This window comes from Rhodovulum sp. BSW8, assembly GCF_003314725.1.
GTDB lineage: Bacteria > Pseudomonadota > Alphaproteobacteria > Rhodobacterales > Rhodobacteraceae > Rhodovulum > Rhodovulum visakhapatnamense.
Window position 1 is genome coordinate 57,672 of sequence record NZ_QNVX01000066.1, and the last position, 104,755, is coordinate 162,426.

Consider the following 104,755-nt stretch of genomic DNA (forward strand, 5'->3'; position numbering starts at 1 on the left):
GCCACCGGCGACAGCCCGGTCAGCAAGTTCATTCGCGGCATCATGACCGGCGAACCGCAGAAGTAAGCGGACCGGCCAAAGCCGTTTTTGGCGCGGAACCCGCCGGGATCTCCCGGCGGGTTTCGCGTTTTCGGCATTTGGGACGTTGGACGCCGCCGCACCGGACGGTCCGCGCGTCAGGCCGAGACGGCCTTCCGCACCATGCTCCAGTAAAGATCCTCGACCTCGGCGCGACTCAGCCGCCCCTCGTCGCGGTACCAGGTGGTGACCCCGGTCAGCATCGCGATCACCGCGAAGGCCGCATGCTTGCTGTCGGCCACATCGAACGCCCCCTCGGCCGCGCCCTGGCGCAGGATGTCCTCCAGCACGGTCTCGTAGCGGCGGCGAAGCGCCTCGATCGCCCGGAAATTCGCGGGATCGAGGTTGCGCAGTTCCATATAGGCGATGAAGACCGCATCGGGCCGGTCGAGGTGAAAGCGCACGTGAAAACGGGTGAAGGCCTCCAGCGCGTCGCGCGCGCCGCCCCCCTTGGGCAGCGTCTCCCAGGCGGCCAGAAGCTCGTCGAGATGGCTTTTCATCAGCTCGAACAACAGCCCCTGCTTGTCGGGGATGTAGTTGTAAAGCGCGCCCGCCTGCACGCCCACCTCGGCCGCGATCCGGCGCATCGACACCGCGGCGTAGCCATGCCGGGCAAACAGCGCCTGCGCCGCCGCCCGCAACCGCGGGCCGGTGATTTCGGAATGGGACCCGGAGGTGCGTGCCATCACCCCAGAGTATCTGAACGCGCGTTCAGTTCAATCCCTGCCCCATCCGCGTCCTGCGCCGTCTTGCCGTCGCCCGGCCGCCCCGTCTATGGTGCGCGCGGTCAACGGAGGAGCCCATGGCGCGCCTGCCCCTATGCCTTGCCGCAGCGCTGCTGCCCGCGCTTGCCGCCTGCACCGATTTCCCAGAGATCGACGCGGCCGAACGCGCCGTGACGGGGCCGACCCTCGCCCCCGAAATCGCCCCGATCGACCCGCTTCTGGACCGGGCGCAGGCGGTTCGGGACCAGGCGCCGCCCGAACCCTCGCTGGAAGGCCGGGCCGCAGCGCTGAAGGCCCGCGCGGCCCGGCTGCGCGCCCGCGAGATCTGAGCCGACCCCGGGCGCGCCCCGGTCGCGTTGCATGCCCGGCGGCTTCGCGCTAACAACCCGCGAACCCTCAGCCTGTGATCCGGGAGCCGCCTTCATGACTACCCCCTTGCGTCTTGGCATCGCCGGTCTCGGCACGGTCGGAGCCGGCGTCCTCAAGATCGTCCAGTCCCGCGCCAATCTGCTGGCCCAGCGCGGCGGGCGGCCGGTGGTCGTCACGGCGGTTTCGGCCCGCAGCCGCGGCAAGGACCGCGGCGTCGATCTGTCGGGCTATGCCTGGGAGGACGATCCGGTGGCGCTGGCCCGGCGCGACGATGTCGATGTGCTGGTCGAGCTGATGGGCGGCTCGGATGGCCCCGCCAAGGCCGCGACCGAGGCCGCGCTGGCCGCGGGCAAGGACGTGGTGACCGCGAACAAGGCGATGCTGGCGATCCATGGCCAGACCCTGGCCGAGACCGCCGAGGCGGCGGGTCGGGTGATCCGGTTCGAGGCGGCCGTCGCGGGCGGCATCCCGGTCGTCAAGGCACTGACCGAGGGGCTTGCCGGCAACCAGATCGCCCGGATCATGGGGGTGATGAACGGCACCTGCAACTACATCCTGACCCGGATGGAACGCGAGGGCCTGCCCTATGAGACTGTCTTCGACGAGGCGCAGGCACTCGGCTATCTCGAGGCCGACCCGACGCTCGATGTGGGCGGCATCGATGCGGGTCACAAGCTGTCTCTGCTGACCGCCATCGCCTTCGGCACCCGGGTCGATTTCGACGCGGTCGAGCTGGAGGGGATCGAACGGATTTCCATCGTCGATATCCGCCACGCCGCCGATATGGGCTTCCGGATCAAGCTTCTGGGGGTGGCGCAGATGACCGGGCGCGGGCTCGAACAACGGATGTCGCCCTGCCTGGTGCCGGCGCAATCGCCGCTGGGCCAGCTTGAGGGCGCGACCAACATGGTGGTGCTGGAAGGCGATGCGGTCGGCCAGATCGTGCTGCGCGGCGCGGGCGCGGGCGAGGGTCCGACCGCCAGCGCGGTGATGTCGGACGTGATCGACATTGCCCGCGGCTACCGGGTCGCGACCTTCGGCCAGCCCGCCGCCGGGCTCGAAAGCGCCCGCCCGGCCCGGGCCACGGTCGCGGCGCCCTACTATCTGCGGATGGAACTGCAGGACAAGCCCGGCGCGCTTGCCAAGGTGGCGGCGGTGCTGGGCGAGGCCGGGGTCTCGATCAACCGCATGCGCCAGACCCGCCACAGCGAAACCACCGCCCCGGTTCTGGTCGTCACCCACAAGACCACCCGCGACGCGCTGGATCAGGCGCTGAAGGGCTTCGCCGCGACCGGCGTGGTGGTGGGCGACCCGGTCGCGATCCGGATCGAGGACGTCTGATCCGCCGGATCGTCTCGCCCGAAGCCGAGTCGCGGGGTCACACCCATTCGCTCGGTGCCGGGCGTGCAGGATGGTCACGAATTGTTTCCATCCGCCCAAAAGTGACGTTGCGTCACCGGCAATTTACCGCCGATTAACCTTAACAGGGCATTAAGGCAGGGTTTCTCTCCGAACGGGAGCCCCATGCCGCAGGTCATTTCCCTGGCGTCGGCGCGCAGCCGCCGCGCGCCCACTCCCGAGTCCGTCGCCCCCGCCCGCCCGAGCGACCTGCGGCTGGGCGAGTTGCTGCTGGCCTCGGGCGCGCTGTCGCCCGAGGCGCTTGGCGGCGCGCTGGCCGGGCGGGCCCGGATGGAGATCCGGCTGGCCGATCTGCTGCTGGCCGAAGGTCTGGTACCGCCCGACGAGATCGACGCGACGCTGTGTCGGCTGCATGGCACCGGGCGCGCCGATTTTCAGTCCTGCCCGCCCGACCCCCGGCTGATCGACAGTCTCGGCCCGGCCCGCTGCCTGCGCGACGGGCTGCTGCCCTGGCGCCGGGTCGGCGGCGCCACGCTGATCGCCACCGCCCGGCCCGAACGGTTCGAGGATCACCGCGCCGACCTGCCCGCCGATCTGCAGCCCGCGGTGATGGTGATCTGCCGCGAGGGCGAATTGCAGGAGGCGCTGGCCGCGCGGCGCGCACCCGCTCTGGCGCGGGCGGCGGAAACCCGGGTCGGCGCCTGGGACAGCTGCCGGTTCTGGTATCGCGCAGGTCCGCGCGCCAGCGTGGTCCTGGGCCTCTCGGGCCTCGGGCTTGCAGCACTCATCTCGCCGCGGGCGGTGCTGACGCTGCTGACCCTCTGGACCGTGCTCTGGATGGTTCTGGGCACGGCGCTGAAGGCCGCGGCCGCGATCGCGCAGATCCGCGCCCTGCTGCGCGCCCGGCGCCATCCGCCGCCCCCCGAGCCGACCATCGCCCGGCTGCCCGCGGTGTCGATCCTGGTGCCGCTGTTTCGGGAAACCGAACTGGCGCCCAGGCTGATCGCCAGGCTCGCGCGGCTCGACTATCCCCGCGCGTTGCTCGACATCTGTCTTGTGACCGAGGCCGATGACAGTGCCACGCGCGGCATGCTCGACCGTACCCGCCTGCCGCCCTGGATGCGCTGCCTGACCGTGCCCAAGGGGCAGCTGAAAACCAAGCCGCGCGCGCTGAACTATGCGCTGGAATTCTGCCGCGGGTCGATCATCGGGGTCTACGACGCCGAGGACGCCCCCGCCCCCGACCAGATCCGCCGGATGGTCGCGCATTTCCACAGCCGCGGCCCCGAGGTCGCCTGCCTTCAGGGCGTGCTCGATTTCTACAACGCCCGGGCCAACTGGCTGGCGCGCTGTTTCACCGCCGAATATGCCGCCTGGTTCCGGGTGATTCTGCCCGGGCTTGCGCGGATGGGCGTACCGGTGCCGCTGGGCGGCACGACGCTGTTCTTCCGGCGCCCCGCGCTTGAAGCGCTGGGCGGCTGGGACGCCCATAACGTCACCGAGGATGCCGATCTGGGTATCCGTCTGGCCCGCCACGGCTACCGCACCGAATTTCTCGACAGCGTCACCGAGGAAGAGGCCAATTGCAGCGCCTGGCCCTGGGTGCGGCAACGGTCGCGCTGGCTCAAGGGCTATGCCATGACTTGGACGACCCACAGCCGCCGCCCCGGCCAGTTGCTGCGCCAGCTCGGCCCCTGGGGCACCTTCGGGATGCAGGTGATGTTCCTGGGCACACTCACGCAATTCGTCTTTGCGCCGCTCCTGTGGTCGTTCTGGCTGGTGCCGCTGGGGCTGCCGCATCCGCTGGCCGCAACGCTGACGCCGACCGGTCTTGCGGTCCTGTTCGCGCTTTTCATCGCCGCCGAGGTCATCAACCTGGCCATCGGTGCGCTGGGGCTGGCGCGGGCGGGCAAGCCCGGGCTCATCCCCTGGCTGCCGACGCTGCATCTTTACTTTCCGCTGGCCTCGATCGGGTCCTACAAGGCGCTCTGGGAAATGGCCGTGCGGCCGTTCTACTGGGACAAGACCCGGCATGGGCTGCATGAGGGCGAGACCCGCCGCGCCCCCGAAATCATCGCCGAGGCCCGGCCGCACAGCCCCGAGGATCAGCCCTCGGCCAGCATAGCATCGGCGTCGTGACGCAGCCGCGTTTCGAACGCGATCGAGATATGCCGCTTGAGCGCATCATAGGCGCCATCGCCGTCGCCCGCCTCGATGGCGCCGACGATGGCGTCATGCTCGGCCAGCGCATCGCGCCCCCGCCCCTCGACCGCCAGCGACGTCGTCGCCATCAGCGCCATGGTCCGATGCACCAGATCGAGCTGCTGCACCAGATAGCGGTTATGCGAGGCCAGATGGATCTGCTTGTGAAACCGCCGGTTCGCCCGTGCCAGCGCGGCGGGGTCGTTCAGAAGCTTGAAATCGTCCTCGACCATGCCGCGCAGCACCCGGGTTTCCTCGGCGGTGGCATGCCGCGCCGCCAGCCGCGCCGCCAGCCCCTCGAGTTCGGCCCGCACCACGTAAAGCTCGGCCATCTGATCATGGGTCAGCGAGGCCACGATCAGGCTGCGCCCGTCGCGCGACAGCAGCGACTGGGTCTCGAGCCGCTGCAGCGCCTCGCGGATCGGCGTCCGCGACACGCCGAAGCGTTCGGCAAGCTCGCTCTCGACAAGCCGGTCCCCGGGACGATAGACACCGACGTCGATCGCCTCGAGAATCAACTCGTAGGCATCCTTTTGTGCGGGTCTGACGTCCTTCATAACCATGGGCTCCTGCATACGATGGTAGACAATAGGACTCCGAGGCCGCGCAAATCAAGTCCTCCTCCTTGTGCCGATTGCCGCAGAGCCCTATCCAAAGGCGCATGATGCCTAAAGATTTCTCGAACCTGAGCGGCTGGGTCTTCGATCTGGACAACACATTGTATCCGCCCGAAGTCCGGTTGTTCGACCAGATCGAGGTCCGGATGACCGCCTTCGTCATGGAGACGCTGGGCGTGGCCGAGCCCGAGGCCAACCGTCTGCGCAAAAGCTACTGGGCCGAATTCGGGACGACTCTGGCCGGACTGATGGCGCTGCACGGGGTCGAGCCCGGCCCCTACATGACCCGCGTCCACGACATCTCGCTGGACCAGCTCACGCCCGACGCGGACCTGCGCGCGGGCATCGCCGCCCTGCCCGGGCGCAAGATCGTGCATACCAACGGCTCGGCCCCCTATGCCGAACGGGTCCTGGCGGCGCGCGGGCTCGATGGCGTCTTCGACGCGGTTTTCGGGGTCGAACATGCGGGCTATATCCCCAAACCCCGGCGCGAGGCCTTCGAAATCGTCGCGGCGCTTGGCGGCATCCTCCCGGGCGAGGCCGCGATTTTCGAGGACGACGCCCGCAACCTGGCCGAACCCTGCGCCATGGGCATGCGCACCGTGCATGTGGCCCCGGTCCGCGAGGACGCGGCCCATATCCACCACCATACCGACGACCTGACGGCCTTTCTCGGGCGCCTGTGCCGCCTTTAGTCGGCCTTGCCTTGAACACCGTTGTATGCGACGGGATGCCGCGTGGGGCGCCAGAGCGAGGCTCCCATATCGGGAGCATCAAAGGGAGAATCGCATGACTTCGGAAACGACCACCGAGCCCACGGAAACCCCGCGCTGGCTGCGCAGTTTCTATGCCATTCCGGTGATCGGCTGGATCGCCCGCGACTTGAACGAGGGCGACGAGGACAACGTCTGGTATCTGGTCGGCGGCGCGCTGTGCCTGTGGGTCCTCGCGATCCTGCAATGGGGCGTGCTGGGGCTGTATCTGCCCGCGGTCGTTGCCACCTGGGTGTGCCTCGGGATGCTGATCTGGATCAGCCGCGGCTGAGCCACGATCTCTTGGCCCCAACCTCTTGGACCCCGGAGGCCGGCAGGCTATCTGAGGATCAGGAGGCATCCAGATGACGCGCATTTCCACCGATATCCTGATTTCCGGCGGCGGCGTCGCCGGACTGACCGCCGCGGCGCTGTTCGGCACCGAGGGCTATTCCGTGATCTGCGTGGACCCCGCGCCGCCGGTCACCGAGGAAACCGCCGAGGGCGCCGACCTGCGCAGCACGGCCTTCCTGCAACCCTCGCTTGCCGTGCTGAAGGCAGCCGGGCTCTGGGACCGGCTGGACCCCTTCGCGACCGACCTGCAGGTGATGCGGATCGTCGATGCGGGTGGCAAGATCCCCTCGCCGCGCATCACCCGCGATTTCAACGCGACCGACGTGTCGGACCTGCCCTTCGGCTGGAACCTGCCGAACTGGCTCTTGCGGCGCGAGATGGTGCGGCGGCTCGAAGACCTGCCCAATGTCGATTTCCGCCCCGGCACCGCCACCACCGGGGTGCTGACCCGCGACGCGGAGGCGCTGGTCGATCTCAGCGACGGCACGAAGGTCTCGGCCCGGCTGCTGATCGGCGCCGACGGGCGCAATTCGCCCGTCCGCGAGGCGCTGGGGATCGGCGTGCGCACCATGCGCTATGGCCAGAAGGCGCTGGCCTTCGCCGTCACCCATTCCGAGCCCCATGGCAATGTCTCGACCGAGATCCACCGCTCGGGCGGACCGTTCACGCTGGTGCCGCTGCCCGATCGCGACGGCCGCCCCTGTTCGGCCATCGTCTGGATGGAACGCGGCCCCGAGGCGCTGCGCCTGGCCGCCCTGCCCGAGGCCGAGTTCAATGCCGAGATGACCGCGCGCTCGGGCGCGATCTACGGGCCGCTCCGGCTGGAAACCCGCCGCACCGTCTGGCCGATCATCAGCCAGGTCGCGCACCGCATGTCGGGCGAGCGGACCGCGCTGATCGCCGAGGCCGCCCATGTGATGCCGCCCATCGGCGCGCAGGGGCTGAACATGAGCCTCGCCGATCTGCGCGTGCTGCTGGATCTGTGCCGCGCCGCGCCGAACCGGATCGGCGAAGACCCGATGCTCGATCTCTATCACCGCCGCCGTCACCCCGAGGTGCTGGCCCGCGTGACCGGCATCGACCTGTTGAACCGCGCCTCGATGCAGTCCGCGCAACCGCTCCGCGACCTGCGCGCGGCGGGGGTGGCAAGCCTTTACGCGCTGAAACCGGTGCGCAGGACACTGATGCGGCTGGGCATGGGCGCGCGCGGCTGAGCGGCGAGCGCGCCTAGCCCAGCGGCCCGGGCAGGCGTTCCTCGCTGAGAATCACGTTGGCCTCGACATTTCCGACGCCGGGCAGGGTCATGATCCGGCGCCGCAGCACGCGCTCGAAATCGGGCAGGTCGCGGGCCACCACCTTCAGCCGGTAGTCGAACAGCCCCAGCACATGCTGCACCGTCTGCACTTCGGGGATCGCGGTCACCGCGCGTTCGAACTGTTCCAGCCCGACCCGCCCCTTGGTGGCCAGCTTGACGCCCAGAAACACGCTGACCGAAAAGCCCAGCGCCTCGGCATCCAGCACCGCCCGGCGCCCGGCGATGACACCCGACTCTTCCAGCCGCCGGATCCGCCGCCAGCAGGCCGGCTGGCTCAGCCCGAAGCGCCGTCCCAGCGCGCCCGCGCTTTGCGTCGCATCCTCGGCCAGCGCGCGCAGGATCCTGCGGTCGGTCTCGTCCAGCTCGATCACAGCGGCAAAGCCTCGGCGCGCTTGATATCGGCCACATGCATCAGCGCCTCGATATCGGCGATATGCGGCAGGGTCAGGATGCGGGTGCGGTAGAGTTCCTGATAATGCGCCATGTCGCGCGCGAGGATGTTCAGCCGCACATCGACCCGGCCCAGAAAGGTCTGGATCTCGCGCACCTCGGGCACCTCGCGCGCCGCCGCGACGAATTCGTCGAAGGCGCGGGGATTGGTCTTGTCGAGCGAAAAGCGCAGGCTGACCTCGACCGAATAGCCCAGCGCCCGCCAGTCGATCACCGCCTGGATGGCCTTCAATGCCCCCTTGGCGCGCAGCTTTTCCAGCCGCCGCCAGCAGGTCGCGGTGGTCAGCCCGGCCCGATCCGCCAGATCGGCGGTCGAGAGTCCCGGCTCGGCCTGCAGATAGCGCAGCAGGCGGCGATCGGCATCGTCCAGTTGAATGATCATTGCGACTCTGCCAGGTCAGACGAATGCATTTTTCCGTTTCTGGCGAATTTCTTCAAGGAATGAAACCCGTCCCGTTCGGGATGCGCCTAAATTCGCGCCAACCGACCCTCATGAAGGACGAACGCGATGCGCGTGTATTACGACCGTGACTGCGACATCAACCTGATCAAGGACAAGAAGGTGGCGATCCTGGGCTACGGCTCCCAGGGCCATGCCCATGCGCTGAACCTGCGCGACTCGGGCGCCAAGAACGTCGTCGTCGCCCTGCGCGAAGGCTCGGCCTCGGCCAAGAAAGCCGAAGCCGAAGGCCTGGCCGTGATGGGCATCGCCGAAGCCGCCGCCTGGTGCGACCTGATCATGTTCACCATGCCCGACGAGCTGCAGGCCGAGACCTACAGGAAATACGTCCATGACAACCTGAAGGAAGGCGCCGCCATCGCCTTCGCCCACGGCCTGAACGTGCATTTCGGCCTGATCGAGCCCAAGCCCGGCGTCGACGTCATCATGATGGCCCCGAAGGGCCCCGGCCACACCGTGCGCGGCGAATACGTCAAGGGCGGCGGCGTGCCCTGCCTGGTGGCGGTCGCCAATGACGCGACCGGCAAGGCGCTGGAACTGGGGCTCAGCTACTGCTCGGCCATCGGCGGCGGCCGCTCGGGCATCATCGAGACGAGCTTCAAGGAAGAATGCGAAACCGACCTCTTCGGCGAACAGGCGGTCCTGTGCGGCGGCCTGGTCGAGCTGATCCGGATGGGCTTCGAGACCCTGGTCGAGGCGGGCTACGCCCCCGAGATGGCCTATTTCGAATGCCTGCACGAGGTGAAGCTGATCGTCGACCTGATCTATGAAGGCGGCATCGCCAACATGAACTACTCGATCTCGAATACCGCCGAATACGGCGAATACGTGTCGGGTCCGCGCATCCTGCCCTATGACGAGACCAAGGCGCGGATGAAGGCGGTTCTGAACGACATCCAGTCGGGCGTCTTCGTGCGCAACTGGATGCAGGAATGCGCCGTCGGCCAGCCCTCGTTCAAGGCCACCCGCCGCAACAACGACGCCCACCAGATCGAACAGGTCGGCGATAAACTGCGCGCCATGATGCCCTGGATCACCGCCGGCAAGATGGTCGACAAGTCGAAGAACTGAGCCCGTCCCTCTCGGATACGGCAAGAAGGGCCCCGGATTTCTCCGGGGCCCTTCGCGTTTCCCTGTCCCGACAGGCAGCCGGGGTCACGGCGCGCCCTTGCCGTCGCTCCGGGTGCTCGGCGCGTCCGCGGCCAGGGTGCTCTTGGGGGCATCCGGGTCGGCCTTGCGCGCCTCGGTCCGGCGCTTGCTGACCCAGGCGAAGACCACAACGGCGCACAGCGTACCGAGAGCGAGAGTTGCGATCAGGGACGTGGCGTCCATGGATGAAGCGTCCATACGGGCTCTCCTCGAAAACTGCGGGCGCATCTGATTGCGCCCACTTCCGAAGACCCAACGGTTCGGGGCTGAACGCGTTCCCTGCCGCTTTCTCCCTGGCGAACGGCCGCGCGGAAGGATCAGACCCCGGCCAGTCCCGCCGCGCCTTTCGCGGTCACCGCCTCGACCGCGTGCACCACTTCCTCGACAACGTCCGTCAGGAGCGTGTCATCCTCGCATTCGGCCATGACCCGGATCAGCGGCTCGGTCCCCGACTTGCGGATCAGAAGCCGCCCATGTCCGTTCAGCCGGTGCTCGGCCTCGGCGATGGCGGCCTTGACCGGCGCCGTGCCCAGCGGGTCGGCCCCGGCGGCATAGCGGACGTTCTTCAGCAATTGCGGCACCCGGTCGAAACGGCGCGCAAGATCCGAGGCCGGACGCCCGGTCTCGACCATCGCCGCGAGAAATTGCAGCCCCGCCAGCAGCCCGTCGCCGGTGGTGCAATAATCGGTCATCACGATGTGGCCCGACTGCTCGCCGCCAAGGTTCCAGCCGCCCTTGCGCATCGCCTCGACCACATAGCGGTCGCCGACCGCGGTGCGCTCAAGCCGAAGCCCCTGCGCCTCCAGATGCCGCTCGAGCCCAAGATTGGACATCACCGTCGCGACCAGCGTGCCATCGCGCAGCCGCCCCTGCGCCGCCCAGCGTTCGGCGAACAACGCCATGATCTGGTCGCCGTCGGCGACGGCGCCGGTCTCGTCGATGATCATCACCCGGTCGGCATCGCCGTCGAGGCAGATCCCCAGATCGGCGCCATGGGCCACCACCGCAGCGGCCGCGGTATCGGGATGGGTCGAGCCGCATTTCTGGTTGATGTTGAAGCCGTTCGGCTCGGTGCCCACGGGCACCACCTCGGCGCCCAGTTCCCACAGCACGGTCGGCGCCACCCGGTAGGCCGCCCCGTTGGCGCAATCGGCGACGACCTTCAGCCCGTCCAGCCGAAGCCCGCGCGGGAAGGTCGTCTTCAGGAATTCCGCATAGCGCCAGAGCCCGTCGTCGATCCGCTTGGCGCTGCCGATATTGGCGGGCTGGCTCAGCGCGATCTCGCCTTGCAGGATCGCCTCGATATCGGCTTCGGCCTCGTCCGACAGCTTGAAACCCGAGGGGCCGAAGAACTTGATGCCGTTGTCTTCATGCGGGTTGTGGCTGGCCGAGATCATGATGCCCAGATCGGCCCGCATCGACTGGGTCAGAAAGCCCACGGCCGGCGTCGGCACCGGCCCCAGAAGCAGCACGTTCATGCCGGTCGAGGTCAGCCCGGCGGTCAGCGCGGTTTCCAGCATGTAGCCCGACCGGCGCGTGTCCTTGCCGATCACCACGCGGTGCCGGTTGAGCCCGTCGGTCCGGAAATAGCGCCCGGCCGCCTGGCCCAGCCGCAGCGCCATGTCGGGCGTCATCGGATGGCTGTTGGCGCGGCCGCGCACGCCGTCGGTGCCGAAGATCTGTCTACTCATGTCCCAGCTCCATGCCCTTGACCGCCGCGTCGAGCCGCATCGCCTGCCGCGTCTCGGCCGCGTCGTGCACCCGGAGGATCTGCACCCCCTGCCCGATGGCGGCCAGCGCCACCGCGACCGAGCCGGGTCCCCGCGCGGCCGCCAGCTCGGCGCCGCCGATGGTGCCGATGAACCGCTTGCGCGAGGCGCCCAGCAGCACCGGGCAGCCCAGTCCGTGAAAGAGGCTCAGCCCCCGCAGCAGCGCCAGATTATGGGCCAGCGTCTTGCCGAAGCCGATGCCGGGATCGACGACGATGCGCGAGGGCGGAATACCCGCCGCCAGCGCCGCCCGCACCCGCTCGACCAGAAAGTCGTAAACGTCGAGCAGCACGTGATCGTAATGCGGGTCCTTCTGCATGGTCGCAGGGTCGCCCTGGGCATGCATCAGGCAGACCGCCGCGCCCGCCCGCGCCGTCACCCCCGCCAGATCCGGATCGAAGCCCAGCGCCGCGACGTCATTGACCATGTCGGCGCCTGCCGCCAGCGCCGCTTCGGCCACCGCGGCCTTGCGGGTGTCGATCGAGACCGGTCGCGCGACCCCGGCGGCGCGCAGGGCCGCGATGACGGGTGCGGTCCGCTCGATTTCCTCGGCGACCGGCACATCGGCCGCACCGGGCCGGGTCGACTCGCCGCCGATATCGAGAATGTCAGAATGTTCGGCCAGCGCGCGGCCATGGGCCAGTGCCGTCTCGGGCCGGTCGTGCTGCCCGCCATCGGAAAAGCTGTCAGGCGTGACATTGAGAATGCCCATCAGCCGCGGACGGTCCATGGTCAGCCCGGCGATGGCCGGGCGCGGCGCTGTCAGGGCGATGCGCCATTCCTCGGGGATTGCGCGCGCCGGCACCAGCCGCGGCGGCTCGGACCGGTCCAGAACCTCGGCCATCGCGAACCAGCCCCAGCCACCCGCCAGGGTCAGGGCGTCGGCGGGGCGGGCAGGATCGGTCTGGACGATAGGGCGAAAATAGCGTGTCATGGGCCGTTGATCTGCCAACGGGCGTCGCTTGGCAAGCCGTCAGATCCCGGTCGCGACCGCCGCGGGCGGGACATAGCGCACGTCAAGCCCGCGCGGGTCGTGTTCGGGCACATCCTCGCCGATCACCAGCATCTGTTCGGCATGAAGCCCCTCGGCAAACCACAAGGCCAGCGCCAGCGCGTCGCGCGGACTGGCCGAGGGGCTTTCGACCGCGTCGAGCACAATCTTCGAGGGCGCCCAGACGCTGATCTGGCGATGCTTCATCGCCCAGTCGATCTCGGTCCGGCTGCCGCGCACCACACAGCGCGGATCGCGCCCGGCCAGCACCCAGGCGTTCTGTTCGATGGCCAGCAGGTCGATCCGGCGTTGCGCAAGCGCCACCCCTGCGCGCGGCGCGGGCGCCTCGGCCGCGCCCACGCAAAGCACAAGCGGCCGTGGCCCAGCCTGCCAGCGGTCGAGCCAAAGGGGCAGATCGGGCGCGGCCAGCGCCTCATTGGTCAGATAGACGACCAGCGGCACCAGGGCCGGTTCCGGCTCGGGCGCAACGGGGACCGGACGCGGTTGATCGGGCGCGCGGTCGCGCACGATCTCGACGCCCAGCGCGCCCGGCCCGCGGTCGAGCTTTTCGATCCGCACGAAGGCCCGCATCGCCTGTGGCGCGGCAAGAATGCGCTCGGCGATCCGCCCGGCCAGCGTCTCAAGCAGGTTCAGCCGTTCCGAGGACAGCTCGGCCGCGATGGCATCGGCGATCAGGTCATAGGACAGCACCCGGTCGACGTCGTCCTCCAGCGGCGCGGGATTGGGCCGCACCTCGACCACGACGTTGAAGCGCACCCGCTGGGTCGAGCCGCGTTCGGCCTGAAAGGCGCCGATCTCGACCGCGACCACATGATCTCGCAGCGAGATCCGGTCGCGCGGCGGGCGCGCGGGGTCCATCGCTTCGGCCCGCGCGGACGGGTGGGCGAAGGCAAGGCGGATTTCATCGGTCATCGGGCTCTCCGGCAGGCTGCCCCTCGTCATAGGCGGAAACGGAGGGCTCGAACACCCCGGGGGCGTCTTCCTGCCAGACGGATGCGACGGCTCGGCGCTCAGTTCGCCGCAAGCGCGCCGGGCTGGCGATAGAACACATGCTGCCCGATCGAGGCCGTGCGGGCAAAGCGCCGCGCCCAGTTCGGATCGACGCTGTGATTGTGATAATGGGTCGCGCCGCCGGTCAGCACCCGCGGGCTGCCATCCAGCATCAGCCGCGCGACCTTGCCAAGCCGGGCATACAGCCGCTGGTCGGACACATGTTCGGCACGACCGTCGCAGGTATAGGAAAACTGGCAGCGGTTGCGCTGACCGGTGCCCTGATTGACCACGGCACAGACGTTGTCGGGATAAAGCGGCGAGGCCACGCGGTTCAGGATCACCTCGGCCACAGCGAACTGCCCCTTGACCGTCTCGCCCCGCGCCTCGAAGTAGAGCGCCTCGGTCAGGCATTTCCAAGGCGCAGCGCCATGGGCCTGCGGCAACGCGTCCAGCCATTTCGGGTCGTAGCGCACCGCCTCCCGGGCCTTCGAGGGCGCGGCCAGCCGCTTGATCCGGCGCTGGCCGACCCGCTGCAGACCGGCGCGTTCGGCCCCGAGAAGCCGGGCGAGATTGTCTCCCAAAACCGCCGTCGGATCGTTCGACTGCGATCCGGTCATCTCTGCCAGGACAGCCGACCCGGCCAATGTGAAAGCTGCGGCCGCCGCGAGACCCGCGACCCGAACGCTTACCCGACCCATTTGCCCCTCACCGCTGACCTACAGAACGCAGGACCTTGGTCGGCCCTGAGGCGGCCGTTTAAGTCAAAATGGCTCAAATGTCTATCAGGGGGGCTATTTTGCAACCCAGGGAAGATCGAATTTCGGCAGATACTTGCGCATGACACCTCGCCTGAAACCCGAAGAATGCCCCCTAACCCATTGATTCAATAACGCCCATGTTTTGGGCGGCGGGCTGCCCCCAAAGCCAGCTGCGCGGCGGCCAGTCGCGCAACCGGCACCCGGAACGGCGAGCACGAAACATAGTCGAATCCGGCGGTCCGGCAGAAGGCAATCGAATCTGCGTTGCCGCCATGTTCGCCGCAGATCGACAGCACGATTCCGGGCCGGGCCTTCCGGCCGCGTTCGGCGCCGATGCTCAGCAATTCGCCGACCCCTTCGGTGTCGAGCACGTGGAACGGGTCCTCGGCAAACACGCCCTGCTTGACATAGGACCCCATGAAGCGCCCGGCATCGTCGCGCGACAGCCCATAGGTCATCTGCGTCAGATCGTTGGTGCCGAAGCTGAGGAAGGCCGCATGCTGGGCGATGTCGCCCGCCCGAAGCGCGGCCCTCGGCGTCTCGACCATCACGCCAAGACGAAAGGCGAAATCCACCCCCCGTTCGGTACGCACTGCGGCGGCCAGCGAGTCGATGCGGGTCTTGACCAGTTCGACCTCGCGCATCGCCGAAACCAGCGGGATCATGATCTCGGGCACGATGGACTGGCCCTTGCGCCGGGCCTCGATCGTGGCCTCGAAGATCGCCCTGGCCTGCATATCGTAGATCTCCGGCACGGCGATCCCAAGCCTGACCCCCCGCATCCCCAGCATCGGGTTGAATTCGGACAAGGCCTGAACCCGCCGGGTCACGTCGGACAGCGGCAGGTCCAGCGCTTCGGCCAGTTCCCGGATGCCCTCGCGCGATTGCGGCAAAAACTCGTGCAACGGCGGGTCGAACAGCCGGATGCAGACCGGAAGCCCCTGCATGATCTCGAAAAGCCGGATGAAATCGCTGCGCTGCATCGGCAGCAGGCGCTCCAGCACGGTGCCCCGGTCCTCGGGGCCGGCGGCAAAGATCATCTCATGCATGACCGTCAGGCGGTCATGTTCGAAAAACATATGTTCGGTGCGGCAAAGCCCGATCCCGTCCGCCCCGAACCGGCGCGCGGTCTCGGCATCGGCGGGGGTGTCGGCATTGGCACGGACGCCGATGTCGCAGGCCGCTTCGGCCCAGCCCATCAGCGCATGGAACGCATCGTCAAGCGCGGGCGGCAGCATCTTGGCCTCCCCCAGCAGCGCCTGCCCGTTGGTGCCGTCAAGCGTGACGACATCGCCCTCATGCAACTTGCGCCCGTCCGAGGTGATCAGCACGCCGTCACGGCGGTTCAGCCGCATATCCGACACGCCGACGACGCAGGGAACACCCAGCCCTCGCGCGATCACCGCCGCGTGGCTGGTCATGCCGCCCCGTTCGGTCATCACGCCCGCCGCCACATGCATGCCGCGAATGTCTTCGGGCGTGGTCTCGCGCCGCACCAGAATGCAGGCCTCGCCCCGCGCCGCGCTGGCCTGCGCCGCGGCCGACCCGAACACAAGCCGTCCCACCGCCGCGCCGGGGCTGGCGGCGATGCCCTGCGCGATCACCGGCCGCCGCCCGGTCGGATCGACCTGGCTGTGCAGAAGTTCGCTGACCGCGCGCGGCTCGATCCGGGCCAGCGCCTCTTCACGGGCGATGATCCCCTCATCGGCCAGCATCACCGCGATCCGCACCGCGCTGCGGGCACTGCGCTGCACCCGCACCGCGTCCAGAACCCAGAGCCGCCCGGCCTCGATGGTGAATTCGATCTGCATCTCTTCGCGGAGATTGATCCGGCAGGTCTCGCCGAACCGTTTGAGCCGGGCGAAAAGATCGGGGCAGCGATCCTCCAGCGCCGGACCGCGCGGATCGCGGGTCAGAAACAGCGCCTGTTTCTGGCGGCTGACCGCATCGCGGCCCTGGCTTTGGCCCAGATACCGCCCGGTGATGCGCCGCTGTCCGGTGGTCCCGTCGACGAACTGGATCACCCCCGAGCCGCTTTCCTCGGGTCCGAGGCCCAGCGCCATCTGCTGCACCACAAGCCCCAGCCCGGCCTCGGCCGGTGCGCCCTTGGCCTGCCGCAAAAGCCGCGCCGTGGTCCCCTCCCAGGCCCGTGCCATGGATCGCAGGACTTCCTGCAACTGCCGCGCGGGATCCTGCGGAAACGGCTCTTCGGCCTCTTCGGCATAGGCCTCGAGGGCGGCGCGCAAGGTTTCGCCCGCATAGCCCTCGGCCTCGAAGAGATCGGGGTCGAGCCGCGCCACATGGACCGCATAGGCCTGGATGAAGCGCAGATACAGCGCGTTGGCCGCAGCCTCGCCATGGGTCTCGCACAGAGCCGTATGGCGTGCGTCGTTCATGCCGATATTGAGGATCGAGGCCGGTCCTCCCCAGTCGGGGTCCTGCGAGCTGGGCCGGACCGAAATCAGGGGCGCCGCGCCGAAAACCGCCAGAAGGGCCTCGGTATCGGGCATCTGGCCCAGCGCGATGCGGTGCACGGCCTCGAAGGACAGGGCGACGGTCCGCGGCACCGGCAGGTCGATGCGGATCAGGCGTTGCAGGCATTTCGCCCGCCCGCCATGGCGGTCCGCGGCGATGGCCGCGTCCGGCGTTATCTCGGTAAAGTCAACGATATCCGTGAGTTTCCGCACCGCAGCATCCTTCGCCCATGCTGCAGCATACGCCGATGGCGGAATCTGACAAGCAAAGCGTCACGCTGCGGCGTTCAGCCGTCGATGCGGGTCAGATCCGCCACGCTGCCGCAGGTCGCGCGGATGCGATGCAGCAGATTGAGCCGGTTGCGACGGATGATCTCATTGTCGGAATTGACCTGAACCGCCTCGAAGAAGGCGTCGATCGGAGCCCGAAGTGCGGCCATGGCGGCCATGGCTTTCGCGAAATCCTCGGCCTCCATCGCCGGGCCGATGGCCGCCTCGGCCGCGTCGAGCGCGTCGAACAGCGCGGCTTCGGCCGGGTCGTCGGCGAATTTCCGGTCGGCCCCGAACGAGTATTCGACCCCGTCCTTTTCCTCGGCCTGGGTCAGGATGTTGTTGGCGCGCTTGAAGCCCTGCACGAGGTTCTCGCCATCCTCGGTCGTCAGTACCGCGTTCAACGACTGCGCGCGATTCACCAGCAGCGTGAGGTCGTCGTTGCAGGGCATCGCAAGGCATGCGTCGATCACGTCGTGCCGAATGCCCTCCGCCCGCAGGTGCACCTTGAGACGATCGTGGAAGAAGGAGAGCAGGTCGGCGGACTTGGCTTGAGCTAGCCCAAAAAAATCGCCCTTATTTTTATTCAGCAGGGCTGCGAACAAAGCCGATTGAAACTCTGGACGTTCCTGATCGGTTGCTTCCATGATCATACGAGCTTGGAATATTGCAGTCACTGTCGTGTTCAAAGCCACTCTAAGCCCATTCTCCAGCACCAAACGGATCACCCCCAGCGCCGCACGGCGGAGCGCGAAGGGGTCCTTGGACCCGGTGGGTGTCTCGTCGATGGCCCAGAAGCCGGTCAGCGTGTCCAGCTTGTCGGCCAGCGCCACCGCGACCGACACCGGCGCGGTCGGGACCTCGTCGGACGGGCCAAGCGGCTTGTAATGCAGCGCACAGGCCTCGGCGACCTCGGCCGGCAGGCCCGCGGCCGCCGCGTAATAACGGCCCATCAGGCCCTGAAGCTCGGGGAATTCATAGACCATCTGCGAGGCCAGATCGAGCTTGGCGACCTTTGCGGCCTGCTCGGCCAGATCGGGATCGGCGCCCACCATCGGCGCGATCTCGCGGGCCAAGGCCGCGATCCGCGCGATCCGGTCGGCCTGGCTCCCAAGCGCGCTCTGGAAGGTCACATGGGTCAGCGCGTCGCGCCAGTCTTCCATGCCGGCCTTCGCCACGGCAAGGTCGTTGCCCCAGAAGAAGGCCGCGTCCGACAAGCGCGCGGATAGCACTTTTCCGTTGCCCTTGAGGATGGTTTCGCCGTTATCGGCGGTTTCCCGGTTCGCGACTGTCACAAATCGAACAATCCGCCCCGTCTTCGGATCCTTGACCGAGAAGAACTTCTGGTGCTCCTTCATCGAGGTCTGCAGCACCTCGGGCGGCAGGTCCAGGAAGGCCTCGCCGATGGCGCCCATCAGCACCACGGGCCATTCCACCAGCCCCGCGACCTCGGTCAGAAGGCCCTTGTCCTCGACCACCTCAAGACCTTGCGCAAAGGCCGCATTGGTGGCGTCATGCCAGATCTGTTCGGCGCGTTCGTCCTGGTCGAGCATCACCCTGGCGCGCTTGAGCCTGACCGCGTAATCCTCGAAGCCCGTTACCCGGAACGGCTCGGGCGCCATGAAGCGGTGGCCGCGGGTGGTGTCGCCCGCGCGGATGCCGTCGATGTCGAGCGGGACGACCTTCGCCCCGGCCTCGGTCGTCAGCAGGCAAAGGATCGACTGCAGCGGCCGAACCCAGCGCAGGCTGCCCGCGCCCCAGCGCATGGATTTGGGCCAGGGGAAGCTGCGGATCACGCCCTCCAGCACCTCGGCCACGATCTCGGCCGCGTCCCGGCCGGGCTTGTCGATCACCGCGATCCAGACCTGACCCTTCTTGTCGTCGCGGGCCTCAAGCTGCTCTTTCGTCAGCCCGGTCGAGCGCAGGAAGCCCTCAAGCGCCTTTTCCGGCGCATCGACGCGGGGGCCCTTGCGCTCTTCCTTCAGGTCGGGGCTGCGGGCCGAAAGCCCTTCGATGGCCAGCACCAGACGGCGCGGCGTCGACCAGGCGCGGGCATGGGCATAGCTCAGCCCCGCCTCGACCAGACCGTCGGTCACCCGCTGGCGCAGCGCCTCGCGTGCCCCGGCCTGCATGCGCGCCGGAATTTCCTCGGAGAAAAGTTCGATCAGAAGGTCGGGCATGGGGCGTCTCTAGTTCGCGGCCTCGGGCGCATTGCCCGTCCAGCCGCCGGCTTTCGTTTCGACGAAGGCGTCGGCGCAGCGCTTGGCCAGCGCGCGCACCCGCCCGATATAGGCCTGCCGCTCGGTGACCGAGATCACGCCGCGCGCGTCCAGCAGGTTGAAGAAATGGCTGGCCTTGATGCACTGGTCATAGGCTGGGTGCACCATGACGATCCGCCTGCCGCTGCGCGGGTCCTCGGCCGGCTGATCGAGGATGCGGGCGCATTCGGCCTCGGCCGCCTCGAAGAACTGCAGAAGCTTGTCGGTGTCGGCCACGTCGAAGTTCCAGCGGCTGTATTCTTCCTCGGTCTGCCGGAACACGTCGCCATATTTCAACGCGATCGGCGCATCGGGGTCGTTGAAGGGCATATCCATCACATGGTCGATGCCCAGCACATACATCGCCAGCCGCTCCAGCCCGTAGGTCAGTTCGCCCGAGACCGGATGGCAGTCATGGCCGCCGACCTGCTGGAAATAGGTGAACTGGCTGACTTCCATGCCGTCGCACCAGACCTCCCAGCCCAGCCCCCAGGCGCCGAGCGTCGGGCTTTCCCAGTCATCCTCGACGAAGCGGATGTCGTGATAGTCGAAATCGATGCCGATGGCGGCCAGCGAGCCCAGATACAGCTCCTGCAGGTCCGGCGGGCTGGGTTTGATCAGCACCTGATACTGGTAATAATGCTGCATCCGGTTGGGGTTCTCGCCATAGCGCCCGTCGGTCGGCCGCCGCGAGGGCTGGACATAGGCCGCCGCCCAGGGCCGCGTCCCGAGCGAGCGCAGCGTGGTCGCCGGATGGAAGGTGCCCGCGCCGACTTCCATGTCGTAAGGCTGCAGGATCGCGCAGCCCTTGGACGCCCAGTAGGTCTGGAGCCTGAGGATGATTTCCTGGAAACTGCGCGGTTTGCCGTCGCTCATGGCGCCCTAAATCCCCTGTGCCGGTGGATGACTGCGCCTCAATAGGCAAGCGATGCAACAGGGTCAATCAACCCGACACGAAAGGGGCTTGTTAGACGTGCATTAAACCCGGTTCCTGCTAGGGTCGCGACAGATTCGCCGCAGGGGCGATAGCAAAATACACGACAAGGTTTACAGGACTGATGAGAATTTTCGCAACGATCGCCTTCGTGCTGCTGGCGGCGCTGCCTGCCGCCGCGCAGGATCGCGCCTGGGTGCAGGTCGAGGCCCATCCGACGCTGCGCGAAGCCGAAGAGCGTGCCCGGGCCTATGCGGCCATCCTGCCCGATGTCGGGGCCTACCGTCTGAATTCGGGCTGGTACACCATTGCCGTAGGCCCCTTCCCCTCTGCCGAGGCCGAGGCCGAACTGGCGCGCTTCAAGGCTGGCGGGCTGGTGCCGGCCGATACCTTCATCGCCGACGGCGCCAATTACGAACGGCGCGTCTGGCCGGTCGGCGCAGAGGCCGGCACGCCATCGACCGACACCCCGGCGACCGAAGCGGCGGCCCCCGCCGCGGCCGAACCACAGCCGGTGGCGATGCCCGAGCTTCCCGACGAGACCCCGTTCGAGGCCCGCCAGTCCGAGGCGCGGCTCGACACCCAGGGCCGGATGGAGATCCAGACCGCGCTGAAATGGGAAGGTTTCTACACCTCGACCATCGACGCCGCCTTCGGCCCCGGCACGCGCAACGCCATGGCCAGTTGGCAGACCGCGCGGGGCTATGAGGCGACCGGCGTTCTGACCTCGCGCCAGCGGGCCGAACTGGTCGGCGGCTATCAGGCACAGATCGCGCGTCTGGGGATGACCCCGGTCGACGAGCCCGAGGCCGGCATTCGCCTCGAGATGCCGATGGGCCTGGTGCAGTTCGACCGCTACGAACCGCCCTTCGTGCATTACGCAAGCCGCGGCGGCAGCGGGGTGAAGGCGCTTCTGATCAGCGAGCGGGGCGATCAGTCGACGCTTTACGGGCTTTACGACATCATGCAGACGCTGGAGATCGTGCCGCTGGAAGGCGCGCGCGAACGCAACTCGCAGAACTTCACCCTGACCGGACGCAACGACCGGCTGGAATCCTACAGCTACGCGGTGCTGACCGGCGGGATGATCAAGGGCTTTTCGCTGATCTGGACCCCGTCCGAGGATTCGCGGCTGATGCAGCGCGCGGTCGCGATGATGAAGGACAGCCTCGAATCCGTGCCGAACGTCGCCCTCGATGAGACGCTGGGCGAAGCCACGCCAGAGCAGCGCGCCGACATGCTGTCGGGGCTCGACGTGCGCAAGCCCGATGCGACCCATTCGGGGTTCTTCGTCGATCCCGAAGGCACGGTCCTGACCACGACCAACGGGCTCGACGCCTGCCGCCGGATCACCATCGGCCCGGAACTGGAAATGCGGCTGGCGGCGACCGACCCGGCCCAGGGCCTGGCCCTGCTGACTCCGACGCGGACGCTGGCCCCCATCGGCTTTGCAGAATTCGCGCCAGGCGTGCCGCGGCTGCGGTCGGACGTCGCGGTTGCGGGCTTTTCCTATGGCGAGGTGCTGGACCTGCCGGTGCTGACCTTCGGCGTGCTGGCCGATCTCAGGGGCCTCGGCGGCGAAGAGACGGTCGACCGGCTGGAAATCGACGCGCTGCCCGGCGACACCGGCGGCCCGGTGCTTGATGCGTCCGGCGCGGTTCTGGGCGTGCTTCTGGCCCCGGCCGGGGGCGCGCGCCAGTTGCCCGACTCGGTGCGTTACGCGGCCGATGCGGCGGCGGTGGGCGCGTTCCTGTCGGCCAACGGAGTCGATCCGCGGGCCTCGGCCGCAACCGGCGCGCTGCCGCCCGCCGTTCTGTCGCGCCGCGCGGCCGACATGACCGTTCCGGTGTCCTGCTGGAACTGAACCATTGCCCGGGGCGCTGACATCCGTCGGTGCCCCGGCCCCGTCTGGCGCCCTTCCGGCCTGGCCGCTCAGGCCCGCCAGAACTGCACGGTGAAGATCGCGAAGACCACCAGCAGTTCCAGCCGCCCCACGAACATCGCCATCGACAGGATCCACTTGGCGATATCGTTCAGCCCCGCGAAATTGCCCGACGGCCCGATCTGATCGCCCAGCCCCGGCCCGATATTGCCCAGCGTCGTGGCGGCCCCCGACAGGGCCGTCGTTGCATCGAGCCCGGTGGCGCCCAGCAGGACCGACACGATGCCCAGCGCCACCACGAAATAGACGAAGAAGGACATGACCGAGGACAGAACGTCTTCGTCGACCCGCCGCCCGTCATAGCGCGGCTGGAAGATCCCGTGTGGCGCGTAGATCGACTTGATCTGCACCCGGATCGCCGAAAACAGCAACTGATAGCGGAAGATCTTGATCGAACAGGCGGTCGAGCCCGCACAGCCGCCGATCAGCCCGATGAAGAAGAACAGGATCACCGGCAGCGCCCCCCAAAGCTGGTAATCGGTGCTGGCGAACCCGGTGCCCGAGATGATCGAAGTGACGTTGAAGACGCCCTCGCGGAAGGCGTGTTCGTAATGGTCGCCATTGGCAAAGACCCGGAACGCGGCGATGATCAGCACGAAGGCCGCAATCACCGAGAGATAGGTCCAGATCTGGCTGTCGCGCAGGATCGGCCGCGCCTGCCCGGCCAGAAGCTGCACGTAGCGCACGAAGGGCAGGCTCGCCAGCACCATGAAGACCGAGGCCACGTATTCGGGCACCCCCTGATACAGCCCGAACGACGCGTCATGGGTCGAGAAGCCACCGGTCGACACCGTGGTCAGCGCATGGTTCAGCGCGTCGAAAAGCGGCATGCCCACGGCGGTGAAACACAGCATGCAGGCGATCGTCAGGAAGAGGTAGATCCCCGAGATCTGCGCCGCAATCTCGACCGCGCGCGGCAGCACCTTGCCGCCGGTCTCGAAGGCCTCGGACCGGAAGATCTGCATGCCGCCGACCTTGAGTTCGGGCAGGAAGACCATGGCAACCACGATAATCCCGATGCCCCCGAACCATTGCAGCATCGAGCGCCACATCAGCGTGCCCCGGGGCAGCGCGTCGAGCCCGGTGAAGACGGTGGCCCCGGTGGTGGTCAGCCCCGACATCGCCTCGAAGAAGGCATCGACCGGACGGGCCTCGGGCAGGCCCAGCACGAAGGGAAGGCCCGCGAAGACGGGCAGCGCCAGCCAGACCGCCGACGTCAGCAGAAAGGTCTGCCGGATCGACAGCCCGCCATCCGACCCGCTGGCGCAGGCCAGCGCCACCATCGCGCCGGTCAGCCCGGTCACCAGCGCCGATTCCAGAAAGGCGGACCAGTTGGGGTTGCCGTCCCAGAGATCGACCCCCATCGGGATCAGCATCGTGACACCGAGCACGGCCACGAGCAGACCGATCACATATCCGACAGGGCGCAGGTCCAGCATGAGCGCAGGCTTGGCGGCGCGGCCCCGGCCTGTCAAGCGCAGTCAGCGGGCGTGGATCAGGGTCGAGAACAGCTTGGGGTCGAGACTTTCGGCCGCAAAGGTTGGCCCCTCGGTGAGCACGCTGACCGCATCGTGGCTGTGCAGGCTTTCCTGATGGCTGGCGATCACCCGGAAATCGCCGATCCGCAGATCGGCCGACAGGGCTTCGGCAAAGAGCCGCGCCGCGTCCTCGACAAAGATCGGATTGGCGGCATTCAGCTCGGCAAAGGCCTGTTCGTCCTCGCGCTTGACCATCACCTGGGTCTCGGTCGGCACGGCGCTGCGGCACAGCTCGACCAGATCCTCGAACCAGAGGCAGTCGCCGCCGGGCTCGAGCGCCACCGAGATCCGTGCCACCGAGCGCTGGGAATGCGGCGTGGCCAGTTGCCCGCGTTCGCGCCGTGCATGTTCGGAAAGTTCAAGCGAGCAGGGGCAGGTCGAGCTGTAGACATAGTCCAGATGCATGATCTGACGGGTGTTTCCCGCCGTTTCGACCAGTTCGAGCCCGAAGTCGTAATATTGGAAACCGTCAAGCCCCGAGCGCAGCGAGCGCACAGACATCGGGAACGAGAAGCGCATCATGATGCGCGCGTCGAAGGCTTCGAGGTCGGTCTTGTAGCTGGCCAGCGCCGCCTCGATCACCTGAAAGCTGAAGGTTCGTTCGGCATGGGCATAGAAGCTCCGCATGATGCGGGACATGTTGATGCCCTTCTTCTCGGCCTCGAGGCTGACAGTGCCGGTGACCGCGGTTTCCAGCGTCAGATCGCCGTTGTCACGGGTATGGAACCGTATCGGCAGGCGGAAGTTGGAAATCCCGACATGCTGGATCGGACGCCGCGCGCCGCGGATCAGGCTCGCCGGACCGTTCTGCAGATCGGGCAGCGTCGCCTTGTAGGTGTCGTCGGCGACAAAAGCCTCGGGATAGGCGCGGCTCAGCGCCGGATAGTCCGAGACCGGCCGCCCGGGCAGAAGGCGGGCGAGCGCCGGATCGAGGGTCTCGATCTCGGCGTCAGAGGCCGATCCGGCCCAGTCGCGCAGCAGCGCAAGCGCGCGTTCGGCCTCGGCGCGGGTGGGCTCGCGGTCCAGGTCGCGGCTGAAAACGTTCATCGGGCTGTCCCCTTCTCGGCTTCGCCATGCCTTCAAGATGGGCGCGGAGGTCGGAAAGTCCATGACGATTTTCCAGATTTTGCAGGATCGCGCCCGCTGCCGGATATCCGGTTCAAAGCGTATCGAGCGCCGCGCGCAGATCGGCCAGCAGATCGGCCGGATCTTCCAGCCCGACGCTGAGCCGCAAGAGCCCCGGACCGATCCCCAGCACCGACCGCGTCTCTTCGGGCAGGTTCTGATGGGTCGTGGTCGCGGGATGGGTGATGATGCTCTTGGCATCGCCAAGATTGTTCGAGATGCGCCAGATATCGAGCGCGTTCAAGACCTTGAAAGCGGCCTCCTTGCCACCTGCGAGATCGAGCGCCAGCAGCGTCCCGCCCTCGGGGAAAAGCGTGTGCCCCGGATGGCTCGCGAGCCCCGGATAGATCACCCGGGCGAACCGAGGGTCGTCCTGCAGCGCTTCGGCGATCAGCCGCGCGCCCGCCGCCTGGGCGCGAACCCGAAGGTCGAGCGTTTCCAGACCCTTCAGCATGATCCAGGCGGTGAACGGGCTGATCGCGCCGCCCGAATGTTTCATGTAGGTCTGAACGGGCCCGCGGATCATCTCGCGCGGGCCAAGGATCGCGCCGCCCAGACAGCGCCCCTGCCCGTCGATATGCTTGGTCGCCGAATAGACCACCAGATCGGCGCCCTGCTCGAAGGCGCGCGAAAAGACCGGCGTCGCGAAGACGTTGTCGACGATCACCCTGGCTCCGGCCGCATGGGCAATTTCGGCCACCGCCGACAGGTCGACCACCTCGAGAACCGGGTTCGAGATCATCTCGAAGAAGACCGCCGCCGTGCCGGGCGTGACCGCGCGCCGCCAGGCCTCGAGATCGGTGCCGTCGACCAGCACCACCTCGACCCCGAAGCGGCCCAGCACCTCCTCGAGGATGTAAAGGCAGGACCCGAACAGCGCCCGGGCCGCCACCACCCGGTCGCCCGCCTTCAAAAGCGCCATCAACGCGCCGTTCACCGCCGCCATCCCCGAGGCGCAGGCAAAGGCATCCTCGGCGCCCTCGATCATCGCCAGCCGGTCCTCGAAGATCGCGACCGTCGGGTTGCCATAGCGGGCATAGATGAACTCGTCGCGCGCGGCTTTCTCGAACCGCGCCTCGGCGGCCTCGGCGCTGGGATAATCGAAGCCCTGGGTGAGGAAGATCGCCTCGGAAAGCTCTGCAAACTGGCTGCGGCGCGCGCCCTCGTGCACCGCCCGCGTGCGTTTCGTCCAGTCCCGGTCCATGGAGCGCGCCTCCTGCGCAAAACAAATCCCCGAATCGCCTCAGACGCCGGGGACAAGCTCCGACCTCTTTAGCGGAATGTTTAACGTGGCCCGCAATCCGGTGAACAAATCGCCACGTGAGGCATTGGGTAAGCGCTGCATGTCGGCACGTCAAGCATCGTCATGCACATGTAACAGCGGCTTCACGGGCTTGTTTCAAAGCTTTTCTATCGAACGGCCGCAAGAGATTTTCGGAGCGGTCGGGATGCCCCTCGTCCAGGTCAACGCCGCCGGAGAACGGCCCGAGCCCCAAGGCGGCGCGGCCGGACTCGGTCTGCTGCTCGACCGGGCGCTGGCCGGGCTGCCGCCCCGCGCGCCCGTTGCGGTGCTGATCCATGGGCTCAAATTCAGTCCGAGCGTCCCGGAGCTGAGCCCGCACCGGCACATCCTGGCCCTCGACCCCGACGAGCGCTGCTGGAAGGCGGTCTCCTGGCCGCGCGCGCTTGGCTTCACCGGTCAGAGCCGGTCCGAGGGCCTGTGCATCGCCTTCGGCTGGGAATCGGGCAGCAATGTCTGGCGCGCCTATGACGAGGCAGCGCGGGCGGGCGTGGCGCTGGCCCGGCTGATCGAGGCGATCCGGCTGCGCGCCCCCGACCGCCGGGTCGATCTTCTGGGCCATTCGCTGGGCGCGCGGGTGGCTTTGGCGGCCATGGCGGCGCTCGGTACAGAGGCGGTCGGCCATGCGGTGCTGATGGCGCCCGCCGAATTCGCCTCGCAGGCGCAGACCGCGCTGCGCTCGACGGCCGGGCGGCAGGCGCGGGTGCTGAACGTCACCAGCGGCGAGAACGACCTTTACGACTGGCTGCTCGAACGGTTCGTGGCGCGGCGCGGCGACGGCCCGACCCTGGGTCGGGGGCTGGGGACCGCGCAGGTCAACTGGGCGGATCTGCGGATCGACGATGCCCCGACGCTGGCGACCCTGGCGGGCCTCGGCCACAGGGTGGCACCGCCCGACCGGCGGATCTGCCACTGGAGCCCCTATGTGCGGCCCGGGATGCTGGCACTTTACGCCGCCCTGATCCGGGGCGACCTGCCCTACGAGCTGCTGCGAACCCGCTTGCCCGAAGCCCCCGCGGCCCGCTGGTCACGCCTTCTTGCGCTGCCTCGGGTCGAGTTGCCCTTGCCCTTCGCCGGGAACGCCCCATCCTGAGCGCAAAGCGGACCAGGAGACCCCCCAGGAGACCCCTATGACATCCGAGATCGAGCTTTACTACTGGCCCACCCCGAACGGCTGGAAGATCTCCATCGCGCTTGAGGAAATGGCGCTGCCCTATACCTTGCATCTCGTCGATATCGGCGCGGGCGACCAGTTCAAGCCCGACTTCCTGAAGATCGCGCCGAACAACCGGATGCCAGCGATCATCGACCCGGACGGACCCGATGGCGCGCCGGTCTCGATCTTCGAATCGGGCGCGATCCTGCAATATCTGGCGCGCAAGACCGGGCAGTTCTGCGGCCGGACCGAACGCGAGCGCATCGCGGTCGACCAGTGGCTGATGTGGCAGATGGGCGGGCTGGGGCCGATGGCGGGTCAGGCCCACCATTTCCTGAAATACGCGCCGAGCCTCGAGCCGCCGCAGGACCTGCCCTATGCCAAGGACCGCTACCGCAGCGAAGTGGCCCGGCTTTACGGCGTGCTCGACCGGCAGCTGGCAATCGCAGATTTCGTGGCCGGCGATTTCTTCTCGATCGCCGACATGGCGATCTGGCCCTGGGCCTCGAACTGGGAAGGCCAGCAGCAGACGCTGGACGACAAACCCAACATGGCGCGCTGGCTGGACCGCGTGGCCGCCCGGCCCGGGGTGCAGCGCGGCCGCGCGCTTGCCGCCGAGAAGCGGTCGGATCTCAGCACCGACCGCAAGGCCCAGGCGATGCTGTTCCGCAGAGGCTAGGCGGACCGGACTGACCGGAGCTGACGCCGGGACTGGACGAAAAATCTTCGCAGAAGATTTTTGGCCCCGGCTCAACCGTCGCGCTTGCCGTCCTCGAGACCATAGCGTTTGAAAAGCCGCCCCTGCGCCATGAAGAACGCAAAGATCGCGACGGTCAGTCCGAAGGTCTTGAAATTGACCCACATATCGGTCGACATCGTCCGCCAGATGACCTCGTTCAGCACCGCGAGCCCGACGAAGAACAGCATCAGCCGGCGGGTCAGGATCATCCAGCCCGCGCGTTCCAGCGGCACCGCTTCGTCCAGCACATATTGCAGATAGGACTTCCCGCGAAGAAGCCCCACCCCCAGCACCGCGGCAAAGAGCGTGTAGATCGCGGTCGGCTTCATCTTGAAGAACCGCTCGTCGTTCAGCCAGACCGTCAGCCCGCCGAACACCACGACCAGGACCGCCGTTGCGATCTGCATCTTCGAGACATGCCGCGTCAGGACCCAGAGGATCGCCGTCGTGATCAAGAGAAGCGGAATGAACCCCGCCGTCGCCAGCACGAAGCCCTCGTATTCGGTGCCCGCGATGGTGAAGGTCCGGTCGCGCAGCCGCAGGTAGGCGACGAAGAAGGCCACGATCGGCCCCAGTTCCAGCGCCAGTTTCAGCCCTGCATTGATCTTGCGCTTTTCGGCCATCGGCCTCAGCCTCCCATCTCGACAATCACCGCCCCGGCCGCGATCAGCGTCATCAGCGCCAGCCGCCGCGGCCCCACCTTCTCGCCCAGGACCAGCCAGCCGATCAAGGCCGCAAACACGGTCGAGGTCTCGCGCAGCACGGCCGCCTCGCCCACCTTGTCGAGCCGGGTGGCCATCATCACCGCGCCGAAGCTCATGAAGGCCACAAGCCCGCCCGCCAGGCCCCGCAGCATCAGCGGTCCCGCCGCCGGCGGGTCGGGCATCTGCCGCCAGCGCATCAGCGCCAGCCAGGGCATCACCGTCAGACCGTCGATGAAGAAGAACCACGCGAGGAAGGTGAAGGGATCTGCCGTCGCCCGGATGCCGTAGGCGTCGAAGGTCGTGTAGGCCGCGACGAACCCGCCGGTCAGAACCGCCAGCGCCAGCGCAGGCTTCAGGGTCTCGCGATTCGTGGTCCAGTGCCGCAGGTTATAGATGGCCAGACCGTAGATCCCGGCCAGCAAGACCCCCACACCCAGCCATTGCATCGGCTGGAAGACCTCGCCGAACAGCGCCCAGGCGCCGATTACCGTGAACAGCGGCCCGGTGCCGCGCACCACCGGATAGACGACCGTATAGGCGCCCTTGGTATAGGTGTAGCCTTGGGCGATCTTGTAGGCCAGATGGATCGCAAAGGCGCCCGCGAAGATCGGCCACATATGGGGCTCGGGCCAGGGCACCACGAAAAGCGCCACCGGCGCGGCCATCGCCCCGTAGGAGAAGTCGATCGCGCCCCGCGACAGCCAGGGGTCGTGCCGCCCCTTCTGCAATGCCCCGAAAACCGCATGCAGCACCGCCGCCGACAGCGCCAGCACCAACGCCAGATCGTGCCCGGCCTCGGTTCCCTCGATGGCGGAAATCCAGTCGGTCATCGCCGCCAGCGCCTCCGCCGATCATCGCCGCGCCCGCGGTCGCGCCGGGGATCAGCCATCGAGACCCGCCAACGCGTTGGCGAAGTCCTCCGGCTCGAACGGCGCCAGATCGTCGATCTGCTCGCCCACGCCGATGGCATGGATCGGCAGGCCGAACTTGTCGGCCAACGCCACCAGAACGCCGCCCTTGGCGGTGCCGTCAAGCTTGGTCATCACCAATCCCGAGACATCGGCAAGCTTCTGGAAGATCTCGACCTGGCTCAGCGCGTTCTGCCCCGTGGTCGCATCCAGCACCAGCAGCGTGTTATGCGGCGCGGTCTCGTCGCGCTTGCGGATCACCCGCACGATCTTGGCCAGTTCCTGCATCAGGTCCTGCCGGTTCTGCAGCCGCCCGGCGGTGTCGATCATCAGAAGGTCTGTGCCCTCGGCCTCGGCCCGGGCCATGGCGTCGAAGGCGAGGCTGGCCGGGTCGGCGCCCTGCGGCGCGGTCATCACCGGCACCCCCGCGCGCTGGCCCCAGACCTGAAGCTGTTCGACCGCCGCCGCGCGGAAAGTGTCGCCCGCGGCCACGATCACCGACTTGCCCGCGTCGCGGAACTGGCTGGCGAGCTTGCCGATGGTGGTGGTCTTGCCCGACCCGTTGACGCCGACCACCAGCACCACCTGCGGCTTCTTGGGATAAAGCGGCATCGGCCGCGCGACCGGCTCCATGATGCGGGTGATTTCCCGGGCCAGCAATTCCTTGATCTCGTCGACGGACAGCCGCTTGCCGAACCGGCCCTCGGCCATGTTGGCGGTCACCCGCAGCGCGGTATCGACCCCCATATCGGCCGAGATCAGAAGCTCTTCGAGGCTTTCCAGCATCGCATCGTCAAGCTCGCGGCGGATCACCGTCTTCTTCTGCTCGGTCCGCGAGAACATGCGCCCGAAGAAGCCCCGGCGCGGGCCGCCGGCCTCGTCCTCCGGCGCGTCGTCGGTCTCGTGCCGCGCGTCGTCCGGCATCGCGTCGCGCGCGGCAAGGGGCGCCGCCCCCAGCTGGCCCGGCACCTCCGGCGGGCTGTCCGACGGGATCTCCTCCGGCGCGGCGGGCGGAACCTCCTCGGGCCAGCCGGGCAGTTCCTGCGGCGGCTCCGGCGGGATCTCGGACGGCCCCGGCGGGATGTTCAGAGGCTCGGGCTGCGGCTCCGGCCGGGACGGCGGGGTCGGTTCCGGCTCGCGCTCCGGTTCGGGCTCCGGCAGAGGGTCGGGCGCCGGAACCGGCTCTGGCTCGGGTTCCGGCGCGGGTTGGGGCTCGGGTTCGGGGTCCGTCTCACGTTCCGGCGCGGGGGTCTCGGGCGGCAGGTCGGGGGACGGTGCGGGATCGGCCATCGTGAAGGCAGGCGCCTCGGCCGCACTGTCGATCCGGGCATCTTGCAGGGAGTCGGGTTCAGGCTCCGAAGGCATGCCAAAGGCAACCTCCGCAGTCTCGTCGGGTTCGGGCGCGCGGGCCATGGGCTCGTCCCTGCCCGGTTCCCGAGCCTCGGGCTCCGGCGCGCCCTTCTCGTCGGCCGCGTCACTCGAGGGCTCCGGGATCTCCGGCGCGGACGCGGCGGGGTCGGACGCGCGCCCGGCCTCCGGCACGGTCTCCGGCACGGTCTCCGGCGACGTCGCGGGCCGGGACAGGGCCTCGGCCGCGCCGAGGACCAGCGGGGCCGGGCGAACCGGCTCCTCTGCGGGTTCGGGCGCCTCGGGCTCGGCGGCCCATTCAGGTCTGGCCTGCCCGGCCTCCGGAGCTGGGGACAGCGGGTCCGTCGGATCGCCCGCAAGATCGACCGGTGCAGCCGCGCCGGACGTGGACGGGTCGAACGACGAAAGGTCGGACGGAGACGTCTCGGACGCGGAAGCATCCAGCTCTTCCTCGCGGCCGCCGTCGCGCACGATGTCTTCAAGCCCCTGCTCGATCTTCGAGGACGACTTGCCGAGCCGCTGCCTGAGCTTGCTGAAAAACGCCATGTCCCCTCCTGCCTGCCCCGTCCGGGGTCCAGATCTGACCTAAGCGGAAACGCCCCGATATGGAAGGGGGCGCGCCGGGTCCTATCTTTGACGCAGGGGCGCGCGGATGCCATGGCACCCGCAGACGCACCCGCGCCCCGGAGCGGGCAGGCTGGCGAAGGCCGGTGCGCTCTGGCAGACTGATACGGCCGACATCCCGGAGGACCCCGATGCGCCTTGCGCCTACCGCCCTGATCCTGGCAGCCACCCTGGCGGTTCCGGCCGCCGGGGCCCCGGCCGCGGACGCCGCCGAACCGATGTCGGCTACCGCCTTCGACCGCTATGCCACCGGCAAGACCCTGTTCTATGCCTCGGACGGCCATGCCTACGGGGCGGAACAATATCTCAGCGGGCGGCGGGTGATCTGGACCTTCCTCGATGGCGAGTGCTCGGAAGGGGTCTGGTACGAGTCCAACGGGCAGATCTGCTTTCGCTACGAGCACGACCCCGAAGACCCGCAATGCTGGAGCTTCTTCGAATCCGGCGGCGGGCTGATGGCGCGGTTCGAGAACGATCCCGCCCAGACCGAACTGGTCGAGGTCAACCAGAGCCGCGAGCCGCTGATGTGCACCGGCCCGGACGTCGGCGCCTGAGCGCCCGGTCTCAGAGCAGCGAGCCCTGTTCGGGCGGCTCTTCGGCCTTGCGGGCGCGGCGCGGCGGACGGCCGCCGATGGCCAGACGCCCGTCCCGGAACTCGATCTCCAGCGCGCCTGCCTGTTCCGCCGAGGCCCGGGTGGTGACCACCTGGCCGCCCGACCGGATCACGGCGAAGCCCCGGCGCAGGGTGTCCTGATAGCTGAGCCCCGCGCGCATCCTCTCCAGCGCTTCGAGCCGCGCGCGGCGCCGGTCGAAATCGCTGGCAAGCGCTGCGCGAAGCCGCGCCTCAAGCCGGGCCAGCGCCTCCTGCCCCGAGACGGTGCGGCGGTCCAGAAGCTCCGGACGCAGTCGGCGGGACAGGGCCACAAGCTCGGCGCGACGCTGACGGACCAGCCGGTCGAGCGCAGGAGCGATGCGGGCGGCGCGGTCCTCGGTCCGGCGGCGTTCGTCCGCGACCCGGCGGCGCAACGCCGCGGGGCGCAGCACCGACGCCGCCTCGGACAGGCGCAGCCGCTCGCGCGCGACCCGGGCCGACAGCGCCGCGGGCAGCCGCTCGGCCGCGCGGTCCAGACGCTGGGCCGCGAAGTTCAGAAGCGTCTCGGGCCGGGGCAGCGCGCGGGCCAGATCCGCCAGCCGCTGGCGCCGCTGCGTCAACAGCCGCCCGAGTGCTGCCGAGCGCCGCGCCTCAAGGCCGTCGAGCGCGGCGATCAGATCGAGCCGCACCGGCACCGCCATCTCGGCCGCCGCCGTGGGCGTGGGCGCGCGCCGGTCGGCGGCATAGTCGATCAGCGTGGTATCGGTCTCGTGGCCGACCGCCGAGATCAGCGGAATGTCCGACTCGGCCGCGGCGCGCACCACGATTTCCTCGTTGAAGCCCCAGAGATCCTCGAGGCTGCCGCCGCCGCGGGCCACGATCAGCAGATCGGGCCGCGGGATCGCGCCGCCCTCGGGCAGCGCGTTGAAGCCCTGAATGGCGCGGGCCACCTCGGAGGCGCAGGCCGCGCCCTGCACGGCGACGGGCCAGATCAGCACATGGCGCGGAAACCGGTCGCCGAGCCGGTGCAGGATGTCGCGGATCACCGCCCCCGAGGGCGAGGTCACGACCCCGATCACCCGCGGCAGATAGGGCAGCGCGCGCTTGCGCTCGGCCGCGAAAAGCCCCTCGGCCGCCAGCGCCGCCTTGCGCTTTTCCAGCATCGCCATCAGCGCGCCGACACCTGCGGGCGCGATGTCCTCGATCACCATCTGATAGCGCGACTGGCCGCCAAAGGTGGTCAGCCGCCCGGTGGCGATCACCTCCATGCCCTCTTCGGGCCGGGTCGCCAGGCGCTGCGCGGTGCCCTTCCAGATGACCGAGGCCAGCACGTTCCGGTCATCCTTGAGATCGAGATAGATATGCCCCGAGCGCGGCAGGCTGACCCGCCCGACCTCGCCGCGCACGCGCACATGCGAAAAGGCGCCCTCGACCGTGCGCTTCACCGCGCCGGAGATTTCCGACACGGTGTATTCCGGGGAATTGGGGGGCGGGCCGCCGGGGGCCTCGTCGTCGATGAGATCGGACATGGACCTTTCGTGCCGAAAATCCCCGGCGTGTTCAACTGTCCTTGTGTCCTTGTGCCTCTCCCGTCGCGCGGTGCAGCTTAGGCCGGCACCGGCCCCAGCGACAGCTCGCGCAGATAGACCGAGACACCGCGCGGCGTGTTCAGGTCGACCCGCATCGCGCCCCGCGTGGTCCAGGCCAGATAATCGGCGCCCTGCACCAGAGCCGCCTCGGTCGCCGGCCCGAAGGCGCCGTCGATCCGCGCCGCGTAAAGCCCGACCTCGCGCAGCTCGGCCTGAACCGCCGCGCGCTGGTCGGGGTCCAGCCGGCCGAACCCGGTTTCCAGCAGATCGGGGCGGTAGGCACCGGCCGTACGGCGGTGCGGCGCGGGGGCGAAGGCAATGGCGCGTCGGTTCATCGGATCACCTGGCATGGAGAAATCGTTCGAGAGATCGGTTAACAGAAGGTTTACTCCCCTCATTTGCCTCGACCGCGGGGCATGGCTGGGGACAAACCAAGGCGATTTCGCGGTCGCTTGCCCGGGGCCGCCGCGCAGCCTACAAGGCGCCGGACGAGAGCTTGGCGAAAGGCGGCAGATGAACATCCTCATTCTCGGCGGCGGCGGGCGGGAACATGCGCTGGCCTGGGCGATCCTGCAGAACCCGAAATGCGACCGGCTGATCGTGGCGCCGGGCAATGCCGGGATCGCGGCCATCGCAGAATGCGCAGCGCTCGACATCGAGGATGGCGGCGCGGTCGCGGCCTTCGCCGAGGAGAACGCGGTCGATTTCGTGGTGATCGGCCCCGAGGCGCCCTTGGCCGCGGGCGTGGCCGACAGGCTGGAGGCGGCGGGCCTTCTCTGCTTCGGGCCAAGCCAGGCGGCCGCGCAGCTCGAAAGCTCGAAAAGCTTCACCAAGGCCGTCTGCGATGCCTGCAACGCGCCGACCGCAAGCTATGGCCATTTCACCGATGCCGAGGCCGCGAAGACCCATATCCGCGCCGCGGGCGCGCCCATCGTGGTCAAGGCCGACGGGCTGGCAGCCGGCAAGGGCGTGATCGTGGCCCAGACCCTGGCCGAGGCCGAGGCCGCCATCGACGACATGTTCGGCGGCGCCTTCGGCGGCGCGGGCGCCGAGGTGGTGATCGAGGAATTCATGGAGGGCGAGGAAGCCTCGTTCTTCGTCCTGTGCGACGGCACCGACGTGCTGGCCATCGGCACCGCGCAGGACCACAAGCGCGTGGGCGAGGGCGATACCGGCCCCAACACGGGCGGCATGGGCGCCTATTCCCCGGCCCCGGTCATGACCGAGGCCGTCTGCGCCAAGGCCCTGGAAGAGATCGTCAAGCCGACCGTGGCCGAGATGGCGCGGCGCGGTACACCCTACAAGGGCGTCCTCTATGCCGGGCTGATGGTCCGGGACGGCCAGCCCCGGCTGGTCGAATACAATGTCCGTTTTGGCGACCCGGAAGCCCAGGTGCTGATGATGCGGCTTGGCGGGCAGGCGCTCGACCTGATGCTGGCCTGCGCCGAGGGCCGTCTGGCCGAGGCCCGCGTCAACTGGGCCGACGACCATGCGATGACCGTGGTAATGGCGGCAAAGGGCTATCCCGGCGCCTATGAGAAGGGATCGGTCATCGGCGGGCTCGACGCCCTGCCCGCCGACAGCTTCCGGATGGTCTTCCATGCCGGCACCCGCACCGAGAACGGCAAGGTGACGGCGGCGGGCGGCCGGGTTCTGAACGTGACCGCGCGGGGGGCAAGCCTCGCCGAGGCGCGCGAGCGGGCCTATGCGATGATCGACCGGATCGACTGGCCCGAGGGGTTTTTCCGGCGCGACATCGGCTGGCGGGCGCTCTAGCGCCCCGCGCTCAGATCAGCAGCACCAGCATCAGGATCGACACCAGCAGAAGCGCCATGCCGAAGATCTCGGCCGCGCGCAGTTTTTCCTTGAAGACAAGCACCGAGGCGAGGATCGAGAAGATCAGCTCGACCTGGCCGAGGCTGCGGACATAGGCCGCGTTCTGCAGCGCGAAGGCGGTAAACCAGCCCGCGCTGCCCAGCACGCCCGCCACCCCCACCGGCAGCACCGATGTCCAGGTGCGGGCCACCCGGGCCAGCTCGCCCGGTTCGCGCCAGGCCATCCAGGCCGCCATGGCCAGGGTCTGCATTGCGGTCACGCAGCTCAGCGCCATCAGCGCCCGCAACAGCGGGTCGGCATTGTCGACCTGCAGCGTCGCGCCGCGATAGCCGATGGCCGACAACCCGAACAGCCCGCCCGCCAGCAGCCCGAGCCCCAGCGCACGGTAGGAAACGCCCGCCCCGCGCCAGCCTCCCGGCGGGCGCGACAGCGCGATCACGCCCAGAACGCCGACCGCGATGGCCGCCATCCCCGGCGCCGAGACCGGCTCGCCCAGCAAAAGCGCCGAGAAGGCCGCAACCTGGATCGCCTCGGTCTTGGTGAAGGCCATCCCGACCGCGAATGACCGTTCCGAGAACAGCGCGACGGTGGCGAAGGTGGCGATGATCTGCGCCAGCCCGCCGGTCGCGGCATGGGCCCAGAAGGCGGGGGTCAGGCCGGGCAGCGCCTCGCCCCGGATCGCCAGCAGGGCGGCAAGCCCCGCCGCCGCCAGCGGCGCGGCGAAGACGAAACGGGAAAAGGTGGCCCCGGCGGTCGAAAGCCCAAGTCCCCTCAGCCGCTTTTGCAGCATGAAACGCACGGTCTGCACCGCCGCCGCCCCGAGGGTCACGATTACCCAAAGATCCACCTGGCTCTCCTCGTCGGCTCAGCGGCAGGCCGCCGCGGCGGCAAAGCCCGCCGGGCTGGCCGGATGCGGCAGCGCGCGGCGCGAGACCTGCCCGCCGCTCAGCCGCACCGCGATGACGCGCTGCCAGTCGGGATCGGCCAGCAGAAGTTCGGGGCCACCGCCGCAGGTCCGAAGGCCGCCCGAGATGACATCGTCGCCGATCCGGTGGTTGGTCAGCCCCTCGGCCACGGCCACCGGCACCAGACGCCCGGCCTCGAGCCGCCAGATCCGCAGCACCCGCGCCCGGTGCGGGCGGTCGACATAGGCAATCTCGATCCGGCCGTCGCCGTCGAGATCGGCCGCCCCGGCCGGGGCGAGCCAACGATAGGGCTGGCCGAGAAAGGGCGTCGCCGCGATCAGCCCGTCAGCGCCATAGACCGACAGACGCGCGCCCCGGGCGAGGTCGGTTTCGACCGCCAGAACCTCGGGAGCGCCATCGCCGTCGAGATCCGCGAGCCGGGGCGCCAGATCCTCGAAGACCCGGGTGTCGGGCAGGACGATCCGCCGGGTTCCGCCCGCCGACAGGCGGAGCACGAGGCTGCCCCATTCCAGCCGGTCGCCCAGCACCCCGTGATCGTAGCGCGCTGTCGGGTCGGCATAGCGAGCCGCGGCGATCCGCGCCGAGGCCCCGTCGCGGGCGGAGGCAGGCAGGGCCCCGGCCAGCAGCAACGCGGCCGCCAGCAGGGCCGCGCCGCGCATCAGATCTGCTTTTCGGGCATCTGCACGATCAGCCCGTCCAGGGCATCGGTGACCTTCAGCTGGCAGGTCAGGCGCGAGCGCTTGGGGTCGGTCGCATAGGCGAAGTCCAGCATGTCCGCCTCCATGTCCTCGATCGCCGGAAGCCGGTCGACCCAGTCGGGATGGACATAGGCATGGCAGGTCGAACAGGCGCAGGCCCCGCCGCAATCGGCGTCGATCCCGGGAACGCCGTTGTCGCGCGCGCCTTCCATCACGGTCAGCCCGCTGGCCACCTCGATGACATGCTCGGTGCCGTTATGTTCGATATAGGTGATCTTCGCCATCGCTGTCCCCTGCTCAAAGCCCTCTGTCGCGGCCGGGATAGTCGAGCCGTGCCGCTTTTTCCAGCGAAAGCGGAAAGGCTTGCGCGCACGCCCATATGTTCTATCTTTGTTCCGATGACCGCCCGACCCTACGACCCCGAAATGCCGCCCGCTCCGGACTGGCCCCGCCCGCCCCGGGCGATCCCGCACGGGCTGCTGGACCTGCCGCCCTCCGGGGCGCGGGTGACGGTGGCGGGGCTGGTGCTGGTGCGCCAGCGGCCGGGCACCGCCAAGGGCGTGATCTTCGTCACGCTGGAGGACGAAACCGGGGTCTGCAACGTGGTGGTCTGGGCCAAGGTGTTCGAGCGTTTCCGCCGGGCGGTGATCGCCGCGCGGCTGATGCGGGTAACGGGGCGCGTCCAGCGCGAGGCAGGCGTGACCCATGTGATCGCCGAGCATGTCGAGGACATCTCCGGGATGCTGGACGACCTGCTGCGCCCCGATCTGTACCGGGCGGGCGACCAGCCCTCCCAGGCCAGCCGCCCCGACTGATGCCGCAAAAGAAAGGGGCGCCCGTGCAAAGGCGCCCCCAGACGACCCGGAGGGGTCATATCCGAACCGGCCTATTCCCCGACCGACAGCGCCACGAAGCGCGGCTCTCCCTGACGGCGGACCAGCAGCAACAGCGACTTGCGCCCGGCATCGCGGGCCTCCTCGATCCGCTCTTGCAGATCGGCGGCGGTCGCCACCTTGCGTTGACCGGCCTCGGTGATGACATCGCCCGAACGGAGCCCCTTGGCATAGGCCTCGCCGGTTTCGTCGATATCGGTCACGGCCAGCCCGTCGGTCACGGTGCCGACACCCAGCTGGTCACGCAGCTCGTCGGTCAGCGGCACCAGCGTCATCCCGAGGACCTCGGCCGCTTCGGCTTCGGGCGCAGAGGGCGCGTCCGTGCCCGGGGCCGCCCCACCTTCGGCGGTCTCGCGCCGACCCAGCGTCACCAGCAAGGTCTGCGTCTTGCCCTGGCGGAAGACAATCACCCGCACCGCCTTGCCAACCGGCGCATTGCCCACCTGGCGCACCAGACCGTGGGTGTCCTGCACATCGATGCCGTCGAAGGACAGGATCACGTCACCCGACTGCATCCCGGCCTCGGCCGCCGGGCCTTCGGGCACATCGGTCACCACGGCGCCCCGCGCCTGATCGAGCCCCAGCGCCTCGGCCATGTCGGGGGTCACGTCCTGGATCCGCACGCCCAGCCACCCGCGCCGGGTCTCGCCGAATTCCTTGAGCTGCGAGACCACATTGGCCACCACCTCGGAGGACATGGCAAAGCCGATCCCGATCGAGCCGCCGGTGGGCGACAGGATCGCGGTGTTCACGCCGACGACCTCGCCCTCCATGTTGAAGAGCGGCCCGCCCGAATTGCCCTTGTTGATCGCGGCATCGGTCTGCAGGAAATCGTCATAGGTGCCGCTGAGCGCCCGGCCCCGGGCCGAGATGATCCCGGCCGAGACCGAGAACCCCTGCCCCAGCGGGTTGCCCATCGCCATCACCCAGTCGCCGACGCGCATCATCTCGCTTTTGCCGAAGGGCACGAAGGGCAGCGGCTTGTCGCTTTGCACCTTCAGCAGCGCGATGTCGGTATTGGGGTCGGTGCCGACCACCTTGGCCTCGAGCGTGCCGCCCTGAAAAAGCTCGATCTGGATCTCGTCGGCCTTCTCGATGACGTGGTTGTTGGTGACGATGTAGCCGTCTTCCGAAATCAGGAAGCCCGAGCCCAGCGCCTGGCTGCGTCGCGGCGGCATGTTGGGGCTGCCGTCGGGATTCATGAAATCGCGGAAGAAATCCTCGAAGGGCGAGCCCTCGGGCACCAGCGGATTCGACCCGGCATGGCCCTCGACGGTGGTCGAGGTGGTGATGTTGACCACCGCCGGGCTGACCTTGTCGGCAAGATCGGCAAAGCTCTCCGGCGCCGCGCGCGCCAGGGCCAGACTGGCCTGCGCCAGCAGCAGCGCCGCGCCCAGCAGCAGCGCCCAGACCGGACGCAGCCGTTCGGGCGACACGCCCCGGACCGAAAGGGAGATGGCCTGCGATGTCACCGATATGTCCTCCTGGAAGAAATGCCGACGGCCCCAGTGCAAGGGGCAGACGCTTGTGTCTTATGCGGCCTGGGGCGGCCTGCACGCAATACGGGTGCGGGTCCGCCCGCCTCAACAGGCCGTGAGCGGTCCCGGCCCCGAGTGTTTCATCCCCAGAGCGATCGGGCAAGCCAGACGATGGCGGTGCCCAGGGCCACCGCCCCCAGACCGATCGCCCGCCGCGTCTCGACCGGGATGCGTCGGATCAGCTCCAGCGCCTGTTCCAGACGCGAAGGGGCCAGTGCGAACACCAGCCCCTCGAAGACCAGGGCCATCCCAAGCCCCAGGACGATCATGTCCATCCTCAGTCGGACGCCGGAACCTGGGTCGGAGCCGGGGCGGCCGCGGGCCGGTTGGCCTGCTTGAGATACTCGAAGAACTCGCTGTCGGGCGACAGCACCATCGAGGCGTTCCCCTTGCCCAGCGCTTCCTTGTAGGCGTTGAGCGAGCGGTAGAATTCGAAGAATTCCTCGTCGGCGCCGAAGGCCTCGGCGAAGACCCGGTTCCGCTGGGCGTCGGCCTGACCGCGAATGATCTCGGATTCGCGCCGCGCGTCCGACACAAGCTCGACCACGGTCCGGTCGGATTGCGCCCGGATACGCTGCGCCGCCTCGTCGCCGCGGGCGATCTCGTCGGCGGCCTCGCGTTCGCGTTCGGCCCGCATCCGCGCGAAGGTCGCCTCGAGGTTCTGTTCCGGCAGGTCGGTACGCTTGAGCCGAACGTCCACGATCTCGAGCCCCAGCCCCTGCGCCTCCTCGGCGGCGGCGTTGCGGATCCGCATCATCAGCGCGGCCCGGTCGGAACTGAGAATGTCGTTGGACGAGACCGAGCCCAGCACTTCGCGGGTATTGGCGCGCAGCACGCTGTCGAGCCGGTCCTCGGCGGCACGGATGCCGCCCACGCCGACCGCCTGACGGAACCGGACCACATCGGCGATGCGGTACCGGGCGAAGGCGTCGACCACCAGGCGGCGGTCGTCCGAGGGCGTCACCTCCAGCGGGTCGATATCGCGGCTGAGGATGCGGTCGTCATATTTCACCACTTCCTGGATCAGCGGGACCTTGAAGGCGAGCCCCGGCTCGGCCTTGACCGCCCTGACCTGACCGAACTGCAGCACCAGTGCGCGTTCGCGTTCGTCGACGATGAAGACCGAGGACAGGGCCGTCGCCCCCACCAGGATCGCAAGAGGGATCAGGAATGCCGATTTCTTCATGGATCAGTTCCCCCCTCTGGCGGAATCGGTGCGACGAAGATCGTTCAGGGGCAGGTAGGGCACCACGCCGCCCGTTCCGGTCAGGTCCTTGTCGAGCATGATCATGTCGACCTTGCCCAGCACCTCTTCCATGGTTTCCAGATAAAGCCGCTTGCGGGTGACCTCGGGCGCCTTGGTGTATTCGTCCAGAACGGCGCTGAAACGGCTGGCCTCGCCCTCGGCCTCGTTCACGACGCGGGCGCGATAGCCTTCGGCCTCTTCGAGGATCTGCGCCGCCTCGCCGCGCGCACCGGCGACGACGCGGTTGGCATAGGCATCGGCCTGTTTCTCGAGCCGGTCGCGTTCCTGTTCGGCGGCCTGCACCTCGCGGAAGCTGTCGATGACTTCCTTGGGCGGATCGGCCTTGTCGAAGTTGACGCGGACGACGTTCATGCCGGAATCGTAGCTGTCGAGCGTCTGCTGGATCAGGTCCGTCAGCCGCGAGGCAATCAGGCCGCGGTCGCGGTTCAGGATCGGCGCCAGTTCGGACTGGGCGATGATCTCGCGCATCGCCGATTCCGACACCGCACGGATGGTCTGGCGCGGGTCGCGCAGGTTGAACAGGAACTTCGCCGGATCGTTGATGTTCCACACCACCTGGAAGTCGATATCGACGATGTTCTCGTCGCCGGTCAGCATCAGCCCGGCATCGGCGCCGGCCCGGCCCACGCCCATGTCCTCGGTCTGTTCGCGGGTGACCGGGATGACCTCGGCGCTGACCACCGGCCAGGGCGCGAAGTTCAGACCCGGATTGCCGGTCTGCAGATAGCGGCCGAGGAAAAGCTCGACCGACTGTTCCTCGGGTTTCACGGTGTAGAACGACGCCCAGCCCCAGGCCACGCCCGCAGCCAGCACCGCAAGGGCGACGCCGCTTCGGGTCAGTTTCGGGCCGCCGCCGCGTCCGCCGCGCCCGCCCATCAGGACGCGCAGCTGTTCCTGGCCCCGGCGCATCAGCTCGTCGATTTCAGGGATCTGGGGCGGCTCGTCGCCCGGGCCGCGCCCTCCGCCGCCCCGGTTGCCTCCGCCGCCCTGTCCGGAGCCTCCGCTCCCCCAGGGACCGCCACTATTTCCAGCCATATGGGGTCTTACCTCTTGTCTTGCCCAATCTCGTTCTCGTGTTCGCGATGTCTGCTGTAACTGGTCACCGCGCGCCCGAATTCAACCCGTCCGGACCGGCGCCTTCAGCGTCACCAGCTCTTCGGCCATGGTCGGATGCACCGCGACCGTCCGGTCGAAGTCCTCTTTGGTGGCGCCCATCTTGATCGCCACCGCCGCCAGCTGGATCATTTCCGCCGCGTGATCGGCCACGATATGACAGCCCAGAACCTTGCGGCTGCCGATCTCGACGATCAGTTTCATCATCACCCGGTCGGGTTGCCCGGCAAAGCCCGACTGCATCGGCCGGAAGGCGGTCGAATAGACCTCGATCGGGCCGTGGCTGCGCGCTTCTTCCTCGGTCATGCCGACCGCGCCGTATTCGGGCTGGGTGAAAACCGCACCCGGCACCAGCTCGTGATCGGCGCGGGTGGGGTTGGCCTTGAAGACGGTCTCGACGAAGGCCGCGCCCTCGCGGATCGCGACCGGGGTCAGCGCGATCCGGTCGGTCACGTCGCCCACCGCATAGACCGAGGGCACCGAGCTTTGCGACCAGGCATCGACCTCGACCGCGCCGTTCTGCTTCAGCCGCACGCCCGCCTCTTCAAGCCCCATGCCGTCCGTATTGGGCCGCCGTCCGGTGGCGAACAGCACCGCGTCGAAGACCGCGTCGCGCCCGTCGGTGGCCTTGACCCAAAGCCCGTCCTCGACCCGGTCGATGCGCTGCACGTTGCAGCCGACGCGCAGGTCCACCCCCTGGGCGCACATCGCGCCCGCGATATGGCCGCGCGCCTCCTCGTCGAAGCCGCGCAGGATCTGCGCGCCGCGATAGAACTGCGTGACCTCGACCCCGAGTCCGTTGAGAATGCAGGCGAATTCGCAGGCGATATAGCCGCCGCCGACGATCAGGATGCGTTTCGGAAGGCTCTCGAACAGGAACACGTCATTCGAGGTGATCGCCAGATCGGATCCCGGAAATTCGGGCACGAAGGGCCGTCCGCCGGTCGCGATCAGGATATGGCGCGCGGTCTTCTCGATGCCATTGGCCAGCCGCACCGTATGCGGATCGGCCAGCACCGCGCGGCTGTCGAAGATCTCGACGCCCGCGCGCTCGAGATTGCCCCGGTAGACGCCTTCCAGCCGGGTCAGTTCGTCGTCGAGCCGCGCCCGGAAGACCGTCCAGTCGAACTCGCCCGCCTGCGCCTGCCAGCCATAGGCGCGCGCCTCCTCGAGGACGCGCGGATAGCCCGAGGCATAGACCATCAGTTTTTTCGGCACGCAGCCGCGGATCACGCAGGTGCCGCCCATCCGGTATTCCTCGGCCAGCCCGACCCGGGCGCCCGCCTCGGCCGCCGCCAGCCGCGCCGCGCGCACCCCGCCCGAGCCGCCGCCGATGACGAACAGATCGTAATCGAAGCTCATGTCCCCTCCCTCAGAGATCGGCGAAGAGATTGTCGCTTTCGGCCAGCTCGACCCGGCCCTCCTCGCTGCCCTCGGCATCGCGCAGCTCGGCCCGTCCGTCGGGGTGGCCGATCACCACCGCGTCGCAGATGTCGATGAACAGCCCGTTCTCGACCACGCCCGGGATCTGGTTCAGCAGAAGCGCCAGCTGGCGCGGATTGCCGATCCGGCCCAGATGCAGGTCCAGAACCAGATTGCCCTCGTCGGTCCGGAGCGGCGTCTCGCCCGCCATCCGAAGCGTGATATCGCGGCCCAGGACGTCAAGCCCCTCCAGCGCCTCGGCGATCAGCTTGCGGCTGGCCGTCCAGCCGAACCCGATGACCTCGACCGGCAGAGGAAACGCCCCGAGCTGGGCCACCGCCTTGGCGGGATCGGCGATCACCACCATCCGGTCGGACGCGGTCGCCACGATCTTTTCCTGCAGATGCGCGCCGCCGCCCCCCTTGATCAGGTTGAAGGCCGGATCGAATTCGTCGGCGCCGTCGATGGTCAGATCGAGCCAGCGCGCATCTTCAAGACTGACGACGTCGATGCCGACCTCGCGGGCCAGCGCCGCGGTCCGGCTCGAAGTCGGCACGGCGGTGATCGACAGCCCCTCGTTGCGGACCCGCGCGCCAAGGCTTTTCACCAGCCAGGCGGCGGTCGAGCCGGTGCCGAGCCCGACGCGCATGCCGTCCTCGACCAGATCGGCAGCGCGGCGCCCGGCGACGTATTTGGCCATTTCTATGGGGGAAAGCTCTGCGCCCATGGTCCCACTCCTCTTGCAGTCCCAGCCGTTATAGACGCCCACCGCCAGCGCGGCGAGGCCGAATTGCCCGACACGCTGGGCGGGTTGCGAGAGCGGGAAAGACAGGGAGAGGGTCGTCGGGGCCGCGGCCGTCCATTCCGGCGCCGACCGGACCCCGGGGACCAGACTGGCAGGGAAGACTTGCCGTCGGGTTACCGATCCGCGCGGAGCGCCGCGATCACCGCTTGCAACATCTCGGGAAACCGGGCGCGGTCGCCCGGGGAAAGGCGCGCCAGCGCGCGGGCATTGACCTCGGTCGCGGCCTCGGTCGCTGGCGCCTCCAGCGCGCGGGCCCGGGCGGTCAGCCGCACCCGGCGCGCGCGCCGGTCGGCCGCGTCGGGTTCTCGCATGATCAGCCCGTCGCGTTCCATCCGGTTCAGCGTGTTGGCCATGGTCGCCTGTTCCACATCCAGCCGTTCGACCAGGTCGCGCTGTGTCAGCCCGTCTTCGCGCCAGAGCTCCAGCAGCACCATGAACTGCCCCGGCATCAGGCCCAGAGGCGCGATCCGCCGGGTCAGCGCCGCCGCGAACAGCCGCGCCATGTGGTTGGCGAGATACCCCGCCGAGTCGTCCTTGTCGAAAACCATGGGCCGTTCTGGCATTGCATAGCCCGCTATTCAATGCCATATTGCATAGCAGGCTATCCATATAAGGGGAATCGTCATGGAACCGAAACCGACCGAAAGACTGCCTGCCCCAGGACTGCATGCCGCCGCCGGCACGCTGGGTCTTGTCCTCATCGCCGCCTTCTGGCTGTCGACGCTGGGCGCCGAGCTGTTCGGCACGCCCGCGCAGATCGCGGCGGTCAAAACCGCGATCCCCTACGGGCTTATTCTGCTGGTGCCCGCTCTGATCGCCGCCGGAGCGGGCGGAGCCCGGCTGGCGCAGCATCGTCGCGGCCCGCTTGTGGCCCGCAAGACCCGGCGGATGCGGATTGTCGCGATGAACGGCCTTCTGATCCTCGTGCCCTCGGCCCTGTTTCTGGCGCGCAAGGCAGCGGCGCAGGACTTCGACGCGGCCTTCGTCGTGATCCAACTGGCCGAGCTTGTCGCGGGCGCGGCCAACCTCATGCTTCTGGGCGCCAACCTGCGGGACGGCCTGGCGATGCGCGGTCTTCGCCCCGCTTTGCGCTGACTGCCCGCCGAAGGTCGCTTTCGGAATGGACTTGCGCCCGCCGCACGCCACCTTGAGCGGAAAGGGAGACGCGCATGTACCTGTCCGTTTTCGACATCTTCAAGATCGGCATCGGTCCCTCGTCGTCGCATACGATGGGGCCGATGGTGGCGGCCGCGCGATTTCTGGAAACCCTGCGCGGATCGCCCTTTAACCCGGTGGGCCTCCGCGCCTCGCTGCACGGATCGCTGGCCTTCACCGGGGTCGGCCATGCCACCGACCGGGCGGTGATCCTTGGGCTCGACGGGGTCACGCCCGAGGCCTATGACGCCGCCGCCGCCGAAACCGCGCTGGCACGGATCCGGGCCACCGCCGAGGTGCGGCCCGACGGGCTGCCGCCTTTGCGCTTCGACCCCGCGACCGACCTTGTCTTCGATTACGACCGCCCCCTGCCCGGGCACGCCAACGGCATGACGCTTTCGGCCACCGACGCCCAGGGCGACGTTCTGGCGACCGAGACCTATTATTCGATCGGCGGCGGCTTCGTGCGCACCGAAGCCGAGCTTGCGGCGGGCGACCCGGCCGATCAGGGCGCCGAACGCCCGGTCCCCTACCCGTTCAGCAGCGCGGCCGAGATGCTTGAGATGGCGCGCGCCTCGGGCCGGTCCATTGCCGCGATGAAGCGCGCGAACGAACTGACGCGAATGAGCCCTGCCGCGCTCGAGACCGGGCTTGCGCGGATCTGGTCGGCGATGTCGGACTGCATCGAGCGCGGGCTCGCCACCGATGGCGGCCTGCCGGGCGGGCTTGGCATTCGGCGCCGCGCCCATGCGATCCACAGCGCGCTGATGGCCGAGCGCGGCATGAACCTGACGCCGCCCCACACGATCAACGACTGGATGAGCGTCTATGCCATGGCCGTCAACGAAGAGAACGCCGCCGGCGGGCAGGTGGTGACGGCGCCCACCAACGGCGCGGCCGGGGTGGTGCCTGCCACGATCCGCTACTGGCTGAGCCATGTGCCCGCCGCACAGCCCTCGAAGATCGGGGATTTCCTGCTGACGGCCGCGGCCATCGGCGGGCTGATCAAGCATAACGCGTCGATCTCGGGGGCCGAATGCGGCTGTCAGGCCGAAGTGGGCTCAGCCTCGGCGATGGCGGCGGCGGGATTGGCGGCGGTGATGGGCGGCAGCCCCGAACAGGTCGAGAACGCGGCCGAGATTGCACTGGAACACCATCTGGGCATGACCTGCGACCCGGTGAAGGGGCTGGTGCAGGTGCCCTGTATCGAACGCAACGGGCTGGGCGCGATCAAGGCGGTTTCGGCGGCGTCGCTGGCGCTGCGCGGCGACGGACGGCATTTCGTGCCGCTCGACGCCTGCATCGAGACCATGCGCCAGACCGGCCGCGACATGAGCGAGAAATACAAGGAAACCGCGCTGGGGGGGCTTGCGGTCAACGTGCCCAACTGCTGACCGGACGCAAAAGGCGCGCCCGGTCCCAATCGGCTATTCGTTCATCTTGGAGAGTTTCTGCTGCAATTCGGCAAGCTGGCGCTTGATCTCGTTCAGCTCATTCGGCCCGCCCTCGTCATCGTCCTCGCCAGGACCTGAACCGCCTGCCCAATTGCCGGTCATCGCCTTCAGAAACGCCTCCTGCTGGGCCTGAAGCGCCTCGAAGCCGGGCATTGCCATCGGATTGATGCGGCCGAAATTCTCGATCATCTTCGACTGGCCGTCGCGCAGCATCTCGAAGCTCGCAGCCAGGAATTGCGGCACCACGCTTTGCGCCGAGGTGGTGTAGCTGCGCACGAGATCGTTCAGCACGTTGATCGGCAGGACGCTTTCGCCCTTGCTTTCATGTTCGGCGATGATCTGCAGAAGGTATTGGCGCGTCAGGTCGTCGCCGCTTTTCAGATCGACGATCTTCACGTCCCGGCCCGACCGGATCACCTTGGCGATGTCCTCCAGCGTCACGTAATCGCTGGTTTCGGTGTTGTAGAGACGGCGGCTCGCATAGCGCTTGATCAGCAGCGGCTCTTTCGCGTCGGTCACGGACTGTCCTCCCCCCGGTGCCTGCAATGCCCATGTTGCAGCGCAGAGAGCTTAGGCGCGCCCGCAGCAAAAAGAAAGGGCGGGCACGCAGCGTGCCCGCCCTTCCGGAATTGGTCCGGCGACAGGGAGGAGTGGTCGGCCGGACGCTCCGGCCGATCAGGCCTTGTCGGCCGCCATGGTCGCGGTGGCCTTCTTGGCGGTCTTGGTCGCCGTCGCGGTGGCTTTCTTCATCGCCGAGGTCGCATCCTCGGAGAAGTCCTTGCCCGCGGCCAGCATCAGCTCGACGGTTTCCATCTGAACCTTCTTCGCCACTTCCGCGAAGGCGGCCATGTTCTCGGCAGCCATCTCGGCCGAGGACGACGCGAAGTCGGTCATGGCCTTGGTGTAATCGGTGGGCTCGTCCTTGACGGTGGTCATCTCGCCGACCTTGGACAGGGTGTCCTTGGTCCACTTGGCGGAAATCTCGGTCGATTTCTCGGCGGCCTCAAGCGCGACCTTCGACATCTTCTCGGCCAGGGCAGCCTGGGTCTTGAAGGCGTCCTGCATGGTGGTCGGGTCCATCGAGAACACCGACATCATGTCCTGCATCATCTTGGTGAAATCTTGTGCATCAGCCATGGGTCTCTCTCCTCTTACGGGCATCAAGCGCCCGAACTCTGCTGTGATCCAAGGATTAAGATACACGCTGCAGTGCAGCATTTCAAGATGTTTATGCTGCACTGCAGCATTTCTGGCAAGCCTCTGATTCAGGGTGCCTTTTCACCCAGAACATAGGTTCCGGGGGCATCGCAGAGCGGCGCGCGCCCTCCGACTCCCGGATCTCGGGCGGGAATCTGCTTGCCCGAGCGGCGTTTCAGCCAGGCCTCCCAGCGCGGCCACCAGGACCCTTCCGTGAACTCGGCACTCTCGCGCCATGCCGCGGCCGCCAGATCCTTCATCGGGGCGTCGTTGACATAGTGGCCGTATTTCTTCTTGTCGGGCGGGTTCACGATGCCTGCGATATGCCCCGACTGCGACAGGATGAAGGTCTTGTTGGTCGACCCCATCTTGCGCACGCCCTCATAGCTTGACGCCCAGGCCGCGATATGGTCGGTCTCGCAGGCCACGGCGCAGAGCGGCAGCCGGACCTCCGAGATATGCACCCGCTCGCCGCAGATCTCGAACCCGTCGCTGGCGAACCGGTCCCCCTGACACAGCCCGCGCAGGTATTCGACCACCATCCGCGCCGGCAGATTGGTGGAATCCCCGTTCCAGTACAGCAGGTCGAAGGCGGGCGGAGCCTCGCCCATCATGTAATTGCGGATCGCGGGGCGGTAGATCAGGTCGTTCGAGCGCAGGAAGGAGAAGGTGCGCGACATGAAGAAACTGTCGAGAAATCCCTTCTGCGTCACCTCGCGCTCGATCCCGTCGACGAAATCGTTGTCGAGAAAGACCCCGACCTCGCCCTGGTCGGAAAAGTCGGTCAGCGTGGTGAAGAAGGTCGCCGACCGCACCGACGTATCGCCGCGCTTCTGCAGCAACGCCAGCGTCAGCGCCAGCGTCGTGCCCGCGATGCAATAGCCGACCGCGTTGACCTTGTCCTCGCCGGTGATCGCCTTCACCTCGGCGATCGCGGTCAGGTAGCCCTCCTTGACGTAGTCGTCCATGCCGACCTCGGCATAGCTGGCATCGGGATTGACCCAGGACACCACGAAGACGGTGTAGCCCTGCCCGACCAGCCAGCGGATCAACGATTTCGGCGGAGTCAGATCGAGGATGTAGAACTTGTTGATCCAGGGCGGGAAGATCAGAATCGGGGTGGCATAGACAGTCTCTGTCGTGGGCGCGTACTGGATCAGTTCCAGCATCCGGTTGCGGAACACGACCTTGCCCGGCGCGGTCGCCAGATTGCCGCCCACCTGAAAGGCCTCGCGATTGGCCAGCGTCACCAGAATTTCGCCGTCATTGGCCTCGATGTCGCGCACCAGGTTTTCCAGCCCGTCGACCAGCGACTGCCCGTCGGTCGCCACGGCGCGCTCCAGCGCCTCGGGATTGGTGCCGAGGAAATTCGCGGGCGACATCAGATCGACGATCTGCTGGGTGAAATATTCCAGCCGCTTGGCGTCGCGCGGCGCGAGCCCGTCGATATCCTTGACGGCGTTCGAGATCGCCTCGGCGCTCATCAGGTATTGCTGCTTGATGTAGTTGAAATAGGGGTGCGTCTGCCAGAGCGGGTTGGAAAAGCGCGGGTCCTTCGGGGTGTTGTCGGTCGGCGCCTGCAGCTTGCCACGCGCCAGCGCCTCCTGCGCCTCGACGAAATGCTTCAGTGCCTTGCCCCAGTAGGACACCTGATGCTCGATCAGCTTCGACGGGTTCTGCATCATCTCGGCCATGTAGGCGGCGGCCGCCTTCATGTAGAGATCGTGCCCCGGGGCCTGCAGGTTCGGATCGATCCGCCGCTTTTTCGCCACCGCGGCGACCAGCCTTTCGGTCAGGTCCTCCATCTTGGCGATGTTCTCGTTCAGCCGTTCGAGATTGGTGGCCGACAGTTCAGCCTTCGTTGCATCTTCTTTTGTTGTCACGGCGTTGTTTCCCCCTTAACCTTCGCAGATGCAGCATGGGCGCCCAGCCGACCGTTGCGGCCGGCCCCCGATATACCATCGCAGATGGAGTGGCGAATGAAATTCATGACGACCTACGACCTGATGGAAACCGCGCGCAATACGAACCAGTGGTTCGGAGCTACCGCCCGCGCGCTGGGGTCCTATCCGGCCGTCGCCATGGTTCCCTCCCCGCTCTTCCGGATGGTCGCCGCCTGGGGCGAGGTCACCGAACGCACCTTCGCCCGCATGGTGGCAAAGCCCGACTGGAACATCAACACCGTGGTGGGTGCGGACGGGCGCGACCATATCGTCTCGGTCGAGAAATGCGTGACCCGGCCGTTCGGAGATCTGATCCATTTCAAGGTGCATGGCCGCCCGCAGATGCGGCGCCGGGTGATGCTGGTGGCGCCGATGTCGGGACATTATGCCACCCTGCTGCGGTCGACCGTGGCAAGCCTTCTGCCCGATTGCGACGTCTACATCACCGACTGGCACAATGCCCGCGACATCCCGGTGTCGCAAGGCAAGTTCGATATCGAGGACTATACGCTTTATCTGGTCGATTTCCTCAAGTATCTCGGCCCCGACACCCATGTCATCGCGGTTTGCCAGCCCGCGCCCCTGGCGCTGGCCGCAACCGCCTATCTGGCCGGGGAAGACCCCGCGGCCCAGCCCCGCACACTGACCCTGATCGGCGGGCCGATCGACCCCGATGCGGCGGCCACCGACGTTACCGATTTCGGCCGCCGGGTGACCATGGGCCAGCTCGAACAACTCGTGATCCAGCGGGTCGGGTTCAAGTATGCGGGCGTCGGGCGGCTGGTCTATCCGGGCATGCTGCAGCTGGCCTCGTTCATGTCGATGAATGGCGACCGCCACACCCGCGCCTTCTCGGAACAGATCCTGCGCGCGGCCAAGGGCGAAGCGGGCGATCACGACAAGCACAACCGCTTTTATGACGAATATCTGGCGGTGATGGACATGACGGCCGAGTTCTATCTCTCGACGGTAGACCGGGTTTTCAAACGGCGCGAGATCGCGCGGAACGTCTTTTCGGTCGACGGGCGCAAGGTCGATATCGCGGCGATCACCGATGTCGCGGTCAAGACCGTCGAGGGCGCCAATGACGACATCTCGGCGCCCGGCCAGTGCATCGCGGCGCTCGACCTGCTGACCGGGCTGCCGGCGCACAAGAAGGCCAGCCATCTCGAAGCCGGGGCGGGCCATTACGGCATCTTCGCGGGCAAGAGCTGGCGCAACAACATCCGCCCGCTGGTGCTGGAATTCATCGACGCCAATTCGGGCGATCCGCAACCGGCGCGGGCCCATCTGAAATCGGTCTGACAAGGGGCCGCGCCCCGTGGGCGCGGGTATTTGGACCAAGAAGAAGACCCGAAGCGCCGATCCCGCGCGCGGACGGTCACGCAACCTCGAGGATGGCCGTCTCGATCAGGGCAAGCGTTTCGGGCGTCGAAAAGCGGTGATCGGCGCCCTTCACCAGCGTCAGTCGAAGATCGGGCGCCTCGATCCGGTCGAGCAGGCGCAGCGCGACGCTGAGGTCCACATCCTCGTCGGCGGTGCCTTGCAGGAGCCGCACCGGTACGTTGAACGCGAGGGGCGCGCGCAGCACGAGGTTCCGGCGTCCGTCCTCGATCAGGCGGCGGGTGATGACATAGGGGCTGTCGGCATAGGCCGAGGGGATCTCGACCCGGCCCGCCGTCATCAGCTCGGCCCGCTGGGCGTCCGAGAACCCGGCCCACATGCTGTCCTCGGTGAAATCGGGTGCGGCGGCGATGCCGACGAGGCCCGCCACGCGATGGGGCAGCGCGCGCGCCAGCAAAAGCGCGATCCAGCCGCCCATCGAGGACCCCACCAGCACCTGCGGCCCTTCGGTCAGCGCCCCAAGCGCGGCACGGGCATCGGCCGCCCAGTCGCCGATGGCCCCCTCGTCGAAGCGGCCCGAGCTCTGGCCGTGGCCGGAATAGTCGAACCGCAGGAAGGCGCGGCCCTGCGCCTTGGCCCAGGTCTCGAGATGGGTGGCCTTGGTGCCCTCCATGTCCGACATGAAGCCGCCGAGAAAGACGATGCCCGGCGCCCTGCCTTCGGTGCGGTGATAGGCCAGACGGCGGCCCTCGGGCGTGGTCAGCATCTGCGGTTCGGTCATCGGCCCCGGTCTCCTTCGCGGTCGTCTTGTTCTGCGCCCGGACGCTAGGCGCGCGGCCCGGCCGAGGCAAGGCCCGGCGGGGCGGCGGGCCTTGCGGAGACCGCCGAATTGGAGTTTTCTCCGGCCATGACTGGACCCCGTTTCACCCCGCTCGTCGACAGCCTTCCCGCCACCGTGCCGTTCGTCGGCCCCGAAACGCTGGAACGCGGCCGCGGCCGGCCGTTCCGGGCGCGTCTTGGCGCGAATGAGAGCCTCTTCGGCCCCTCGCCGAAGGCGGTCGCCGCGATGCAGGCGGCGGTGCGCGAGGTCTGGAAATACGGGGACGCGCAGAACCACGCGCTGCGCCAAGCACTGGCCGAGACGCATGGGGTCGCGCCCGACTGCATCATGGTCGGCGAGGGCATCGACGGGCTTCTGGGCTATCTGGTGCGGCTGGTGGTCGGGCCGGGCGACGCGGTGGTGACCTCCGAAGGGGCCTATCCGACCTTCAACTACCATGTCGTGGGCTTTGGCGGCGCGCTGCACAAGGTGCCCTATCGCGACGACCACGAGGACCCGGACGCGCTGATCGGGAAGGCCGCCGAACTGGGTGCCAAGCTGGTCTATCTGTCGAACCCCGACAACCCGATGGGCACCTGGCTTCCGGCCGGGCGGGTGCAGGCGATGATCGAGGCGGTGCCCGAGGGCACGCTGATGGTGCTGGACGAGGCCTATGTCGAATTCGCCCCCGACGGCACCGCGCCCGCCATCGACCCCGAAGATCCGCGGGTGATCCGGTTCCGGACGTTCTCCAAGATCCACGGGCTCGCCGGGGCGCGGGTGGGCTATGCCATCGCCGCGGCGCCGCTGATCGCCGCCTTCGAGAAGGTACGCAACCATTTCGGCATGTGCCGGATCAGCCAGGCCGGGGCGCTGGCCTCGCTGGCCGACACCGCCTGGCTGGCCGAGGTCAAGGCGCAGGTGGCCGAGGGACGTGCCATGATCGCCCGGATCGCCGAGGCCAACGGGCTTTCCCCCCTGCCCTCGGCCACCAATTTCGTGACGGTCGATTGCGGCGCGGACGGCGATTTCGCGCGCCGGGTGCTGGCCGAACTGACCGAACGCGATGTCTTCGTGCGCATGCCGGGGGTGGCGCCGCTCGACCGCTGCATCCGGATCGCCTCTGGCCCCGAGGATCAGCTGGCGGTGCTGGCCGAGGCATTGCCGAAGGCGCTGGAGGCCGCCCGGGGCTGAGCCCTGCGTTTACCCATCGTCCGGCGATTCGTGGCAGTCTGTCGTCATGTCAGACCGCCCCGATCATCCCGCCGACACGTTCTTCCGCGCCTTTCTGGTGTCGGGCTTCTTCGCCTTCTTCGTGTTGCTGGTCCTGGTCTGGGTGACTGCCGGTTACGGATGGGCGCTGGCGCTGGCCGGCGCGATCTGGTTCGCGCTGCATCTGGCCACCGCCTGACCGGTCAAAGCGGCCACAGAAGCGGGATCAGCAACGCCGACAAAAGCCCCATGGACAGGTTCAGCGGGATCCCCACCCGAAGGAAATCGGTGAAGCGATAGCCGCCGGGGCCATAGACCATCATGTTGGTCTGATAGCCGATGGGCGTCGCGAAACTGGCCGAGGCCGCGATCATCACCGCCACCACCAGCGGCCGCGGATCGACGCCAAGCGCATGGCCCAGCCCCACCGCAATCGGGGTCACGACGACGGCGACCGCGTTGTTAGTGACCAGTTCGGTCAGCACCGAGGTCAGCAAGTACACCGCCCAGACCACGAAGAACGGCGGCAGTTCCGCCAGATAGGGCGCAAGCCCGTCGACGATCAGCTTGACCGCGCCCGAGGATTCCAGCGCCGCACCGACCGCCAGCATGGCGAAGATCAGCGCCAGCAACCGGCCCTCGACGAAGGTGAAGGCCTCTTCGGCGTCGATGCAGCGCGCCGCCAGCACCAGCGCCACCGCCGCCACCGCCAGCATCAGGATCGGCGCGACACCCAGCGCCGCCAGCACCACGATGCCCACCAGCGCGCCGATGGCGATGGGCGCCTGGGTCCGGCGATAGGCGCGGCCCGAGGGATGGGTGATGTCGACCAGCCCCATGTCGGCGGCCAGCCGCTTGATGTCGGCGGGCGCGCCCTCCAGCAGCAGGGTGTCGCCGACCCGCACCACCAGATCGTCAAGCTGGCGCCCGATATTCTGGTTCCGCCGGTGCGCGGCCAGCACATAGACCCCGAATTTCCGCCTCAGCCGCAGCGAGCCCAGCGTCTGTCCGATCATCTTGCAGCCGGGCGAGATCAGCACCTCGACCGTCGAGGTCTCGACCGCCGACAGCTGATCGACCCGGCGCAACGACTTGTTGCGCTGCAGCGACAGCAATTCGGTGACCTGGGTCCGCAACACCACCCGGTCGCCGGTCTGCAGCGTCACGCCGTTCAGATTGCGCCGGAGCGACTCGTCGCCCCGGATCACGTCGATCAGCCGGACGCCCTCGCGCTTGAACAGCTGCACGCCCGTAACCTCGCGGCCGATCAGGTTGCTGTCGGGCGGGATCACCGCCTCGGTGAAGAACTTCATCTTCGACTTGTCGGACAACAGATCGGCCATGCTGTCGCGGGCGGGCAGCAGCCGGCGCCCGAAGACGCGCAGATAGATCATCCCCCAGGCGACCAGCACCAGCGCCAGCGGCGTGACCTCGAAGATCGAGAAGGGCTCCAGCCCCTGGGTCCGCGCCACCCCGTCGACCAGCAGGTTGGTCGAGGTCCCGATCAGCGTCAGCGTGCCCCCGAGGATCGCGGCATAGCTGAGCGGGATCAGAAGCTTCGAGGCCGAGACCCCGAGGCTGCGCGCCAGCTGGACGAACACCGGCAGCATCACCACCACGACCGGCGTATTCGACACGAAGGCCGACGAGATCAGCACGAAGCCCATCAGCGTGGCAATGGCGCGCCGTGGCTTCTGCTTGCCGCCGCGCTCGGCGGCATGGATCACCCAGTCGAGCGCGCCGGTCCGGACCAGCGCCCCCATCACCAGGAACATCGCGGCGATGGTCCAGGGGGCGGGGTTCGACAGCACCCGCAGCGCGTCCTCATAGGGCAGGATGCCCAGAACCAGCATCACCGTGGCGCCGCAGATCGCGATCACCTCGGCAGGATAGCGTTCGCGCACGAAGGCCACGAACATCGCGGCCACGACCGCCAGCGCCAGCAGCGCCATGCCGGTGGGGGGGAGCGAAAGCGGGATCATCGACGGCCCTTCACTGGCTTCAGGACAAGTATGTGCGCCCGATCCGGCCTCGGCAAGCGATGCGGCCGGGTCCGGAAGGGTCGCGGCGGCCACCGCGGATTGCTCCGCCCGGCCGCGCGCCGTCGCAGGAAAGACCGTCCCGAGGACGTCCGGTCGGCCCGCAAGGGGCTCCGGTCATGGCGCGGCCTGCTCCAGCCGTCCGCCCTGGCGGATCATGCGCACGCGCATGGCGCGGCCGGTGCGGTCGTCGGTTTCGACATAGACGCCCGACAGGGTCGCCTCGCCCATCGCCGGAGTAAAGCGGGTCTTCGACATGCCGGTGATGAAGCGGCGCATCGGTTCGGCCTTGTCCATGCCGATGACCGAATCGTAATCGCCGCACATGCCGGCATCGGTCAGATAGGCGGTGCCGTCGGGCAGGATCTGGGCGTCGCCGGTCGGCACATGGGTATGGGTGCCGACGACAAGGCTGGCGCGGCCGTCGCAATAATGCCCCAGCGCCATCTTCTCGGAGGTCGCTTCGCAATGCACATCGACCACCGCCGCCTGGGCAAGCCCGCCCAGCGGATGCGCCTTCAAGACGGTCTCGATGGCCGAGAACGGATCGTCGAAGGGCCGCTTCATGAAGACCTGGCCAAGGATCTGCGCCACCAGCACCTTCCGCCCGCCCCGGGCGTTGAACAGCCGCGCACCCTTGCCCGGCGCCCCCTTGGCGAAGTTCAGCGGCCGCAGGATACGCGGCTCCTGCTCGATGAAACCCAGCATGTCCTTCTGGTCGAAGGCATGATCGCCCAGCGTCACGCAATCGGCCCCGGCCTCGAGCAGCCCCTTGGCATGGGCAGGCGTCAGCCCGGCGCCCGACGAGGCATTCTCGCCATTGACCACAACGAAATCGAGGCCCCAGGCCTCGCGCAGGGCCGGAAGGCGGTCGGCCACGGCCGACCGGCCCGAGCGGCCCATCACATCTCCGAGGAACAGCAATTTCATGGCCGTCAGCCCTAGGACGGAGCGGCCGCGCGCGCAAGTGTCTTAGGGCAGGATCACTTCCGCTTCGGTAACGATCAGATCGAGCGGCAGGTCGGTCGGCTCGGCCGGAAGGTCCGGCAGTTCCTGGCCCGCATAGGCCAGCCCGACCGCCAGAACAGGGCCGCGCGCACGCAAAAGCGCCAGTGTCCGGTCGTAGTACCCGCCGCCATAGCCCAGCCGGATGCCCCGCCGGTCGAAGGCCAGAAGCGGCACGATCAGCACCTCCGGGACCATCGGCCGCGGCTCGGACGGGATCGAGACGCCGAACGGCCCGCGCTCCATCGCGCAATCAGGCGTCCAGAGCCGGAAAGACAACGGTCGCGCCGCGCCCTCGATCACCGGCACGCCGACCGGCCCGGCCCGGCCCAGCGCCGCCATCGCGGGGCGCGGGTCAAGCTCGGACCGGATCGGCAGATAGCCGGCGGCCGGGCGGCCCAGATGAGGCGCCAGCACCGCGTCGAGCCGGGCCAGAGCCTCTGCGCCGCGGGCCGGGTCATGGACGGCGGCGCGCCGCGCCTGCGCCTCGGCCCGAAGCGCGGCCTTCGCCGCGACGATCACAACAGCACCACCGAGGCGAGCCCGAGAAACGCGAAGAAGCCGACGACATCGGTCACCGTGGTCACGAAGGTCCCCGAGGCCAGCGCCGGATCGACCCCGAGCCGGTCCAGCATGACCGGCACCAGGATACCGGCCAGCGCCGCGACCCCCAGATTGATGATCATCGCCGCCGCGATCACCATCGCCAGCGTGCCCGATCCGAACCAGAGGACCCCCACCGCCCCCATCACCAGCGCGAACAGCACCCCGTTGATCACGCCGACGGCCAGTTCGCGCCGCACGACGCGCCAGACGTTCGAGCCGGTCAGGTCCTTCGTCGCCAGCGCGCGCACCGCGACGGTCAGCGACTGGGTCCCGGCATTGCCGCCCATAGAGGCGACGATGGGCATCAGCACGGCCAGCGCGACCACCTGGGCGATCGCGGTCTCGAACTGGGCGATCACCAGCGAGGCGACGATGGCGGTGCCGAGGTTCACCAAGAGCCAGGGCACGCGCTGACGGCAGGTCTCGACCACCCGGTCGCTGAGGCTGCTGTCGCCGACCCCGGCCAGACGCAGGATGTCTTCTTCATGTTCCTCGTCGAGGACGGCCATCGCGTCGTCGATGGTGATGATCCCGACCAGCCGCCCGGCATCGTCGACAACGGGCGCCGAAATCAGGTGATACTGGTTGAAGGCATAGGCGACCTCGCCTTCCTCCTGGGTCGCGGGAATGGTGCGGAAGCTCTCCTCGAACAGCTCGGTCAGCTTGACCGACCGGCGCGAGGACAGAAGCTTGCCAAGCGTCACGTAGCCCACCGGCCGGATGCCGGGATCGACCACGATGACATGGTAGAACTGGTCGGGCAGCGTTTCCTTGTGGGCGCGCAGATGGTCGATGGTCTCGCCCACGGTCCAGTGTTCGGGCGCGCGCACCACCTCGCGCTGCATCAGGCGGCCGGCGGAATATTCCGGATAGGTCAGCGCCTGTTCGACGGCCAGCCGGTCGGCATCTTCCAGCGCGTCCAGAATCGCCGCCTGCTGGGGCTCGTCGAGATCTTCCAGCAGATCGACGACGTCGTCGGATTCAAGCTCGCGGACGGCCTCGGACAGGACATCGCGCGGCAGGAAGGCGATCACCTCCTCGCGCAGGCTTTCGTCGAGTTCGGACAGCACCTCGCCGTCGAAGAAGCTCGATCCCAACAGCAGGATCTCGCGCCGGTGGCCGCTGTCGACCTGTTCCAGAAGGTCGGCGATGTCGGCGGGGTGCAGCGGTTCCAGCAATTCGCCAAGGCGCACCCGGTCGCCTGCGGCCACGGCCAGGCGGATCGCGGCAACCGTCCGGTTGTCGAGACCGTAGCCCTCTTCCCCGGGCTCCGCCTGGTCGATGACCTCGTTTTCCATGCCTGCCCTTCCGCTGCCTTGTCCGCACCATAACCATTGCCCGTTGCAGGCAACAAGGTCGGATGCAGGCCGCGCGCGGCCGCAGGCCCGAGCATCGGCCAGAAACCTCTCCGGAGATTTCAGAAAGCCGAGGCGCGCAGCCGTCGCGCGGGTTAAAGCCCGGCCAGACGCCGCGCGATCCGGGTCTGGGCCGCCACGGCCGTGCCGAGATCGTGGGTGACGATGCGGCCGTCGCGCACCACCTGCCGCCCCTCGACGAACAGATCACGGACCCGGTTCGGCCCGGCCAGCAAGATCGCGGCCCGATCCCAGAGCCCGGCCGCCTCGATCCCCGACATGTCCCAGATCGCCAGATCCGCACGCATGCCCGGGGCCAGCCGCCCGCAGTCGGGCCGCCCCAGCACATCGGCGCCGCCCCGGGTCGCGATTTCAAGCGCCTCGCGCGCGCTCATCGCATCGGCGCCCAGCGCCACCCGCTGCAACAGCATCGCCTGCCGCGCCTCGCCGATCAGGCTGCCACCGTCATTGCTGGCCGACCCGTCGACGCCAAGGCCCACCCGCACCCCGGCATCGCGCATCGCGCGGACCGGCGCGATGCCGGACCCGAGCCGGCAGTTCGAACAGGGACAATGCGCGACCCCGGTGCCCGATTGCGCGAAAAGTGAAATTTCGCGACCGTCAAGCTTGACGCAATGGGCGTGCCAGACATCGTCGCCGGTCCAGCCCAGATCCTCGGCATATTGCCCGGGGCGACAGCCGAACCGGTCCAGCGAATAGGCGATATCCTCATCGTTTTCGGCCAGATGCGTGTGCAGCCGCACGCCCTTGTCGCGCGCCAGAAGGGCCGCGTCGCGCATCAGTTCGGGGCTGACGGTGAAGGGTGAACAGGGCGCGACGCCGACCCGGATCATCGCGCCCGGATCGGGATCGTGAAAGGCGTCGATCACCCGGATGCAGTCCTCGAGGATCGCGGGCTCGGCCTCGACCAGCCCGTCAGGCGGCAAACCGCCCTTCGACTCGCCGATGCTCATGGCGCCGCGGGTCGCATGGAACCTGATCCCGACCTCGCGCGCCGCGGCGATGGTATCGTCCAGCCGCGCCCCGTTCGGATAGAGGTACTGATGGTCCGAACTCATGGTGCAGCCCGAAAGCGCCAGTTCGGACAGGCCGACCAGGGCCGAAACCCGGAATTCCTCGGGGCCGAAGCGCGACCAGATCGGATAAAGCGTCTTCAGCCAGCCGAACAGCAGCGCATCCTGGGCGCCCGGCACCGCGCGGGTCAGGCATTGCGACAGGTGATGGTGGGTGTTCACAAGCCCCGGCGTCACCAGACACCCGTCGGCCCGGACGATCTCGGCCCCCTCGGGCGCGAGGCCCGTGCCAATCTCGGCCACGCAGCCGTCGCGCAGCCGCAGATCGGCCCCCGCCAGCTCGCGCCGCTCGTCGTCCATGGTGACGATCAGCTCGGCGCCCTGGATCAGCACATGGCCCATGGGTCAGGCCGCCGCCGAAAGGATCGCCAGCGCCTCGGCATGGATACTGGCATTGGCGGCCGCGACCACCCGGCCCCCGTCATGGGCCGGACCGCCCTTCCAGTCGGTGACGATGCCCCCCGCCGCCTCGATCACCGCGATCGGGGCCTGAATGTCATAGGCATGCAGTCCCGCCTCGACCACCAGATCGACATGGCCCATGGCCACCAGCGCATAGGCGTAGCAATCCATCCCGTAGCGCACCATCTGCGCCTGACCGGCCAGCGCGGCAAAGGCGCGCCTCTCTTCCGGGGTGCCGACCTCGGGGAAGGTCGAAAAGACCGAGGCCTGAGAAAGAGGTCGCGGCGCGCGGGTCGCAAGCCTGCGCTGGCCATGGGGTCCCGAAAACTCGGCCCGTCCGAACCCGCCCAGGAGGCGTTCGCCGATATAGGGTTGGTCGATGATGCCGAGGATCGGTCCGTCCGCATCGGACAGCGCGACCAGGACGCCCCAGGTCGGCGTGCCGCAGACGAACCCGCGGGTTCCGTCGATCGGGTCGAGCACCCAGGTCAGTCCGCTGCGGGACGAGGTGCCATCAAGCTCCTCGCCCAGAACGCCGTCTTCCGGGCGGCGGTCGGCGAGAATCGCGCGCATCGCCGCCTCGGACGCACGATCGGCGCGCGTGACAGGATCGAAGCCCGTCCCGGCCTTGTTCTCGACCCCGAGGGTCGCCGTACGAAAATGCGACAGGGTCGCGGTTCGTGCAGCATCGGCCAGCGCATGCGCGATCTCGATCAGGGAGTCGGCTTCCGTGTCTTTCATCCGGCCTCCGGTGGACTTGCGGACGGGGCGCTGATGCGCCTGCCACCTGGGCGCTAGCCTTGCTACGCTCGTCCGTCAAGCACCGGTTTCAGGCCACGTCGCTCAGCACGCGCGCCAGTTCGAAAAGCCGCCGCCTCTGGTTCTCGGGAATGGCATAGTAAGAGCGCACCAGTTCCAGCGCTTCCTTGTCCGACAAGAGATCGTCGGGCATGCCGGTGGTCGTCTGCTCGGCGTTGCGGCCATCAAGGCCTTCGAAGAAGAAGCTGACCGCGACGTCCAGCGCATCGGCGATGTCCCACAGACGGGAGGCGCTGACGCGGTTCATGCCGGTCTCATACTTCTGAATTTGCTGGAACTTGATACCGACCCGCTCGGCCAGTTGCTGTTGGGTCATGCCCACCATCCAGCGCCGGTGTCGGATACGTTTGCCCACATGGACATCTACAGGGTGTTTCATTGGTGAACTCCTCTACCGACAAACATATAGCAACACCTGTGCCAAGCGAACGGGGAAACGCTCTTAACCCACCACTTCGCTAATAAACCCATAACAAAAAAGGTAATTTAAATTTGTACGATCCCTGGGGCAGTGCACGAAATTGGTTAAGTACCCCGACTCAAGCTCGCGTAATGGTTGCATGTCGCGAATCTGAAAGAGCGCCTTCGCATTTCGCAAACAACCTTTAGACAGGTGCCCTTTGCATTCTGCGAAAGCAGGGATCACTGGTCACACCACCCCGGCCCCACTAAGGTTACCGCCGTGTCAGTCTACACCATTCTACGGAGTTTCGATGCGCCTTTTCCAGCTTGACCGGATCGGAGAACAGCCGCGCCTGGCCGAGGCAGACTGTCCCGCCCCAGCCGCGGGCGAGGTCCGGGTGCGGATCGCGGCCTGCGGGCTCAATTTCGCCGACCTCCTGATCATCGAGGGCCGCTATCAGGAACACCCTCCCCTGCCCGCGACCCTGGGCATGGAGTTGGCCGGAACCGTCGAGGCGCTGGGCGAGGGAGTCGATCCGGGCCGTCTGGGCACACGCGTCGCGGTCTTTGCCGGATCGGGCGGGCTGGCCGAGGCCGGTTGCTTTCCCGCCGACCGCTGCCTGCCCCTGCCCGAGACCATGAGCTTCATCGAGGCCGCAGGGTTTCAGATCGCCTATGGAACCTCGCATGTGGCCCTGTCGCACAAGGCGCGGCTGGCCCCCGGCGAGACGCTGCTGGTCACCGGCGCGGCGGGCGGGGTCGGGCTGACCGCAGTCGAGATCGGCAAGGCGATGGGCGCGACCGTGATCGCCTGCGCGCGCGGCGCCGACCGGCTGGAGGTCGCGCGCGCTGCGGGCGCCGATCACCTGATCGACAGCGACACAGACGATCTGCGCGCGGCGGTGCTGGCGCTTGGCGGGGCGGATGTGGTCTATGACCCGGTCGGCGGGCCGCTCTTTGCCGAAGCGATGCGGGCCTGTCGGCCCGACGGGCGCCTGCTGGCGATCGGATTCGCCTCGGGCGAGGTGCCGCAGATCAAGGCCAACCACCTGCTGGTCAAGAACCTCTCGGTGATCGGGCTTTACTGGGGCGGCTATCTGGCCTTCCGCCCCCAGGTGCTGACCGCCAGTCTGGCGACGCTGTTCCGCTGGCATGCCGAAGGGCGGCTGCATCCCCATGTCAGCCATGTGCTGCCGCTCGAGCGCGCGGCCGAGGGGCTGGATCTGTTGCGCCAGCGCAAGGCGACCGGCAAGGTGGTGATCGCGATGCACTGACCGGCGCCTCAGGACGCCCGGTAGGCCTGCCGGATCAACTCGGCCAGGGCGCCGATCACAGGCCCGTCGGCAAGGTCCGAGGCATAAAGGTTGATCTGGGTCGTCTTCAGGTCGGGCAGCGCGCCGCCGTGCTGGATACGCTCGACATAAGGCGGCAGCGCGCCGTCGACCGAGGTATGGACCGCGAGATCGGCGCTGACGCTGGCCTCGACGGTCCGGCTCGAATCGCTTTCGACCGTCATCACCCAGGGGATTCCCGCGCGGTCGAGCGCGGCCTGCACGCCCTGGCGGAAGATGCAGGTATGCTCGTAGGCAAGCCGCAGCGGGCGCTGGCGCCAGGCCGTCCCGCCGATGGCCCCCACCCAGACCAGCGGCAGTTCGGTGAGCGTCTCGCCGGTCGGGCCGCAGCGATCCTCGGTGGTCAGGATGATATCGACATCGCCGCGCCGGAACATCTCGCGCAAGCGCATCGTGTAGGACGAGATCAGCTGCACCTTGACCCGGGGAAAGTCGCGGGCAAACCGGTTCAGCACCAGCGGGATCGCCGGATAGACGATGTCATGGGGCACGCCCACCACCACCTCGCCCTCGTATTCCTGCGCGGTCATGCGCGCATAGACCTCGTCGTTCAGGCTGAGGATGCGCCGGGCATACCCCAGAAGCTGTTCGCCCGAGGCGGTCAGCTTGACCTTGCGTTCGGTCCGGTCGAGCAGTTGCAGGTCCAGCGCTTCTTCCAGCCGCTTGATCTGCATCGACACGGCCGATTGCGTGAGGTTCAGAAAGCCCGCCGCCCGCGTCACCCCGCCCGCATCCGATACAGCCACAAACGAGCGCAGGGCAGTCATGTCCAGATTGCGCGCCACATCAAGATTCCTGATTCAACCCATAACCATCATTCGTTTGAAGAATGGACCACAATCCGGCATAAGTATCAAGGATGGTGATGAAACAAGGCCGTTTCATCAAAGTTAACGAAGGTGCAACACCATGGCGCAAGTCAGCACGAACATCCGCGCGGCCCACGACGTCGGCGGTGCCGGCCTCGTGAAACGGATTCTTCTGGGGCTGAGCGCCGCGCGCCAGCGCCGTCAACTGGTCGAGCTGGACGACCGGCAATTGCGCGACATCGGCCTGACCGCCGAAGAGGCCCGTGCCGAAGCGCGCCGCCCGGCCTGGGACGTCCCGCAAAGCTGGCTGCGCTGAACCGCCGCTGCGTCCTGCCACGAAACCTACGGCGAATGCCGCGCGTTTGACTGCCGGAAGGCTTGAAATGGGTTCCGCCCTTGCCGATATACCCCGGCAATGGCGGGGCTTTTGCGCTTGACCGCCGGTATTGGACCAAGGAGGAGGCTTTCAATGGCTGACTACAACACGATCCGCGCCGGGGCGACGGGCGTTCGCACCGCGCAGATCGACGAGGGTCTTCGCGCCCATATGAACAAGGTCTACGGCACCATGTCCGTAGGCATGCTGATCACCGCGCTGGCGTCCTGGTCGATTTCGGGGCTGGCCGTCACCGACATGCCAACCGCCGTGCAGATCGGGGCCGACAAGTACCTGACCGGGCTTGGCCAGGCGCTTTACACCTCGCCGCTGAAATGGCTGATCATGTTCGCGCCGCTGCTTTTCGTCTTCGGCTTCTCGGCGGGCATCAACCGGATGTCGGCCGCCACCGCGCAGGTCGTCTTCTACGCCTTCGCCGCCGTGATGGGCCTGTCGATCAGCTCGATCTTCCTGGTCTTCACCGGCGTCTCGATCGTGCAGACCTTCCTCGTGACGGCCATCGCCTTCGCGGGCCTGTCGCTCTGGGGCTACACCACCAAGAAAGACATCTCGGGCTGGGGGTCGTTCCTGATCATGGGCGTGATCGGCCTCGTGGTGGCCTCGATCGTGAATCTCTTCTTCCACTCTCCGGACATTGCCTTCGCGATCTCGGCCATCGGCATCCTGATCTTCGCCGGGCTGACCGCCTATGACACCCAGCGGATCAAGACCGAGTACATCCAGCACGCCCATGCGATGGACAGCGAGTGGCTGGGCAAGTCGGCGATCATGGGGGCGCTGAACCTCTATCTCGACTTCATCAACCTCTTCATGTTCCTGCTGCAGTTCCTCGGCAACCGCGAGTGACCTGACGCATCAGGACCTGACTTTTCCAGACCCGCCGGACCTCCCGTCCGGCGGGTTTTTTCTTGCGCCCGGGCCGCACAGCCAAAGGGGATTGCGCGGTCGCGGATATTAGTTGATAAAAACACTAAGGATTGAGTCTCGGAGGGAGAACTGCCGATGCGACATCATTTCGACCGCCGCGCCGGGCGCGCGGCCACGGCCCTCGCGGCCAGGACCGGCGCCTGTCTCGCAACGCTTCGGATCTTTGCCAGGGACTGGGACACGGCTTTCGCCGAGACCGCCGAAGGGGTCGTCTTCGACCTGTATCGAGGCGGACGGCACACCGCCCTGGTCGGCCGAAACGCGGCCCGCGCCCGGTCGTCGAACCCGTTCTGACGGGAACGACGGCGGGCGCAACGGCCGCAGTCAGCAGATGCGCGGCAGCTGCTCGCCCACCAGCATGTCGACGATGCGCGCCCCGCCGAAGGCGGTGCGCATCCGGACCTGACCGGGATGCTCTGCGGTCGCCCGGCCGACAATGACGGCATCGCGGCCTTCGGGCCGGGCGCGCATCGCGGCCAGCGCCGCCGCGGCCTCGGCCTCGGGGACGAAAAGAACCAGCGTTCCCTCATTCGCCAGATAAAGCGGGTCGAGCCCGAGGATCTCGCACATCCCCTTGACCTCGTCGCGCAAGGGAAGCGCCTCTTCCTCGATCTCGACACCAACGCCCGCCGCCTCGGCCATCTCGTTCAGCGCCGAGGCCAGCCCGCCCCGCGTCGCGTCCCGCGCGGCCCGGGTGCCGGGGGCGGCCGCGATCACCGCCTCCATCAGATGGCCCAGCGCCTGACAGTCGGACCGGATGTCGGTCGACAAGGCCAGATCGCCCCGCGCGGCCAGGATCGTCGCGCCGTGATCGCCAAGCACGCCATTCACCAGCGCCACGTCGCCGGGGCGGATGCGGCTGGCCGCCAGCTCGCGCCCGGGCGGGATCGCGCCCACACCGGTCGTGGTCACGAAGACCCCGTCGGCGGCACCGCGCCCCACGACCTTGGTGTCGCCGGTCACGATCCGCACGCCTGCGGCCTCGGCCTCGGCCGCCATCGTCGCCACGATCCGGCGCAGAAGGGCGATCTCGGTGCCCTCCTCGATGATGAAGGCCGCCGACAGCCACAAGGGCCGTGCGCCCCCCACCGCCAGATCATTGATCGTGCCGCAGATCGCGAGCTTGCCGATATCGCCGCCGGGAAATTCCAGCGGCGTGACGACGAAACTGTCGGTGGTCATCGCGAGCCGCGCGCCGGGCTCGGTCAGCGCCGCATCCGACAACCGGGCCTGATCCTCCATCGCGTCGGGCCGGAAGGCCGCGGCGAAAACCTCGTCGATCAGATCGCGCATCGCCCGTCCGCCCCCGCCATGGGACAGCGTCACATGGGTATCGCGCAACCGCGCCCGGGTCGGGACATTCATTCAACCGCCTCCGGCGCCCGGGCGCCGCCATACTGCCAATAGGCCGCGCAGGCCCCTTCGGAACTGACCATCAACGCGCCCAGAGGCATCTCCGGCGTGCAGCCGCAGCCGAATTGCGGGCAGGCCGTGGGTTTGATCCGGCCGGTCATCACCTGACCGCAGGCACAGCCCTCGGGCTCGGGCACCACACGCGGTCCGGCGGCATAGCCGACACCGAATTTCTCTTCGGCGTCAAAGGCGCGATATCTCGCCCGGATCCGCAGTCCGGACTGGTCGATCTCTCCGAGACCCCGCCATTCGAAGGAGGGACGTTTCTCATAGACATCGGCGATGGCGGCAAGGCTGACCGGGTTCCCGTGCTCGGGCACCACGCGGGCATACTGGTTTTCCACCTCGGCCCGGCCATCCCGGATCTGGGTCAGCACCATCAACACCGATTGCAGCAGATCCAGCGGCTCGAACCCCGCCACGACGATGGGCTTGCCATAGTCCCGCGCAATGAAATCGTAGGGGTGGATACCGATCACCATCGAGACATGCCCCGGCCCGACGAAGCCATCGAGAACCATATGCGGATCGTCCAGCAGCGCCTTGATCGGCTCGGGCACGGTGATGTGGTTGCAGAAGACGCTGAAATTGCCCAACCCCTCGCGCGCGGCCTGCTGGATCGACAGCGCGGTCGACGGCGTCGTCGTCTCGAAGCCGAGGCCGAAGAACACCACCTCGCGCCCCGGATTGCGGCGCGCCAGTTCCAGCGCGTCGAGCGGCGAATAGACCATGCGGATATCGGCGCCCGCGGCCTTGGCCTGCATCAGCGACATCTTCGTGCCCGGCACCCGCATCGCGTCGCCGAAGGTGGTGAAGATCACGCCCGGGCGGTTCGCGATCTCGACGCATTCGTCGACCCGCGCCATCGGCAACACGCAGACCGGGCAGCCGGGGCCGTGGATGAACTCGACCCCCTCATGCACCAGCTTGTCGAGCCCGTAGCGGAAGATCGCATGGGTATGCCCGCCGCAGATCTCCATGATGTGGACCGGGGCCGCGCGCGTCGCGCCGATCTGATCGGCCAGCGCAGAGATACGGGCCAGAACGGCCTTCGCGGCCTTCGGGTCGCGGAATTCGGTCGCGTATTTCATCCCTGCCCCTCCAGCGCCTTCGCACCCTCGGCCATGGCCTCGGCCGCTTCCTGCGCCTCGCCCAGATCCTGCAGCGCCTGCAGCGTCTTCGCGGCCTCGTCCGCATCGATCCGGGCCATGGCGAAGCCCACATGGATCAACGCCCATTCGCCCACCAGGTCCTCGGCCGGGCCGTCGAGAATGCAGGCCACGTTCACCTCGCGCCGCACCCCCGAAACCTCGGCCAGCGCCATCATCCGCGCGGCATCGGTAACGGCCACGATACGGCCGGGAATTCCCAGACACATGTCAGTCCTCCTCGTCCTGAGAGACTCGCCCAGCGGGACCGGCGATCCCGTAGCGGTCGAGCTTCGCCCTCAGCCCCACCCGCGAGAGGCCCAGTTCGGCGGCCGCGCGGCTCTTGTTCCAGCGATGCCGGGTCAGCGTCTCGCGCAATATCCGCATCTCCATCAGCTCGACCCGGTCCTTCAGCGATCCGGTCCGCGCCAGCACCGCATCGGCCGAGCGGTCGGCGCCCTCGTCGCCGGGCGGTGCCTGCAGGATGTGGCGCGAGATCAGATCGGCCCCCAGCATCTTGTCCGGGGCCATTACCAGCATCCGCGCGATCTCGTTCTTCAGCTCGCGCAGGTTGCCCGGCCAGTCGTAGTTTTCCAGAAATTCCAGCGCCGCCTCGTCGAGCCCATGCACCGGCTTGCCATGGGCCTGGGACAGCTCGGCCAGCTTGGCCTGTGCCAGCAGCGCGATGTCGCCGCGCCGGGCGCGCAGCGGCGGCACCGCGATCTCGCCCGCCGCCAGCGCATAGTACAGATCGGCGCGGAACCGGCCTTCGGCGACCAGCGCCTTCAGATCGGTGCCCGCGCCGCAGATGAGCCTGAAATTGGTGCCAACCGTTTCCTGCCCGCCGACCGGCGTGAAAGCGCCCTCGGTCAGCACCCGCAACAGCGTCAGCTGCAGCCCTGGCGGCGCGGTCTCGATCCCGCCGAGGTAAAGCGTGCCGCGATCGGCCTTCTGCATCAGCCCGATCCGGGCGACGCCCCCGGCCAGCACGCCCCGTTTCGCGCCCATCAGTTCGATCGCGGTCAGATCCTCGGGCATACCGGCCAGATTGAGGTCATAGAACGGCTTGTCCGCCCGCAACGAGGCGTAATGCATCGCCCGCGCCAGCTGTGCCTTGCCGGTGCCGGGCTCGCCCGTCAGCACCACCGGCAGGTCGAACCCGGCAAAGCGGCGGGCCATCTGCACCACCTCGACCATGGGCGAGTTGGGCGCGCGCAGCACGGTTTCGAACCCCATGCCCTCGCGCAGCGCCTTGCGGCGCTTTTCGACCCGCGACTCGGCGGTCGAGGCCAGAAGCCGCATTTCCAGCGCCATCCGCTCGTTCTCGCGCGACAGCTGGAACAGCTGCGCCGCGTTGCGGGCCGCCACCAGAAGCTGGTCGGGATGCCAGGGCTTGGTCAGGATCTGGTGAATGCCGGCCTCGTTGATCGCGGCGACCATGGCCGAGCTGTCGGTATAGCCGGTCACGATCAGCCGCACCGTCTCGGGCCAGCGTTCGCGGACCTCGGACAGGAACGCGACCCCGGAGCGCCCGGGCATGCGCTGGTCGCACAGGATCACCTGCACCCATTCGTCGCGCAGCACCGCCATGGCGGCTTCGGCATCGGCGGCGGTCAGGACATCGAATTCGTCCTCCAGCGCCATCCGCATCGCAGCCAGCGAATGCGGCTCGTCATCGACAAGCAGGACCGCCGGGCGGGCGCTGGCAGGCGCCATCAATCCGCCGCCCCGGCAGCCTTCTCGGCCAGCCGCGCGGTCAGCCAGTCGATCCAGGCCTCCATCCCCTCGCCGGTACGGGCCGAGACGCGCAGGATCTCGATGCCGGGATTGACCCGCCGGAGATTGGCCTCGTAGAGGTCGAAATCGACATCGCAATGCGGGGCCAGATCGGTCTTGTTCAGGATCGCAAGCCGGGCGACGGTGAACATGTCGGGGTATTTCAGCGGCTTGTCCTCGCCCTCGGTGACCGAGAGGATCGCGACCTTGGCATCCTCGCCCAGATCGAAGCCCGCCGGGCAGACCAGATTGCCGACATTCTCGATGAACAGCATCGCCCCCCGCGGCAGCGCCAGATGGTCCATCGCATGGCCCACCATATGGGCGTCGAGATGACAGCCCTTGCCGGTATTGACCTGAATGGCCGGGGCGCCGGTCGCGCGGATGCGGTCGGCATCGTTCGAGGTCTGCTGGTCGCCCTCGATCACCGCCAGCGGCTGCGCGCCCAGCTGCTCGATGGTGCGGCACAGCAGCGTCGTCTTGCCCGAGCCGGGCGACGAGACGAGGTTGACGGCAAAGGCGCCCAGCGCCCGCAGGACCCGGCGGTTGCCATCGGCAAAGGCATCGTTCTTCGACAGGATGCCGGCCTCGATCTCGATCAGCCGCGCCTGCGACATGCCTGGCACCGACACCCCGGCCGCACCCCCGCCGTAGTGCAGGTCGCCATGGTAGCCATGGTGGTGGTGCCCGTGAGCGTGCCCGTGGTCATGGGTGTGGTCATGGGTGTGGTCATGGGTGTGGTCATCGTCATGCCCGTGGTCATGGCCATGCGTGTGGTCATGATGGTGATGATGAGGGGCATCCTGCCCGTGATCCTGGGCCTGCCCCCTTGCCTGCCCTTCCAGCGTCGCGCCCCCGCACCCGCATACCGTGCACATCACACCACCTCCATGTCCTTGATCCGCATTTCGTCGCCCCCCACGGGCATCAGCCGGCCGCCGCCGCAGCGCGGACAGGGGTCGAGCCGGTTCTCGATTTCGACCTCGACGCCGCAATCGTAGCACAGCGCACGGCCGGGCAGGTCGATCATTTCAAGCCGGGCGCCCTCGGCCGGGCTGCCCCGCATCACCACGTCGAAGGCGAATTCCAGCGCCGGTTTCTCGACCCCGGCAAAGCGCCCGATTTCCAGCCGCAGAAGCCGCACCGCCGCGAACCCGTGGGCGCGCGCCTGATCCTCGACGATCCCGCGAATACCCTCGCACAGCGACATCTCATGCATGGGCGGCCTCGTCGAAGACGACCGGTACGCACGGGTCGAGGATGTCGACCACCAGCGGCGCCAGGTCGGCCCGGCCGCGCGGCAGGCTTTCCAGCGCCCGCTGCAGCACCCCGCCCCGCGCGCAAAGGTGATCGGTCGGCGTCAGGCGGCGAAAGGCCGCGACGCGCCCGTCCTCGACCCGCGCCGACAGGGAATAGGTCCCCCGTGCCGCGGGCACGCGAACGACCCCGCCCCGGGTGTCGGGGGTGGCGGGGAACTGGCCGGACAGGCAGGCCTCGAGATCGACCAGCCGCGCCGCCGCGCGCCAGAGCGGGCCGCGCCCGTAGCGCGCTTCGATCTCGGCCAGCAGCGGCGATGTGCGGTGCCGCAGCCAGGGCGAGTTTTCCTCCGCTGCCGCGTCAAGCGCAGGTCCGGGGTCGGCCGGGGGCAGATCGGCAACCGCCTCGCCCGGCGCGAACCGTCCGGCGAGTGCTGCCAGAACCGGCGCCACGCCCGCCCCCGCCACCAGCCAGCGGTCAAACGCATCGGGCGCGGGGCATCGGCCCGGGGGGCCGAACACGGCTCGGGCGATATCGTCGCCCGGCAGCGGCGCGGGCGGCAGGCCCAAAGCGCGTGGCCAGAGCACGAAAAACCGCATCAGATGGTCGCGCAGGATCTCGTCGGCCAGCGCCGCGCGGTCCTCAGGCCGCGCGGGCAGCCCCAGCACCACGCGGGCCCCCAGCGACTGGGCAGCCCGGCAAAGGTTGAAGATCCGCGGCACCAGCAGGGCGGCCTCCTCGACCCGGCGATGCAGCAGCAGGGCCTCGAGCGCAGGCGGGGCCGGCGCGGCGATCCGCGGCCCGGCGCCGGTCAGGGCGATATGCAAGGCCGCGCTCACGCGCCCGGCGCCTCCGCCGGACGGTCCTCGGCCCCGGCGGCCAGACCGCCCGAGATCACCGCGCGGCGGGTCGGGGCGCCCGTGCCCGAGGCCTCGCCTTCGGCGGCCTCGGCGTCCGCCAGATCCGTCTCGCGCGCGGCACGGATGTCGGCAGCGCGGTCGGTTTCGGCCCGGTTCTCGGCCTTGAACAGCTCGACCATGACCGCGCGGGCGACCTCGACCGCCTGCAGCTGGCTGGCGAAATCGTTCATCGGCGAGAACAGCGAACAGGCCTTGTAGCCGCCCGCCATCGGCCGGACATTGTGGATGAACTCGTAGTCGCCCGACGGAAAGCACAGGCTTTCCTTGGCGCCCGCAGTCAGACCGGACCAGTCCTCGCCCTCGGCGGGCAGCAGGATCAGGTTCATGAACCAGGGCGCCACCAGCACGCCCAGCGGGCGCCCCTCATAAAGCGCGAAGCCCACCGCTTCGACATGCAGCGAGGCGTTGACCAGGGGCACGTCGCGCATCTTCGAATGCCAGATCTCGCGGAACTCGGCCTCAAGCGCGGCGGTGCGGTCGGCGATCCAGGCCGCCGTCGCAGCCTCGGCCGCGCCGGGATCGTCCTTGACCATGAACTGGGCCTTCGGCGCGTCGCAGGTCGGGCAGGTCCAGTCCTCGGGCAGCGCGGCGAAAGGGGTGCCGGGCAGCACCTGGCGGAAGTCGTCGCCCTCGGCCGGGTCATAGACCGTCCAGCAGATCTTGCATTCCATCACCGCCGCCGCGCTGATCCGGTCGTCGCGGCCGCCATAGCTGCCCTCGAAGCGGGCGGTCATCGGATCGCCTCCAGCACGTCGCGGATGCGCCCGGCGCTGTCGGCCAGATCCTCGGGCGCGGCCAGCACCACCTCGGGCATGTCGGTGACCTCGAAGGTGTCGAGGATCAGCGTGTCCATCGAGTTGAAATACTGCACCCGCCAGACATTCGCCGTGGCGGTGGCGGTGATCCGGCAATTGCCATAGCCGCGCGACAGGACCGTCACAGCGCCTTCGCCAAGCGCCGCGTCCAGCCAGGCCAGATCGCCCTCGGTATGGGGCAGCAGGGTCAGGTTGACCACATGCGCGTCCTTGCCCTTGCGCCAGGCGGCCGACCGGTCGAGCAGCTCGACCAGCAGCGCCGGGGCGTTGAAGACATCGAGCCCCTTCGGCGCCTCAAGCCCCAGCGCCGCGCGCTGCGGTGCGAAGGCGATCCTGGCGCGCGCGGGCACCGCGCCGACCTCGACCCGGTCGACGCCCGCGCCCATCACCCGCCAGACCCCGGCAAAGACGCTTTCCTGCACCGCGACGGCGGGCACGCCCTGGATGCGGACCGACACCTCGCCCTGGCCCAGCGTCTCGGTCAGAAGGGCGCGCGCGTCGGGCGGCAGGTCGGCCAGCTGAAAGCTTTCGCCCTCGCCGGTCGCGGCGGCACGCTCGCAGGCGGCGGCGGCGCGCTCCAGCAGGGCAAGCGCCGGTGCGGCGGCATCGGTATCGTCGATCTCGGGCAGATGCGCGGCATAGGTCCGCATGCCCGAAGGCATCTGCATGTAGCCAAGCTCGTCATCGGCGGGTTGCGATCCGGGGCCGAAGCCGGTGGGGGGCAGATGAAAGCCGGAAACCATGATGTCCTCCTCAGGCGTCGGTCAGCGACAGGATATGCGCGGTGCGGGCCAGGTAGTCGTCCCAGTCGCGGATCTTCTGGATATCGCCCAGCAGCTGCCCCTCGCGGTAGAAGATGAAGCTTGGGGTCTTCAGCGCCCGGGTCGTCTCGCGCAGTTCGGCCTCGATCGCGTCATCGACGAGGGCGCAGTCGAAGGCGCCCTGAAACGCCTGCCGCAGCTCGGGCAGGATCACCGCCGCATCGGCGGTCTCGAGGTTGCGCGCGGGATCGCCGGGCACGAACAGGCAATGCACCCCCGGCCGCGCGGTGAAGGCCGCGACATCCGCCATGTCGGTCAGCCTGGGCCAGCCGAGATCGGTTTCGAGACGGGCAATCAGCGGGTGGGTCATGGCGGTCATCCCTGGGTGTCGCCAGCCGCCAGCGCGGCCTGCAGGTGGGGGGGAAGGCTCGGTTCGCGGGCCTCGAGATCGGCGAAGGCATCGCCCGCCGAGCCACCCGCCATCACCGCGCGCAGCCCGTCCAGCGCGGCGCGGATCCTCTGCGCCTCGTCGGGGTCGAGCAGATCGCGCGCGGCGCCCAGAAAGGTCAGCACCCAGTCGCCCACCCGCGCCTCGGGCGTCAGCGACAGGTCGATCAGCGCGCCTTCGTCGGTGCGCCCGGCAATGCCGTCGATCCCGATCAGCCGCATCGGCTCGCCCACGCACATCAGCGCACCGGCCCGGCAAGATCGCCCTGCCCGGGGAAGAACCGGTCGTCGCCCGAGCGGCAGGCCGCCTCGGCCGAGGGCCGGCCGGATTCGTAGGCCTCGCGGCGGATCGAGGGATCGGCCAGATCGGGCGTGGCGGTGCGGCCCGGCCGCGCGGCGACGCCCCAGCGGGCGAGCTCGGCCAGCCCTTCGGCCAGCGCATCGGGCAGCCGCGCCGCCACGGTTGCGGTCAGCCCGCCGCCGTAATCCTCGATCTCGGCGGGCTGGCAGCCGATCAGGGTCATCCGTGCCGGGCTGCAGCCCTTGAAGGCGGCCGTGGCCAGCACATCCTGAAACCCGGTCTGGTGCAGGCTCATCTTCTTCGCGCCCATGAAGGCGGGCACGTCGCCGTCGCGGACGATCTTCAGCGTGCCGGGTGCCAGCCCGTAATCGACCGCATCGAAGATCAGAAGATCGTCGGCCTCTTCGAGAAAGGGCAGCAGATAAAGCCCCTGGGTGCCACCATCCAGAAGCCGCACCCCGGCGTCGAAGGCATGGGTCTCGGCCAGCGTCTCGACACAGCGGGGCCCGAAGCCCTCATCCGCCCAGAGGACGTTTCCGATACCGAGGATCAGGGTCAGGCGGTCAGTCGCGGCGGGCATGGGGTCCTCCCTCGGCCGGTGCCGGCAGCGGGGGCCATCCTGCCCCGCCTCCGGCGGAAAATAGGGTCTTTCGGTACGGCGGGAAGGCCCTGTGGCCGGCGCGGATCGCCAGCGCATCGGCCGCCCCGCCGCGCCGCGGGCAAAGCTGTGCCCGCGGCTTCGGGGTCTTCGCGTTGTTTTATTCCACCCGATTGTCCTTGAAGGTCCGCCAGCCGGAAATCATGGTGGTGATCATGGACTGACGCGACATGATGTCTTCGCGGATCGCGGCATAGATGTGAAAGATCGCAAAGAGCGTGATCGCCCACATCCCCAGATGGTGCAGCGTGTGCAGCCGCTGGGAATTGCCGACAAGCCCCAGCACCCAGCCGAACCAGCTGTCATAGAACGACCCCTGCCCCGCCCCTTCGGCATAAAGCGCGAAGCCGGTGACGATCATGAAGGTCATGCCCAGCGTGATGAAGGTGAACATCGCGAAATGGGCCAGCGGGTTGTGGCCGATATACTTCTTCGGCTCCTTTTCGAGGAAGGCGTACCATCGCGCCTCGAAGATCATCTCTTTCCACCAGCGCTTGCGCCAGACCGGGATGTAGAACAGCTGCCGCGCATGCCGGTTGCCGACGAAGGCAAAGTAGATCCGGCCCAGGAAGGCGACCGTCAGCACCATGCCCGAGGCGAAATGGGCAAAGCGGATATAGCCGAACACGAACTGGTCGGTCGCCTCGGCGATTTCCATGGTGGGCGGCGGCGAGGCGATCAGGTAGCCCGTCACGATCAGGATCGTGATCGCCAGCGCGTTGACCCAGTGCCAGATCCGGACCGGCATTTCGTAGACATAGACGGCCGCGCGCAGCTGCAGGCTTTCGATATCCTCGGGACGGGCACCGCCGGTCAGCCGCGCGGCCTCGAGCGGGGTCGGCGCCTCGGGGTTCGGGATATGGATCGGGATGGAGGTTCTGTCTTCGACACTCATGGCGCGATCCTCATCCGGCAAGGAGCCAGGCGCCCGAGGCCACCAGCGCGCCTCCGGCAGTCCGGCGCAGGGTGCGGGCGGCGCGGGCCTCCGCGACCGCGCGGGCAACAAGAATGCCGGTCAGGTGCAGCGCCGCGGTCGAGATCAGGAACCCGCCCAGATAGGCCAGCGCCGCCCCGGTCGCCTCGGAGGCATGGGCATGGCCGTGGCAGATGCCGAAAAGCGCGATCGCCCCCAGCGAGGCGCCGGTGACCCAGCGCGCCTGCCCGCGATGGGCAAAGGCGGCCAGAACACCGAAGGCCAGGACCGAGGCCGCGATCATGCCCTCGACGCCCGGCAGCGGCACCCCCGCCCAGGACAGCGCGGCGCCTGCAACCATCGCCCCCATGAAGGCGGCGGCCCCCGCCCAGAGGCGCGCGCTCAGCGCAAAGCCCGACCAGAGCCCCACCGCCAGCATCGCCAGCAGGTGATCGGCCCCGGTCAGCGGGTGCAGCACCCCATGAACGAACCCGGTAGACGCCCCATGGCCGGTATGGGCCAGGGCCGGGCCCGCCACTGCGGCCAGAGCCGCGGCAAGCAGATATTTCCTCATCGTCGTCTCCTCCCTCAGCGCACCTTGACGCGGGTCAGTTCCTGTCCGTCCGGCGACATCACATGGGTCGAGCAGGCCAGGCACGGATCGAAGCTGTGCAGCGTCCTGAGGATCTCGACCGGCTCGTCGGGGCGTTCCATCTTGGTGTCCATCAGAGCCGCCTCGAAGGCACCGATATTGCCGGCCGTATCGCGCGGGCTGCCGTTCCAGGTGGTGGGCACCACGCATTGATAGTTCTCGATCCGCCCCCCCTTGATCTTGATCCAGTGGCCCAGCGCGCCGCGCGGCGCCTCGGTCATGCCGACGCCCTTGGCCTCTTTCGGCCAGGTCTTCGGGTCCCATTTCTCGACATTGGCGGTGGCGGTGTCGCCGTTCCGGCAGGTCGCGATCAGCTTGTCGAAGAAATACTTCTGCAACCGGGTGCAGTATTCAGCCTCAAGCGCGCGGGCCGCGGTGCGCCCCAGCGTCGAGAACAACGCCTCGACCGGCAGGTCCATGGTCCGCAAAAGCCCCTCGACCTGGCCCTTGATGTCCTCATGGCCCTTGGCATAGCCGATGACATAGCGGGCCAGCGGCCCCACCTCCATCGCATGGCCCTTCCAGCGGGGCGCCTTGATCCAGGAATACTTGGCCGCCTCGTCCAGTTCCTCGATATTGGTCTTGGTTCCCTTGGCATTGGGCCCCAGCTCGAATTTCGGCTCGGTCACGCCGTCCCAGGGATGCAGGCCCTTGCCCGGCTCGCCATAGCTGTACCAGGAGTGATCGACGAATTCCTGCACCTGTTCGGGATCGCGCGGATCGACGTCGAGCACCTCGTTGAGGTTGCCGTTGATGATGGCGCCGCGCGGCAGGTGCAGCTGGTCCGCCGAGAAGTCGTTGGGGTTCTCGGGGATGTCGCCATAGGCCATGACCGCCTGGCCCGACAGCCCGCCGCCGTAAAGCCAGCTTTTGTAGAAGCCGCCAATGGCAACGACATCCGGGATATAGACGTTCTTCACGAAGGTCGTGCACTGGTCGATGATGGAGCTGACCATGTTCAGCCGCTCGATGTTGATCGCGCCGACCGCACCGGTGCCGTCGAGATTGATCGGACAGGGCACACCGCCCACCAGCCAGTTGGGGTGCGGGTTCTTGCCGCCGAAGATGGTGTGGATCTTCACCACCTCCTTCTGCAAATCCAGCGCCTCGAGGTAGTGGGTCGTGGCCATCAGATCGGCCTCGGGCGGCAGCAGATAGGCCGGATTGTCCCAATAGCCGTTCTTGAACAGCCCCAGCTGCCCAGATTCGACGAATTTCTTCAGCCGGTTCTGCACGTCGCGGAAATAGCCGGGCGAGGACAGCGGGTGGCTGGGCGAAACCGCCTGTTGCAGTTCCGACGTGGCCTTCGGATCGGCCTTCAGCGCGTTCACGGGGTTCACCCAGTCCAGCGCATGCAGGTGGTAGAAATGGACGATATGGTCGTGAATCTGCAGGTTCAGCTGCATGATGTTGCGGATCGAGTTGGCGTTCTGCGGGATGGTGATCCCCAGCGCGTCCTCGACTGCACGCACCGAGGTCAGCGCATGCGTCCCGGTGCAGACGCCGCAGATCCGTTCGGTGAAGGCCCAGGCATCGCGCGGGTCGCGGCCCTTGAGGATCACCTCGAGCCCCCGCCACATGGTCCCGGTCGAGACCGCGTTGCGAATGATGCCCTGATCGTCCACATTCACCTCGCAGCGCATGTGGCCCTCGATCCGGGTCACGGGATCGACGACGATGCGGCGGCCGGAATTGTCGAGGTCAAAGCCGTTCGGGGTCGCGACCATGGCTTACACCTCCTCTTTCTTCGCGGCGTCCTGGGACTTCTTCTGGGCCCGTTTCAGGGCCGAGGCGGCGACATGGGCGACGATGCCCGCGCCCACCGCCCCGGCGGCGGTAAAGCCGATCTGATCGGCGGTGGCCTCGATCCCGAACTGCTTGATCGTGGTCAGCCGGTCATAGAACGACCCCTGGTCCCAGAACCCGTCCTCGGAACAGCCGATGCAGCCATGGCCCGACTGGATCGGGAAGCTGACGCCCTCGTTCCAGCGCACGGTGGAACAGGCATTGTAGGTGGTCGGCCCCTTGCAGCCCATCTTGTAGAGGCAATAGCCCTTGCGCGCATAGTCGTCGTCCCAGTTCTCGACGAACTGGCCCGCGTCGAAATGCGGGCGGCGGTAGCACTTGTCGTGGATGCGCTGGGAATAGAACATCTTCGGCCGCCCCTGACGGTCGAGATCGGGCATGCGGTCGAAGGTCAGCATGTAGGTGATGACGCCGGTCATGACCTCGGCGATGGGCGGACAGCCCGGCACCTTGATGATCGGCTTGTCGGTGATGACCTTGTGCACCGGCGTCGCGCGGGTCGGGTTCGGGGCCGCCGCCTGCACGCAGCCATAGGAGGCGCAGGCCCCCCAGGAGATGATCGCCTTGGCGTGTTCGGCCGCATGGCGCAGCTGATCGACGAAGGGCTTGCCGCCGATGATGCAGTACATCCCGTCCTCGTTCAGCGGCGGGTTCCCTTCCACCGCGAGGATGTAGTTGCCCTTGTATTTCTCGATCGTGTCTTCCAGCGCCGCCTCGGCCGCATGGCCCGCCGCCGCCATCAGCGTGTCGTCATAGTCGAGCGAGATCATCGACAGCACGACGTCCTTGGCCAGCGGATGGGCCGAGCGGATGAAGCTTTCCGAACAGCAGGTGCATTCGAGCCCGTGCACCCAGATCACGGGGGTCCGCGGCTTGGTTTCCATCGCATGGGCGATCTTCGGCACGAAGGCGGGTCCCAGCCCCAGCGCTGCCGCCGTGAGCGAACAATACTTCATGAAGCTGCGCCGGGTGATCCCCTGGCGGCGCATCACCTCATAGAATGTCTCGATTTCGGCCAAGTCGGTCCTCCCGTCCAATGACCCGGCGCCGCGGCGGCGCGCGGAAGGTTCAGTATGCCAGCGCATGCAAACAGAGCGCGGCCGGCACCAGCAAGGATTTCCTCAGGATGTTTAAAATCGTGTTAATTGCGTTATATTTCAGACGTTTACCCACCTTAATCCGAGACATTGCGGCGGATTGACCGGTAATCTCTTTACCGACAAAAACGCTTTCTGGATCAGCCGCTTTCCATCTGCGGCAATTTGCCGGATGCGGCAACAAGCGCCTGACCAAGCGCCAGCCCGCCGTCATTGGCCGGAGTTTCCCTATGGATCAACATCTTGACGCTACGTAAGCAGAAACGCACCTCGGACAGCAGCCGCGCGTTCTGAAAACAGCCGCCCGACAGCGCGACGGCGCGAGCGCGGCCGGATTCGACAAGGGCTTTCGCCGGATCGGCAAAGGCCCGCGCAAGACCCGCGTGGAATCGGGCGGCGATCAGCGGCTTCGGGCAACCCGCGTCGAAGTCTGCAACCACCGCACGAATCACTGGCGCAGGATCGAGCCCGTCGAAGGCGTAGGGCCGGTCGGCCGGAAGGTCGCCCGCCAGCGCCTCTAGCCGCATCGCCGCCTCGCCCTCGTAGCTCTGCCCCCCGGGACACAGCCCAAGCGCCGCCGCGACCGCATCGAACAGCCGCCCGGCCGAGGACGAGGCCGGGGCGTTCAACCCGGCCCGGACCGCCGCCCGCAGCGCCGCGCGCGGGGCGTCGGGCAGCATCCGGTCCGCGACGTCGGCCAGCCCGGCCGCATCGAGCCGCACAAGCAGGTTCCGCCAGGGCTCGCGCGCCGCAGCATCGCCGCCGGGCAAAGGCGCCGGAGCCAGATGCCCCACCCTCTCGACCGCGCGATAGTCGCCCAGCAGCAGCTCGCCCCCCCAGACCGTGCCGTCGGGCCCGTAACCCGTGCCGTCCAGCACGATGCCTGCCACCGGCCCGCCATCGCGCGGCCAGCCGTTCTCGCCCAGACAGGCGGCCAGATGGGCGTGGTGGTGCTGAACCTCGACCACGGGCAGACCCAGCGTCCGGGCATGCTGCGTCGCGCGATAGCCGGGATGGGCGTCGCAGGCGACCCGGACCGGGCGGTGACCGAACAGTCTGCCGTAATCGGCGATGGCTGTCAGGAATTCCTCCCAGGTCAGCGCCTCGTCCAGGTCGCCCAGGTGATGCGACAAGAGCGCCTGCCCGCCCTTCACAAGGCAGATCGCCGATTTCATCTGCCCGCCCAGTGCCAGCACCTGCGGCGCCTCCTCGAACCCGGCAGGCAGGGGCAGCGTGCCCGGCACCCGCCCCCGCGCCCGGCGCAGGACCATCGGCGGATCGGCCCGCTCGACGCTGTCGTCGAGCCGCCGGGCAATGTCGCGGTCATGCATCAGGAAGGCATCGGCAAAGGCCCCCAGCTTGGCCCGCGCCTCGTCATTGCCGATGACCTGCGGCGCGCCCGACAGATTGCCCGAGGTCATCACCAGCGGCCGCCCCACCGCATCGAGCAACAGATGATGAAGCGGCGTGCAGGGCAGCATCACCCCCAGATCGCGCATGCCCGGCGCGACGGTCTCGGGCAGCGCACCGGTGCCGGGCACCAGAACGATGGGCGCCGCCGGATCGCCAAGCCGTGCCAGATCGGCGGGCGTCGGCGCGCAGAAGCCCGCCAGATCGGCGGCGCGCGCCATCAGCGCAAAGGGCTTCGCGGGTCTGCGCTTGCGCGCGCGCAGCCGGTCCACCGCCGCCGCATTGCCCGCATCGCAGGCCAGATGAAACCCGCCCAGCCCTTTGACCGCCAGGATCGCGCCCTGTGCCAGCAGATCGGCCGCGCCCGCGACGGGATCGCCGGGCAGCTCCGCGCCCTCCCGCTCCAGCCAGAGCCGGGGGCCGCAATCGGGGCAGGCGATGGGCTGAGCATGGAACCGGCGGTCGGCGGGGGTGTCGTACTCGGCGCGGCAGGCCGGACACATCGGGAAGTCGGCCATGGTGGTCCGGGCGCGGTCATAGGGCAACTGCCGCAGGATCGTGAAGCGCGGGCCGCATTGGGTGCAGTTGGTGAAGGCATAGCCCCGCCTGCGCCCCGCGCCCCGGATCTCGGCCAGGCAGTCCGGACAGGTCGCGGCGTCGGGCGTGACGCGAGTTTCAGCCCCCTCGCCGCGGCTGGGGGCGATGGTGAAGGTTTCGGGCGCGGTGGCAAAGGCCCAGTCCCGCGCCTCGGCCGCATCGATGCGGGACAGCGCGGGCGCCCGCGCGGTCAGCGCCGCCTGAAACGCTGTGAGTTCCCCGCCCGCAACGCGGATCAGCACCCCTTCGGCATCGTTGAAGACCTCGCCGCGCAGGCCGAATTCCTGCGCAAGCTGCCAGACGAAGGGGCGAAAGCCCACACCCTGCACCTGACCCCGGACCCGGATCTCAAGGCCCGTTTCCACCCTAATGCACCGTGCAGACCATGCAGGGATCGAAGCTGCGCACGATATGCTGGACCGAAAGCGGCGTGTCGTCGCCCGGCGCGACCGGCGCGCCTTCCAGCGCGGCCTCCAGCGGACCGGGGGTGCCCGAGGCGTCGCGCGGGCTGAAATTCCAGGTGGTGGGCGCCACGATCTGATAGGCGGCGATGCGGCCGTTCTCGACCCTCAGCCAATGGCCCAGCGCGCCGCGCGCGGCCTCGACCAGACCTGCGCCCGCGCCATCGCGGATCTCGGGGGCCGGGTCCATGAAGGCGGCGCCGGTGTCAAGATCGCGCACCAGATCCTCCATCAGGATCTGGGTCCGCGCAAGATCCAGAAGCCGCCCCGCCACCCGGGCCAGAACGCCGCCGCCCGCCAGATCGCGGGCCAGAGGATGGCCCGCAACGACCTGCCGCGCCAGCGCGCCGGTCTCGTAGCCAAGCCCGTCCAGCCTCGGCGCCTTGCACCAGCTATAGGCGGTCTCGCGCATCTCGTCGTCGGGCAGGGTCTGGCCCGCGGCCGGATGCGCGGCCCCGCCCAGCATCCAGGCATGCGAGACATCCTCGATGAGCCCGCCCAGATCGAGCGGCGACAGCCCGCCCGCGCGCCAGATGCCGGGGCCGAAACCGTATCCCTCGGCCAGCGGATAGGCCCCGAAGGACAGATACCGCCCCGATCCCCGGCCCAGCGCGTCGAGATCGAGATCGGCCGCGATCTCCAGAAACAGACCCGCATCGCCCTGCCCCCAGCGCAGCAGCGCGGCACGGGTTTCAAGGGCTGCGAAGGCTTCGAGCGGGGCGCCGAACAGCGTTCCTTCCAGATAGCGGCGGAAGGCGGTGAGCGTCGCCATGATCCGCACCTTGTCGCGCGGCCCAGGCGCGCGGGTGACGCCGCCGGGCTGGATCGCCAGCGTGTGGGGCCACTTGCCCGCAAGGGTGCCGAGGATATGCATGAGCGCCGCCCGCGCCTCGATGGCCGCCCGCTGGGCAGCCCCCTCCACCGCCGTGAACCGCTCGACCGCGCGGGGATGCCAGGGACGGTCGGCATAGGCGGGCCGCGCGAAATCGGGCATGAAGAACAGGTTGAAATGAAAGAGATGGTCAGAGACATTCTCGACCGCATGGATCAGTGCCGCCATCGCCGCCCCCTGCGGCGCGGGCATGTGGCCGCCCGCCGCGGCCAGTGCCCGGGCCGCCGCCGCCGACTGGCTGATCGAGCAGATGCCGCAGATCCGCGGCGTCAGCGTCAGCGCGTCCGAGGCCGGGCGGCCCAGCAACATCCGTTCGAACCCGCGATAGAGCGGCGCGTTCACCCGCGCGCCACGTACCCGGCCGTCCTCGACATCGAGATGGACCTCGAGATCGCCCTCGACCCGGTTGAAGGGGCCGACGATCAGCCGCGTGCCGGTCATGCGCGGGGCTTCCTCGGTCCGGGCAGCACCTCGACCCGGTCGGCGACGGCGTTCCTCGACAGCCGCTCGGGCGTCGCGGCCTTCGACAGCGAGGCCAGCGCCATGAACCAGGCCTTGGGCATGTCGGCGGGCAGGCCCACGGGGATGCCCGCGACCTTGGGCGTCGCCGTGAAGGCGTGGCGCGGTTCCTCGAATTCGGGCGCGGTGCAAGAGATGCAGGGATAGCCCGCGCGGGTGCAGCTTCCCTGCCCGTTCCAGGGCCGGATGTTGCAATCGCCCACGGCCTGGGTGCCGACGCAGCCCAGATGCTCCATCATGCAGCCCATTTCGCACAGCGTGGTGGCGCTGGCCTTGTATTCGTAAAACTCGTTGCGCGGACAGCCATGGTGCACCAGATGCTCGGCGTAAAAGCGCGGCCGCGCGAAGCTGTCGAGACCGGAAGGCCCGAGCGCCCCCGCCGCCAGCAGCATCAGCGTCTCGCCGACCCAGTCGGGATGGGTCGGGCAGCCCGCCACATTGATCACCGGCAAGCCGCCCCGACCGCGGAAATCGGCCGCGAGGATGCCTCCCGGATGCGCGCCCTCGAATTGCAGCCCGGCTGCGTCCGAGGGGTTGCCGCCCGCGCTGGTCACGCCGCCGAAGGCCGCGCAGGACCCCACTGCCACCACATGATCGGCCCGGGGCGCCAGCCGGTCGACCCAGTCGAGCATCGACCGCCCGGTCCCCGACAGCATCTGATAGCGCCCGGTGCCGTTCGGCCCGCGCGCAACCGCGCCTTCGACGCAAAGGATGTCGAGCGGGATCTCGCCTTCGGCCGCCCGGTCCAGAAGCGCCCGCGCCTCGGCCCCGGTTTCGACCGAGAGCGAGGGATGCCAGAGAAACCGCAGCCCCGCACCCGCCATCAGATCGGGCAGCGAGGGGCTTTCGGCGCAAAGCAGCGACATGGTGCAGCCGCCGCACCCCGCCGCCTGCAGCCAGAGCACGTTCTTCATGCCGTGGCCTCGGCCAGCGGCAGGTCGATGCGAAAACAGGCGCCCCGGTCGGCGGGGCAAAGCCGCAGCTGGCCGCCATGCTCCTCGGCGATCTTGGCACTGATCGCGAGACCAAGCCCGGTGCCCTGCCCGACCGCCTTGGTGGTGAAGAACGGATCGAAGATCAGCGTGCGGACGGCGTCGGGCACACCCGGGCCGTCATCGGCCACGCTCAGCACCGCGCGCCCGTTCTCGGCCGCGACCGACAGATCGACACGGCCGCCCTCCTCGACCGCGTCGAGCGCATTCTGCACGAGGTTCATCACCACCTGCTGGACATGCCCGGGGCGGCCCAGCGCCATCACCGGCGCGCTGCCGGGAAAGCCGATCCCGACCGCGCGTTTCGACCCGCGCATGACCCAGCTGGCGGCGATGCGGGCGGTCTCGGCCAGATCGAAGGCCACCATCTCGCCCGCGCCGTCCGACGACAATCGCCGCAGGTCCTCGACGATGTCGCGCACCCGCTCGGCCCCATCGCGCGCGCCCGCCACCGCCTCGCGCAGGTTGCGGATCTCGCGATCGAGCCGCAGATCCTCGCGCAGCCGCACCAGATCGGCCCGGTCCGCCCCGGCCTGCACCTTGTCGAAATAGGTCTCGAACTTGGTGGCATAGCGGTCGAGCGCATGGGCATTGGCATAGACGAAACTGATCGGGTTGTTCAGCTCATGCGCCACCCCGGCCAGCAGTCGGCCCAGAGAGGCGAGCTTTTCGTTCCTGACCAGAAGGGTCTGCGCGGCCTTCAGCTCGTCATGGCTGGCGGCAAGCTGGGCATAGGCCTGGCGCAGTTCGCCCAGCGGGCGGCCGGTCAGGACATGCCCGGTGACCCGGCTGCGCTCGTCCAGCCGGGGCGACAGCGACAGTTCCAGCGGCGTGGTGTCCCCGGCCGCGATCAGCCCGGCCTCAAGCGTGACCGGACGGCGGTCGAGTGCCGCCCGCTGCATCGCCGCGACCAGCGCCGGGCGGTCGCTTTCGGCGAAGAGCTCGGCCACCGGCCGGCCGACAAAGCCCGCCGTCGACGCCCCGGTGCGCGCGGCGAGCGAGGCCGACACCTCCTCGACGCGGCCCGAGCGCGACACCACGATCAGCACATCCGAGACCGAGGCGAGGATCGAGCCGAGGAAGGAACGCATGGTTTCCAGCTCTGCGTTCTTGGCCTCGAGCCGTTCCTGATAATCGACCAGATCGGCATAGGTGCGGTCGACGGCGGACAGCACCTCGGCCCAGACCGCGTCCGAAAGCTCGCCCTCGCCAGAGACGAGGCCCCTGGTGATATCCCGCGCCATCGGCCCTCCTTCGGGCGGAGGATACAGGTCGCGGCGGCCGCCGCAAATCAATTCGCGTGGTGGTGGCGGCGACGCACGCCCGCCGGGCGTCCCGGCAGGTCGAGCCTCGCATCGGCCCGCGGCGTCTCGGACACCACCCTGCCTTTCGAGATCACCGCCAGCCGGGCGGGCCGCAGCCGGATCGCCTCGATCGCGTCGCCCGCATCGAGGATCACCAGCGAGGCCCGGGCGCCCTCGTAAAGCCCGTAGCCCTCCAGATGCAGGATCTTCGCGCTTTCGGTGGTGGCCATCTCGAAGCACTGCCGCATCTCGGCGGGCGAGGTCATCTGCGCCACGTGCAGCCCCATGAAGGCCACGTCCAGCATGTCGGCGGTGCCCAGCGGATACCACGGATCGCGCACGCAGTCCTGGCCCCAGCCGACGGTGATGCCATGGGACTGCATCTCCTTCACCCGGGTCAGGCCGCGCCGTTTCGGGAAGCTGTCATGGCGGCCCTGGATCACGATGTTGATCAGCGGGTTCGGCACGGCGGACAGGCCCGCCTCGGCCATCAGCGGCAGCAGTTTGGACACATAGTAATTGTCCATCGAGTGCATCGAGGTCAGGTGACTGCCATTGACCCGGCCCTGAAGGCCCAGCCTTTGCGCCTCGTAAGCCAGCGTTTCCACATGGCGGCTGAGCGGATCGTCGGTCTCGTCGCAATGCATGTCGACCAGAAGCCCGCGTTCGGCGGCGATCTCGCACAGTTCTCGCACCGAGGCGCGGCCGTCTTCCATCGTGCGCTCGAAATGCGGGATGCCGCCGACCACATCGACGCCCATGTCGAGCGCGCGGAGCGTGTTGGCCTTTGCCGTCGGGTCGCGCAGGAAGCCGTCCTGCGGGAAGGCCACCAGTTGCAGGTCGAGATAGGGTTTTACCGTCTCGCGCACCTGCAACATCGCCTCGACGCCCTTGAGGCTGTCATCGCAGGTATCGACATGACTGCGGATCGCCAGAAGCCCTTGGCTTACCGCCCAGTCGCAATAGGCCAGCGCCCGCTCGACCATCTGATCGACGGTCGCGATCTGTTTCAGCTCGCCCCAAAGCGCAATGCCTTCCAGAAGCGTGCCCGAGGCGTTGATCCGGGGCGTGCCGTAGCTCAGCGTCGCGTCCATGTGGAAATGCGGATCGACAAAGGGCGGGCTGACCAGATCGCCCGCCGCGTCGATGACCCGCGCGGCCGTCGAGCCGGACAGATCGCCGATGGCGGCGATGCGGTCCTTCACGATCCCGATATCCGCCACCTGTCCGTCTGGAAGATTGCCATCGGTGATCAGAAGGTCGAACTCGGCCATTTAGCGGTCTCCGCGATTATAGGGTGTCATCAGGGCGGCGGGCACCTCGGCCCGGCGCGACATCAGGACCAGCGCCAGGATCGACAGCACATAGGGCACCATCAGAAAGACCTGGTAGGGGATGTCGGCGCCCAGAGGCGTCTGCTGAAGCCTGATCTGTAGCGCGTCGAAACCCGCGAACAAGAGCGCGCCGATCAAAGCCTTGCCGGGACGCCACGCGCCGAAGACGACCAGAGCGATACAGATCCAGCCGCGCCCGTTCACCATCTCGAAAAAGAAGGACGAGAAGGCCGACATGGTCAGGAAGGCGCCGCCCACGGCCATCAGCCCCGACCCGGCCATCACCGCGCCGATGCGGATCGCGGTGACCGAAAGGCCCTGCGCCTCGACCGCCGAGGGGTTCTCGCCCGCGGCCCTCAGCGCCAGCCCCAGCGGCGTGCGATAGAGGATCAGCGCGACGGCGATCACGCAGGCGAAGGCCAGATAGGTCAGGGCGGTCTGGGAAAAGAGCGCCTCGCCGAAGAAGGGCAGATCCGAGAGGCCGGGGATGTGGACGGGCTGAAACGGCTCGATCCGGGGCGGGCTGGTGACCTCGGGCAGCGACAGTCGGTAGGCGTAATAGGCGCTGGAGGTCGCCAGCATGGTGATGCCGAGGCCCACGACGTGCTGCGACAGGCCGAAGGGCACGGTCAGAACCCCGTGCAACGCGCCGAAGGCCATGCCGGTCAGAAGCGCGACCAGCAGCCCCGGCCAGAGCCCGAGCCCCGCATAGACGGCCATCCAGCCCGCGAAGGCGCCCGCGACCATGATCCCCTCGATCCCGAGGTTCAGCACGCCCGCGCGTTCGCAGATCAGCTCGCCCATGGTGGCGAAGATCAGCGGCGAGGCGATGCGCAGCACCGCCGCCCAGAAGCTGGCCGACAGAAGGATGTCGAGGATCTCCATCAGCCCCTCACCACGCGGAATCTCGTCAGCAGGATCGCCAGCACCATCGACAGCAGCGCCACCGCGACCGAGATGTCGGCAATATAGGTGGGCACGTCGGCCGCGCGGCTCATGCTGTTGGCACCGACGAAGACGCCCGCCACGAAGATCGCCGAGGCGACGACGCCCAGCGGGTGCAGAAGTGCCAGCATGGCGACGACGATGCCCGTGTAGCCAAAGCCCGGGCTCAGATCCAGGGTCAGGTTGCCCTTGAGCCCAGCCACCTCGGAAAAGCCCGCCAGCGCCGCCAGCCCGCCCGACAGAAGCGCGGTCTTGACGATCACCCGGTTGACCGGGATGCCAGCAAAGCGCGCGGCCTGCGGGTTCAGCCCCACGGCGCGGATTTCATAGCCGAGCGTGGTGCGGATCTGGATCAGCCAGACCGAGACCGCCGCGATCAGCGCCAGCCCGAAGCCCCAGTGCAGCCGCAGCCCCTCGATCAGGCGCGGCAGCCGCGCATCGCGCGGGATGGGGGGCGATTTCGGCCAGCCCATGCCCATCGGGTCCTTCAGCGGGCCTTCCAGCAGCATCGAGATCAGCAGCAGCATGATGAAGTTCAGCAAAAGCGTCGTGACGACCTCGTCGACGCCGAGCCTCAGTTTCAGCACCGCAGGCCCCAGCAGCACCAGCGCCCCCGCAAGGATCGCCGCCAGCGCCATCGCGGGGATCGCGACCGGGCCTGGCAGGCCGAGTTGGGTCCCCACCAGCACCGTCAGCAGGGCGCCCGCGTAAAGCTGCGCCTCGGCGCCGATGTTCCATAGCTTCGCGCGGAAAGCGACGGCCACGGCGAGCCCGGTGAAGATCAGCGGGGTCGCACGGTTCAGCGTCTCGAGCAGCGCGAACTTGGACCCGGCCGCCCCTTTCAGGATCAGCCCCAGCGTTGCGAAGGGATCGGCCCCCGCCAGCCGTGCGAGGACCGAGGCCACGACCACGGTGAAGGCCAGGGCCAGAAGCGGCAGGCCAAGGCGGCGCGCCAGCGAGGCGTTCCGGACCGGTTCAAGCCGCATGATCGAACCCCTGCCCGGCCATCCAGACGCCCAGTTCCGCCGGGGTCTTCGTGCCCCTCGGGAACCCGGGCGACAGCCGCCCCTCGGACATCACATGAATCACATCGGAAAGCGCCAGGATCTCGTCGAGATCCTCGGAAATCAGCAAAACGGCGGCGCCGCCGTCGCGGGCCGCGATCAGGCGGTCCTGCACATAGGTCAGCGCGCCGATGTCGAGCCCGCGCACCGGCTGGTTCGCCAGGATGATCCGCGGCGCGGTTTCCAGCGCCCGGCCCAGGATCAGTTTCTGCATGTTGCCCCCGGACAGAAGGCGGATGCGGGCCTCGGGGCCCGGACAGCGGACGTCATAGTCTTTGATGATCTTCTCGGCATGGGCGCGCGCGGCGCGCCAGTTCATCCAGCCCCGGCGGCTATAGGGCGGCCGGGCATAATCTTCCAGCACCGCGTTCTCGGTCAGGGTGAAATCGGCGATCGACCCGGTCGCGTGCCGGTCCTCGGGGATGCGGCCGACGCCCGCCTGCAAGGCGGCACGGGGCGACCAGCGCTCGACACGCGCGCCCGCGACTTCGAACCGCCCGGCAGACGGCGCGGCCAGCCCCGAGACAAGATCGGCCAGCGCGCCCTGCCCGTTGCCCGAAACCCCGGCAAGCCCGGTGATCTGCCCGGCCCGGAGCGCAAGGCTGACCGATTTCAGCCCGGGGCGCGTGCCCTCGGGGGGCGTCGAGACGGCATCCAGTTCCATCAGCGCAGACCCCGGACGGGCCAGCGACGGTGCGGGCAGGCGCACCTCGGCACCCACCATCATCTCGGCCAGCCGGTGGCGGTCGGTCTCGGCGGTGGCGACCTCGCCCGCCACGCGGCCATGGCGCAAGACGATCACCCGGTCCGAAACCGCCATCACCTCGTGCAGCTTGTGGGAAATGAAGATGATCGACAGGCCGCGATCCACGGCCTTCTTCAGGGTGGCGAAAAGCGCCTCGGTTTCCTGCGGCGTCAGCACGGCGGTCGGTTCATCCAGGATCAGCACCCGCGCCTCGCGGTAAAGCGCCTTCAGGATCTCGACCCGCTGGCATTCGCCCACGGACAGGGTCCGGACCTTCGCCTCGGGGTGGACCGCAAGGCCGAAATCGCGCGACAGCGCCGCGATCCGCGCCCGCGCCTCGGCCCGACCGAGCCCGCCACGCCAGAGCGGACGGGTCCCGATCAGGATATTCTCGGTCACGGTCAGATTGTCCGCCAGGGTGAAATGCTGGTGCACCATGCCGACGCCCGCGGCCAGCGCCGCGCCGGGCTGGCCGGGCGGCAGGGCCTGCCCCATCACCTCGACCGTGCCCGCATCGGCCGTGTAATGGCCGAAGAGGATGTTCATCAGCGTGGTCTTGCCCGCGCCGTTTTCGCCCAGCAGGGCAAGGACCTCGCCCTGGTGCAGGGCGAAGCCGATAGCGTCATTGGCGGTGAGTGTCCCGAAGCGCTTGGTGATCCCCTCAAGCTTCAGGACAACCGGTCGCGGGTCGGCCATCAGGACGACTTGGGCTCGGTATCGTTGATCTCGACGGTCAAGCTGCCGGCCTTGATCGCGGCCTCGCGCTCGGCCACCAGATCGAGCGCCGATTGCGGCACCTTGCCCGCGAAGGTCCCGAGCGGCGCCAGCGAACAGCCGCCTTCCTTCATGAAGGAATAGGCCCCGTAATCGGCGGCCTCGAACGTCCCCGCCGCGACGCGGTCGAGCGCGGCCTGCAGGGTCGGCCCGAAATGCCAGAGCGCCGAGGCGACCACGGTGTCGGGATAGTCGGCCTGGGTGTCGATGACATTGCCGATGGCCAGCACGCCCTTTTCCTGCGCCGCGTCCGACACGCCGAAGCGTTCGGCATAAAGCAGGTCGGCGCCGTTCTCGATCATCGCAAAGGCGGTTTCCTTGGCCTTCGGCGGGTCGAACCAGGACCCGATGAAGCTGACCTGGAAAGTGGCGTCGGGCTTGACCTCGCGCACGCCCGCCATGAAGGCATGCATCAGCCGGTTCACCTCAGGGATCGGAAAGCCGCCCACCATGCCGATATTGCCGGTCTTGGTCATCGCGCCCGCGACGATGCCCGAGAGATACGAGGCGTCCTGGATATAGTTGTCGAACACCGCGAGGTTCGGATAGGCGTCGTCCGGCGGGAAGGACGACCCCAGCAGGAACGCCGTTTCGGGATAGTCCAGAACGACCTCGCGGGCCTCCTGTTCGACCCCGAAGATCTCGCCCATGATCAGCTGAACGCCGGATTCGGCGTATTCGCGCATCACCCGAGGATAGTCGGTATTGGCGGTATTCTCGCTGAAGGTGTAGTCGATCAGCCCGGCTGCCTTTGCGGCCTCGGCGGCCTTGTGCAGCCGGCTCACCCATTGCTGTTCGACCGGAACCGTGTAGATGCCGGCCACGCTGATCGGCTCGGCCGCCAGTCCGCGCCGCGGCCAAAGCCCCATCCCCGCCGCCGCAACCGCCCCGGCGCTGCCAAGCAGCATCCCACGCCGCCCGATCGCGATCCCGTCCCGCGTTTTCGCCATTCGATCTTCCCCTGTACCTGAATCCCCGTCACTGGCGGCATTCGGCGCCATCGGACGGGGTTTTTGAACGGGCCGAGAGTGGCACGGGCGCCCGGCGAAGGGAAGTCCGCTCGTTTCCCGGGCAGCCCTGCGCCGACTGCCCGCCGGATAGGCAGCGCCGGGCGGTCAGATCGACCCGGCCTCGACCATGTAATTGCTGGCGCTGCACATGGCGGCATCGTCCGAACTCAGGAACACGACCATCCGCGCCACATAGACCGGGTCGATCAGGTCGGGCAGGCACTGCCGCCTGCGATGCTGTTCCAGCTTCTCGGGCGTGACCCAAAGGGCCTTCTGCCGCTCGGTCATGATCCAGCCGGGGACCACTGTATTGACCCGGATGCGGTGCGGGCCGAGATCGCGCGCCAGGGTCCGGGTCAGCCCGTGCACCGCGGCCTTGGCGGTGGCATAGGCGGGAAAGCCGCCCACCGCCTCCATCCAGGAATTCGAGGCGAGGTTGACGATGGCCCCGCCGCCCGCCGCGATCATGTCCGGGGCCACGGCCTGGATCGCGAAGAACATGTGGCGCAGGTTGGTGGCCATGCGCTCGTCCCAGTAGTCGGGCGTGACCCCGGCCCAGTCGTGACGGTCGTCGCGGGCGGCATTGTTGACCAGCACCTCGGCCGGACCGATCCGGGTCTTCAGCGCGGCGAAAGCGTCCCTGAGCGCCGCGATGTCGCGCAGATCGCAGGTCTCGTGATGAACCTCGCCGCCCAACCGGTCGCAAAGCGCTCTGGCCGCGGCCCCGTCGAGATCGACGACCCCCACCCGCGCGCCCTGCGCCGCGAAGGCCGCGACGATCTCGGCGCCGATGCCCGAGGCGCCGCCGGTCACATAGACCCGGCGCCCCCTGAGACTGGGGTAGATGGCGAAATCGCGGGTCATGTCTGTCCTCCCTGCCCCTGCGCTTGGGCCGCCATTGTCGAAGCGCATGCGCCTGCGTCAAGCGGCCGATTCGGCATAGGGGAACGGGTCCGGCCGCGTCCGGCGGGTCAAAGCAGGGCATTTTCCGGGCACATGACAGGAATTGCGGCAGATCCGCAGCGACGACGCGGCGATCCGATGCGCCTGTTGCAAGGGCTGCATGGCGGCAATTCCGGGTCGTCGATTGCGCGCGCGCGGAATTTCCATAGATGTCGGGCGCGCACGAACAGAGGATATTCCCATGACCAGCCTGACCCGGGCCGCGCCGAATTCGGCCCTTTCCTTCCGCCTTTCGGCCCTCGCCGAGACCCTTCTGCGGATCGGCCGCCGCAGCAGCCTCCGCCGCCAGACCGTTCGCGAGCTTTCGGCCCTGTCCGACCGCGACCTGAAAGATCTGGGCATCTTCCGCTGCGACATCCGCACGATTGCCGCCGAGGCCGCCCGGAACGCCTGAGGCGCGTCTGGATCGGCGTGGCCCACCCCGCCCCGATCCAGCCCCCCCCGCGCGACGCGGGTCCACAAGCCGCTTGACCCGATGAAGGACCTGACATACCTCTGTCGGGCCTTTCGCGGGTATGGTGAAATGGTATCACACGAGCCTTCCAAGCTCTTGGCGCGGGTTCGATTCCCGCTACCCGCTCCAGGCAATTCCCCCGCTTGACGCAACAGGGCCATGCCTGGGACGGACGTGCGCTGTCGGCGCCTGCTTGCGGCACGAACCGGGTCCAGCCTTCGCGGCCCGCCAGCTCCTCGCCTCTTCCCCGACCTCACCGCGATACCCGGGGCACCGCAGGCCGACCGGCCGTCGGGTTCCTTGGGCGCTTGCGTCCGTGTCCTATCGCCTTTAGCCCTTTCGCTCAGGGAGAAAGACTGACCGCCCGGGATCGGGTCGGCAAGGTTTCGGCCATGGACAGCCACGAGAGGGGAGGCTCGTGCAGCAGATACTATTCCGCGAAGCATTCATCAGACGCCTGTCACGCTATCGGGTGACGGTTCCCCGGGGGTCAGAGGCCACCGGGGTCTCGAAAGGCATTCTCAAAAAGCTCAAACAGCGCGGCGGCGCGCCCACCAAAGTCGAACCCACCAAAGCGGAAACCGCTGTGAAGATCGCCAGGTGTTTCGGCAAGACGGTCGAACAGTTTCTGGACAACGCTGACAGCCCGAAGGCCGAGGCCCTCCCTGGCAAGATCGGCCGGTCTAGCGATACAGGGAAAGAAAGGCTGGACGGGCTGCCGGCGCGGCGGCGCCGCTCTGGCTGAGGCATCCCGCTGGCCGGTCGGCAGCCCGGGCATCGGCACATATGAAACGGGTTTCGAAAAGCGGATCGGATGTCAGAAAATCGGGAAGAAACCGCAAGCCTCCTGAGCACGGCCAGCATCCTGATCGTCGATGACGAACCCGGGATGCGGCACTTTCTGGTCAAGACGCTGCGCCCGCTTTGCCGCGCCGTGGACGAGGCGCCCGACACCGAGGCGGCCGAACGGCTGCTGGCCGCCCGGCAGTATGACGTGATGGTCCTCGACAACCTGATGCCCGGCAGAAAGGGCCTCGACTGGCTGCAGACCCAGCGCGACCGGGGCGGATTCACCGATACCATCATGATCACCGCCTATGCCGACCTGCAGACCGCCATCGAGGCCATGCGCGCCGGGGTTTCCGATTTTCTTCTGAAACCTTTCCGGTCGAACCAGATCCTGAACGCGGTCGGCCGCTGTCTGGAACTGGCAAGGCTGAAACGCGAGAATTTCCTTTTGCGCCGCGAGCTTGAAACCGGGGCCTCCGGGACCCGCCGCCGCGAGCTGATCGGCCAGTCGCCCGCCATCGCCGAGGTGCGCCAGATACTCGAGCGCGTCGCGCCGCTTTCGACTCCGGTGCTGATCCTGGGCGCATCCGGGTCGGGCAAGGAGGTCGCGGCGCGGCATATCCATTGCCATTCCGGCCGCAGCGGCGCCCCCTTCGTGGCGATCCAGTGCGGCGCGATCCCCGCCGACATGATCGAATACGAACTGTTCGGCCATGCCGCGGGCGCCTTTCCCGGCGCACGGTCGGGGCGCGAGGGGCTGCTGGCCTCGGCCTCGGGGGGCACGGTCTTTCTGGACGATGTCAGCGAACTGGGCGCCAATGCCCAGACAGCGCTGCTTCGGGTTCTCGAAGACGGCGTCATCCGCCCCATCGGCACCGAGCGCGACATACAGCTTCAGCTGCGCTTCGTGATCGCCTCGACCAAACCGCTGCAAAAGGAAGTGCAGGAGGGGCGGTTCCGCGAGGATCTGCTGTTCCGCATCAATGTGGTCGAAGTCCGGATGCCCGCCCTGAAAGAGCGGAGCTCGGACATTCTGGAGCTGGCCGAGCTTTTTCAGTCCGAACTGTCGGCCGCGCTGAACCTGCCCCGGCTTGACATGACCTCGTCCGTGCGGTCGGCCATGCTGCGCCACGACTGGCCGGGCAACATCCGGGAATTGCAGAATTTCATCGAACGCGCGCTGATCTTCGGGCGCTTTCCGGTCGAAACCCTGGGGCCGCCGCAGACCGGCACCGAGATCACGCCCCTGGAAGACATCGAGCGGCGCGAGATCCTGCGGGCGCTCGAGGCGCTGGACGGCAACCGGTCCGAGGCGGCGCGCCGCCTGGGGGTCTCGCGCAAAACCATCGACCGGAAATGCGCGGCCTGGGGCCTTTAGCCGATGCCACGCCTGCCCGGCATCCTCCGTTCGGTCAGGGTCCGCCTGCTGGTGATCGCGCTCTTGCCGATGCTGGTGCTTCTGCCGGTCATGCTGGGCGGCGCGATGTGGCGCTGGTCGGCCAAGATCGACAACCTGCTCGTGACCAAGGTCACCGGCGATCTGACCATCGCCGACCAGTACCTTGCCCGGTTGATCGAGATGTCGGGAGAGCGGGTGGACGCGGTCGCCCGGTCGGTCGATCTGCGCGAGGCAATCGGGGCCGGGCGACAGGCGGTCTATCTGGAAGGCGAACGCCAGCGGCTGGGGCTCGACTTCCTGCGCATCGCCGCGCCGCGGCCCCGGGAACGGGCCTGGCCGGTGATTGCCGCAGCCCTCGACGGCCAGCGGCAAAGCGCGATCGACATTTTCGACGCAGATCAGCTTGAGGCCCTCGCGACCGGGCTGGCCGAGCGCGCGGAAATCGCCCTGGTGACGACCCGCGCGGCGGTTCCGACGGACCGCACCGACGAGACGCGCGGGATGATCATCCACTCGGCCGCGCCGCTGGTGCTGCCCGATGGCACGCGGGTCGCGCTGGTGGGGGGCCGGCTGCTGAACCGGAACCTCGATTTCATCGACACGATCAATGCGCTGGTCTATCGCGACCGGAGTCTGCCCGCTGGCAGCCAGGGCACCGCCACGCTGTTTCTCGACGATGTGCGCGTCTCGACCAATGTGCGTCTGTTCGAGGCTGTCCGCGCCCTTGGCACGCGGGTCTCGGCCGAGGTGCGCGCGCAGGTGCTGGACGAGGGGCGGATCTGGCTCGACCGCGCCTTTGTCGTCAACGAGTGGTATATCTCGGCCTACGAGCCGATCCTCGACAGCTTCGGACGCCGGGTGGGAATGCTCTATGTCGGCTTTCTCGAAACCCCGTTCCGCGAGGCCAAGCGCACCTCGATCCTGGCACTCGGCGCGGCCTTCGTGCTGATCGCGCTGGTGTCGGTCCCGGTCTTCCTGCGCTGGGCACGCCACATCTTCCGGCCCCTCGAGGGCATGACCCGCACCATCGCGCAGGTCGAGGCCGGAGACCTGGCGGCGCGCAACCACCCGCCTGAAGCGGGTGGCGAGATCGCCCAGCTCGCCCGCCATTTCGACAGCTTGCTCGACCGCCTGCAGGCGCGCGACCGCGAACTGCGCAGCTGGGCCGAAAGCCTCGAGACCCGGGTCGAGGAGCGCACGCGCGACCTGCGCGCCGCCAATCTGCGGCTCGAACGGACCACCGAACGGCTGATCATGTCCGAGAAGCTGGCCGCGGTGGGCGAGATCACCGCCTCGGTCGCGCATGAGATCAACAACCCGGTCGCGGTGATCCAGGGCAATCTGGACCTTGCGCGCAGCACACTGGGCGCCGAGGCCGACAAGGTCGCCGAGGAATTCGCGCTGATCGACGATCAGGTCTACCGGATCGGCGTCATCGTCTCGAAGCTGCTGCAATTCGCCCGTCCCGAGGATTATTCCGGTTCGGCCGATCTGATCGCACCCGCCGAGGTGGTGAAGGACTGTCTGGTGCTGACCCGCCATCAGGTTCAGGCAGCCGGGATCGTGTGCGAGGTCAGGGCCGAGGGCACGGGAACCGTCGCGGTGTCCCGCACCGAATTGCAGCAGGTCATCGTGAACCTCATCCTGAACGCGGTCCATGCCATGCCCGATGGCGGCAGCCTGAGGGTGGTCGCAAATGACTGCAAGGACGGGGTCGAGGTGACGGTAGAAGACAGCGGGACCGGTATCGCCCCCGAGGTCCTGCCCCGGATCTTCGATCCGTTCTTCACGACGAAACAGGCGCAGGGCACCGGGCTTGGCCTGTCGATCAGCCAGCAGATCGTGAGTCGGGCCGGCGGCCGGATCACCGCCGCGTCGATCCCCGGGCAGGGAAGCCGGTTCCGGGTTTTCCTGCCCTCCGCCCAGAAAACGTGACCGGTCCGGGTCCGGACAGGATGACGCAGTTTTCGGGTGCGATCGGGCAACCTCGGGACAAAATGTCCAACCGCAGGGGATGCGCCCCCTGCGAAAGCGACAAAAATTCCGACATCGCCTTGTTATAAATAAGAAATTCAGTTGACAGCACAAGCCCCTGGCTGGCTTTTTGTTGATGGCATGCGACAGCATGCTGCCGGGGTGGCCTGGAGGAGACCGCCCGCGGCACCAATCAAGGGAGGAACATCATGAGCAACGCCTCAGGCGGCGCGCTTGGCTTCTTGCACAAGAGCCATATCGTGGCCGAACCCGGTTTCAACCGCTGGCGCGTCCCGCCGGCATCCATCGCGATCCATCTTTGCATCGGCTCGGTCTATGCCTGGTCGGTCTTCAACCCGCCGCTGACCCGCGAACTGGGCGTCGTGACCTCGGGGGCCGATGACTGGACGCTTGGGTCCGTGGTCTGGATCTTCTCGGTCGCCATCGTCTTTCTGGGCCTTGCGGCCGCCTTCGCAGGCAAATGGCTCGAAGAGGTCGGCCCGCGCATGGTCGGCGTCGTCGCCGCGATCCTCTGGGGCGGCGGGTTCATCATCGGCTCGTTCGGGATCTCGGCGCACCAGCTCTGGCTGGTCTATCTCGGCTATGGCGTGCTTGGCGGCTGCGGGCTGGGGCTGGGCTATGTCTCGCCGGTCTCGACCCTGATCCGCTGGTTCCCCGACCGGCGCGGCATGGCGACCGGCATGGCGATCATGGGCTTTGGCGGCGGCGCGATGATCGCGGCCCCGGTCAAGGGCTGGCTGCTCGACCTGTTCAAGCGGGCGCCAGACTATCTGGGGCCGCAGGACGCGGTGGCGACCGTCGTCGAGGGCGGCCGGATCTTCGCCGAAACCGCCGCCGGCAAGGTCGAGGTGGTCGCGGCCTCGGCCAAGCAGGCCGCCGAATTCGGGGGCGAGGCAGGCCTTTACGTGGTCGGTACCGGGGCTACGGGGGCCGCGCAGACCTTCCTGACGCTGGGCATCGTCTATCTGGTCGTGATGATCTTCGCCGCCTTCCAGTACCGCGTCCCGGCCGAGGACTGGAAACCGGCCGGCTGGTCGCCGAAACCGGTGGCCTCGGGCATGGTGTCCCAGAACAACGTGCATATCGACCAGGCCCTGAAGACCCCGCAATTCTGGCAGATGTGGGTCATGCTCTGCTTCAACGTGACGGCGGGAATCGGCGTGATCGGCGTCGCCAAGACGATGATGTCGGAGATCTTCGGCTCGGTGATGCCGCTGGTCGTCACCGCCGCCTTCGCCTCGACCTATGTGCTGATGATCTCGGTCTTCAACATGCTGGGGCGGTTCTTCTGGGCCTCGGCCTCGGACCATATCGGGCGCAAGGCGACCTACATGTGCTTCTTCGTGCTGGGCACCGCGCTGTACCTGTCGATCCCCTATTTCGCATCGGCCGTGGCGACCAACCCGGCGATGATCTATCTGATCGGCTTCTATGCCGCGACGATGATCATCTTCTCGATGTATGGCGGCGGCTTTGCCACCATCCCCGCCTATCTGGCCGACATGTTCGGCACCATGCATGTGGGCGGCATCCACGGTCGGCTGCTGACGGCCTGGTCCACCGCGGGCGTGCTGGGGCCGCTGGCCATCACCTCGCTGAGGCAGATGTCGGTGACCAACGCCATCCAGGATCTGGCCGGCCGGGTCGATCCGGCGGCCTTTGCCCAGAAGTTCGGGGCGCCGCTTGCGCAACTCGATCAACTGGTGGCGGCCAAGACCGTGACCATCGCGGGGCTGATGGAAATCGCGCCGGCAGGCACCATCGATCCGACGCCCTCGCTTTACAACACGACGATGTATTGCATGGCGGCGCTTCTGGTCGTGGCCTTCTTCGCCAATCTCTTCATGCGGCCGGTGCGCGAACATCACCATCACGACGAACCGGAACTGAGGGCGATCCCGGTCGAGTAAGCGGAACGCCCCGGTCCGCCTGCGGGCGGGCCGGGGCGCGCGCGCCGCTGCCGGAACCTGCGACCGGACCTGGACGTGGGTCTTTCCACAGGCGCTACTTTCTGATAATAACCGTCAGGAATTGGCTGGCCTCACGTCCGGTCGCGCCCTTATCCGTCAGGCCCAAGCCGTCCGCCCGGTCCCCTGCGCTCATTGCCCATCAGAGGTGCAGATGAACGTTCACAGACCGGCGGCAGAGCGCCGCGACGCAGACGCCTTCTTTGCCCGGATCTCGACCGACCCGCTGGCCGATGCGTTTTCCGGCCGGATGGGCGCGCATGCCCATGGCGGCGGAATGGCCGTACCCCCCGAGGAGGTGGCCGGTCTTTGGCACGGGCTGACAGCGGCGCCCCGCACCGGACCTTCAGTCGCCTATGTGCATGTGCCCTTCTGCGAAAACCGCTGCCTCTTCTGCGGGTTCTACCAGAACCCCTGGCGGCGCGAGCTGGGGGCGCCCTATGTGGACGCGGTGCTGGCGCAGCTTGCCGCCGGCGCCCGGACCGCGGCGCAGCAGGGCCACCCGCTGAGGGCGGTCTATCTGGGCGGCGGCACCCCGACGGCGCTGGCCGCGCGCGACATCGCGCGGCTGGTCGAGGGGCTGCACCGCCATCTGCCGCTGGCGCCCGATTGCGAGATCACTCTGGAAGGCCGGATCGTCAGCTTCGGGCTTGAAAAGGCGCGCGCGGCCTTCGACGCAGGCGTGAACCGCATCTCGCTTGGCGTTCAGACCTTCGATGACGGCGTGCGTCGCCGCATGGGCCGCAAATCGACCCGGGCCGAGACCGTGCGTTTTCTCGAGGGGCTGATGCGGCTGGACCGGGGGGCCGTGGTGATCGACCTGATCTACGGGCTGCCTGGCCAGGACCGGGCCACCTTCCAGGAGGATGTGCGTCTGGCCGCGGCGCTGGGGCTCGACGGGCTCGATCTCTATTCGCTGAAGTCGATCCCGGGCACCCCGCTGATGATGGCTCAGGACAAGGGCAAGCTTGCCGTCGCCGGACCCGGGGAACTCGGCCATTTCTATGCCGACGGCGCCGCCGAAATGGACCGCGCGGGCTGGGAGGCGATTTCGACGACCCATTGGCGGCAGGGCACGCGCGAACGCAGTCTTTATAATTTCGAGGTCAAGGCGGGGGCGCACTGCCTGGCCTTCGGCGCGGGCGCGGGCGGCAATCTGCAAGGCCACGGCTTTCGGATCGTGCCCGATCTCGACACATATCGCGAGCGGGCCGCGAACGGCGGCGCGGGGCTGGTCGCGGGACTGATACGGCCATCCCCGCTTGGCCAGGCCCATGCGGCCATCAAGGCTGGCATGGAACGGGGGCGGCTCGTGTTCGCCCCCGTGGACCGGGCCCTGGCAAGTTGCGGGGTCGGCGGCGGTTTCGAACCGCTTGCCGCGCCGCTGCTGGCGCAATGGCAGCGCGCCGGGTTGCTGACGGGGCATTCCATGTCGGTCGCACTGACGTTGGCCGGGCGGTTCTGGCAAGTCGCGATGACGGCCCGCCTGATCGCCTGGACCGACCTCCGCCTGAGCGAGGCCGAAAACGAAGCCCACAGGCGGGTGACAGCCTGACCTGCCCAAGAGCGGACGCCACTGCGACCGTCACCGCCCGGAACAATCCAAAGTCATGGCCATGGGTCGGCCCCTGTCCCAACAGAGGCGAACCTGACCTTCCCCCCGGAAACCGGGCCATTGCGAACTGGAATTTTCCACCTTTGACTGGACGAAGGAGGAAGACCCATGAAGCGGAAACGGTTCGTCGGCCTGGCACGATCGGTCCAGCAATACCGACCTGTGCCGAAGGACGACGCGGCGGTGGTCAAGCGCATGAAGGCGCTGGCGTCGGAGAACCGCCGATACGGCTATCCGCGGCTGCACGCCATGCTGCGGCGCGAGGGCCTGGTAGTGAACCACAAGCGGACCTACCGGCTTTACACCGACCATGGTCTGCAAGTGAGAACGCGGAAACGAAGGAAGCTGCCCCGGCGCGACCGGGTTGCCCCGCAGGTGCCGGAACGGCCGATGCAGCGGTGGTCGATGGATTTCGTTGGCGACCAGTTGGCCGATTGCCGACGGTTCCGCGTGCTCAATATTGTCGATGATCACAGCCGGTTCTGTCCTGGCCAGATCGTGGACGTGTCGATCCCGGGCGCCAGGGTGGCGCGCTTCCTCGATGATCTGGCGCTGCGCTTCGGGTTGCCCGAGATGAAACCTCCGCGCGTCGGGCGATCGCTCAACCTGCGCCAATCGGCGTAAACATCAACCGGGCTCAAGTCCCAGCTAGATGAACGTTCAGCGGCAGGTCACCGGACCGCCATCATCAGCGCATCCATAACCAATGAGGCGTCCCGGTCCGCCTTCATGGACCATCCTGCCGAGAAAATTCCACGTTCGCGTCCCCCTAACCACGGGGAGGATTACCGCCGCCTTTGCCCCCTATCTTCCGGTTTCGCCCGAGCGAAATGATGCACTCTTCCTCGGCTTTGCCAACCTTTCTGGCCGGTGACCGGGGCAACCACAGGCTGCGGCCGATCGGCCCGGCTCCCCCCGGCCTGGAAGCGCCGCCCCCACTTTCGAAGCGCCGGACACGACACGCCGCAGCGTCGGCATGTCAGCCAAGGCGCCGCAGTGCTCGATCACGCGGAAAATCGGCCGTCAGACGGCTTTCTTCGCGGCGGCAAGGCGTGTAAGAGCCGGGTTGGTTGATGTATCGGAAAGCTGAACATGTCACAACGAGACGATCGCGCGGAATTCGAAGAAATGAAGCGGCGGCAGTCGTTGACCCTCGGCAGAGACGAGGCGCTCCATGACAGGTCGTCGGCCATGTTCGAAGCCCTGAACGAGTACGATTTCAGCTATCTCTGGAGCTGGATGGGCGCCCCGATCATTCAGACGCCAACGGACATCATGGCGACGCAAGAGGTGATCTGGTCCTCGAAACCGGATGTCATCATCGAAACCGGGGTGGCGCGTGGCGGATCGGTTCTGTTCATGGCGTCGCTGCTGGACCTGATGGGCGCCGGCAAGGTGATCGGGGTCGATATAGACATTCGCGCGCATAACCGCGATACGATCGAAACCCATCCGATGTCGAAACGCGTGACCCTGATCGAGGGCGGCTCCGTCGATGCCGAGACCGTTGCCCGCGTCCGCGCCGAGATCCCCGATGGGGCCAGGGTCATGGTCGTTCTCGACAGTGACCACAGCCGCGACCACGTGCTGGCCGAATGTCGCGCCTATGGCCCGCTGGTGACCGAGGGATGTTACCTTGTCGTCGCGGATACGATCGTCGCGCACCTGCCAGAGGCGTCGAAGGCGCGCAACAGATCCCGTCGGCTCGAGCCCGGCAATGATCCGGCCGCGGCGGCCCTGGCCTATATGGCCGAGAACCCCGATTTCGAAGTCGACCCGGTCCTGAACGGCAAGCTGATCCTGTCGTCGTCACCCCGCGGCTATCTGCGGCGGAAGGCTGCCTGACCATGCGTCGGGCGGACAGCGTTGCGTTCTTCGGGCTACGTGACGACGCCTATTCCGAGATCGCCCTGACGCATCTGGAAACCCTGTTCGAGACCGTCATTCCGGTCCTGTCAACCAACGAGGTCCCCCCGACCTCGCCCGACCCCGGCGTTCTCGAAACGGACTGGTTGTTCTGCTTCAAATCCAAGACGATCTTCCGCGCCGCGACGCTTGAGGGGCTCGGAAAGGCTGCCATCAACTTTCACACTTCCTCGCCCGCCTATCCGGGCTCGGGGGGCGTGAACTGGGTCCTTTATAATGGCGACGAAAGCTCGGCGATCACGGTCCATCTGATAACCACGGATGTCGATGCGGGCCCCATTCTGGACGTTTCGGATTTCTCCTGCCGCGAGGCCCGGACCGTCGCGGATCTCCTGAAACTGACCTATCGCCATCATCTTCTGACCTTCCTGAGGGTGACTGCGGCGATTGCCCGCGACGGCATGGATTGGGTCGACCGAGCGCGTCTTGACAACAAGGCGCGGCACTGGGCGCCCAAAACCTATCGCTTGCGCGACCTTGAGGCCCTCAAGCGGCTGGATCCAGAGATGACGGAAGAGGAAGTCGCGCGCCGCATACGAGCCACCAGCTTCGGCCGTTACGGCCCGTTCGTCGAACTGCACGGCAAACGTTTCACTCTGTCCGAGTGACAATAGGCCGATCATCCCCCGCCTCACGAACTTGCCTCTTCGCATCCCTGTGACTACGACAGGGGTCAGTTCTCCGCCGCCGCGGCGGCGCGATCTTCTGCCAGGGAGCCCTGCATGATCCCCGAGCCTCGCCCTGTCATCAGTCTCGTCATTCCGACGCGGGAGCGTGCACACTACCTCGACGCCGCCATCCGCTCGGCGCTCGTTGCAGCCGATGCCCCCGTCGAGATCGTCGTCTCCGACAATGCCAGCTCCGATGACACGCCCGCAGTGATCGCAGGCTTCGACGATCCGCGCATCGTCGCCCTGCGCACCGACCGGCGGCTGTCGATGCGCGAGAATTTCCAGTTCGCGCTGTCGCACACCACCGGAGACCATGTGCTGTTCATCGGCGATGACGACGCCGTGTTGCCCAACGGCCTGCGGCTGCTGGCCGATCTGATCGCGCGCCACGACCCCGATATCGTGAAATGGCGGGTGATGACCTATCTTTGGCCCGACCCGCGGACGGGGGCGGCGGGGACGCTTCGGGTGCGGCCGCAGGCGCTGGACGGTCGGCTGAAGCGGCTCGATCCCGCGGCGGTTCTGGACGGCTTTGCCCGGGCGAGGTTTCGCAGCTACCACGACGGCGGGATGATCTATCACGGCTGCATCTCGCGCCGTCTGATTGCGCGGGCCGAGGCGGCCTCGGGCGGCCCGTATTTCCGCGGGTCCTCGCCCGACGTGTTCACCTCGCTGCAGGCGCTGATGGTGACCGACCGGCCGATCCTGCGGATCAACCTTCCGATCACGCTCGGCGGGTCCTCGCCGCGCTCGAATGGGGCCGCGGGCCAGAAACTGGCGGTCTCGGGCGCGTCGGCGGAAGGCACCGAATTTGCCAGGTTCATCGCCGAGACGGGCACCGACCCCTATCAGTGTCGGCTGCCGGTGAGTTGCCCCTCGCTGACCATGATGACGCTCGACTGCCTGCAATGCGCGGCCGAGCTTCAGGGGTATCCGCTCAAGATCGACGCCACCGCCTGGTCGGCCCGCATCGCCGCCGATATCGGCCGTTTCGCCGAGCCGACGCGCAGCACGTGCGAGGCGCTGGCCCGCGCACTGCTGGGTCCGGACTTCCACCTGGACGACCCCGCGTCCGAAAGCGCCGTCCCCGTCGCTCCGTCGCCCGCACCCGCGCCTGCGCCTGCGCCTGCGCCGCCCGACGGCCCGGCGCTGCGCCGGGTGTCGACCACGCTGCATTTCGAGGGCGGGCGGATGACGGCCGATGCGGCGGCGGCGGCCGACACGCTCGACGGCCTGGTGCGGCTCGGCCGCACCGACGCCCGTCCGCCCGGTGCCTTGGGTCGTGTGCGGAACGTGTTGGGCCAACACGCCCGGGCGCGGTGGATGCTGAGATAGGTTCTGCCAGATGTCGGTCTGGACCGCCTTGTCTGGCCGCTGAAGGAATTGACCAGCCCCCCGGAAGTTCCCTCGCCGTAGCGTAGAGTCTGCCCGACCTGAAGGAGCAGACGAATGAGGAAAAGCCGTTTCACCGAGGCGCAGATTATCGGGATGCTCAAGGAGCAGGAGGCGGGTTTGCCCACCTCGGAACTTTGCCGGAAGCATGGGTTGAGCCCGGCGACCTTCTACAAGCTCAAGGCCAGGTATGGCGGGATGGACCTGTCGGACGCCAAGCGGCTGAAGCAGCTCGAGGATGAGAACGCGAAGCTGAAGCGCCTGGCCGAGGATTTCGACCTCGGGCTGATCGGGATCCCCGACAGCGTCTTCCGCATCATGCGCCACAAGGGCGGGCTGGGCGCCGCCGGATCGCACCCGGCCGTGTTCCCCGTGGCTCTGGTCGAGGCGGTGCTGGAGGCCTTCACCGATCCCGGCGACCTGGTGTTCGAACCCTTCTGCGGCTCCGACACCCAGCTGATCGCCGCAGACCGCACCGGGCGGCGCTGCTGCGCGCTGGAACTGGACCCGGTCTATTGCGATGTGGCCGTGCAGCGGTGGGAGATGGCGACCGGGCGGCGCGCGGTGCGGCTGTGAGGCGCTTGACCACATCGCCGGATACGCCCAAGGTCTGCAATGCGGACCAAGCTGCCGTCCTGTTCAGGCCTTACATCACAATGCGACCGACGGTGTCTGCTTGGAATATTGTGATCCATTCCCGGCTGACTGCATCGGCGAGTTTCGCCACGCCTGAAACCAGAGTACCCGGTAAGGGTAGTTGCACCCCAAGCTGGTTACAGATTGCTAGGCTCCAGACTCATTGATCGTCAAAGCCAGAAGATGACGGTTGCGGCGAGGGCTATGGCGGAGAGGAAGGTCTT

101 protein-coding genes, 1 tRNA gene, 2 pseudogenes and 1 riboswitch (1 of these 105 running past the window's edge) are annotated in these 104,755 nt (G+C 68.0%); of the genes and pseudogenes, 36 read left to right on the forward strand and 68 right to left on the reverse strand.

Annotated features, from left to right (window positions below; translation table 11 throughout):
- On the forward strand, positions 1-66 hold the final stretch of the coding sequence (locus tag DSD19_RS19835; protein WP_075784950.1) for a hypothetical protein. 228 nt of this gene lie to the left of the window's left edge; only the last 66 of its 294 coding nucleotides appear in the window; the start codon falls outside the window, past its left edge; it ends in the stop codon at positions 64-66.
- 110 nt (positions 67-176) lie between these two features.
- Here the strand turns inward: DSD19_RS19835 and DSD19_RS19840 are convergent, their stop codons facing one another.
- A complete protein-coding gene (locus DSD19_RS19840) occupies positions 177-764 on the reverse strand; it encodes a TetR/AcrR family transcriptional regulator (protein WP_113670841.1) in 588 nt (195 codons plus the stop codon).
- Positions 765-880: 116 nt separating this feature from the next.
- On the opposite strand from DSD19_RS19840, the gene DSD19_RS19845 reads away from it, so the two are divergent.
- From DSD19_RS19845 to DSD19_RS19855, 3 genes are all read left to right on the forward strand, one after another.
- The gene (locus tag DSD19_RS19845) at positions 881-1,132 is read left to right on the forward strand and encodes a hypothetical protein (RefSeq protein WP_075784948.1); all 252 of its coding nucleotides are present in this window, start codon (positions 881-883) and stop codon (positions 1,130-1,132) included.
- Positions 1,133-1,226: 94 nt separating this feature from the next.
- Positions 1,227-2,513 carry a homoserine dehydrogenase gene (locus DSD19_RS19850; protein ID WP_075784947.1) on the forward strand — a complete coding sequence of 429 codons (1,287 nt, stop codon included), beginning with the start codon at positions 1,227-1,229 and terminating at the stop codon, positions 2,511-2,513.
- 183 nt (positions 2,514-2,696) lie between these two features.
- Positions 2,697-4,670, forward strand: coding sequence for a glycosyltransferase family 2 protein (locus DSD19_RS19855; protein WP_243628166.1), 1,974 nt, complete (start codon positions 2,697-2,699; stop codon positions 4,668-4,670).
- Here DSD19_RS19855 and DSD19_RS19860 read toward each other — a convergent pair.
- On the reverse strand, positions 4,637-5,290 hold the full coding sequence (locus tag DSD19_RS19860; protein WP_075784945.1) for a GntR family transcriptional regulator: 654 nt from the start codon (positions 5,288-5,290) through the stop codon (positions 4,637-4,639). The genes DSD19_RS19855 and DSD19_RS19860 overlap by 34 nt on opposite strands.
- Before the next feature lie 104 nt (positions 5,291-5,394).
- Here DSD19_RS19860 and DSD19_RS19865 point away from each other — a divergent pair, with 104 nt between their 5' ends.
- From DSD19_RS19865 to DSD19_RS19875, 3 genes are all read left to right on the forward strand, one after another.
- Positions 5,395-6,045, forward strand: coding sequence for a pyrimidine 5'-nucleotidase (locus DSD19_RS19865; RefSeq protein WP_075784944.1), 651 nt, complete (start codon positions 5,395-5,397; stop codon positions 6,043-6,045).
- Between the two features lie 94 nt (positions 6,046-6,139).
- Complete coding sequence (locus tag DSD19_RS19870) at positions 6,140-6,394, forward strand: hypothetical protein (protein WP_075784943.1); 255 nt, start codon at positions 6,140-6,142, stop codon at positions 6,392-6,394.
- Between the two features lie 73 nt (positions 6,395-6,467).
- Positions 6,468-7,670, forward strand: a complete 1,203-nt coding sequence (locus DSD19_RS19875) for a UbiH/UbiF family hydroxylase (protein WP_113670842.1) — start codon at positions 6,468-6,470, stop codon at positions 7,668-7,670.
- A gap of 13 nt (positions 7,671-7,683) precedes the next feature.
- Here the strand turns inward: DSD19_RS19875 and DSD19_RS19880 are convergent, their stop codons facing one another.
- Together DSD19_RS19880 and DSD19_RS19885 are read right to left on the reverse strand one after the other, a co-directional pair.
- Complete coding sequence (locus DSD19_RS19880) at positions 7,684-8,142, reverse strand: Lrp/AsnC family transcriptional regulator (protein ID WP_113670843.1); 459 nt, start codon at positions 8,140-8,142, stop codon at positions 7,684-7,686.
- Positions 8,139-8,603, reverse strand: coding sequence for an Lrp/AsnC family transcriptional regulator (locus DSD19_RS19885; protein WP_075784940.1), 465 nt, complete (start codon positions 8,601-8,603; stop codon positions 8,139-8,141). Before DSD19_RS19885 ends, DSD19_RS19880 begins: the two co-directional genes overlap by 4 nt.
- A 126-nt stretch (positions 8,604-8,729) precedes the next feature.
- Between DSD19_RS19885 and ilvC the strand changes: the two genes are divergently transcribed.
- Complete coding sequence (ilvC, locus tag DSD19_RS19890) at positions 8,730-9,752, forward strand: ketol-acid reductoisomerase (protein ID WP_075784939.1); 1,023 nt, start codon at positions 8,730-8,732, stop codon at positions 9,750-9,752.
- An 84-nt stretch (positions 9,753-9,836) separates the two neighbouring features.
- Here ilvC and DSD19_RS21960 read toward each other — a convergent pair whose 3' ends face one another.
- The 8 genes from DSD19_RS21960 to DSD19_RS19930 form a co-directional block, all read right to left on the reverse strand.
- Complete coding sequence (locus tag DSD19_RS21960; RefSeq protein WP_207802494.1) at positions 9,837-10,013, reverse strand: hypothetical protein; 177 nt, start codon at positions 10,011-10,013, stop codon at positions 9,837-9,839.
- Between the two features lie 134 nt (positions 10,014-10,147).
- Complete coding sequence (gene glmM / locus DSD19_RS19900) at positions 10,148-11,521, reverse strand: phosphoglucosamine mutase (protein ID WP_113670845.1); 1,374 nt, start codon at positions 11,519-11,521, stop codon at positions 10,148-10,150.
- On the reverse strand, positions 11,514-12,533 hold the full coding sequence (folP, locus tag DSD19_RS19905; protein ID WP_075784936.1) for a dihydropteroate synthase: 1,020 nt from the start codon (positions 12,531-12,533) through the stop codon (positions 11,514-11,516). Before folP ends, glmM begins: the two co-directional genes overlap by 8 nt.
- A gap of 39 nt (positions 12,534-12,572) precedes the next feature.
- Positions 12,573-13,523: a dihydroneopterin aldolase gene (locus tag DSD19_RS19910; protein ID WP_075784935.1), complete on the reverse strand. Its 951-nt coding sequence runs from the start codon at positions 13,521-13,523 to the stop codon at positions 12,573-12,575.
- A 98-nt stretch (positions 13,524-13,621) separates the two neighbouring features.
- Positions 13,622-14,221, reverse strand: coding sequence for a cell wall hydrolase (locus DSD19_RS19915; RefSeq protein ID WP_243628167.1), 600 nt, complete (start codon positions 14,219-14,221; stop codon positions 13,622-13,624).
- 266 nt (positions 14,222-14,487) lie between these two features.
- Positions 14,488-17,049: a putative PEP-binding protein gene (locus DSD19_RS19920; protein WP_075784933.1), complete on the reverse strand. Its 2,562-nt coding sequence runs from the start codon at positions 17,047-17,049 to the stop codon at positions 14,488-14,490.
- Between the two features lie 74 nt (positions 17,050-17,123).
- Entirely contained in the window at positions 17,124-19,286 is a 2,163-nt protein-coding gene (gene glyS, locus DSD19_RS19925) for a glycine--tRNA ligase subunit beta (RefSeq protein ID WP_113670847.1), read from the reverse strand.
- 9 nt (positions 19,287-19,295) lie between these two features.
- Positions 19,296-20,240, reverse strand: coding sequence for a glycine--tRNA ligase subunit alpha (locus tag DSD19_RS19930; RefSeq protein ID WP_113670848.1), 945 nt, complete (start codon positions 20,238-20,240; stop codon positions 19,296-19,298).
- A gap of 182 nt (positions 20,241-20,422) precedes the next feature.
- On the opposite strand from DSD19_RS19930, the gene DSD19_RS19935 reads away from it, so the two are divergent.
- The gene (locus tag DSD19_RS19935) at positions 20,423-22,162 is read left to right on the forward strand and encodes a serine protease (protein ID WP_113670849.1); all 1,740 of its coding nucleotides are present in this window, start codon (positions 20,423-20,425) and stop codon (positions 22,160-22,162) included.
- A 68-nt stretch (positions 22,163-22,230) separates the two neighbouring features.
- Here the strand turns inward: DSD19_RS19935 and DSD19_RS19940 are convergent, their stop codons facing one another.
- From DSD19_RS19940 to metZ, 3 genes are all read right to left on the reverse strand, one after another.
- The gene (locus tag DSD19_RS19940; protein ID WP_081382059.1) at positions 22,231-23,679 is read right to left on the reverse strand and encodes a TrkH family potassium uptake protein; all 1,449 of its coding nucleotides are present in this window, start codon (positions 23,677-23,679) and stop codon (positions 22,231-22,233) included.
- 42 nt (positions 23,680-23,721) lie between these two features.
- The gene (gene folE2, locus DSD19_RS19945; RefSeq protein WP_113670850.1) at positions 23,722-24,825 is read right to left on the reverse strand and encodes a GTP cyclohydrolase FolE2; all 1,104 of its coding nucleotides are present in this window, start codon (positions 24,823-24,825) and stop codon (positions 23,722-23,724) included.
- A gap of 112 nt (positions 24,826-24,937) precedes the next feature.
- Entirely contained in the window at positions 24,938-26,107 is a 1,170-nt protein-coding gene (metZ, locus tag DSD19_RS19950) for an O-succinylhomoserine sulfhydrylase (protein ID WP_113670851.1), read from the reverse strand.
- Between the two features lie 47 nt (positions 26,108-26,154).
- Positions 26,155-26,233: riboswitch (SAM riboswitch) on the reverse strand.
- Between the two features lie 118 nt (positions 26,234-26,351).
- On the opposite strand from metZ, the gene DSD19_RS19955 reads away from it, so the two are divergent.
- The gene (locus DSD19_RS19955) at positions 26,352-27,296 is read left to right on the forward strand and encodes an alpha/beta hydrolase (protein WP_075784926.1); all 945 of its coding nucleotides are present in this window, start codon (positions 26,352-26,354) and stop codon (positions 27,294-27,296) included.
- Between the two features lie 37 nt (positions 27,297-27,333).
- Entirely contained in the window at positions 27,334-28,038 is a 705-nt protein-coding gene (locus DSD19_RS19960) for a glutathione S-transferase N-terminal domain-containing protein (protein WP_113670852.1), read from the forward strand.
- A gap of 71 nt (positions 28,039-28,109) precedes the next feature.
- Here the strand turns inward: DSD19_RS19960 and DSD19_RS19965 are convergent, their stop codons facing one another.
- The 3 genes from DSD19_RS19965 to ftsY are packed head-to-tail and all read right to left on the reverse strand — an operon-like array spanning position 28,110 to position 31,075.
- A complete protein-coding gene (locus DSD19_RS19965) occupies positions 28,110-28,721 on the reverse strand; it encodes an inner membrane-spanning protein YciB (protein WP_075784924.1) in 612 nt (203 codons plus the stop codon).
- 5 nt (positions 28,722-28,726) lie between these two features.
- The gene (locus DSD19_RS19970) at positions 28,727-29,632 is read right to left on the reverse strand and encodes an EamA family transporter (protein WP_113670853.1); all 906 of its coding nucleotides are present in this window, start codon (positions 29,630-29,632) and stop codon (positions 28,727-28,729) included.
- A 51-nt stretch (positions 29,633-29,683) separates the two neighbouring features.
- Positions 29,684-31,075: a signal recognition particle-docking protein FtsY gene (ftsY, locus tag DSD19_RS19975; protein WP_207802497.1), complete on the reverse strand. Its 1,392-nt coding sequence runs from the start codon at positions 31,073-31,075 to the stop codon at positions 29,684-29,686.
- A 758-nt stretch (positions 31,076-31,833) separates the two neighbouring features.
- Here ftsY and DSD19_RS19980 point away from each other — a divergent pair.
- Positions 31,834-32,256: a hypothetical protein gene (locus tag DSD19_RS19980; protein ID WP_075784922.1), complete on the forward strand. Its 423-nt coding sequence runs from the start codon at positions 31,834-31,836 to the stop codon at positions 32,254-32,256.
- A gap of 10 nt (positions 32,257-32,266) precedes the next feature.
- On the opposite strand, the gene xseA is transcribed toward DSD19_RS19980, so the two are convergent.
- Together xseA and DSD19_RS19990 are read right to left on the reverse strand one after the other, a co-directional pair.
- Positions 32,267-33,823, reverse strand: coding sequence for an exodeoxyribonuclease VII large subunit (xseA, locus tag DSD19_RS19985; protein WP_113670855.1), 1,557 nt, complete (start codon positions 33,821-33,823; stop codon positions 32,267-32,269).
- 77 nt (positions 33,824-33,900) lie between these two features.
- Positions 33,901-34,218, reverse strand: coding sequence for a peptidoglycan-binding protein (locus DSD19_RS19990; protein ID WP_075784920.1), 318 nt, complete (start codon positions 34,216-34,218; stop codon positions 33,901-33,903).
- A 178-nt stretch (positions 34,219-34,396) separates the two neighbouring features.
- Here DSD19_RS19990 and purD point away from each other — a divergent pair, with 178 nt between their 5' ends.
- A complete protein-coding gene (gene purD, locus DSD19_RS19995) occupies positions 34,397-35,659 on the forward strand; it encodes a phosphoribosylamine--glycine ligase (RefSeq protein ID WP_113670856.1) in 1,263 nt (420 codons plus the stop codon).
- A 10-nt stretch (positions 35,660-35,669) separates the two neighbouring features.
- Here the strand turns inward: purD and DSD19_RS20000 are convergent, their stop codons facing one another.
- The 3 genes from DSD19_RS20000 to DSD19_RS20010 are packed head-to-tail and all read right to left on the reverse strand — an operon-like array spanning position 35,670 to position 37,627.
- Positions 35,670-36,566 carry an EamA family transporter gene (locus tag DSD19_RS20000; protein ID WP_075784918.1) on the reverse strand — a complete coding sequence of 299 codons (897 nt, stop codon included), beginning with the start codon at positions 36,564-36,566 and terminating at the stop codon, positions 35,670-35,672.
- Between the two features lie 18 nt (positions 36,567-36,584).
- Positions 36,585-37,304: a VCBS repeat-containing protein gene (locus tag DSD19_RS20005; protein WP_243628169.1), complete on the reverse strand. Its 720-nt coding sequence runs from the start codon at positions 37,302-37,304 to the stop codon at positions 36,585-36,587.
- Complete coding sequence (locus DSD19_RS20010; protein ID WP_075784916.1) at positions 37,304-37,627, reverse strand: 2Fe-2S iron-sulfur cluster-binding protein; 324 nt, start codon at positions 37,625-37,627, stop codon at positions 37,304-37,306. The genes DSD19_RS20005 and DSD19_RS20010 overlap by 1 nt, the downstream gene beginning before the upstream one ends.
- Positions 37,628-37,741: 114 nt before the next feature.
- Between DSD19_RS20010 and DSD19_RS20015 the strand changes: the two genes are divergently transcribed.
- Positions 37,742-38,158, forward strand: a complete 417-nt coding sequence (locus DSD19_RS20015; RefSeq protein ID WP_113670857.1) for an OB-fold nucleic acid binding domain-containing protein — start codon at positions 37,742-37,744, stop codon at positions 38,156-38,158.
- 71 nt (positions 38,159-38,229) lie between these two features.
- Here the strand turns inward: DSD19_RS20015 and DSD19_RS20020 are convergent, their stop codons facing one another.
- From DSD19_RS20020 to DSD19_RS20050, 7 genes are all read right to left on the reverse strand, one after another.
- Entirely contained in the window at positions 38,230-39,708 is a 1,479-nt protein-coding gene (locus DSD19_RS20020) for a Do family serine endopeptidase (RefSeq protein ID WP_113670858.1), read from the reverse strand.
- Between the two features lie 146 nt (positions 39,709-39,854).
- Positions 39,855-40,049 (reverse strand): DUF2065 domain-containing protein, encoded by a 195-nt coding sequence (locus DSD19_RS20025; protein WP_075784913.1) that lies wholly within the window; start codon positions 40,047-40,049, stop codon positions 39,855-39,857.
- A 2-nt stretch (positions 40,050-40,051) separates the two neighbouring features.
- Positions 40,052-40,960 carry a protease modulator HflC gene (gene hflC / locus DSD19_RS20030; RefSeq protein ID WP_113670859.1) on the reverse strand — a complete coding sequence of 303 codons (909 nt, stop codon included), beginning with the start codon at positions 40,958-40,960 and terminating at the stop codon, positions 40,052-40,054.
- A 3-nt stretch (positions 40,961-40,963) separates the two neighbouring features.
- Positions 40,964-42,076 carry an FtsH protease activity modulator HflK gene (gene hflK, locus DSD19_RS20035; RefSeq protein ID WP_113670860.1) on the reverse strand — a complete coding sequence of 371 codons (1,113 nt, stop codon included), beginning with the start codon at positions 42,074-42,076 and terminating at the stop codon, positions 40,964-40,966.
- Positions 42,077-42,157: 81 nt separating this feature from the next.
- Entirely contained in the window at positions 42,158-43,516 is a 1,359-nt protein-coding gene (gor, locus tag DSD19_RS20040) for a glutathione-disulfide reductase (protein WP_113670861.1), read from the reverse strand.
- 10 nt (positions 43,517-43,526) lie between these two features.
- Positions 43,527-44,303, reverse strand: coding sequence for a ribose-5-phosphate isomerase RpiA (gene rpiA / locus DSD19_RS20045; protein ID WP_113670862.1), 777 nt, complete (start codon positions 44,301-44,303; stop codon positions 43,527-43,529).
- 191 nt (positions 44,304-44,494) lie between these two features.
- Complete coding sequence (locus DSD19_RS20050; protein WP_075784908.1) at positions 44,495-44,929, reverse strand: MarR family winged helix-turn-helix transcriptional regulator; 435 nt, start codon at positions 44,927-44,929, stop codon at positions 44,495-44,497.
- A 76-nt stretch (positions 44,930-45,005) separates the two neighbouring features.
- Here DSD19_RS20050 and DSD19_RS20055 point away from each other — a divergent pair, with 76 nt between their 5' ends.
- Together DSD19_RS20055 and DSD19_RS20060 are read left to right on the forward strand one after the other, a co-directional pair.
- Positions 45,006-45,476, forward strand: coding sequence for a hypothetical protein (locus tag DSD19_RS20055; protein WP_113670863.1), 471 nt, complete (start codon positions 45,006-45,008; stop codon positions 45,474-45,476).
- A gap of 74 nt (positions 45,477-45,550) precedes the next feature.
- Positions 45,551-46,930, forward strand: coding sequence for an L-serine ammonia-lyase (locus tag DSD19_RS20060; RefSeq protein WP_113670864.1), 1,380 nt, complete (start codon positions 45,551-45,553; stop codon positions 46,928-46,930).
- 33 nt (positions 46,931-46,963) lie between these two features.
- Here DSD19_RS20060 and phaR read toward each other — a convergent pair whose 3' ends face one another.
- The 3 genes from phaR to phaC all read right to left on the reverse strand — a co-directional run bounded on the left by phaR (position 46,964) and on the right by phaC (position 50,070).
- Positions 46,964-47,509: a polyhydroxyalkanoate synthesis repressor PhaR gene (gene phaR, locus DSD19_RS20065; RefSeq protein ID WP_075784905.1), complete on the reverse strand. Its 546-nt coding sequence runs from the start codon at positions 47,507-47,509 to the stop codon at positions 46,964-46,966.
- A 156-nt stretch (positions 47,510-47,665) separates the two neighbouring features.
- On the reverse strand, positions 47,666-48,127 hold the full coding sequence (locus DSD19_RS20070) for a phasin family protein (protein WP_113670865.1): 462 nt from the start codon (positions 48,125-48,127) through the stop codon (positions 47,666-47,668).
- Positions 48,128-48,255: 128 nt separating this feature from the next.
- A complete protein-coding gene (gene phaC / locus DSD19_RS20075; protein ID WP_371412646.1) occupies positions 48,256-50,070 on the reverse strand; it encodes a class I poly(R)-hydroxyalkanoic acid synthase in 1,815 nt (604 codons plus the stop codon).
- Between the two features lie 96 nt (positions 50,071-50,166).
- On the opposite strand from phaC, the gene phaZ reads away from it, so the two are divergent.
- Positions 50,167-51,435 (forward strand): polyhydroxyalkanoate depolymerase, encoded by a 1,269-nt coding sequence (phaZ, locus tag DSD19_RS20080; protein WP_113670866.1) that lies wholly within the window; start codon positions 50,167-50,169, stop codon positions 51,433-51,435.
- A 76-nt stretch (positions 51,436-51,511) separates the two neighbouring features.
- Here phaZ and DSD19_RS20085 read toward each other — a convergent pair whose 3' ends face one another.
- Complete coding sequence (locus DSD19_RS20085) at positions 51,512-52,255, reverse strand: alpha/beta fold hydrolase (RefSeq protein ID WP_113670867.1); 744 nt, start codon at positions 52,253-52,255, stop codon at positions 51,512-51,514.
- Positions 52,256-52,381: 126 nt separating this feature from the next.
- Here DSD19_RS20085 and DSD19_RS20090 point away from each other — a divergent pair, with 126 nt between their 5' ends.
- Both DSD19_RS20090 and DSD19_RS21965 read left to right on the forward strand, forming a co-directional pair.
- Positions 52,382-53,488, forward strand: a complete 1,107-nt coding sequence (locus DSD19_RS20090) for a pyridoxal phosphate-dependent aminotransferase (RefSeq protein ID WP_113670868.1) — start codon at positions 52,382-52,384, stop codon at positions 53,486-53,488.
- Between the two features lie 46 nt (positions 53,489-53,534).
- Positions 53,535-53,705: a hypothetical protein gene (locus DSD19_RS21965; protein WP_165828194.1), complete on the forward strand. Its 171-nt coding sequence runs from the start codon at positions 53,535-53,537 to the stop codon at positions 53,703-53,705.
- Positions 53,706-53,709: 4 nt separating this feature from the next.
- Here DSD19_RS21965 and DSD19_RS20095 read toward each other — a convergent pair whose 3' ends face one another.
- The 7 genes from DSD19_RS20095 to DSD19_RS20125 form a co-directional block, all read right to left on the reverse strand.
- Entirely contained in the window at positions 53,710-55,488 is a 1,779-nt protein-coding gene (locus DSD19_RS20095) for an SLC13 family permease (protein ID WP_113670869.1), read from the reverse strand.
- A 174-nt stretch (positions 55,489-55,662) separates the two neighbouring features.
- On the reverse strand, positions 55,663-56,475 hold the full coding sequence (locus tag DSD19_RS20100) for a TIGR00282 family metallophosphoesterase (RefSeq protein WP_113670870.1): 813 nt from the start codon (positions 56,473-56,475) through the stop codon (positions 55,663-55,665).
- A 42-nt stretch (positions 56,476-56,517) separates the two neighbouring features.
- The gene (locus DSD19_RS20105) at positions 56,518-57,072 is read right to left on the reverse strand and encodes a 5-formyltetrahydrofolate cyclo-ligase (protein ID WP_113670871.1); all 555 of its coding nucleotides are present in this window, start codon (positions 57,070-57,072) and stop codon (positions 56,518-56,520) included.
- Positions 57,069-58,454 carry a magnesium transporter gene (gene mgtE, locus DSD19_RS20110; RefSeq protein WP_075784896.1) on the reverse strand — a complete coding sequence of 462 codons (1,386 nt, stop codon included), beginning with the start codon at positions 58,452-58,454 and terminating at the stop codon, positions 57,069-57,071. The genes DSD19_RS20105 and mgtE overlap by 4 nt, the downstream gene beginning before the upstream one ends.
- Before the next feature lie 152 nt (positions 58,455-58,606).
- Positions 58,607-59,947 carry an 8-oxoguanine deaminase gene (locus DSD19_RS20115; RefSeq protein WP_113670872.1) on the reverse strand — a complete coding sequence of 447 codons (1,341 nt, stop codon included), beginning with the start codon at positions 59,945-59,947 and terminating at the stop codon, positions 58,607-58,609.
- Between the two features lie 3 nt (positions 59,948-59,950).
- Complete coding sequence (gene hisN, locus DSD19_RS20120) at positions 59,951-60,748, reverse strand: histidinol-phosphatase (protein ID WP_113670873.1); 798 nt, start codon at positions 60,746-60,748, stop codon at positions 59,951-59,953.
- Between the two features lie 88 nt (positions 60,749-60,836).
- Positions 60,837-61,205, reverse strand: a complete 369-nt coding sequence (locus DSD19_RS20125) for a helix-turn-helix domain-containing protein (RefSeq protein WP_075784893.1) — start codon at positions 61,203-61,205, stop codon at positions 60,837-60,839.
- 334 nt (positions 61,206-61,539) lie between these two features.
- Here DSD19_RS20125 and DSD19_RS20130 point away from each other — a divergent pair, with 334 nt between their 5' ends.
- Positions 61,540-62,502 carry an NADPH:quinone oxidoreductase family protein gene (locus DSD19_RS20130; RefSeq protein ID WP_113670874.1) on the forward strand — a complete coding sequence of 321 codons (963 nt, stop codon included), beginning with the start codon at positions 61,540-61,542 and terminating at the stop codon, positions 62,500-62,502.
- An 8-nt stretch (positions 62,503-62,510) separates the two neighbouring features.
- Here the strand turns inward: DSD19_RS20130 and DSD19_RS20135 are convergent, their stop codons facing one another.
- On the reverse strand, positions 62,511-63,365 hold the full coding sequence (locus tag DSD19_RS20135; protein WP_075784891.1) for a LysR family transcriptional regulator: 855 nt from the start codon (positions 63,363-63,365) through the stop codon (positions 62,511-62,513).
- A 124-nt stretch (positions 63,366-63,489) separates the two neighbouring features.
- Here DSD19_RS20135 and DSD19_RS20140 point away from each other — a divergent pair, with 124 nt between their 5' ends.
- The 3 genes from DSD19_RS20140 to DSD19_RS20150 all read left to right on the forward strand — a co-directional run bounded on the left by DSD19_RS20140 (position 63,490) and on the right by DSD19_RS20150 (position 65,007).
- Positions 63,490-63,705, forward strand: coding sequence for a DUF1127 domain-containing protein (locus DSD19_RS20140; protein ID WP_075784890.1), 216 nt, complete (start codon positions 63,490-63,492; stop codon positions 63,703-63,705).
- A gap of 153 nt (positions 63,706-63,858) precedes the next feature.
- Positions 63,859-64,632, forward strand: coding sequence for a Bax inhibitor-1/YccA family protein (locus DSD19_RS20145; protein ID WP_113670875.1), 774 nt, complete (start codon positions 63,859-63,861; stop codon positions 64,630-64,632).
- A gap of 156 nt (positions 64,633-64,788) precedes the next feature.
- Complete coding sequence (locus tag DSD19_RS20150) at positions 64,789-65,007, forward strand: hypothetical protein (protein ID WP_075784888.1); 219 nt, start codon at positions 64,789-64,791, stop codon at positions 65,005-65,007.
- 30 nt (positions 65,008-65,037) lie between these two features.
- On the opposite strand, the gene hypE is transcribed toward DSD19_RS20150, so the two are convergent.
- The 26 genes from hypE to DSD19_RS20280 form a co-directional block, all read right to left on the reverse strand.
- Complete coding sequence (gene hypE, locus DSD19_RS20155) at positions 65,038-66,078, reverse strand: hydrogenase expression/formation protein HypE (protein WP_113670876.1); 1,041 nt, start codon at positions 66,076-66,078, stop codon at positions 65,038-65,040.
- Positions 66,075-67,217, reverse strand: a complete 1,143-nt coding sequence (hypD, locus tag DSD19_RS20160; RefSeq protein WP_113670877.1) for a hydrogenase formation protein HypD — start codon at positions 67,215-67,217, stop codon at positions 66,075-66,077. The genes hypE and hypD overlap by 4 nt, the downstream gene beginning before the upstream one ends.
- Positions 67,214-67,504, reverse strand: coding sequence for a HypC/HybG/HupF family hydrogenase formation chaperone (gene hypC, locus DSD19_RS20165; protein WP_075784885.1), 291 nt, complete (start codon positions 67,502-67,504; stop codon positions 67,214-67,216). Before hypC ends, hypD begins: the two co-directional genes overlap by 4 nt.
- A gap of 1 nt (position 67,505) precedes the next feature.
- Positions 67,506-68,990: a sigma-54 dependent transcriptional regulator gene (locus DSD19_RS20170; protein WP_113670878.1), complete on the reverse strand. Its 1,485-nt coding sequence runs from the start codon at positions 68,988-68,990 to the stop codon at positions 67,506-67,508.
- Positions 68,990-69,928, reverse strand: coding sequence for a hydrogenase nickel incorporation protein HypB (hypB, locus tag DSD19_RS20175; RefSeq protein ID WP_165828195.1), 939 nt, complete (start codon positions 69,926-69,928; stop codon positions 68,990-68,992). The genes DSD19_RS20170 and hypB overlap by 1 nt, the downstream gene beginning before the upstream one ends.
- Positions 69,928-70,269 carry a hydrogenase maturation nickel metallochaperone HypA gene (gene hypA / locus DSD19_RS20180; RefSeq protein ID WP_075784882.1) on the reverse strand — a complete coding sequence of 114 codons (342 nt, stop codon included), beginning with the start codon at positions 70,267-70,269 and terminating at the stop codon, positions 69,928-69,930. The genes hypB and hypA overlap by 1 nt, the downstream gene beginning before the upstream one ends.
- Positions 70,262-71,146: a hydrogenase expression/formation protein HupK gene (locus DSD19_RS20185; RefSeq protein ID WP_113670879.1), complete on the reverse strand. Its 885-nt coding sequence runs from the start codon at positions 71,144-71,146 to the stop codon at positions 70,262-70,264. Before DSD19_RS20185 ends, hypA begins: the two co-directional genes overlap by 8 nt.
- Positions 71,143-71,961 carry a [NiFe]-hydrogenase assembly chaperone HybE gene (gene hybE / locus DSD19_RS20190; RefSeq protein WP_113670880.1) on the reverse strand — a complete coding sequence of 273 codons (819 nt, stop codon included), beginning with the start codon at positions 71,959-71,961 and terminating at the stop codon, positions 71,143-71,145. Before hybE ends, DSD19_RS20185 begins: the two co-directional genes overlap by 4 nt.
- The gene (locus DSD19_RS20195) at positions 71,958-72,785 is read right to left on the reverse strand and encodes a hydrogenase expression/formation protein (protein ID WP_113670881.1); all 828 of its coding nucleotides are present in this window, start codon (positions 72,783-72,785) and stop codon (positions 71,958-71,960) included. Before DSD19_RS20195 ends, hybE begins: the two co-directional genes overlap by 4 nt.
- A gap of 10 nt (positions 72,786-72,795) precedes the next feature.
- Entirely contained in the window at positions 72,796-73,173 is a 378-nt protein-coding gene (locus DSD19_RS20200; protein WP_113670882.1) for a hydrogenase accessory protein, read from the reverse strand.
- A gap of 5 nt (positions 73,174-73,178) precedes the next feature.
- Entirely contained in the window at positions 73,179-73,490 is a 312-nt protein-coding gene (locus tag DSD19_RS20205; protein WP_113670883.1) for a HypC/HybG/HupF family hydrogenase formation chaperone, read from the reverse strand.
- Positions 73,490-74,131, reverse strand: coding sequence for a HyaD/HybD family hydrogenase maturation endopeptidase (locus DSD19_RS20210; protein ID WP_113670884.1), 642 nt, complete (start codon positions 74,129-74,131; stop codon positions 73,490-73,492). The genes DSD19_RS20205 and DSD19_RS20210 overlap by 1 nt, the downstream gene beginning before the upstream one ends.
- Positions 74,132-74,309: 178 nt before the next feature.
- On the reverse strand, positions 74,310-75,104 hold the full coding sequence (gene cybH, locus DSD19_RS20215) for a Ni/Fe-hydrogenase, b-type cytochrome subunit (RefSeq protein WP_075784875.1): 795 nt from the start codon (positions 75,102-75,104) through the stop codon (positions 74,310-74,312).
- A 10-nt stretch (positions 75,105-75,114) separates the two neighbouring features.
- On the reverse strand, positions 75,115-75,696 hold the full coding sequence (locus tag DSD19_RS20220; protein WP_113670885.1) for a HupE/UreJ family protein: 582 nt from the start codon (positions 75,694-75,696) through the stop codon (positions 75,115-75,117).
- A gap of 14 nt (positions 75,697-75,710) precedes the next feature.
- Complete coding sequence (locus tag DSD19_RS20225; RefSeq protein WP_113670886.1) at positions 75,711-77,501, reverse strand: nickel-dependent hydrogenase large subunit; 1,791 nt, start codon at positions 77,499-77,501, stop codon at positions 75,711-75,713.
- Positions 77,502-77,504: 3 nt separating this feature from the next.
- Positions 77,505-78,599, reverse strand: a complete 1,095-nt coding sequence (locus DSD19_RS20230; RefSeq protein ID WP_075784872.1) for a hydrogenase small subunit — start codon at positions 78,597-78,599, stop codon at positions 77,505-77,507.
- A 218-nt stretch (positions 78,600-78,817) separates the two neighbouring features.
- Positions 78,818-81,049, reverse strand: coding sequence for a carbamoyltransferase HypF (gene hypF, locus DSD19_RS20235; RefSeq protein WP_113670887.1), 2,232 nt, complete (start codon positions 81,047-81,049; stop codon positions 78,818-78,820).
- Position 81,050: 1 nt separating this feature from the next.
- The gene (locus tag DSD19_RS20240; protein WP_113670888.1) at positions 81,051-82,478 is read right to left on the reverse strand and encodes a nickel-dependent hydrogenase large subunit; all 1,428 of its coding nucleotides are present in this window, start codon (positions 82,476-82,478) and stop codon (positions 81,051-81,053) included.
- Complete coding sequence (locus DSD19_RS20245) at positions 82,475-83,470, reverse strand: HupU protein (protein WP_075784869.1); 996 nt, start codon at positions 83,468-83,470, stop codon at positions 82,475-82,477. Before DSD19_RS20245 ends, DSD19_RS20240 begins: the two co-directional genes overlap by 4 nt.
- Positions 83,467-84,792, reverse strand: coding sequence for a sensor histidine kinase (locus tag DSD19_RS20250; protein WP_113670889.1), 1,326 nt, complete (start codon positions 84,790-84,792; stop codon positions 83,467-83,469). Before DSD19_RS20250 ends, DSD19_RS20245 begins: the two co-directional genes overlap by 4 nt.
- Before the next feature lie 47 nt (positions 84,793-84,839).
- Complete coding sequence (locus tag DSD19_RS20255; protein WP_113670890.1) at positions 84,840-86,126, reverse strand: amidohydrolase family protein; 1,287 nt, start codon at positions 86,124-86,126, stop codon at positions 84,840-84,842.
- Positions 86,127-87,071, reverse strand: a complete 945-nt coding sequence (locus tag DSD19_RS20260) for an ABC transporter permease (RefSeq protein ID WP_113670891.1) — start codon at positions 87,069-87,071, stop codon at positions 86,127-86,129.
- Positions 87,071-88,117: an ABC transporter permease gene (locus DSD19_RS20265; protein WP_113670892.1), complete on the reverse strand. Its 1,047-nt coding sequence runs from the start codon at positions 88,115-88,117 to the stop codon at positions 87,071-87,073. The genes DSD19_RS20260 and DSD19_RS20265 overlap by 1 nt, the downstream gene beginning before the upstream one ends.
- A complete protein-coding gene (locus DSD19_RS20270; protein ID WP_075784864.1) occupies positions 88,107-89,636 on the reverse strand; it encodes an ABC transporter ATP-binding protein in 1,530 nt (509 codons plus the stop codon). The genes DSD19_RS20265 and DSD19_RS20270 overlap by 11 nt, the downstream gene beginning before the upstream one ends.
- Complete coding sequence (locus tag DSD19_RS20275; RefSeq protein ID WP_113670893.1) at positions 89,636-90,664, reverse strand: BMP family protein; 1,029 nt, start codon at positions 90,662-90,664, stop codon at positions 89,636-89,638. The genes DSD19_RS20270 and DSD19_RS20275 overlap by 1 nt, the downstream gene beginning before the upstream one ends.
- A 165-nt stretch (positions 90,665-90,829) precedes the next feature.
- Positions 90,830-91,588: an SDR family NAD(P)-dependent oxidoreductase gene (locus tag DSD19_RS20280; RefSeq protein ID WP_113670894.1), complete on the reverse strand. Its 759-nt coding sequence runs from the start codon at positions 91,586-91,588 to the stop codon at positions 90,830-90,832.
- Positions 91,589-91,868: 280 nt separating this feature from the next.
- Between DSD19_RS20280 and DSD19_RS20285 the strand changes: the two genes are divergently transcribed.
- From DSD19_RS20285 to DSD19_RS20340, 13 genes and pseudogenes are all read left to right on the forward strand, one after another.
- Positions 91,869-92,081, forward strand: a complete 213-nt coding sequence (locus DSD19_RS20285) for a DUF1127 domain-containing protein (RefSeq protein ID WP_113670895.1) — start codon at positions 91,869-91,871, stop codon at positions 92,079-92,081.
- Positions 92,082-92,196: 115 nt separating this feature from the next.
- A tRNA-Gly gene (locus DSD19_RS20290) sits at positions 92,197-92,270 on the forward strand.
- A 289-nt stretch (positions 92,271-92,559) separates the two neighbouring features.
- Positions 92,560-92,886, forward strand: coding sequence for a hypothetical protein (locus tag DSD19_RS21545; protein ID WP_133260487.1), 327 nt, complete (start codon positions 92,560-92,562; stop codon positions 92,884-92,886).
- 69 nt (positions 92,887-92,955) lie between these two features.
- Positions 92,956-94,308, forward strand: coding sequence for a sigma-54 dependent transcriptional regulator (locus DSD19_RS20295; RefSeq protein WP_075784859.1), 1,353 nt, complete (start codon positions 92,956-92,958; stop codon positions 94,306-94,308).
- Between the two features lie 3 nt (positions 94,309-94,311).
- Positions 94,312-96,264 carry an ATP-binding protein gene (locus DSD19_RS20300; RefSeq protein WP_113670896.1) on the forward strand — a complete coding sequence of 651 codons (1,953 nt, stop codon included), beginning with the start codon at positions 94,312-94,314 and terminating at the stop codon, positions 96,262-96,264.
- A 248-nt stretch (positions 96,265-96,512) separates the two neighbouring features.
- Positions 96,513-98,234, forward strand: a complete 1,722-nt coding sequence (locus DSD19_RS20305) for an OFA family MFS transporter (protein ID WP_113670897.1) — start codon at positions 96,513-96,515, stop codon at positions 98,232-98,234.
- Positions 98,235-98,445: 211 nt separating this feature from the next.
- The gene (gene hutW, locus DSD19_RS20310) at positions 98,446-99,846 is read left to right on the forward strand and encodes a heme anaerobic degradation radical SAM methyltransferase ChuW/HutW (protein ID WP_113670898.1); all 1,401 of its coding nucleotides are present in this window, start codon (positions 98,446-98,448) and stop codon (positions 99,844-99,846) included.
- Between the two features lie 168 nt (positions 99,847-100,014).
- The gene (locus DSD19_RS20315) at positions 100,015-100,530 is read left to right on the forward strand and encodes an IS3 family transposase (protein WP_113670899.1); all 516 of its coding nucleotides are present in this window, start codon (positions 100,015-100,017) and stop codon (positions 100,528-100,530) included.
- 522 nt (positions 100,531-101,052) lie between these two features.
- Positions 101,053-101,751, forward strand: a complete 699-nt coding sequence (locus DSD19_RS20320) for a cephalosporin hydroxylase family protein (RefSeq protein WP_207802495.1) — start codon at positions 101,053-101,055, stop codon at positions 101,749-101,751.
- 2 nt (positions 101,752-101,753) lie between these two features.
- Positions 101,754-102,440: a formyltransferase family protein gene (locus DSD19_RS20325; RefSeq protein ID WP_113670901.1), complete on the forward strand. Its 687-nt coding sequence runs from the start codon at positions 101,754-101,756 to the stop codon at positions 102,438-102,440.
- A gap of 114 nt (positions 102,441-102,554) precedes the next feature.
- On the forward strand, positions 102,555-103,838 hold the full coding sequence (locus DSD19_RS20330) for a glycosyltransferase family 2 protein (RefSeq protein ID WP_113670902.1): 1,284 nt from the start codon (positions 102,555-102,557) through the stop codon (positions 103,836-103,838).
- 114 nt (positions 103,839-103,952) lie between these two features.
- Positions 103,953-104,169 (forward strand): annotated as a pseudogene (locus DSD19_RS20335) (transposase); the annotation flags it as partial.
- Between the two features lie 74 nt (positions 104,170-104,243).
- A pseudogene (locus DSD19_RS20340) lies at positions 104,244-104,471 on the forward strand (DNA methyltransferase); the annotation flags it as partial.
- Positions 104,472-104,755: the final 284 nt, after the last annotated feature.

Excerpts from the sequence above, each read along its gene's own strand:
- DSD19_RS19855 (WP_243628166.1), top strand. The coding sequence starts at position 2,697 with ATGCCGCAGGTCATTTCCCTGGCGTCGGCGCGCAGCCGCCGCGCGCCC.
- DSD19_RS20275 (WP_113670893.1), bottom strand. The coding sequence starts at position 90,664 with ATGGCGAAAACGCGGGACGGGATCGCGATCGGGCGGCGTGGGATGCTG.
- DSD19_RS20280 (WP_113670894.1), bottom strand. The coding sequence starts at position 91,588 with ATGACCCGCGATTTCGCCATCTACCCCAGTCTCAGGGGGCGCCGGGTC.
- gor (WP_113670861.1), bottom strand. The coding sequence starts at position 43,516 with ATGAGCTTCGATTACGATCTGTTCGTCATCGGCGGCGGCTCGGGCGGG.
- DSD19_RS20245 (WP_075784869.1), bottom strand. The coding sequence starts at position 83,470 with ATGAAGAACGTGCTCTGGCTGCAGGCGGCGGGGTGCGGCGGCTGCACC.
- hisN (WP_113670873.1), bottom strand. The coding sequence starts at position 60,748 with ATGAAAGACACGGAAGCCGACTCCCTGATCGAGATCGCGCATGCGCTG.
- DSD19_RS19980 (WP_075784922.1), top strand. The coding sequence starts at position 31,834 with ATGCGCCTTGCGCCTACCGCCCTGATCCTGGCAGCCACCCTGGCGGTT.
- DSD19_RS20330 (WP_113670902.1), top strand. The coding sequence starts at position 102,555 with ATGATCCCCGAGCCTCGCCCTGTCATCAGTCTCGTCATTCCGACGCGG.
- DSD19_RS19955 (WP_075784926.1), top strand. The coding sequence starts at position 26,352 with ATGCCCCTCGTCCAGGTCAACGCCGCCGGAGAACGGCCCGAGCCCCAA.
- DSD19_RS20140 (WP_075784890.1), top strand. The coding sequence starts at position 63,490 with ATGGCGCAAGTCAGCACGAACATCCGCGCGGCCCACGACGTCGGCGGT.
- DSD19_RS20130 (WP_113670874.1), top strand. The coding sequence starts at position 61,540 with ATGCGCCTTTTCCAGCTTGACCGGATCGGAGAACAGCCGCGCCTGGCC.
- DSD19_RS20270 (WP_075784864.1), bottom strand. The coding sequence starts at position 89,636 with ATGGCCGACCCGCGACCGGTTGTCCTGAAGCTTGAGGGGATCACCAAG.
- hypE (WP_113670876.1), bottom strand. The coding sequence starts at position 66,078 with ATGAATGTCCCGACCCGGGCGCGGTTGCGCGATACCCATGTGACGCTG.
- DSD19_RS19940 (WP_081382059.1), bottom strand. The coding sequence starts at position 23,679 with ATGCTGGACCTGCGCCCTGTCGGATATGTGATCGGTCTGCTCGTGGCC.
- ilvC (WP_075784939.1), top strand. The coding sequence starts at position 8,730 with ATGCGCGTGTATTACGACCGTGACTGCGACATCAACCTGATCAAGGAC.
- DSD19_RS20115 (WP_113670872.1), bottom strand. The coding sequence starts at position 59,947 with ATGGGCCATGTGCTGATCCAGGGCGCCGAGCTGATCGTCACCATGGAC.
- DSD19_RS19850 (WP_075784947.1), top strand. The coding sequence starts at position 1,227 with ATGACTACCCCCTTGCGTCTTGGCATCGCCGGTCTCGGCACGGTCGGA.
- DSD19_RS19875 (WP_113670842.1), top strand. The coding sequence starts at position 6,468 with ATGACGCGCATTTCCACCGATATCCTGATTTCCGGCGGCGGCGTCGCC.
- DSD19_RS20010 (WP_075784916.1), bottom strand. The coding sequence starts at position 37,627 with ATGGCGAAGATCACCTATATCGAACATAACGGCACCGAGCATGTCATC.
- hutW (WP_113670898.1), top strand. The coding sequence starts at position 98,446 with ATGAACGTTCACAGACCGGCGGCAGAGCGCCGCGACGCAGACGCCTTC.
- DSD19_RS20265 (WP_113670892.1), bottom strand. The coding sequence starts at position 88,117 with ATGCGGCTTGAACCGGTCCGGAACGCCTCGCTGGCGCGCCGCCTTGGC.
- DSD19_RS20205 (WP_113670883.1), bottom strand. The coding sequence starts at position 73,490 with ATGTGCGTGGGCGAGCCGATGCGGCTGATCGGGATCGACGGCATTGCC.
- DSD19_RS20145 (WP_113670875.1), top strand. The coding sequence starts at position 63,859 with ATGGCTGACTACAACACGATCCGCGCCGGGGCGACGGGCGTTCGCACC.
- hypA (WP_075784882.1), bottom strand. The coding sequence starts at position 70,269 with ATGCATGAGATGTCGCTGTGCGAGGGTATTCGCGGGATCGTCGAGGAT.
- DSD19_RS20260 (WP_113670891.1), bottom strand. The coding sequence starts at position 87,071 with ATGGAGATCCTCGACATCCTTCTGTCGGCCAGCTTCTGGGCGGCGGTG.
- DSD19_RS19910 (WP_075784935.1), bottom strand. The coding sequence starts at position 13,523 with ATGACCGATGAAATCCGCCTTGCCTTCGCCCACCCGTCCGCGCGGGCC.
- rpiA (WP_113670862.1), bottom strand. The coding sequence starts at position 44,303 with ATGGGCGCAGAGCTTTCCCCCATAGAAATGGCCAAATACGTCGCCGGG.
- glmM (WP_113670845.1), bottom strand. The coding sequence starts at position 11,521 with ATGAGTAGACAGATCTTCGGCACCGACGGCGTGCGCGGCCGCGCCAAC.
- DSD19_RS19965 (WP_075784924.1), bottom strand. The coding sequence starts at position 28,721 with ATGGCCGAAAAGCGCAAGATCAATGCAGGGCTGAAACTGGCGCTGGAA.
- DSD19_RS20250 (WP_113670889.1), bottom strand. The coding sequence starts at position 84,792 with ATGGCGCGGGATATCACCAGGGGCCTCGTCTCTGGCGAGGGCGAGCTT.
- DSD19_RS19845 (WP_075784948.1), top strand. The coding sequence starts at position 881 with ATGGCGCGCCTGCCCCTATGCCTTGCCGCAGCGCTGCTGCCCGCGCTT.
- DSD19_RS20100 (WP_113670870.1), bottom strand. The coding sequence starts at position 56,475 with ATGAAATTGCTGTTCCTCGGAGATGTGATGGGCCGCTCGGGCCGGTCG.
- hypC (WP_075784885.1), bottom strand. The coding sequence starts at position 67,504 with ATGTGTCTGGGAATTCCCGGCCGTATCGTGGCCGTTACCGATGCCGCG.
- DSD19_RS20025 (WP_075784913.1), bottom strand. The coding sequence starts at position 40,049 with ATGGACATGATCGTCCTGGGGCTTGGGATGGCCCTGGTCTTCGAGGGG.
- DSD19_RS20255 (WP_113670890.1), bottom strand. The coding sequence starts at position 86,126 with ATGGCCGAGTTCGACCTTCTGATCACCGATGGCAATCTTCCAGACGGA.
- hflC (WP_113670859.1), bottom strand. The coding sequence starts at position 40,960 with ATGAAGAAATCGGCATTCCTGATCCCTCTTGCGATCCTGGTGGGGGCG.
- DSD19_RS20170 (WP_113670878.1), bottom strand. The coding sequence starts at position 68,990 with ATGGCGCCTGCCAGCGCCCGCCCGGCGGTCCTGCTTGTCGATGACGAG.
- DSD19_RS20085 (WP_113670867.1), bottom strand. The coding sequence starts at position 52,255 with ATGACCGAACCGCAGATGCTGACCACGCCCGAGGGCCGCCGTCTGGCC.
- DSD19_RS19970 (WP_113670853.1), bottom strand. The coding sequence starts at position 29,632 with ATGACCGACTGGATTTCCGCCATCGAGGGAACCGAGGCCGGGCACGAT.
- DSD19_RS20220 (WP_113670885.1), bottom strand. The coding sequence starts at position 75,696 with ATGAGGAAATATCTGCTTGCCGCGGCTCTGGCCGCAGTGGCGGGCCCG.
- DSD19_RS20195 (WP_113670881.1), bottom strand. The coding sequence starts at position 72,785 with ATGGTTTCCGGCTTTCATCTGCCCCCCACCGGCTTCGGCCCCGGATCG.
- DSD19_RS20240 (WP_113670888.1), bottom strand. The coding sequence starts at position 82,478 with ATGACCGGCACGCGGCTGATCGTCGGCCCCTTCAACCGGGTCGAGGGC.
- metZ (WP_113670851.1), bottom strand. The coding sequence starts at position 26,107 with ATGGACCGGGACTGGACGAAACGCACGCGGGCGGTGCACGAGGGCGCG.
- DSD19_RS19870 (WP_075784943.1), top strand. The coding sequence starts at position 6,140 with ATGACTTCGGAAACGACCACCGAGCCCACGGAAACCCCGCGCTGGCTG.
- DSD19_RS20300 (WP_113670896.1), top strand. The coding sequence starts at position 94,312 with ATGCCACGCCTGCCCGGCATCCTCCGTTCGGTCAGGGTCCGCCTGCTG.
- DSD19_RS20070 (WP_113670865.1), bottom strand. The coding sequence starts at position 48,127 with ATGGCTGATGCACAAGATTTCACCAAGATGATGCAGGACATGATGTCG.
- DSD19_RS19935 (WP_113670849.1), top strand. The coding sequence starts at position 20,423 with ATGAGAATTTTCGCAACGATCGCCTTCGTGCTGCTGGCGGCGCTGCCT.
- glyS (WP_113670847.1), bottom strand. The coding sequence starts at position 19,286 with ATGCCCGACCTTCTGATCGAACTTTTCTCCGAGGAAATTCCGGCGCGC.
- folP (WP_075784936.1), bottom strand. The coding sequence starts at position 12,533 with ATGACACGCTATTTTCGCCCTATCGTCCAGACCGATCCTGCCCGCCCC.
- DSD19_RS19990 (WP_075784920.1), bottom strand. The coding sequence starts at position 34,218 with ATGAACCGACGCGCCATTGCCTTCGCCCCCGCGCCGCACCGCCGTACG.
- DSD19_RS20095 (WP_113670869.1), bottom strand. The coding sequence starts at position 55,488 with ATGATCCCGCTTTCGCTCCCCCCCACCGGCATGGCGCTGCTGGCGCTG.
- DSD19_RS20285 (WP_113670895.1), top strand. The coding sequence starts at position 91,869 with ATGACCAGCCTGACCCGGGCCGCGCCGAATTCGGCCCTTTCCTTCCGC.
- hypD (WP_113670877.1), bottom strand. The coding sequence starts at position 67,217 with ATGAAATACGCGACCGAATTCCGCGACCCGAAGGCCGCGAAGGCCGTT.
- hflK (WP_113670860.1), bottom strand. The coding sequence starts at position 42,076 with ATGGCTGGAAATAGTGGCGGTCCCTGGGGGAGCGGAGGCTCCGGACAG.
- DSD19_RS19885 (WP_075784940.1), bottom strand. The coding sequence starts at position 8,603 with ATGATCATTCAACTGGACGATGCCGATCGCCGCCTGCTGCGCTATCTG.
- DSD19_RS20150 (WP_075784888.1), top strand. The coding sequence starts at position 64,789 with ATGCGACATCATTTCGACCGCCGCGCCGGGCGCGCGGCCACGGCCCTC.
- DSD19_RS20055 (WP_113670863.1), top strand. The coding sequence starts at position 45,006 with ATGGAACCGAAACCGACCGAAAGACTGCCTGCCCCAGGACTGCATGCC.
- DSD19_RS19930 (WP_113670848.1), bottom strand. The coding sequence starts at position 20,240 with ATGAGCGACGGCAAACCGCGCAGTTTCCAGGAAATCATCCTCAGGCTC.
- DSD19_RS20210 (WP_113670884.1), bottom strand. The coding sequence starts at position 74,131 with ATGCCCGCCGCGACTGACCGCCTGACCCTGATCCTCGGTATCGGAAAC.
- hybE (WP_113670880.1), bottom strand. The coding sequence starts at position 71,961 with ATGACCGCCCGCTTCGAGGGCAGCTATGGCGGCCGCGACGACCGGATC.
- DSD19_RS20295 (WP_075784859.1), top strand. The coding sequence starts at position 92,956 with ATGTCAGAAAATCGGGAAGAAACCGCAAGCCTCCTGAGCACGGCCAGC.
- DSD19_RS19840 (WP_113670841.1), bottom strand. The coding sequence starts at position 764 with ATGGCACGCACCTCCGGGTCCCATTCCGAAATCACCGGCCCGCGGTTG.
- DSD19_RS20060 (WP_113670864.1), top strand. The coding sequence starts at position 45,551 with ATGTACCTGTCCGTTTTCGACATCTTCAAGATCGGCATCGGTCCCTCG.
- folE2 (WP_113670850.1), bottom strand. The coding sequence starts at position 24,825 with ATGAACGTTTTCAGCCGCGACCTGGACCGCGAGCCCACCCGCGCCGAG.
- DSD19_RS21960 (WP_207802494.1), bottom strand. The coding sequence starts at position 10,013 with ATGGACGCCACGTCCCTGATCGCAACTCTCGCTCTCGGTACGCTGTGC.
- mgtE (WP_075784896.1), bottom strand. The coding sequence starts at position 58,454 with ATGGAAAACGAGGTCATCGACCAGGCGGAGCCCGGGGAAGAGGGCTAC.
- DSD19_RS20005 (WP_243628169.1), bottom strand. The coding sequence starts at position 37,304 with ATGCGCGGCGCGGCCCTGCTGGCGGCCGCGTTGCTGCTGGCCGGGGCC.
- hypB (WP_165828195.1), bottom strand. The coding sequence starts at position 69,928 with ATGTGCACGGTATGCGGGTGCGGGGGCGCGACGCTGGAAGGGCAGGCA.
- DSD19_RS20050 (WP_075784908.1), bottom strand. The coding sequence starts at position 44,929 with ATGGTTTTCGACAAGGACGACTCGGCGGGGTATCTCGCCAACCACATG.
- DSD19_RS20090 (WP_113670868.1), top strand. The coding sequence starts at position 52,382 with ATGACTGGACCCCGTTTCACCCCGCTCGTCGACAGCCTTCCCGCCACC.
- cybH (WP_075784875.1), bottom strand. The coding sequence starts at position 75,104 with ATGAGTGTCGAAGACAGAACCTCCATCCCGATCCATATCCCGAACCCC.
- DSD19_RS19865 (WP_075784944.1), top strand. The coding sequence starts at position 5,395 with ATGATGCCTAAAGATTTCTCGAACCTGAGCGGCTGGGTCTTCGATCTG.
- DSD19_RS20305 (WP_113670897.1), top strand. The coding sequence starts at position 96,513 with ATGAGCAACGCCTCAGGCGGCGCGCTTGGCTTCTTGCACAAGAGCCAT.
- DSD19_RS20225 (WP_113670886.1), bottom strand. The coding sequence starts at position 77,501 with ATGGTCGCGACCCCGAACGGCTTTGACCTCGACAATTCCGGCCGCCGC.
- phaZ (WP_113670866.1), top strand. The coding sequence starts at position 50,167 with ATGAAATTCATGACGACCTACGACCTGATGGAAACCGCGCGCAATACG.
- DSD19_RS19915 (WP_243628167.1), bottom strand. The coding sequence starts at position 14,221 with ATGACCGGATCGCAGTCGAACGATCCGACGGCGGTTTTGGGAGACAAT.
- xseA (WP_113670855.1), bottom strand. The coding sequence starts at position 33,823 with ATGTCCGATCTCATCGACGACGAGGCCCCCGGCGGCCCGCCCCCCAAT.
- DSD19_RS19960 (WP_113670852.1), top strand. The coding sequence starts at position 27,334 with ATGACATCCGAGATCGAGCTTTACTACTGGCCCACCCCGAACGGCTGG.
- DSD19_RS20200 (WP_113670882.1), bottom strand. The coding sequence starts at position 73,173 with ATGACCCACCCGCTGATTGCCCGTCTCGAAACCGATCTCGGCTGGCCC.
- DSD19_RS20015 (WP_113670857.1), top strand. The coding sequence starts at position 37,742 with ATGACCGCCCGACCCTACGACCCCGAAATGCCGCCCGCTCCGGACTGG.
- DSD19_RS19860 (WP_075784945.1), bottom strand. The coding sequence starts at position 5,290 with ATGAAGGACGTCAGACCCGCACAAAAGGATGCCTACGAGTTGATTCTC.
- purD (WP_113670856.1), top strand. The coding sequence starts at position 34,397 with ATGAACATCCTCATTCTCGGCGGCGGCGGGCGGGAACATGCGCTGGCC.
- DSD19_RS20125 (WP_075784893.1), bottom strand. The coding sequence starts at position 61,205 with ATGAAACACCCTGTAGATGTCCATGTGGGCAAACGTATCCGACACCGG.
- DSD19_RS20315 (WP_113670899.1), top strand. The coding sequence starts at position 100,015 with ATGAAGCGGAAACGGTTCGTCGGCCTGGCACGATCGGTCCAGCAATAC.
- DSD19_RS20325 (WP_113670901.1), top strand. The coding sequence starts at position 101,754 with ATGCGTCGGGCGGACAGCGTTGCGTTCTTCGGGCTACGTGACGACGCC.
- DSD19_RS21965 (WP_165828194.1), top strand. The coding sequence starts at position 53,535 with ATGTCAGACCGCCCCGATCATCCCGCCGACACGTTCTTCCGCGCCTTT.
- ftsY (WP_207802497.1), bottom strand. The coding sequence starts at position 31,075 with ATGCCTTCGGAGCCTGAACCCGACTCCCTGCAAGATGCCCGGATCGAC.